Here is a 115,343-nt window from a genome sequence, read left to right as displayed (position 1 = left end):
CAAATACTTTAAATGTATCTTCCTCTTATGAATCCGAGTTTAATATAGTAAAAAAAGCTCATTTAAATTTTGCAAATTATCTTAATTCATTAGAGCAAAGTCTTACTAGAATAGAAAAAGCTACTGATAAATATAATGAAGATCATAAAATTGCTTCTTGGTTAACTGAAAAATCAGATTTAGTTAGCAACCATTCAGGTAAAATAGCAGCTACTTATGCTGCTCTTATAGCCGGTGTAATTGCTTTACGTTCGTATGTAATTGATGAAGAGGATCCTTGGTATGAATTATGTGCTTTACCGACCACTAGCCTTGCGATGCTACAAATTTTATTATCTTTTCCAGGTACGGTCTTATCAAATAGACAAACTAAAGAGATTAATAATAATATGTTTCAAGCATTAGAAAATAACAATGAAAATGCTGAAGATATTAAATTTTTATTTGATTACACTCCAAGCTTTGCTAATGATGCCGTAAATACAACTGCGATTTGTTTTAGATATGCTGCTAATTTAGGGTTACAGCCTATCGATTTATTAAATAATGATATTATTAATCGTATAATTGTATATACGGCTTTGCGATGGTCTGCAGCTGCAGGAGTAGTAGAAGAACAAAGTAAAGTTACAAATTTTATGCAAAATAAATTAATTAAATTTTTGCATGATAAAATTGTACCGGCTTTAATTGAGAATAAGAAATTTACAGCTGAAGAAATTAAACCATATTTTCAGTTACTATATAAACATTCTGAAAAAGATAAGAATACGCAAATAAAACTTCAGGCAATATATAATAAACTTACCAATCAAGATATAGATTTTAACAATATTGAACCAGACATTAGTACCTATCATGGATGGAAGAGTACTGCTATGTGTTCGGCAATAGCCACACTGATTTTAGATTATATCTGTTTTTATTTTCGTAATCCAGAATTAGAATTTTATGAAGATCCAATGTTTTATGCCTCCACTTCTGTTAAATTAATGCGTCTTGCTTCTTTATTGGTATCAACATATTGTGGCAATAAAGTTATAGAAAATATCACCGGCGAAAAATTAACTAATGATGTGTTTTTTCAAAAGTTTTACTATAATGATGCGGCAAGATTGACTGTAGCGATAGTACCTTTAATAATGTTTGAGTCTATTAAAGATTTAAAATTCTTAAGTCTTGCAACTTTAATAGATGTTTTAACAACTGCTATATCGGATTTAAATGTTGGTAAGGCAATTAGTAGTGCAGGCAAGAATATTGCCGAGAAAACTGCTACTACCCTTACTTGGCTTAATAAAATTGCCTCAGGCACAAACGATTATACAGTTATTGATATTGATGCTACAGAAGAAGTACCATGTCTAGGTTCTGTGGACATTTGATTAATTATGATTATTCTATTAAATGTCCGAACCTAGGTTAAGATTGTAAAGTTTACGTTATTTAATGTGTTCTTCCCATTTCAAATATAATTGAATCTTCAGAATTAAGTGTTGCATGTATTAAAAAAGGCGAGGTGACATAGGATTGCACTTCGCTATGTATAAAAGCTTGGTACATTACATTATCAATCTCTAAAGTAAAATTTTTGCTATATTCAAGAAGTTTTTGAGCAGCTTTTAAGTGTATTAAATAACCTGTAGTTGTATTAAAGTAACCACCATGACCTATCTTCTTTAAATACGGATTATTGTAAATATTATAAAATATTTTGTTTTTAGAATGTGACAAGGACAAATAAATTAAATCCCAGTCGGTAGGTAAATGCTTAAGCATTGTTAAAAATTTATTACGGAAATCGTCATTTAGTATAGCATCATCTTCTATTATTAGGGCATAAGGTATATTTTCTCTAACCATTTTAAGCCAAATTTCTCTATGGCTACAATAACAACCGAGTTCACCTGCCGTTAAAGTATGATTTAATATTTTGCTATCGGAAAAATAATTTATATTTTCTGAAGGACAAAATACAGTATAACCATTATCAAGGGATAAAAGAGCAGGGTTATTTTTTACATCTAAGCCGGTAGTAAATCTTTTTCCTGCTGTATCTGTTATAGATAAATTATAACCGTCTACTGCACTAAACCTTTCATAGGATAAATTATTATTGTCGAATTGTTTACTAATATTGTTATATCTATCAGTACTGCGATCTAGGTTTACTATAAAAATTTTAATATCTTTTTCTTCAAGTGGAGCAGAGCCTATTTGATAAGTTTTTAAAAATATGAAAATCAATAATAAACAAATAATTATAATTGATATTATAAAAAAATATTTTTTAATTTGTCGCATTATAGATTATTTAATAAAGGTAATAATTTTTCTTTTACTGCGATGTAATTATTTTCTGAAGTTGGTACAATCTGATTGTTATATATCTTACAATATTTTTTATCATCTTTATCAACGGAAATAATATAATTATATAAATCTTCTTCTGAATAATCTTTAGCAAATATTACTGAATTAGGGTTTATATCTTTAATATAACTTTTATCTGCATAATATATTAGGTACTGCTCCTGCTAAATAAGCTTGAAAAGGCTTTTCGGTAACATACCCTTCATATGTTTTATTTTCAAAAGCAATAACAAATTTACATTTAGATAACCATTCACGAGTTTTTTCTTTTGGTATAATTGTAGATTCAGTATTTAAATATTTACCGCCGCTTACTACTTTTTTATACAGCGACAATTTATGAAAAAATCGATTTCTTGCTATGCAACCGTCGTTTTCAGGATTTTCTATACCGTTAGAGACTAAGAAACAAGCAAAATACGGTTTGTTTGGATTGCATTGTGAGCGTTTATATTCAGTACTGACTTCATTAGTAAAATACATATAATATAAAGGTATTCTTATATAATTTGGATGATCTATATAATCAAAACCTATAGATATATCATAATTTTCTAGCTTTGGTCTAACGGATTCACCGGTAAAAAATATCTTTATACTATCTTTATTACTAATATTTCTTTGACCAAAAACACTATCAATAATAAGGTCATAATTGTTATGATCTATAACAATTGTTCGTCCGTTTTCTTCAATGATTTCTTTTATCATCGGTAGCTCGTCTATTGTAAAGCCCGGCCACATGTTAATAAAGCTCACTCTTATAACAAGTTTGTTTTCTTTTTCAGGAGCTTTAATCTTATATAGGCTTACACATAGTAACAATATGGTTATACAAACTATGGAAAGTTTTTTTAACATTTAAATTACCTATTATGAGAAAAATTTATTTATAATTTTTCTTCTATTTGTGGTGGATTTTCTGCTTCTACTTCGATAATCTCAGATTTAGAGGAAACGATTTGATAACGCTCTAATGCGGCTGGCATGGCTTTATTTCCTGAATCAATGCCGAGTTTGTGAATGTTCTTAACTCTCGACATAAAATTACGATTAAACGAGGCAGCAAATTTATCGTAATTAGTAACCATATTATGCAGGTTATTACCGATCTTTTGAGAATAATCTGCCATAGTACTGATGGAGCTTAATAGCTTTCTAACTTCTTCAATGATTACCTTATAATTTTCCGAGCGGCGATGGTCGGTAATTTGAAATTTTGCAAATGATAGCATATTCATAAGCCCGGCAGGTCCTACGGGAAAGATATTACAGCTCCAAGCTTTTTGTAAAAATTCAGGGTCGGCCGCAATCACTTTCTCAACTGCTTGTTCAGTCGGCAAAAACATTAAAGTAATAACATTGTTAAAGTTTTGCTCCTTTTTATTTAGATTAGTTAAAATATTTTCGGCATAGTCTTTATTAGCTAGAGATTTTAAATGGTAATTCATAGTTTTACTAAGGTTCACGCTATTATCCTGCTCGTCTACAAGAAACTTTGAAGCTTTGGAATCAATAACCATTAAATTACCGGAAGGAAGAAAAATAAGAGCATCAGGTCTTAGCTTTCCGCTATCTGTTGTAGTTAGACCGTATTGCATAATAAAATCTAAATTAGGACGTAAGCCTGACGATTTCAGTATATTCTCAAGGGTAATTTCAGCAAGTAGTCCCGCACCGATCGGAGAAAGCAGCGACTGTTTTATCAAATCAACCGTACCTTTTGATTGCTCTATATCTTTATTTAATGCTCCCACCATTGTAATTAATCGCTCAAACTCACTATTAAATTTTCCTGAAGCAGTAGCGATATTTTTCTCGGCTAGCTCTCTTGCTGCATTGTTTTCCATTTTATGTATCTCTATTAATTGCTTGGACAAATCTTTACCTAAATCAAATAACGCAGCTTTAGCCGAGGAAAATGACTCCTCTCTTATTTTTTCCGAATCCTTAATAGTCTGTTCTTGATATTCTACTTTGCACTTTAATTGCTCAATTTTCTGTAAACACCCTATTTTCTCTTGATTCAATAATTGATTATTATTGATAATTTCTAAATTCTGCTCCGATAAGAATTGTAGCTGCGTTTTTAAGGTTTTAGTTTTTACATAAAACCAAAGGATTAAAGCTAATAAGATAAGTAGCGTAGCTACGATAACCGGTAATAAATAAGGCATATGTTTTGTAATTTATGTGACCATTTCGACATTTAATTATAAGCCATATCCTCGCACATACCAATAAATGTAGCTGAATTGACTATATTCACTTTATCTTCTAGAGGTCCGAGTGGCTGAGCCGGTTTTAACAATTCCGGCATTAATATAAATTTGGTTTTTTTCTCGATATTCGATAAAAAAGGTAAATGTAAGCTATGAAGACTGTATATTATTGCATATTTATCCCATTCTAGATATTGTCTATTCAAATGCTCTTTATATTCAGATGGGCCATATACTTCTATACTACCAAATTTATATTTTTTTAAAGGATATAGTTCATAATCATAAAAAAAATCATTTGGATATTTATTACGCATGCTTTGATTAAAATGAACAAATTTATCATTTTCTTTATGAAATACGAAAATATCTAAGCATCTTTCCCCGCAAATTACATAAATTTTATTATGTTTAACGCGATATCCTAATTGTTCAAATTGCGGTAATATTTGTTGCAAATGTATTTCGTCTTCATGCATAATACCGATATCTAAATCATCGTCAAAAGGAATTATGCCTTGATGTCTAACAGCTCCAAGCAGAGTGCCGCCTTCTATCCAATAATTAATATTATTCTTCTCAAGTAGCTCATGAGTATTTTTCATTAGCTGATAAAGGCTAAGTGCTTTTTTCTCACTAATTCTATATGTCTTTACCTTGTTCATCGTTTAAGAATACATATCGCCAATTATGTTCTAGTAGATAAGCATAGCACAATACACCGACGAAAATAGTAAGAATTAAGCGTAAAATATTTTTAAAGGATAATATCGACTTTAATTTTATCACCTTGAACCTTAAATTACATTTTCCTTGCTGATATAACATTTTAAAACAACCGGCTATTACCTCTTTATCTCAATTTGTTTAAAAGCTTATTCTATCCTCTAAAGGACTAAAAGGCTGAGCCGGTTTTAACAATTCCTGCGTTAGTATAAATTTAGTTTTTTTCTCGATATTAGATAAAAAAGGTAAATGTAAGCTATGGGAATGCTCTATCACTGCATACTTATCCCATTCTGGATATTGCCTATTTAGATTTCCTATAGGATCAGCGGGACCATAAACCTCTATACTACCGAATCTATATTTTTTTAAAGGATATAATTCATTATCATAAAATGAACTCTTCGGATACTTATCTCGAGCTGCTAAATTAGTATATATAAATTTGTTTTGTTCTTTATGAAAAATAAAAATATCTAAACAAGCTTTTTTGCATATATTATAAGCTCTCTCGTAGGAAACAGTATAACCGAGTTGCTCAAATTGCGGTAATATTTGCTGCAAGTGTATTTCTTCTTCGTGCATTATCCCTATATCTAAATCATCGTCAAAAGGAATTATACCTTGATGTCTAACAGCTCCAAGCAGAGTGCCGCCTTCTATCCAATAATTAATATTATTCTTACCAAGTAGCTCATGAGTGTCTTTCATTAGCTGATAAAGGGCAATAGCTTTTTCCTCGCTAATTCTATATTTTTTTTACTTGTTCATCACTTAAGGTTACATATCGCCAGTCATGTTCTAATATATAAGCATAAAAAAATATACCGGCAAATATAATTAATATTAAGCCTATAATATTTTTAAAGGATAACATTGACTTTAATTTCATCATCTTTCATCTCAAATTGTATTTCTTCTGCCGATGTGACGTTTTTTAAATCTTCTGTTAATTCTGCAGATAATTCTATGCCGCTAACTTCAAGCAATTTTATCGGAGCTTTTATAGATAGATTTTTCTCAGCTTTGAATTTTCTGACGATATCTAAGATTTCAAGCAGCCCTTCTGCTCCTTTTGCATCCATATTATAGTTTAAGTTACCGTAATTAACCCAGTTGCCTTTAACGTGAATAGAATTTTCACTATATAATATCTGATATAACTCTTCAGTAATATGCAGTATAAACGGTGCAAATAATTTTAACAGCGTTTGCATAGTATGATATAAAGTTAATATGCTACTATATTGCCCGCTAGGGTTGTTGTTTTCCTCATCATAAGCTCGGTTTTTGCTTATTTCTAAATAATTATCACAAAATACTGCCCAAAAGAATTTTTCCGTCAGATGCATAGCATTTGCATATTCGTAGTTTTGCAACTCACTTGTAGCTAGCTTAACTAGCTCTACTAGCTTATTAATCATCCACTGATCAAACTCGTTAGTGATTTTTTCTTTAATATCTAAAAGATTTGCTTGTTTATCTTCATCTTTTAATTTCTCAAAATGTATAGAAACAAATTTAGCGGCATTCCACAGCTTATTAACAAGCCGTTTGCCGTTTTTCATAACGTCTTCAGAGTAGGCGGTGTCAGCTCCAAGCTTTGAATTTGCCGACCAATAACGTATTACATCGGAACCATATTGTTCTAGCAGCTTTTCAGGAACTAAAACATTGCCTTTAGATTTAGACATTTTGCTTCGATCTTCAGCTAAACACCAACCGCTTACCATGATGTTTTTCCACGGCAAAGTATTTTGGTGTAAATGAGCTTTTAAGATAGTATAAAATGCCCAAGTTCTGATAATTTCATGTGCTTGAGGTCTTAAATCCATTGGGAATAATTTATCGTGTCTATCTTTATTAACGGAGAAATCATCAGAAATCCCATGAGTAGAAAGTTGAGGCGAAACGGAACTTGTTGCCCAAGTATCCATAACATCAAAATCAGGTTCTACTTCCTCCTTACTATAACCAATAGGTAAATCTTTTAATGGATCGACAGGTAGCTGCGAAATATCGGCGTATAAAATCTTGCCTTCTTCACCTACTCTTTTAGAGTACCAAACAGGGAAAGGCACACCGAAATAACGTTGTCTACTAATACACCAATCCCAGCTAATGGCATTAATCCAATTCTCTAAACGAATCTTCATATTTTTAGGATGCCAGTTTAATTCACTTGCTCTTTTAAGTAGGGCTTCTTTATGTGATATAGTTTTAACGAACCATTGCGGTACGGTTAGTATCTCAAGAGGAGCCCCTGATCTCTCAGCACATTTAACGGTATGAGTTATCTCTTCTTGTTTAGTAAGTAAATTCTGCTCTTTTAAAATATCTATTATTTTTGTCCTAGCTTCTTTAATTTTTAATCCGTCTATAGCAATATCATGAGGGAAGTCTATCGTACCTTTTTTAGTGACAATAGTTTTTAAAGGTAAATTATGCGTCTTCCACCAAGTAATATCCGTTTGATCACCAAATGTACAGCACATAACTAAACCTGTACCTTTATCTGGTTGTACTAAAGGATCGGCAAGCAGCGGAACTTTCCCATTAAAAAGCGGGGTTATAGCTGATTTACCTGCTAGATGCTTATAACGCTTGTCATCAGGGTGATAAAATACGGCGACGCAAGCCGGTAATAATTCAGGTCTTGTAGTTGCTATAGTAAGTGGCTCTCCTTGCTCGGTTTTAAAAATAATATAATTCATGAATGAGGTTTTTTCCTTATCTTCAATATCAGCTTGGGCAAGAGCTGTACCATCTACCGAATCCCATAAAATTGGTTGATCATTGCGATAAATTTCACCTTTTTTAACTAAATCAAGAAAAGACATTTGCGATATTTTACGAGATAACGGACTAATAGTTTGGTACTCTAAACTCCAATCTACCGATAAAGCTATTTGATTAAATAGGCTTCTAAACTTCTCTTCTTCACTTGCTACTACCTCTTCGCAAATTTTTATAAACTCAGATCGAGACATATTATAAGCTTTGATCTGCTTCTGTTTTTCAACAAGTCTCTCGGTTGGTAGACCATTATCGTCAAAACCCATAGGATAAAAGATATTTTTACCCATCATACGCTGAAAACGCACGATAAAATCCGTTTGCGTATAGCTGTAAACATGCCCGATATGTAACTGCCCTGAAACTGTCGGAGGCGGTGTATCAACTACATAGGTTTCTTCTTTTGAAATATTTGGATCATAAGCATAAATTTGCTGCTCTTGCCAAATTTGCTGCCATTTTTTTTCATTTTCTGTAAAATTATAATTTTTCGGAAATTCTTTCATAGATTTTATAGTTGATTCAAGAATCTTATTATAAAGGTTATATATGATTATGACAATAGAACTATTGCTAATAATTTTTAGTAAATAATAAACCTATAATTGAAAATATAGAAATTCATGTATATAATGCCAATTATTATTAAACTAAAAATTTTATGGATAAAAATATCATTAATTTAGAGTATTTAGAATTTGTAGAGCAATTAAAAATTCGAGTATCTGAAAGTCGTTATCAAGCTGCAAGGTCAATAAAATAGTGAGTTAATAAAGCTATATCATCATATAGGTAATGAAATTCTTAAACGACAGGAAAAATACGGTTGGGGTGCTAAAGTAATAGATAATTTAAGCCGTGATCTACATTCTGCATTTCCTGAAATGAAAGTATTTAGCAGCGGAAACCTTAAATATATGAGGCGTTTTGCTGAGGAATATCAAGATATTAAATTTGTGCAAGAGGTGCTTGCACAATTGACGTGGTATCATAATATTACCTTACTAGATAAGGTATCTAAGAAGCAGGATAGGTTATTTTACGTAAAGCAAGCTATTGAATATGGTTGGTCACGTAATATGATGGTTACACAAATCGAACTTGAGTTACATAAAAGACAAGGACAAGCAATAACAAACTTTCAAAGTAAACTAGCCTCTCCTCAATCTGATCTAGCACATTATACGCTCAAAGACCCGTATATTTTTGATTTTTTAAGTATAGGGAATGAAGCACAGGAAAGAGAAGTAGAAAAAGAATTAACTAAACATGTAGAAAAATTTTTAATTGAGCTTGGGGCTGGTTTTGCTTTTGTTGGCAGACAATATCATTTAGAAATAGGAGAACAAGATTTCTATATTGATGTATTATTCTATCATTTAAAACTTCGTTGTTTTGTAGTAATTGAGCTTAAAGATAAGGATTTTAAACCAGAATATGCTGGTAAAATGAATTTTTATTTATCGGTTGTAGATGATATTTTAAAGCATCCAAACGATAACCCTTCTACTACACCAGTTTAGGATAAGATTTTGCAAATCTTATCCTAATACTGAAAAAGTAAGTAAAAATGATAGTTTAAGGCGGCTTTGCACTATCATTTTAAATCCTTGTCCAGCTAAGTATATTTAAAACTAAATATACTTAGCTGTAATTTATTTTTATAATCTTTTTACCGAATTTAGGATAAATTCTTATCCTAAATTCGCATTTCTATTGGGTTAATTTTATGCAAATCAAAAAATAATATACTTGCAGAATATGCATGGCGTGATATGAGTAAACCTATCGGACTTGCAGAGTATAAAATAACTGAAAATCTACCTGAAGAGATAAAAAGTGAACTCCCAACTATTGAGGAATTAGAGCTAGAACTTGCTAAAGAATTAATAAGAAAATAGAAATGCCAAACAAACTTTTGCTTACCTTAAAATTAATGCGAGCAGATAAGCCGGTACCGTATGTATTAGTTTTTTTCCCTGCTTTATTTGGATTGCTGCTTGCAAACCCTTCTAACACGGAATTAGCTTATTTATTACCGTTATTTATTTTAGGTAGTATAACGACAAGGAGTAGTGGGTGTATTATTAACGATATATTTGATCGGAAATTTGATAAACATGTTACAAGGACTAAAGACCGACCTTTAGCAAGCGGTGCTTTATCTGTTTCTTATGCTATTTTTATACTCTTTATTCTTAGTATTATCTCACTTTATATCTTGCTACTTTTAAACAAAACAGCCATATATACAGGTTTTTTTGCGGTAATAATGATTAGCCTATATCCGCTAACGAAACGTATTACCTACTTCCCGCAAATATTTATGGGATTTACCTTTAAGCTAGGGGCATTAATAGCGTATGCGGCAGTTCAGGATAAACTTGATTTAGCAGCAATTATTATGTATTTAGCATGCTGTTTTTGGGCAACCGGCTATGATACGATTTACGGATATATGGATATAAAAGATGATAAGAAAATAGGAGTGAAATCTTTAAGCATATATTTAGAGAACAAGCATCCTAAATTTTGGCTTTATATATGTTATATAGGTTTTATATTATTATTTACCCTAGTAACAAAGATAGCTAACCGTAATATCGACTATTTACCTATTTTAGCTGCTTTAATTTTACTGATATTGCAAGTAGCGACTCTTGATACCCGAAGTCCTGATGATTGTAGGACAAGGTTCAGAGCTAATAATTACGTTGGACTGCTTTTAAGTTTAGTATTTTTTTAAAAAATAGTTTACTTTTTAACTTTTTATTAGTATGATTACTCTAAATAATAAAAAGGATATGAACTATGTTAAGAAACAATACTTATAAAAAATCTTTTGCAGCATTAATAAAAGACCCAACTGCAGAATTTTATTATTCAGCATATTTTTTGTGTTTTATAGAAAAATTTACTGACCCTTTGGTTTCAAGAGGGGAGAAATATCGCTTGTATACTGATTCTAAAAAATTTTGGAGTAGCAGTGAGAATAGTCAGAAAGTTTATAATCGTGAAGATGTGAATAGCATGATATTTGATAAAGTAGCAGAAAAATACGGCACTAAAGATAAATCTGCATTTAAAGAATATATACATATTATCCGTAATAATTATATGGATATCGAGTACGCCGGACACATTAGAGCAGGTTGTGAATCTTATAAAGTACCTAAGTTTTGTAGACTTGTAAATGATGATTGCTATAAAGAACTAACAGACATTATAGGAGTAACTCCTGATGCTTACTTAGAAGCGGTATCTCATTAACGTCCCGCTCTAACAGCCCATAAAGTTACCATCGAGATTACAGTTATATAAACCGCAATTGATAAAGAGCTGCCGGTTACATGCCAAAGCATTAGGCAGATTGACGGGGTAAGGCGTCCGATTAATGAAGCACCTATACTACTGCCGATACCTACTAACATATATTTATCGGCAGTTTTAAATAAATCATTTAGCCAGCAATTCAAAGGTGCTAAGAAGCCAACACCAAGTATTATAATCCAAACACGTACGAAATTAACATACCATATAGAGGAACTATTTAAGAACAGCCATAAAGGAATTATGCTTAAACTCATTAAAATAAGAGTACCGTTTAATATTTTAAGGTAATGGAATTTTTTGGTTAGATGCCCTATTATCGGAATCATAATCATATCAAAAATCAGAAACTCCGTATTAAATTTCATCATTGTTTCAAGCGATATATCGGTAATAAGCGGAATAAAGCTATTCATAAAGACGAAAGGCACTATATAGGTCATATATGAGAAACCTACAGCAAAGCTAATACGTAAGATACTTAGCTTGTTGTTCCAAACTGTGGTTAGATCGTGTAATAATGATGATACTACGTCATTGCGAGGAGAGGACTGTGTCATACCGTGGCCCCTCCACGGTATCCAAAAATTACGTAAAGTAATTTTATATTTTTTATTGGATCCCGCGGTCAAGTTGCGGGATGACAATGAGGGCTTTACTACAATATCCTCACTCTTCCTTAAAAAATAACCTATAAGAGCCGTAAACCCGCTAAATATGAAATATAAACGCCAATATGTATTATACTCTACATTTAAAACTATAGTGCTGATAAATGAAGCAAGAATAATACCAACCATTGTAGAAGTTTGATAAAGATAAGAAGCTTTAAACGCTTTTTTTTCTTCTTTATTCTCTAAAATAAATAATTTTGCAATAGCACATTCACCCTCGGAATATACTCCTTGCAACGTTCTAAGCACAACTAATAATAGCGGTGCAAGCCAGCCTATTTGGGTATGAGAAGGGATTAGACCGATTAAGCTAGTTGTTAAAGCAACTCCGATTAGAGAATGAGATAAAGCAAAAACCCCGCCGTATTTTTTAGCAATTACGCCAAAAAAATAAGAGCCTATGGGGCGTGTAAATAAAGAGGTAGCAAGAACACTATAGGTAAGTATTAAGGCAACAATTTTATCATGATTCGGGAAGAAAATACCGGCAAGTAACGGTGCAAGAAACCCATAAAGTGCAGTATCAAAATGGTCCATCGTATTACCGATTAGGATAGAAAAATCCCTTTTGCTTAATGAATTGCTCATATATTAATAATTTAAAATTTATAATGTATACTCGCTGAATTTGAAAAATTGGCTACGTTGCTTTTTGCTTTTAATTCTCACGTTACTTGTATGTACGCTGTGGTTAAGAGCTTCAAAACCGATTCCTCTTTTCCAAATTGAGCTTCGTATAACTGCTCTTCATTTTGTAGGAGTATATAAGTATGTAATCTTCCTTGTAAATATTTTTTTAAGAGATATGATTATAAAAAGTAATTGTAATTAATGAATAATTTGAAACAAGGAAAGTTTATTACGTTTGAGGGCGGGGAGGGGATTGGCAAATCTACTCAATCTCAAATGCTCTATGAATATTTAAAATCTCAAAATACTCCCGTTATTTTAACTCGTGAAGTTGGCGGTACTGCCGTCGCCGAAAAAATGCGTAAAATCCTAGTACATGAAGAATTATTACCCATGTCCGAGCTATTACAAGCTATGGCAGCACGTTATGATCATATGGCACGGAAAATTATACCGGCTCTGCAAGATGGACATATCGTAATATGTGATAGGTTTATTGACTCAACTGCATGTTATCAAGGATTAGAGCTAGAAAACGGCATAGATTTAGTTTATAATCTGCACAAAACTTTAATGCCTTCTCTTATGCCGGATATTACGTTTTTTATTGATGTAGAGCCGGATACTGCTATTAAGAGAGTCAATTCACGAAATATGAGCAATAAATTTGATGTAAGAGGTATAGATTTTTATAAAAAAATCTATGATTGCTTTAAAGAATTAAGTAATAGATTTCCTGAGAGAATAAAAACAATTAAAGCGTCGGATTTAAGTCCGCTTGAAGTACATGAGTTAATAAAAAAGCATTTATATACTCGGTGAATTTCAAAAATTGGCATTGTCGCTCTACAAGGACGAGGGTGCTCACGTATTATTAACGGCTTCCGCTCCTCGTCTTGAGAACTCCTAGCTCTTTTTGAAATTGACCTTCGTCTACCAACTCTTTATTTATTAGAATTATACTATGAAGAATACTTACTACATTACTACCCCTATATATTATGTTAATGATGTTCCGCATATCGGTCATGCTTATACTAGCGTTGCAAGTGACGTAATCGCTCGTTTTATGCGACTTCGCGGTTTTGACGTAATGTTTTTAACAGGCACCGACGAACACGGGCAGAAAGTAGAAAAAGCAGCTATCAATAAAAATATCGATCCACAAAAATTTACCGATCAGACATCGGAAAGCTTTCGCCATCTGATGACTGCTATGCATATTTCCAATGATGATTTTATTAGAACAACGGAAAGCAGGCATAAAGAAGCCGTAGCCGTTTTTTGGCAAAAATTACTAGATAATGGTACAATCTATGAGGGATTTTATGAGGGTTGGTATGCAGTGCGAGATGAAGCTTTTTTTGATGAGTCGGAACTTACAAGTGACGGTTTAGCACCAACCGGTGCACCTATTGAATGGGTTAAAGAGCCAAGCTATTTCTTTAATCTTTCAAAATGGCAAGATAAATTGCTTGAGTTTTATGAAGCAAACCCTGATTTTATCAGACCTATATCAAGACGTAACGAAGTAATTAGTTTTGTTAAATCAGGTTTAAAAGATTTATCAGTATCGCGTACTACTTTTAACTGGGGAATAAAAGTTCCAAATAACGAAAAACATGTAATTTATGTTTGGCTTGATGCACTTGCTAATTATATTTCGGCACTCGGTTATCCCGACGCACAAAGTAATTACGGTAAATTTTGGCCGGCTGATTTGCATGTAGTTGGTAAAGATATCTTACGTTTTCATGCGGTTTATTGGCCGGCTTTCTTAATGGCTGTCGAAATTCCGCTGCCGAAAACTGTTATGGCTCATGGTTGGTGGACGAATGAGGGGCAGAAAATTTCTAAATCTCTTGGTAATACCATTGATCCGATTAAGTTAATTGATGAATTCGGTGTTGATCAGGTTAGGTATTTCCTGATGCGTGAAGTAACTTTTGGGGCGGACGGTAATTTTGCCCGTAGTAATTTAATTACTAGGATTAATAGCGAGCTATCAAATAAGATAGGTAATTTATTACAGCGTACTACAGCTTTTGTTTATAAGAATAATGACGGCAAAGTGTCACTACTTACGCAAGATGTTATAGATAAAATATATGAGCTACCGATTCTAAAAACCGCAAGTAAATTTGCCGAGCAGAATGTTTTATTAATGGAAAAAACAGAGATTAATAAAATTCTTGAAAATATTATTAATTTAGCCGAAGAGGCAAATATCTATATTGATAGTGAAGCACCTTGGAATTTGAAAAAAACCGATCCGGATAAAATGCTAGAAGTGTTATACACTTTACTAGAGGTATTACGTTATATTGCGATAATGCTTCTGCCTTTTATACCGAGTTCAGCAAATAAAATGCTAGATCAGTTAGGGGTAAATAAAGAAGAACGTTTATTTAAGCATTTAATACGTGATTATGCTTTAAGGGCGGGTAGCGATATTTTAGAACCTACTATAATATTTCCGAGATTTGAATAGTATGTCATACCATGGGTAAGCTGGCATTGCCCGCATGGATCTAAAAACGCGTTCGGTGTCATACCGTGGCTTGACCACGGTATCCAGCGTAAAGCGAGATAAATCGAGCTTTTAATTTTAAAAATAGTATTTTTTATTTACTGGATACCGTGGACAAGCCACGGTATGACACATTTACTAAGAGTATAATATGTTAATAGATTCACATTGTCATCTTAATTTACTTACTGACTTGTCATCCCGCGAGCTCGTAGCGGGATCTAGTAAAAATATTAAAACAACTAATACTAGTTGTTTTCTGGATACCGTGGACAAGCCACGGTATGACACAGGGCTTTTAGATTCCGTCATTCAAAGAGCATTAGAAAATAATGTACAGTATATGCAAACTATCTGCACTAAAATTGAAGATTTACCAATTGTTTTAGAAATAGCTGAAAAATATGAAAATGTTTTTGCTTCTGTTGGGGTACATCCGTGCGAGATAAATCAAAGTGGTCGGCTAATTACGAACTCAGAAATAATAGAACTTACCAAGCATCCGAAAATTATCGGAATCGGTGAGACAGGTCTTGATTATTATCATCAGCCTTACGATAAAAAACTCCAAAAAGATTCGTTTGTAGCACATATACATGCGGCAGCCGCCACTAATTTACCTATTATAATTCATACAAGAGAAGCAGACGAAGATACTATTGATATTTTAACCTCGGAAATGCGTAATAGTAAATTTCCCGGGCTAATCCATTGTTTTACCTCATCAAAAAATCTAGCAACAAAAATGCTAGATATCGGTTTATATATTTCGATGTCAGGGATTATAACTTTCAAGAATGCAACTGATTTGCAGGAAATAGTTAAATATGTGCCGCTTGATAGATTATTGATTGAAACCGACTCACCTTATTTAGCACCTACGCCTATGCGAGGCAAACAAAACGAACCGGCTTTCGTTAGATATGTTGCCGAAAAAGTCGCCGAACTCAAAAATATCACCTCAAAAGAAGTAGCAAATATTACTACTCGTAACTTTAAAACATTATTTTCTAAATTTGAAAAGCATACTCGTTTAATTTGAAAAATTGGTGACAAAGGCTTTTGCTGATAATCTTCACGTACTAGTTGTAAGCTGCGGTCATCAGCTTCAAGACGCCTTGCTCTTTTCCAAATTAAACTTCGTCTACCTACTTTTCATTTACTCATAGTATAAATAAATAATACTTTATAAAATCATAAAGATTGATAATTTAAAGTTGAAATTTATAAAATAACATGTATATTTTTATAGTATTTCAATTATTAGTATATTTAATATGGAATTTGATCGTAAAAATGCTATTATTAGTTTTTTAAAAGAAAATGAAGGGCAGAAATTTACTCCTTATAGCATAGCAAAATGGCTTGTCGAAAATTATCCTAAAGAAGCTAGACGCAAAGCAAATACAAGTAGAAATAAGAGAATAATAGCAGCAAAAACTCAAGAAGAAAAAATTAAGGAAGTTATAAAGGCTTATGCAAATGAAATTAGTAGAGGTAGGTTTAATGAGTGGAAATCAAAGCCTAATATTAGAATAGAGTCAGAACCTCAAGTAAGATTGTACTATAGTCAAAATCCTGATTATCAAATTAATAATGAACAAGTAACAAACCTTAAAAATAAAGTAAGCCAAGAAAATGATATAACTGAAGAAGAAGTATATGACGTACTTAAATTATATCTTGATGAATTAGGTATCTATAATATGCAAATTAGACATAGTTTTTCTTCAAATAAACAAGGAACCGGAAGTAATATATGGTTACATCCTGATTGGGTAGGCATGGAAGTTCTTAATAAAAAATGGAGTCCACTAATCAAAAATTGTGCTAAATATTATGGTGGAAAACAAGCAAGACTTTGGTATTTCGAAGTAAAAAAGAAAATAAAACGTAGTAACGTAAGAGAGTCTTTTTTTCAGGCTTTATCAAATTCATCATGGGCACATTATGGTTATTTAGTTGCACCTATTCTAGACGAAATTAGGTCTGACACTAGGCATGAACTCGAAATGTTATGTACTAGGCATGGGATAGGTTTTATTTTAATAAATATGGAGTTTCCTGAAGATAGTGAAATATTAATCCCTGCTAAAGAAAAACCTGAAATAGATTGGAATATGGCTAATAGGTTAGCAGAAGAAAATAAGGACTTTAAAAATTATCTAAGTAAGGTTGATATATTTTGTGAAAAACCAACAGAAGCAGTGATAGAGAGTATATGGTATAATATTGATAAACATGCGATTCCTAAGCAAAACAAGAAGAAAAAATAAACATATTTATATATGAGGCTGTTAACAAAATAATTTTAAAGCTAATTAAAATCTTTTTAGCTGCAAATTATAAGATTTTTTTGAAATATGAATAACTATTCCGGCAAAAACCTTATTAATTTTTGCTAAAAAACCTATTTAATTATCAATTAAAGCTATTTTGTTAACAGTCCCATAGACCATTATTATCACGCATTTATAAAAATTTAAGACGTGAATCCTAAAATTAATGTTACTAAAGAAATTTTTGATGTTAAACTAAATGATTATATTAATTATTTTTAGATTTGGGGATAAATTATGATGAAGTGTGATTTAAGTACTAATTATACATATTATATGTTAGAGGGGCTTAGAGCACAAATTGCTCCAATACATTTAAGTATAAAAATCCTGAAAGAGGTGTATGAACATGAGTCTCTAGAGGATAATGGGTTTGCAAGAATTATGCATTCTTATTTAACGCTTTGTGAACGCATGACTAGAAAATATGAAAAACCCGAATTTAATATTCTTGAAACAATTATTGATGATAAAACCTATAACATTAATGAAAAAGTTATACTAAAAAAGTCTTTTTGTGAACTAAGGCATTTTCAGAAAATAGGTTTTAAAAAAGAATTACCTAAATTATTAATAGTAGCACCCATGTCGGGGCATCACGCTACTTTACTTAGATCAACCGTACAAGAATTATTACCGTATACCGATATTTATATTACGGATTGGACGGAAGCAAGTTTCGTGCCGCTTGAAGCAGGGCATTTTGATATGGATGATTATATTGATTACGTAATGGAGTTTATCAATTTTATAGGACCGAATGTTCACACTATGGCAGTTTGCCAACCTACTGTTCCACTGCTTGCTGCCATTAGCTTAATGTCGGAGAGTAATAGTCCAAATGTGCCGAGTTCGATGATTTTGATGGGCGGACCTATTGATGCTAGAAAAAAACCTACAGCAGTTAATGAATTTGCTCAAAGTAAAAGTTTAGAATGGTTCTGCAAAATGGTTACAATGCAGGTGCCGCCAAACTATCCCGGTCATGGAAGAAAAGTATATCCCGGCTTCCTCCAACTTGCCGGCTTTATGAGTTTAAACTTATTCCGTCATATAGATTCACATTTAGAATTATGGCAAAGTTTATTAAATTCTGATTATAAAAAAGCTGATCATACTATTAAATTTTATGATGAGTATTTAGCAGGTATGGATATGCCGGCAGAGTTTTACTTACAAACTATAGATGAAGTATTTCAACAATTTTCGTTAGCAAGAGGTAAATTAGTTTCTGAGAAGCGTCCGATTGATTTAAAACATATTACTAAATGTGCTTTACTTGGTATTGAAGGGGAGTTAGATGATATTGCAGCGGTAGGGCAAACAAAAGCTGCTTTAAAACTTTGTTCAAATATACCTGAATCAATGAAAAGATACCATTTACAAAAAGGGGCAGGGCATTATGGTGTATTTGCGGAAGTAAATTTAAACAGTTTATAGTACCTATTATCAAAGATTTTATCTATGATTTTGATAAAACTAATTTCAAGCAATCTAAACTTAAGGCAGTATAAAAATAGTTATTGCGAGGAAATTACGTAAGTAATTGACAAAGCAAGAAAGAAAAAAAATTCTGATTTACAGAATTTTTTTGTTATTTTTTTTGGATTGCCACGCTCCTTGCAGTTGCAGCCTTGTTGCATGGCTCGCTTATGTCATTCCCGAGTAGGCGGGAATCCAGAAAAAAAGTATAAATACAGCAAGTTTTTGAAATTAAAAGCTCGATATATCTCGCTTTATGCTGGATTCCCGCCTACTCGGGAATGACACCGAGGGCATTTTTTGAGCTGTGCAACAACGCCGGCTTGACCACAATATCCATAAAAGTAACTTAAAATACTAAAATTTTAACTGGATCCCGCGATCAAGTTAGCTAGGATGACACTGGAAAAACTGCTCCACGCAACAAAGCCCGAAAGTGGAGCCTTGTTGCATGGATCGAAAAAATACGCTCGGTGTCATACCGTGGCTTGACCACGGTATCCAGAAAAACAACTTGTAGCGTATATTATTTGTCTGTTTTTCCTGGATCCCGTGGTCAAGTCGTGGGATGGTAGAAGAAAAGCCTATCCATGCAACAACGCCCGAAAGCGGGGACCCAGGCTAAAAAATCTTAATTTTAAAGATTTTTTATTATATCGTTTTTTTAAAGATAAAGCTTTCAAAAAAGCTTTAAAGTACTGGATTCCCGCTTTTGCGGGAATGGCATAGAATAGAAATTGTCCGGTACTATGGGCTTGACCACGGGGTTTAGTTAAAAATACTAATGTTGTTGGTATTTTTAGTTATTTTTCTGGATACCGTGGTCAAGCCACGGTATGACAGAGGTGAAATTGATTCATGCAACAAGGTCTGTAGTCGCTCGTAATGACGTGGTAGTATCCACGCAACAATGCCTTGCTGGAACGATATAGCAGCCATGTAACAAGACCATAATTAAAGGAGAAGTGTGGTAATCTAATAGGCTCTGGATATATAAGTGTGTAAATTCTAAAATAGGCATTAAATTCGCCCATCAAATTTTATCAAAAAGTGAGCCATGTCCTCTCCCCAATTTTGGATAGGCATATTTCATTTTCGCGTAATATAGTCAATTGTCAAGTACAAAGTCTTAAATACAGAGTCGTCGTTAGGAAAACCCCTTTTGTTATTAGTAACCTTGCGTAATTGACTATTTAAACCTTCGATTGCATTGGTTGTATAAATGATACGCCTAATCACTTCTGGGTATTGTAAAAAAATTATCAAATTTTGCCATGATTTTGCAATATGTGGGTACTGTTTGCCCCATTTCATATCAAAATCAGATAAGGCAGTAAGTGCTTCATCCTCAGTGATAGAGCTGTATACTAGCTTCAAATCTGCTGCAAGTTCTTTACGATCTTTATAGCTTACATATGACAAACTATTTCTGATTTGATGTACAATGACAGCTGATGCTCAGTTTGTGGATATACTGCAGATACCGCCTCACTCATGCCCGTTAGATTATCGCTACAAGCAATTAAGATATCTTTTAATCCCCTGTCTTTCATTTCAGTAAAATTATTTAACCAAAATTTAGCTCCCTCATTCTCGCTAATACACAAGCCTAAAATATCTTTCCTTCCGGTTAAATCTACACCTAAAGCTACATATACTGCCTTATTGATAATTCTCTTATCTTGACGTACTTTAACTATAAGTGCATCAAAATATACTATAGCATATATGGCTTCCAGAGGCCTATTCTGCCAACTCCTGACCTCATCCATAACATTATCGGTAACCCGACTAATAAGGCTTTCACTGTTCTCTGCACCATATAGCTCATGAATCTGAATCTTAATGTCAGAGAGGCTCATCCCTTTAGCATATAAGGATAATATCTTCTGATCTAATCCATCAATCCTAGTCTGACGCTTTGGCACTAGTACAGGAGAAAATTCAGCATTTCTATCACGTGGTACTTCAAGTTCCAATACTCCACCTTCAGTAATTAGGCTTTTTTTGCATACACCATTTCTACTATTGTTAGTCTCTATCCTGCCATATTTGTTATAGACAAGATGCTCATCCATCTCAGCTTTTAAGGCTCTTTCAAATATATTTTTAGTTAACTGCTTTAATATCCCGTCTTTGGCAAAAAAACTCGTTAAATCAGTATCTTTATCTATTAGCAAATCTACTGCTTGTTTTATCTTCTCTTGGTTACTGTTACTCATGTTATTCCTGATAAATTATATTATTGTTAATATAACCTATCCTAGAAATTTACACACTTAGTGAGACAGCACCCGGTAGGTAATACGGTAATTTTTACACTGTCAATCTTATTGGCAATTTTCTTTAAAATTATTATTTTAAAGTTAAATATTTCGATTACCTCTCCTTGATTTGGAATTCTAGCAATTTTATGGATTATTAACCCCGCTATAGTATTTGCATCCTCATCCGATAAATTCCAATCAAGTTCTCGGTTAATATCTCTAATAGTCGTAGTGCCTTTTATAATGAACTCGGTATTAGACTTCTTGATAATTTCATTATTAAGTCTATCATGTTCATCGGTAATAGGTCCTACGATTTCTTCTATAACATCTTCAAGAGTAATAATTCCCTGTAAATCACCATATTCATCTACAACACAAGCAAAATGATTATTACGTTCTCTAAATGCATGTAGCTGATCTACTACAAGTGCATTCTCAGGGATAAACCAAGGTGGAGTTAGAAGTTTATTAATATCAACTTTTTTTGCATCATTATTATTTTCGTATAATGCTTTAAGCAAATCTTTTAGATTGAGAATCCCTATTATATTATCTCTATTATCTTGCCATAAAGGTATACGTGTATGAGCACCCGATAATAAAGTTTTAATTATCACTTCATGAGGTAGGTCGATATTAAGGGCTATAATACTACTTCTGTGAGTCATAATTTCCGATACCGTCATATTACGTATATCTAATATTCCGCCGAGCATATTACGATCGGATTTATAAACTCCGCCTTCTTGGTGGTAATGCTCAATCACGCCTCTTACTTCTTCCGTTCCTGATATTTGAGGATTTAAATTAATACGAAATATGAAGCAAAATATTTTTGTAATGTAATCAAGAGCAATATTAATAGGTTTGAAAAGCTTTAAAAATATTACGATAGTTGAAGCCATTTTTAATGCTAATTGTTCAGGTTTAGCAACGGCTATTACTTTCGGTACTACTTCGGCAAAAACAATAATTATAAAAGCCATAACGCCGGAAGCAACAATGGGTCCGTTATCTCCAAGAAAGCTAATAAAGAGAGTAGTAGCAATAGTAGTACAAACAGTATTGATTAGGCTATTACCGATTAGTAGGGTTCCTATGACCTTTTCTTTTTTCTTTAGAACCTCTAAAACTGTTTTAGCACACTTATTACCGGCAATTTTAAGCTTATGAATCTTCCCTGGCGAGGAGGCGGTAATAGCAGTTTCGGTAGCAGCAAATAAAGCAGATAAGGCAATCATTATTATAATAACGATCACAAGTATGGTAGTCATTTTTGTTAAATATAAATTAACTATAAATAATTATATTAGGAATTAGAAATTTTGCCTAATGTTTTTTTGTATACTCAGGTAGAATTTCAAAAATTGGCTACGTCGTTCTACAAGAGCTGTGGTACTCACTTATTTAAGTATACGCTCCGCTCCGAGGACTTTGAACTCCTTGCTCTTTTTAAAGTTGTATCAAGTATACTACTTATTCTTATAAGAGTATATTAGAGTCGTCTAGAGTGATCATTTGTTTTTTGATTCTTCACTAATTCTTGAAATTTATTACTTGATTGCTGTACAGAATTTGTTTTTGGTCTCACGATTTCTTGTGCTTGCTGTTGCATTAATAGAGTATTAGCTTGAGCCTTTCTTAAATTTATACCTTGTCCTTTAGATTCTTCAGTAGTTAGAATTTTTTGACCTTTAGAAAATTTTATTGCACTATCGCATACGAAAACCCCGCAATCATAAGCGTTTTCTTGTTGTTTGGTGTTTAGATCTATTATTTTTGCACCGGGGTAAACTTCGTTAATATATTCTGTTACTTTTGGACGAGTTTCTAATGGCTCACCATAGGGGTCATTATAAATAAAGTTTATATTACCTTTATCATCTTTACTAGCTGCCAAGAGTAACCAATGTTTATGTCCTGTATTTAGTGGTATAATTGCAGATTTGTTATCTAATAGTAACCCCTCTCCTGTAGCATGAAGAGTATCTTTTAGTATTTCCGGCTCTTCTAAAGAGGCGTGATGAAATATAGAGAATTTATTCTTATCTATATTTGCTTCCAGTATATTTTTTATATCATCTTCAGTGTATAAATACTCAGGTTGTTTTATATTTTCTGTATTGTAAATACCGGCTTGAGCCTCAGGATCTTCAGTATTTATAACCGGTGATGATTTTTTTTCAGGTATTTTTGGCTCTATTAGCGATTTAATTAATTGTTTTTCTGCTTGCAGAGATGCTTCATACATTTTTTGTGTAATTCCTAGTTCTTCCCATGGTTTTGTATTACTCACAGAAGCTTGTTGCTCAGGTTGAGTTATAGAAGGGACAGCAACTACTTGCTGTTCTTGCGTCATTGCTTCCGTAGTTGGAGTTGTTGATTCTTGAGTTTTAGGTTCTTCTTTGTTGCCGAATATTGTTTCTTTAAAACTAGTTACTATATCTTTAAAATAGTTAAAAACTCTTCTAAAAAAACCTTGTGGTTGTGGTTGATTTTCTTGTATAGGTTCATATGATGTTGTTTGTTCTTTTTGTATATCCTCAGCTCTATCCTTCATAACTTTCTTTGTATTAAAATTAAAGTCAATAGGATTTACCTCAGCTTTACCTAAATCTTTTTGAAATTGCCTAGATATTTGTGATACATATTTTTTAAAGTTTTCAGCAGCATTATTTGGATCTTTTAAGATTTCATTAATTTCAAGTTTCAATCCGTAAATTTGATCTTCAGAGGTAATACCAAATTTAGCAGTTATAAGATTTGTTGCTTCATCCGTAGAGATAGGCCAAGTTTCTATAATTACTCTACCACCTTGATTTTTAGCTGTTTTTATTAGTTTATCTAATTTTGCTTTGTCAGGTATCGTACCGGAGAGCAACTGGTCAATTTCACGAACATATACAAGATTGTTAAAAACAGATGTTACTAAACTTATATCCGTAATTGTAGTGGTTTTATCTTTTGGTACTATACCATCGGCTATAGCTAAATTTTGATCTGCTTCATTTGTGAAAAAAACATGATCAACTTTTTCCATAATTTGCTTCCAATAAGCTTCCAGCTCAGGATTTTGGGTTAATGAATTATATTGATCAAAAGTAATAGTAGTTTTTATATTTAAATTTTGCGAATTAATTAAATCTTGTACCCGAAAAATTGGTTTTACATTATTATTGTTAAGTTGAATGTTAAAAATCGGTGTTTTGCCCTCTTTGCGGGATTTTTCTAAGATTTCCGAAAAAATACGTTCTTTATCGGATATATGTGATTCTTTATTAACTTGAAGCGGGATAATAGGTAGTTTATTTTGAGCTTCCTGATTGTTTATTCTTTCTAATATCTGATCTTTATTGCCAAGTAAAAGAGTAAATATAATAGGCTCAGCCATTACTAACCTTTATTAAAAGAATATTAGGTTCTGTGAAAATTTCTAATTGATTTAATATTTTGGGATATTTTTTAGCGAAAATTAATAAGATTTTTGATAGGATGTTATTCATATTTCAAAAAAATCTTATAATTTGCAGCAAAAAAGAGCCAAAATTAAATCTTTTTAGAAATTTTCACAGAATCTATATATAATTATTAGAATTTTTGAGCTTTAAATCAAGCTATATTTAATAATCCGTGCTTTAGCTTATATAATTTATCCATTTTATGTGCTAACTCATGGTTATGTGTTACCATAATAACTGCGGTGTTTTGTTCTCTTGCTACTTTTAAAAATAAATTAAATACTTCATTTGTAGTTTTGGGATCTAAATTACCTGTCGGTTCATCTGCTAAAATAATTTTTGGCTTATTAATTAAGCTCCGAGCTATAGCGACCCGTTGTTGTTCTCCTCCCGATAATTCTCCGGGCATATTATAGAGTTTTTTCCCAAGTCCTAAATCATCTAATATCTTTGTTGCATCTTCTATTGCTTCTTTTTGATCAAGACCGCTAATAAGCCTTGGCATAATAACATTTTCAAGAGCGGTAAAATCTTTAAGTAAGTGATGTTGTTGATAGATAAAACCTAAATAATGAAGACGAATGAGATGATATTTTTGATACTTGCTATTTGGTATGATGACTTGACCGTTTGTAGGTTTATCAAGCAAGCCGGCAATATGCAGTAAAGTTGATTTGCCGCTACCTGAAGAACCTATTATAGCGATTAATTCACCCTCATTAACCGTTAAATTAAGATCATCGAGTACTCTAACAATAGTTTTGCCTTGGCTGTAATGTTTCGAGATATTTTTTAGAATGAGGACTGTATTATTCATATCTTAGGGTATCCACGGGATTTAATTTTGAGGCTCTATAAGAAGGATAAATTGTCGCAAGAAAACACAATATTATAGATAAAGAGGTAATTAAAATAATATCCTCAGCTCTTACTTTTGAAGGTAAACTATAAAGAAAATAAATAGCTGCCTCGAAAATTTTAGTACCGGTTATACGCTCCAAATAATTCTTGATAGTTTGAATATTATAAGAGAAAGTAACACCAAGGATTACCCCTAGTGTTGTGCCAAGTAATCCTATAAACATTCCGTTATAGATAAAAATAAGCATTATTTGCTTAGTGCTTGCTCCCATAGTTCTAAGAATTGCAATATCTGAAGTTTTATCTTTAACAAGCATAAATAAGCTTGAAATAATATTAAATGCGGCAACCGTAATAATTAAAGATAGAATGGTAAACATAGCCGTACGTTCGACAGCAAGGGCACTTAAAAACTGTGAATTTAAGGTTTGCCAATTAAATACGTATAGGTTTGGACCTAATAATGATTGTATTTTATATGAATATGCAAGAGCTTTATCGGGATCTAGACTATTAATTTCGATTAAATTAATATCGTCTCCGAGAGATAAGAAATTTTGTGCTGCGGTAAGCGGCATTAATATCGTTGTCAAATCATAATCATACATACCGCTATTGAAAATTGCTATAATTTTAAATTCTTTTGATCTTGGCATACTGCCAAAGGCGGTAGAAACTGAATTTGGTGAAATTAATCTAATCTTATCCCCAATTGTTACGCCTAAATTACTTGCTAATTGTTCTCCGAGTGCTATTACGTTTTTGCCGTGAAAATCATCAAAACTACCGAAATTTACATTTTTAAAAATTTCATTTCTTAAACTTAGATCCTTTAATTTCATACCTTTAACAAGCACGCCGCTATTATTACTTTTACCGAGAGCCAAAGCTTGACCGTGAGCGATGAATGTTACATGCTTTACATAATCTTGTTTTAGGAGTTTAGCTTTAATTTCTTCATAGTTATCAATACTACCGCCTTGCCGATTTATTACTATATCCCCATTTAAGCCGATAATATTTTTAGTAAGCTCTATATGAAAACCGTTCATAACGGACATGACTACTATTAATGCTGCAACCCCGATCATTACGCCTACTAAAGAAAAGGCAGAAATAATAGAAACAAATTTTTCGTTTTTCTTAGCTCTAAAATATCTGAAAGCTATCTTGAAAATAAAATTGTTATTGATCATTTTTTTATTTTTTCTTACATCCGTTTCTAGGTTATTCCTAGTTAAAGGGGGGCTCCCGCATGGTTCGTTTATGTCATTCCCGCGAAAGCGGGAATCCAGAAAAAAGCGAGATAAATCGAGCTTTTAATTTTAAAAACTTACCTTGTATGCATCTTTTTATTACTGGATTCCCGCTTTTGCGGGAATGACATCGATTCTTAAGTTGACACCTATGTGGGATGACACTGCTGCCTCTACACTCTATCAGAAATCTCAAAGACTTTATCGTACTTAAATAATTTAGGTAATGTTATTAACCCAAATAGCGTAACAATGGATATAGTAATGCCAAGAGGGGTAAAAGTACCGTTATATAAAAATCCTACTAATTGCAGCCCAAATGCTGTTAAAATCAATCTAGCCGCAGTAAACATAGCCGTCATTCGAGCTTTGCCGTCCGGAATAGCTTCTAAAAGCAGCGGCCATAATATGTTAATCGGATATATCACGCCAAGAGATAATAATAAAGTAACTATTGTTATAGTTAAAGGATTATTAATATTATATATAACTAATATACTATTTCCTAGTAGGAATAGTATTATAAATATAACTCCAAAATAGAAGCAATTTCTAATACCAAATTTTTTAAAACAATAACCGCTTGAAAAGCTCATAATTGAGAATAGAGCCGCCATTGCTCCTTGATAAAGTCCGAAATATTCTAAAGTTACACCTAAATCTTGCATATATAAAATAGGAGCAATCCCAATAAATATCCAATATCCTTGTGCAAGAAATATCATTGTAAGTATATAATATATAGCTTTTGGCGATTTGAATATAGGTATATATTCTTTTAAGGAAATACGTATTTTTTTATTAACTTTTCTTTTCGGAATAAATAATATACCAAGAATTAGACTAATCAAACCTACTATAAGCAATAAAACAAAATTACCACGCCAGCCCCAAAATAAATTGACGTAGCTACCTATAACCGGTGCTATTGCCATAGAAAGGGCAATAGTGCCGTTTAAAATGCCCATTAATCTTTGCTGCTCTTGTACTGAATAAATATCGGCAAGAACAACATATACTAGCACTGCAACCGATGATATCCCGCATCCTTGCAAAAATCTTCCAAATAATATAGCTTCATAATTATTTGCAAATACACAAAATAAACTACCAAGATTAAAAATCAGTAAACCGAGTATAATAATCGGTCTGTGTCCGTACCTATCTCCTAAATTACCGACTATAAGCGAAGTAATACAATAAGCGGTTAGATTTACACCGAGTAGTAGTTCCGTCATAAAAGTTGAAAGGTTGAATGTATCTTGTATTTCAGGGAAGCTTGGAACGAATAAATCTATTTCCGCTCCAGCGAGTATTTCCATGATTATTACGGTAATAAGTAATTTCATAAGTAATCGTTAGTTTTAGGTTGTTTTAGCAAAGTATTGTTGAATACAAAAGCCTGCTCGATGTCATCCCAGTAATAGGCTTGTGTTATTGCATGGCTTGTTTTATGTCATTCCCGAGTAGCATTGTTGCGTGGATATCGATGTCATTCCTGCTTTCGCAGGAATCAAAAAAAATAGTCTCATTATTGACAAAATAAACCTAAAAAAACAAGTTTTTTGTCGGTTTTACTGGATTCCCGCTTTCACGGGAATGACATAAAGAGTATTTACCGATCCACGCAACAATATTTTTGCAGGCATGACACAAATAAGGATGCAGGAATTACAGCAAAGCCACACAACAAATTAGCTTTCTATATTCTTATAGCTTACAATAATTAGTGTATTATTTTACTAAAGAAAGAATAAATGAATATTTATACTCGTCTAGCAATTTTTATTTATCAATGAGTATATACATGACGCGATAACAGGAAGACTGAAAGGAAGTGAAAGTAGAAACTTTTAGTGATATATGTTAAGAATAATTATTCCTAACATATGGGACTATTAACAAAATTCTTTTTAATTATCAATTAGAATTATTTTGTTAACGGTCCCCTATCAATTTTAAAAATCAATTAAAATATTACTGATTAATTCCTAAAGCTTGTTTTTGAGCATCGGTAGTATTCTCCATTACCCACTTTTGGACATCAGGACTTAACATATTATACTGATCTGCTGTTAAACTAGCAACCCAAGCTTGTTGATCGTCAGTACTCATAGCTTGTATTTGGGTTGTTGTAACTGAAGCTGGGTCAGGCATTTGCATTGATGAAGCAAATACTGGGCTTGCGAAAGCTAGAATTAATAAAATCTTTAATAAATTTTTCATTTTGTAAACCTTTTTTGTTTTGTAATTACGATTATAACAAAGCCACAGCAGCTTTCAAGCTAAATTATATTAAACATTTAAATTTTTTTATACTATAGAACTTTTATTGTAACAAATATATCAATTATCTACTCGATGAATTTCAAAAATTGGCTACATCGTCCTACAAGGACGAAGGTACTCACGTATTAAGTAACGGCTTTCGTTCCTCGTCTTGGGGACCTATTACTCTTTTTGAAATTGATCTTCGTATACCTATATATTTTATATTGTTAGTTGTTCTCTGCAAATATTACGATAGATTTCTGAATTTTTAGATAAATCATTATGTGATCCTTCAGCGACTACTCCTCCTTTATCTATCACTAGAATATAATCAGCTGATTCTATACTACTAATCCGGTGGGCAATTGATATAATAATTTTCCCTTTCATTATTTCTTTTATAGATTCTAGTAATTTCTGCTCGCTCATCGTATCTAAAGCACTCATTGCTTCGTCAAGAAGTAAGATTTGTGGTTTACGTAGTAATGCTCTAGCAATAGCTATCCTTTGTTTTTGTCCTCCTGATAACCTAACTCCTCTCTCACCGGTTTTAGCATTGATACCGTCATGAAGTTTAGCAGCAAATTCTTCTATTCCCGTAATTTTTATTATCTCATTTATTTCGTCGTCGCTTGCTTGCGTATTACCGAATATAATATTGGACCTTACAGTGCCGGAAAAAATGTTAGCTTCTTGGGGAACATAGGCAATTAATTTACGAATTTCAGCAGGATTTGAAAGAGTTATATCTTGATTGTTAATAAGGATAGTGCCGCTTTCTTTCCGGTAAAAACGCAGCAGTAACTGCATCAAGGTACTTTTGCCTCCGCCTGATCTGCCTACAATACCGATAAATTTGTCGGCATTTATCTTCAAAGACATATTATTAATAATCCTTAAATTAGGTCTTGAATGATAGGTAAAATCGACATTTTTAAATTCTATCGAGATTGGATCGGAATTATTTAATTCTAAATAACTATTATGTGTTATAGGAGTCTTATCTATAATTGTAATTATTCGCTCTAGTGCGGCGAGTGGTAGATGTATTTCACTTAATAGTTCAAAAATACCGCCGCTACTAAAGCCGGCAATAATAGCATAATAAATAAACGAGATAATTTGCCCGGCAGATAAATTTCCTTTAACTATATCCGAAGCTCCAATCCAAACAACTAAAGTAATTGCAAGAAATATAATTGCTATTGAAATCGCAAAGAATAAAGCACGAATTTTTAAACGGGTTTTGCAGTATATTAAATAGCTTTGTAGTTTAGTATCAAAATCGGTAATTTTATTTGTTTGATTGTTAAAAGCATAGATAGCTCTAATATTATTAAAAGTTTCATCAATATCCGACGCTAAAAGTGATTTAGATTCTAGAGCTTTTTTAGATAAAGCCTTAACATGTTTGCCAAATTTAATTAAAGGAATTAATAAGATAGGAATGGTAATAATTACTATAGAAGCGAGCTTAAAACTCTCAAAAAACATTAAGGTAATGCCGCCGATTAGCATCACTGAATTGCGAATAAAAAAAGATAAGAAATTAACTATGAGAGTAGATATTTGATCTATATCATTTGTTAGGCGTGAAATTATATCGCCGATTTTTAGTTCTTCAAACTCTTCAATTTCATAATTAATTAAATTACTATAAGCTTCTTTTCTTATTTGATTAACTGCCTTTTCAGCAACATTATTGATAAAATATGAACGGAAAAAACTAGCAATACTTAAGATGATAATTAATAAACAAATATATAATATAGATTTATCAACCGATAAAATATGGTCTTGGCTTAAGCCGTTATCAACTAAATTTCTAAAAACACTACCGATTAGTAATAATGAAGCTGATACGCTAAGTAAAGAAATCATAACGATGATCAAGTCTTTTTTATAGAACTTTAGATACTTAATCAGTCTATATGAAAGTTTGATATCCATAAGAAAAAATGTCATGAGCTATGCGACTATAGGCGCTGTTGTATGGCTCGAGAAAAGTGTTCGATGTCATTCCTGCGAAAGCAGGAATCCATCATAAAGCGAGCTTTTAATTTCAAAAATTTGCTGTATGTATGTTTTTTTTGGATTCCTGCTTTCGCAGGAATGACAAAAACCGAGCCATGCACCAACGCCACGACTGCAAGGAGCGTGGCAATCTCAGGGTGTTTATACTAGATTGTCGCGTCGCTTCGCTCCTCGCAATGACGGCAACAATCCCAAAATATGGGGCGAGTGACGGGTTTCGAACCCGTGACCCTCAGAACCACAACCTGATGCTCTAACCAACTGAGCTACACCCGCCATAAATTAACAACGTAAATTTAGATTATCAGAAGGATTTAGTCAAGAATATTTAGGAGTAATAAGATTTATTTTTGGAAAATACGTTTTATATCGACTTATATCTCGTGTTAATAAGTCTATCTTTAATATACTTGCATGAGCACCAATAAAAAAATCCGGTAATATTGAATTTTTAATGCCACCGTTCAATTTATATTTTTGAAAGGCTTTGCCTGCTAAAAACAATGCTTCTGTAGACATGGGGGTAAGTTTAAAAAAATTTTCAGTTATTGTAGCTTCTAACTCTTCTATTCTTTTGAACCCAATTGATATTTCAGTATAAATAATATCATTAATTATAAGTTCATGAAATTGCGAAAGTAATTTTATTTGATCTGAAGACCACTCATACCAATTATTATCAAAAGTTATAATATCTAGTATTATATTGCTATCGACTAAAATCATGATCTAGTTAATTTCATTATTTCATCGGTAGACATATTTGATGTACTCTTACCTGATAATTGTTGTATTAATTTTATACCTCTTTGATTGGAATTTTTTTCTTTTTTAATAAAAACTCCATCTTTATGTAAAACGAAAGAAATTTCAGTATTAGGCAGCATTCCTAATTTACTTCTGATATTAATAGGTATGGTAATTTGTCCCTTAGTAGATATTTTCATAATTATAAAATAATTTTATCATTAGAATTATAGTATACTAAAAGTAAGAAATTTACAAGTAAGATTCTTACCCTACGTTTTTTAATTCTTGAATAATTTTTTAGTTCATAATTTTATTTAATTACAATATAATTTATATATAGACAAACTGAATATACAAGATGAAAACAAATGACGCATTTGACGGGTTTACTATAGAGCTTTTTAAAGATACGGATGGAGATTGGCTAGCAAGATTTGAAGAGCTACCGAACGTATCGGCTTTTGGCAATTCGCCTGAAAAAGCACTACAAGAATTACAACAAGCTTGGACTTTAATGAAAGAAAGTTACATAAGTCATAATCAATCTATTCCTTTAGCACCCTTTAGGAAAGAGTATAGCGGGCAGTTTAATGTTAGAGTAGATAAACGTGTGCATCGAGCTTTAGTACTTGAAGCACTTAGAGCAAAAATTAGTTTAAATGCTCTAGTATCTCAAAAATTAACTTTATCGGTAAACAATGAAAAAAGTAGTTATTCTAGTTAGCGGTGGGGCAGACTCTGCTACGGTTCTTGCAATAGCAAGAGAAATGGGGTATGAAATTCATGCTATGAGTTTTAATTACGGACAACGTAATAATGCAGAGCTTCGGAAAGTTAAGGAGCTTATAAAAGAATATAACGTCAAGCAGCATAAGATTGTTGGTATAGATTTACGAGCTTTTGGTGGTTCTGCTTTAACTGATGATAATATAGATGTTCCGCATTATCACGATGTAAACGAACTACCTGAAGATGTGCCGGTTACTTACGTGCCTGCTCGTAATACGATATTTTTAAGTTATGCACTAGGGTATGCAGAAGTAATAGGAGCAAAAGACATTTTTATAGGTGTGCATACAAGCGATTCGGCAAATTATCCTGATTGTCGTCCTGAATATATTAAATCTTTTGAAAAAATGGCAAATTTAGCAACCAATATGGGAATACAAGGTAAAAAAATTACTATTCATACGCCTTTAATTGATATGACTAAAGAGCAAATAATTAGAACCGGTCTCGAACTTGGTGTAGATTACAAAAATACTATATCATGTTATGAACCTACTGAAGATGATTCATCTTGCGGTAATTGCCTTGCTTGTATGATAAGGCTTTATGCTTTTAAAAAGAATAATATACAAGACCCAATTAAATATGTATGATAAATACTGCTTGTATTTCAAGAATTGCTCTTTCATTTTATCAAGGACTCGTGATGCTCACGTACTATGTGTACGCTCCGCTCACTCGCCTATCAAAATAAAGAGCAATTCTTGAAATACAAGCAGTATAACGACTTGAAGTATTATGATAGATAGAGGATATTTATATGCTCCTTTTCCTGTACTTGATTTAGAAAATATAGTACTAAGGGAATTAGCGAAAAGTGATGTACAAGATTATTTTAATTATATGAGTAAGTCGGAAATGGCTATTTATATAACTGATAGTAATAGACCTAAAGACTTAGAAGAAGCTAGAGAAGAAATACGTTATTGGTCTAGTTTATATAAAAATCATAGAAGCTTTTATTGGGGAATTGCCCTTAAAGACGATAATAAATTGATAGGTACAGCAGGGTTTAATATAATAAATCTAGAGCATCATAGAGCAGAAATAAGCTATGATCTAGATCCTAGTTTTTGGGGTCAAGGTATGATGTTAAAATCTATAAAAAATATATTAAAATTTGCTGATTATATTGGTATTATAAGAGTACAGGCAACAGTAATTACTGATAATTTTCGTTCAATTAATCTTCTTGAGAGATGTGGTTTTGCTAGGGAGGGAATCCTTAAAAAATACGAAATAGTTGCAAATGAGCATAAAGATTATTATATGTATGGTAGGGTTATATGAATTGTACTGTCATCCCGTGGACCCGCCACGGGATCTCAGGACGTAATCTGTATAACAAGATCCCGTGGTCAAGCTCATAGTACCGGACAGTTTTTTCTATGTCATTCCCGCGTAGGCGGGAATGACATAGAAAAAACTGTCCGGTACTATAGGTCAAGCCGCGGGATGACAATGAGTATAAACATAAAAAAGAAAGTTAATGGTAATAGAAGCTGATAAAAAAGAATTGATTTGTTCGTTTTGTAGTAAAAAACAACATGAAGTAAAAAAACTAATAGCAGGTCCTGCGGTATTTATTTGTGATGAATGTATAGATTTATGTACGGATATTATGAAAGAAGAAAGTAAAGTTGCGTTAAAGCAAATTACTTCTTCAATTCCAACGCCGCAAAAAATATGTGCAATTCTAAACGATTATGTAGTTGGGCAAGACCAAGCTAAAAAGATTTTAGCAGTAGCGGTTTATAACCATTATAAGAGACTTGAATATGTACAATCCGGCAATAATGACGTTGAGCTTAATAAGTCGAATATTTTATTGATCGGTCCTACCGGTTCAGGAAAAACTTTACTTGCTCAAACGCTTGCTAAAATTCTAGATGTACCTTTTACTATGGCAGATGCTACTTCTTTAACGGAAGCCGGTTATGTCGGTGAAGATGTTGAGAATATATTACTACGTTTATTGATAGCAGCTGAGTTTAATATAGCAAAAGCACAAAAAGGTATAATTTATATTGACGAGGTTGATAAAATTGCCCGTAAATCGGAAAACCCTTCCATTACTAGAGATGTATCGGGAGAAGGCGTACAACAGGCACTACTTAAAATTATGGAAGGAACTGTTGCTTCCGTGCCTCCTCAAGGTGGTAGGAAACACCCTCAACAAGATTTCGTACAGTTAGATACTTCAAATATCTTATTTATTTGCGGTGGTGCTTTTATGGGGATTGATAGCATTATAACCGCAAGAACTAATCATAGTTCTATAGGTTTTGCAGCTAACGTAAATATAGATAAAGAGAAAAATAATAGTGAGATTCTTAAATCTCTAGAAATTGAAGATTTAACTAAATTCGGCTTAATTCCGGAGTTTATCGGTAGGTTACCTATCGTTACGACTTTAGACGAGTTAGACAAAGATGCTTTAATTACAATTCTAACTAAGCCTAAGAATGCTATAGTAAAGCAATATCAGAAACAATTTGAGCTTGATGATGCTGAGCTTGTAATTGAGAATTCTGCACTAGAAGCTATTGCTGAAAAAGCTTTAGCTAAAAAGACTGGAGCAAGAGGGCTTCGTTCAATACTTGAGCATCTTTTGCTTGATAGTATGTATAAAGTTGCTGAGCTAAAAAAACAGCGTGTTACTATTACAAAAGAGGTAGTTAACGGCTTAGTAGAACCGATAATGACCTCTCTCATTTCTACAAAATCAAACAAAAAACAACCGATTATTGAAGATATACCGGCGTAGATATTGTTTTCTCTCTATGTAATTCTTACGGGCTTGCCTGCGTGTATCGAAAAACGTATTCGGTGTCATACCGTGGCTTGACCACGGTATCCAAAAAACAGCTTAAAGTACCAATAATTTTAGTATTTTTAACTGGATCCCGTGGTCAAGCCTATAGTACCGGACAATTTTTACTTTATGTCATTCCCGCGAAAGCGGGAATATTTAAATAATTTATAATATTTTTCCGGTAGGGGAGTTCGCTGTTTTAATGCTTCAAGTGCTATATTTCGTAGTTGGATTTGAATCCATACCACCGGAAGCCAACAACAACCACCGGCGATTATGTATCCGATATAAGTTAAGGTAAGCCATAAATCAGAATAATTATAGCCAAGCATATTTACTAATATTATGCCGCTAACTGGTTGAATTATCACAGTTGGAGTAGTAAAAAGAAGATCAGCTATAACTGTAGTGCGAGCTGCGTATGCCTTTGCATTTAAGTCGCCGGTTTTATTTGCCCCATTTCATATCAAAATCAGATAAGGCAGTAAGTGCTTCATCCTCAGTGATAGAGCTGTATACTAGCTTCAAATCTGCTGCAAGTTCTTTACGATCTTTATAGCTTACATATGACAAACTATTTCTGATTTGATGTACAATGCACAGCTGATGCTCAGTTTGTGGATATACTGCAGATACCGCCTCACTCATGCCCGTTAGATTATCGCTACAAGCAATTAAGATATCTTTTAATCCCCTGTCTTTCATTTCAGTAAAATTATTTAACCAAAATTTAGCTCCCTCATTCTCGCTAATACACAAGCCTAAAATATCTTTCCTTCCGGTTAAATCTACACCTAAAGCTACATATACTGCCTTATTGATAATTCTCTTATCTTGACGTACTTTAACTATAAGTGCATCAAAATATACTATAGCATATATGGCTTCCAGAGGCCTATTCTGCCAACTCCTGACCTCATCCATAACATTATCGGTAACCCGACTAATAAGGCTTTCACTGTTCTCTGCACCATATAGCTCATGAATCTGAATCTTAATGTCAGAGAGGCTCATCCCTTTAGCATATAAGGATAATATCTTCTGATCTAATCCATCAATCCTAGTCTGACGCTTTGGCACTAGTACAGGAGAAAATTCAGCATTTCTATCACGTGGTACTTCAAGTTCCAATACTCCACCTTCAGTAATTAGGCTTTTTTTGCATACACCATTTCTACTATTGTCAGTCTCTATCCTGCCATATTTGTTATAGACAAGATGCTCATCCATCTCAGCTTTTAAGGCTCTTTCAAATATATTTTTAGTTAACTGCTTTAATATCCCGTCTTTGGCAAAAAAACTCGTTAAATCAGTATCTTTATCTATTAGCAAATCTACTGCTTGTTTTATCTTCTCTTGGTTACTGTTACTCATGTTATTCCTGATAAATTATATTATTGTTAATATAACCTATCCTAGAAATTTACACACTTAGTGAGACAGCACCAGCTGCAAGGCTTAGTGAAACGTCGGTAACATTATAGATTATAATTATTACTAATTATTAAAACTCCCTACTATTTCCTTTAATCCTCTATATATCAAAAAATTCCCTAAATCAATTTAAATTCATTTATTTATATTTTTAGTTAAATTTCTATTGCTTTCTTAAAGCCCTTTATTATGATTCCGTCTATAAGCTCATTTTTAACAAAATGTTAAGATTTATAGAATTTAATAAGGATATATCTATGTTTATAAGATTATTTGGAACTCCGTATGAAAAGCTAATAGAAGCAATAAAAGCAGAAAACACGGCAGAAGCACAAAAATTAATTACCCAAATGAATACAGCCGAATTAAGCAAAGTTGATAATGGTGATACAGCTTTAATGTTGGCTGCTAGTTATGGTTTAGACAAAGTTTGTGAGATGCTTATGCTTAAAATGTCCAAGCGGGCTATTAATCATGTTAATAAGGGCTATACAGCTTTAATTTGGGCTACAGGTAATGGATTAGACAAAGTATGTGAGATGCTTATACCTAAAATGTCTGAGCGGGCTATTAATCACGTTAATGAATACCACGATACGGCTTTAAGCTTAGCTACAAAAAAGGGTTTAAAAAATACATGTGATTTACTGACAAATAAAAAAGATAATTTAGCTAATAAAGCAGATGCAGGGAAAAAGCAAGAAGAACAACAGCAAGAAGTAGCAGCAACAAAAACGCCGCATGAGAGATTAATAGAATTTCTAGAAAAAAGAGGATTAAATGAGGAAGCCGATAGTTTAAGAAATGGTAGTACAACTCTTTATCTCAAAGCTAACGAAATAGGGGATGAAGGTGCTAAATTAATTGCTGACTCTCTTAAAACTAACTCTACTCTTACAACTCTTTATCTTTATGATAACAAAATAGGGCCTAAAGGCTTAAAAACAATAAATGAATATTTACAAAGAAATAAAAATATAGCCGAGAAAAAAGCAGAAAACTTAAATGCAGAGGGTAATAATTTATGCAGTCAAGAAAAGTATAATGAAGCTATAGAAAAATATAAAGCAGCAATAAAGGTTAAGAAAGGAATCGATGGATATAATTATAGCGAAAAAAATTTATATGAAGAAAATAAAGCAAAAGCAGAAAAGAAATATGAAGAACAACAAAAACAAGTAGTTTCTGCAAAAAATATTAATATTGTAGATGATAATTTAACTAAATGGAAAAAATTAGTAATAGATATACAAGAAAAAAATCAAGTAGATACACGAAACCTGATAAAAAATATAAATCAAGATGAATTAAATAATATTGATGATAAAGGTAATACCATATTAATTGCTGCTTTAGAAAAGGGCTTAGAAGTAGTTTATGAGTTACTTATTAATAAGTTTGACACACCTATTAATAATAGAGAGATATTTGAAACCGCCCGTGATGGCTTAGAAAAAGTTTGTGAAATACTTATATCTAAAATGTCTAAGGAGGCTATTAATCAGGTTACTAATAATGGTGAAACAACTTTAAGTATAGCTAAGAATAAAGGTTTAAAAAATGTATGTGACTTATGGTGCTGTCTCACTAAGTGTGTAAATTTCTAGGATAGGTTATATTAACAATAATATAATTTATCAGGAATAACATGAGTAACAGTAACCAAGAGAAGATAAAACAAGCAGTAGATTTGCTAATAGATAAAGATACTGACTTAACGAGTTTTTTTGCCAAAGACGGGATATTAAAGCAGTTAACTAAAAATATATTTGAAAGAGCCTTAAAAGCTGAGATGGATGAGCATCTTGTCTATAACAAATATGGCAAGATAGAGACTGACAATAGTAGAAATGGTGTATGCAAAAAAAGCCTAATTACTGAAGGTGGAGTATTGGAACTTGAAGTACCACGTGATAGAAATGCTGAATTTTCTCCTGTACTAGTGCCAAAGCGTCAGACTAGGATTGATGGATTAGATCAGAAGATATTATCCTTATATGCTAAAGGGATGAGCCTCTCTGACATTAAGATTCAGATTCATGAGCTATATGGTGCAGAGAACAGTGAAAGCCTTATTAGTCGGGTTACCGATAATGTTATGGATGAGGTCAGGAGTTGGCAGAATAGGCCTCTGGAAGCCATATATGCTATAGTATATTTTGATGCACTTATAGTTAAAGTACGTCAAGATAAGAGAATTATCAATAAGGCAGTATATGTAGCTTTAGGTGTAGATTTAACCGGAAGGAAAGATATTTTAGGCTTGTGTATTAGCGAGAATGAGGGAGCTAAATTTTGGTTAAATAATTTTACTGAAATGAAAGACAGGGGATTAAAAGATATCTTAATTGCTTGTAGCGATAATCTAACGGGCATGAGTGAGGCGATATCTGCAGTATATCCACAAACTGAGCATCAGCTGTGCATTGTACATCAAATCAGAAATAGTTTGTCATATGTAAGCTATAAAGACCGTAAAGAACTTGCAGCAGATTTGAAGCTAGTATACAGCTCTATCACTGAGGATGAAGCACTTACTGCCTTATCTGATTTTGATATGAAATGGGGCAAACAGTACCCACATATTGCAAAATCATGGCAAAATAATTGGCAGAATTTGATAATTTTTTTACAATACCCAGAAGTGATTAGGCGTATCATTTATACAACCAATGCAATCGAAGGTTTAAATAGTCAATTACGCAAGGTTACTAATAACAAAAGGGGTTTTCCTAACGACGACTCTGTATTTAAGACTTTGTACTTGACAATTGACTATATTACGCGAAAATGGAATATGCCTATCCAAAATTGGGGAGAGGACATGGCTCACTTTTTGATAAAATTTGAGGGGCGAATTTAATGCCTATTTTAGAATTTACACACTTATATATCCAGAGCCTTTTTCAATTCTCACCGTTAAATTTTGGTAGTGTTTCTATTTATATCTTACAAGTTAAGATAAAAACCTATTCTAATTTTTTTTAAATTTTTATGGCGTTATTGCTTGGTTACCACCCCGTCATTGCGAGCATTCGTAGTACTTGCGTGGCATTGTTGCGTAGACCGGTAAAACCTACTGTGTCACCTAGTTCGCTTGCTAACTAGGTCCATAAAAACAATAAAAAATACTAATATTTTAGTATTTTTAACTGGATCCCGTGGTCAAGCCACGGGATGACACCGAGGGCGTTTTTAGATCCACGCAGCCTATGGCTGCTCGCAATGACGACTTAAGTATTCATGCAAGCAAACCTACTAAATCCCTAAAGTATCTCTATAAAGTTCAAGCATAGCATCCTGCTCGGCAAGTTTGTCTTTATCCAATTTTTTCAGCTTTAATATAGATTTCATAGCTTTAACATCAAATCCATGTGAAGAAGCATCTTGGAAAATATCTTTTACTTCTTGAGATAAATCAGCTTTTTCTTGTTCTAATCTTTCTATTTTGCTTATATATTGTTCTAATTGTTCTTTTACTACTACTTCTGACATAAAAAATCATTTAACCTTTTTAAAATTACTATATAATACAAATAATGTAATTCTTATTCAATATATAATAATGCAAATTTATCCTTTAAGGCTTTTACCTAATAAAATCGATTTTGATTTTATGAACTTTAAAAAAGTCAGTTACACTTTCTCAATTATTTTATCACTCGTTAGCTTTATTTGGATCGGGATATATAAATTTAATTTAGGTATTGATTTTGCCGGCGGTATAGTTATTGAAGTAAGGCTTGATCAAGCTCCTGATTTGCCAAAAATGCGGGGGGTTCTAGGTGAGCTTGGAATAGGTGAGGTGGTCTTACAGAATTTCGGTAGTGAGCGTGATTTATCGATTAGATTCGGTAGTAGTAGCGAAGAAAATCTCATGAAAAATATTGAGTTAATTAAAGCATCTTTGCAAAGTAATTTTCCGTATAAGTTTGAATATCGTAAGGTAGATTTTGTCGGTCCGCAAGTCGGTAGGCAGCTAATAGAAGCGGGGGCTATGGCGATGCTGTTCTCTTTCTTAGCTATTATGGTTTATATTTGGGTGCGTTTTGAGTGGTATTTTGGTCTTGGTATACTTATCGCCTTAGTGCATGACGTAATACTCGCTCTTGGGTTTATGAGTATGACAAAGCTTGATTTTAACTTAAGCACTATTGCCGCAGTGTTAACTATTATAGGTTATTCCGTTAATGATTCGGTAGTAATATATGATAGGATTAGAGAAAATTTACGTAAATATCATAAAAAAAATATCACGGAAATTATAAATTTAAGTATCAATGAGACTTTATCAAGAACTATTTTAACGGTAATTACTACACTACTTGCCAATTTAGCCCTTATTCTTTTTGGCGGTGAGGCAATCCGTAGTTTTAGCGTCCTTGTATTTTTTGGGATAATAGCCGGTACTTATTCATCAATTTTTATCTCCGCTCCGATACTTACAATGTTCGCTAATAGAAAGTTTGATAAAAAAGTAATAGAAAGGTAAAAAATCGTCATTGCAAGCGGGCATCGCCTGTGTGGATCTAAAAACGCTCTCGGTGTCATACCGTGGCTTGACCACGGTATCCATAAAAAAACTAAAAATACTAATATTATTAGTATTTTTAACTGGATCCCGCTACAAGCTCGCGGGATGACAACTGAAAAACTAATCCATGCAACAACGCTCGTCTTTCCTCGCAATGACGTTTTTAAGCCATAACGAGAATAGTTTATGCTAAAAGAAGAAGACAAAATTTTTACTAACCTACATGGGCAGCAAAGCCATGATTTGAAATCTAGCAAGAAGCGAGGCGATTGGGATAATACTAAAGCTTTGCTCGATAAAGGTAGAGAGTTTATTATTGAAGAGGTCAAGAAATCAGGGCTTAGAGGGCGAGGCGGTGCCGGGTTTTCTACAGGCATGAAATGGTCATTTATGCCTAAAAATTCAGAGAAGCCTTGCTATTTAGTAGTAAATGCTGATGAGTCTGAGCCAGGTACTTGCAAAGACCGTGATATATTAAGGTTTGAGCCGCACAAATTAATAGAAGGCTGTTTGCTTGCAAGCTTTGCTATAGGAGCGAATGATTGCTATATCTATATTAGAGGTGAGTTTTATAATGAAGCTTCTAATATTCAGCGTGCTTTAGATGAAGCTTATAAAGACGGGTTAATAGGAAAGAATGCTTGTGACTCGGGTTTCGATTGTAATATTTATTTACACCGCGGGGCGGGGGCTTATATTTGCGGTGAGGAAACTGCATTACTTGAAAGCTTAGAGGGTAAAAAAGGCATGCCTCGTTTAAAGCCGCCTTTTCCTGCCGGATTTGGGCTATATGGCTGCCCGACTACTATAAATAATGTTGAGTCTATTGCAGTAGTGCAGACCATTTTAAGACGAGGAGCTAGTTGGTTTGCTTCTATCGGTAAGCCTAACAATACCGGTACTAAGATTTTCTGCATATCGGGGCATGTTAATAAGCCTTGCAATGTTGAAGAGGCAATGGGGATTTCGTTAAAAGAATTGATTGAGAAATATGCCGGTGGTGTTCGAGGCGGTTGGGATAATCTTAAAGCCATAATTCCGGGCGGTTCTTCGGTGCCTTTACTTCCTAAGTCATTATGTGAAGTGGATATGGATTTTGATAGTTTAAGAACCGCAGGTTCTGGACTTGGTACAGGTGGTATTATAGTTATGGATAAATCTACCGACATTATTTATGCAATAGCAAGGCTTAGTAAATTTTACATGCATGAATCATGCGGGCAATGTACTCCCTGCCGTGAGGGTACGGGCTGGATGTGGCGTGTTATGATGCGGCTAGTTAAAGGTAATGCCCAAAAATCCGAGATAGACGAACTTCTTAATGTTACGAAAGAAATAGAGGGGCATACTATTTGTGCCTTAGGTGATGCGGCAGCTTGGCCGATCCAAGGGCTGATACGCCATTTTAGAAGCGAGATTGAGGAGAGGATAAAGGGGTGGTCCAGTGCTATATGAACGTTCAGGATGTCATTCCCGCGTAGGCGGGAATCCAGTACCTTTCTATGTCATACCGTGGCTTGACCACGGTATCCAGGAAACAATAAAAATACTAATATTATTAGTATTTTTAACTGGATCCCGCGATTAAGTCGCGGGATGACAGGAGTGGAATTGAGCTATGCACCACCACTAATATTAAGCTTGATTAATTAAAAAAAATATTATGCAAACAGATAATACAAAATCAAACACTAATAAAACAGCTAAGCAAGAGTGGGGGTCTTTTGCTTTTGTAATATGTATCGCTTTACTTATTAGAATACTTATTATGGAGCCGTTTACCGTTCCGACCGGTTCTATGAAAGCAACCATACTTGAGAATGACTATATATTTTCTACGAAATATAGTTATGGTTATAGTAATTATTCTTTATCTTTTTTCGATTTTATTCCTCTTTTTAAAGGACGAATATTTGCTTGTGAACCGGAGCGTGGCGATATTATAGTTTTTCGTCCGCCTAACGATATGAATGTTAGATATATAAAGCGTTTAATAGGGCTACCCGGCGATAAAATTCAATTGATTGATGACGTAATATATATTAACGATAAAAAAATAGAACGCACGGAAGTTGGAACTTATATAAGCGAAGAGGGAATAAAATATTTGAAGTTTAAAGAAACCTTGCCAAACGGTAGAACATATTTTTCTTATAAGCTTGCTCCTATTTTTGGCGTTATATATAATGATAGATACGGTAACACGGATGTTTTTTATGTACCTGAAGGAAAATATTTCTTTTTAGGGGATAATAGAGATCAGTCAAATGATAGTAGAGTAAATCTTGGATTTGTACCGTTTGAAAATTTTATTGCTAAAGCACAATTTATTTGGTTCTCAACAAAAATAACTTGGTGGGATAATGATATAGGAGTTATTAATCTAGTACTAAGATTAAAACCATGGGTTGAATCTGTTAGGTTAAATCGAATTTTCAGAAATCTTTATAAAACGGATTAGTATACTCGTTTAATTTGAAAAATTGGCGGCGTTACTTTTCGCTTATAATCCTCACGTATTATATATACGCTGCGGTTATAAGCTTCAAAGTGCCTTGCTCTTTTCCAAATTAAATCTCGTCTACATCGGCGTCACATTTATCAGAGGTTTAATGGTAGCATTTGAGAAGTTAGAAAAGCTGCTTGGCTATAGTTTCAAAAATAAAGAGCTTTTAATAGAGGCGTTGAGTCACCCGTCTTTAAGACAACATCATGAGTATAAGGATGATAAAGATTATGAACGATTAGAGTTCCTAGGTGATGCTGTATTAAATTTAGTAGTCACGGAAATTTTATTTAGAAATTTTGCAAATTATAATGAGGGGAATTTAGCTAAAACTAGATCATATTTAGTTTGCAAAGAAACAATATGTATGGTTGGGGCTAAACTTGCTTTAAAAGATTATATAATTATAACTCATGGCGAAGAAGTAGCAGGAGGGCGAGATAATCCTAATAATATAGAAAATGCCACGGAAGCTTTGATTGCAGCTATATATCTTGATAGCAATATTGAAACAACCCATAATATTATCGGGAAATTATGGGCAGAATTTATAAAAGTTCAGAATTTAACGGATTATGATCCAAAAACTGCTTTACAAGAATGGGCTCAAGCGAGTAGCCATCACCTACCTATATACCGTCTGATAAAAAGAGAAGGAGCAGCCCATTCATCAACTTTTACAGTGCTTGTGAAAGTAAAAGATTATGAACAAACAGGTACGGGGCATTCTATAAAAGAAGCCGAAAAAAACGCAGCAAGGAAATTATTACATAAGCTCAAATAAATAATTATCAAAATGTAATATAACAGCGAGAGCATAATATGATAAAATATTTACGGTGGTCACTTTCTATATCTAAAGGTAATAAGTTATTAAGATTCGGTTGATGCCATTTAGCAATCGAAGCTTATAATAAAGCTATTTTATAATAGCTCCGAACCGTTCAGATGCTTATTATAATAAAGGGAGGGCTTTATATGCATCAAATTTACATGATATAGCTATTGATAGTATAAATAAAGCCATTGAATTAAATCCTACTCGCTCAGAATTTTATCATCTTAAAGCATTCGTTCTAAATAAATTACAAGAGTATAGTTTAGCGGTTAAGAATTATGATATAGCTATTACTTTAGATCCCACAAACGCATTTTTTTACCACAATAAAGGAACAACATTATATAACTTAGGTTTACATGAATTAGCTATTTTAGCCGTTGACAAAGCTATTGAGTTGAATCCTAATAACCCCATTTTTTATGAGAGTAAAGGCAAATTTTTATTTATGCTAGGTAAATTTGATTTAGTAGTAAAGAGTCTTGATGAAGCTATTAAATTAGCGGATAATAATTTAAATGTTCATGCTGCTAAGGCTTTGGCGTTGGTAGCATTAAAAAAATATGACTTAGCAGTAGAAAGTTACAACAAAGCTATAGAGTTAAACCCTAATGATGCGGATTTGTATCATGATAAAGGTATAACATTAATTAAATTAGGTGATTATGAATCAGCATTTAAAGTAATAAATAAATCTATAGATTTAGACCTCACAAATCAAGGTAGATATGATGCAGTTATTGAGGCTTATGATGAAGCGATTGAGCTAGATCCAAATAATGCAGATTTATACCATGATAAAAATGTTATTCTACAAAAGTTAGATAAAAATAAATTGTCTCAAGACTGTATTAAGGCATTTAATTTGAAACGTGATGACGCAGTTTTTTGTGTTGATAAAGCTTTAAGTGTAGCCCAATTATGTGAAGAAGATTTAGTAGGAGATTTAGTACAAGAAGCTACTTCTCAAAACCTTTATTCTATTAAAGCTTGTATGTTTAGTGTAGAAGGAAAATATGATTTAGCACTTGAAGCTATTAATAAATGTATTGAATCAGAACCTGAAAATTTTTATTCATATTATAATAAAGCTAGAGTTTTATATAGTTCAAAACAATATGCTTTGGCACTTATAAATTTTAACAAAGCTATAGAATTAAATCCTAATAATGCAGGATTATATTATAATAAAGCTATGGTTTTAGCTCAGTTAGGTAACTATAATTTAGCTCTTGAGGTTATAAATAAAGCTATAGAATTAAAACCATACAATTTTCAACTTAAAGAGTTTAGAGAAGCGTTAATACAAGCGTTAGGAAGCTAGATGTATTAAAATATGACAAAACAAGTTCAAAAAACAATTTCGGTTTGTATCATTGGGCGACCAAATAGTGGGAAGTCGACTTTGTTAAATAGAATGATCGGTGAGAAGCTTTCAATCGTTACCCCAAAAGTTCAAACTACTAGGTCAATTATTACCGGTATTATTACCTTAAAAGATACGCAGGTAATTTTATACGATACGCCGGGAATATTTGAGCCGAAAGGAACGCTTGAGAAGGCGATGGTCAGATGTGCGTGGTCTAGTTTGCATAGTGCGGATTTAGTAATGTTAATTATCGATAGTTTAAAACCGTTTGATGATGTAACGCACGATATTTTAAATAAGCTTCGTTCACTTAATATTGTTCCGATATTTTTATTGAATAAAATAGACATCGAATCAAAATATATAGATGACATTAAGGCTTTTTTAACGGAAAATCATCCTGATAGTTTGCTTTTTCCTATATCTGCTTTATCGGGCAAAAATATTGATGGATTACTTGAATATATAACAGGTAAGGCAAAAATTTCTCCTTGGCTTTATGCAGAAGACGACATAACGGATTTACCGATGCGTTTTATTGCCGCAGAAATCACAAGAGAGCAATTATTTTTTAATTTGCAGCAAGAGCTACCTTATAAATTAACCGTACAAACCGAAAAATGGGAAGAACTCAAAGATAAATCCGTAAAGATTAATCAGGTTATAGTAGTTTCAAGAGAGAGCTATAAAACTATAATACTTGGTAAAAACGGTTCTAAAATCAAAGAAATAGGAGCAAAATCTCGAATGCAAATGGAGCGGTTTTTTGGCTTCCCTGTTCATTTATTTTTATTTGTTAAGGTGCGTGAACTGTGGGAAAATAACTCTGATTTTTATGAGTATATGAAAGTAAAGTGAAGTGAGAAAATATTTTAAATTTTTCCTTGTCGCCTTATTATTTACTTTTCCGGTAATTGGTAAAAGTGACTCAGAAAATAAAACTGTTGATTATATAGAATATTATAACCGGAGTGTTAAATCTTACAAAGCAGGTGGGTATAGTGAATCACTTGAAGCTTGTAATAAAGCTATAGAATTAAATCCTAAAGATGTCGGTTTATATATACTAAAAGCTCTCATTATAGATGGATTAGGAGAAATAGTATTTGAAAGTTGGCTTGATATTGATAATCTTAAAGCTTTTTATGAGTTAAAAGGTTCAATTCTGAATGAACTGGGACATAAAACCTTAGCACTTAAAGCTTATGATAAAGCTATAAACGTTAATGATGGTCATTTATATAGAAAAAAAGGGTTTATTTTATATGAGTTGGGGCAACAAAATTTAGCACTTGAAGCCTGTAATAAAGCCATTGAATTAGACCCTAAAGATAGTATTTCATATGGATTAAAAAGTTTAATTTTATATAAATTGGGACAACAAAATTTAGCACTTGAGGCTTGTAATGAAACTATTGCGTCATTCTCTAAACCGGCAGGTATTTTATATGGACTAAAAAGTTTAATTTTGCGTAAATCGGGGCAGCCAAATTTAGCACTTGAAGCTTGTGATAAAGCTATTGAATTAAGCCCCAATAATAAAGTTCTATATAGCTTAAAAAGTTCAATTTTGAATGAATTAGGACAGAATCAAATTCTTGAATTAAATCCTAAAGTTTTATATGAGTTAAAAAGTTTAATTTTGGATAAATTAGCAACATATAACCGATTACTTGAAATTTATAATAAAGAAGAAGATGATGATAACACGGAGCTAAGAAGTTTAACTTTGGATAAATTGGAGCAATATAACCAAGTGTTTGAGGCTTGTAATAAAGCTATAGAATCAATTCCTATGGTTTTAAAAGATGAGGCTTTATATAAAATACGAGATTCAATCTTATATAAATTGGGACAAAATGATTTCTTATTGGAGGAAATTAACAAAGCATTTTTTCTACATAATCATGCTCATACACACGATATGGATCAATTATTATTAAAAGAGATAGCTAAATAACAATGATAGTACTTGGGATTGATCCGGCACTTGGGAGTCTTGGATGGGCGGTGGTTGCAAAGGATACCGCAAAGCTGAAATATTTAGCTAGCGGTATTATTAAAACAAATAGTAAGGATGAAATTCATAATAGACTTGCCTTTATTAACAGTACATTAGAAAAAGTAATATTAGAATATCAACCAAATATGGCAGCGATTGAAGAAACATTTGTTAATACTAATAGCGTGACTTCGTTAAAGCTCGGCTATGCTAGAGGTGCAATAATGTCGCTAATCGGTAGATATAATTTGGACATGCGGGAGTTTAAGCCGAATACGGTAAAAAAAACCGTGACCGGTTATGGGCATGCAGAGAAAGACCAAATTTTGCATATGATAAAGTTACTTTTGCCTGGAACTTCTGCTATTACCAACTCTGATGAAGCTGATGCAGTTGCAATCGCTTATACTTGTCATGTTATGAGGGTTTAAATGAATCCGGTTATAATATTAGTTGCCCTGCAAATGGGTGAGAATATCGGTGCTACTGCAAGAGCAATGAAGAATTTTGGCTTAAGTGAGCTTAGAATCGTAACTCCAAGAGACGGCTGGCCAAATGAGCAAGCACGTAGTAATGCAGTCGGAGCGGTTAATATTATAGATAATGCAAAAGTTTATGATAGTCTTGAAGATTGTATTAAAGACCTCGAATATTTATATGCTACTACTTGCATTAAAAGGGCTATGAATAAAGATTATGTATTTTCACAAAATTTACCTTTAGATTATCCAAATTCTGCAAAAGTCGGGATAATGTTCGGGAGGGAAAATAACGGGCTTAGTAATGAAGAAATCTCACTTGCCAATAAGATTATCACTATTAACACCACTGAATTTAGCTCATTAAATATTGCTCAAGCGGTTATTATTATATGCTATGAATTATTTCGTAATTCTACGCCTAGAGAAGATATATACAATATTCAAAAATTAGCTACTAAAGAAGAAATAGAACATTTTTTAGCAAATTTATTCGGCAGACTCGATAAAGCCGGCTTCTTCAAAGCTCCTGACAAAAAGCCCGCTATGCAGCAAAATATCACTAATATATTTACACGTATCAATAGCCTCTCTTCCCCTGAAGTTCAAACACTGCAAGGCATTATAAAGTCTTTGAATCAATAGCATCTAGTAACTTCTTAAGTTCAGGAACATAATTTCTTATCCGGCTATAAATTTCATCGGCAAGTTTTTTATCGTAAGTATGAGATGTCATATTACGATCAGTAAGCATATAAATCCATAAACTCTCATCATTTATAATACCGTTAACAAAAGCTTCCCTTATCACTTCTTTAGGATAGTGAAGAACTGTGCCTTTTTGAGAAAAATATTCTTTTAAAAACTTCCAAGCGAGTTCAAAAGTAAATTCAAATCTTTGTATAGTGGCATCAATATAAGCCCTATCTGCTGTGACCGGTTTTAAATAGATATCTTCAAGTGTCATAAAAGCTTTACGAAATTTTTCAAGCTTAAGGTTTATTTTTGACATATATAATTTTTTTCTCTTTTAATATATTTTCATAAAGTTCAGAGCTTGTTTTAGTATTTTCAAACCTTACACAATCTATCTTTAAAAGGGTGTCGGCATTCTCTATAATATCCATAACTTTTAGCCATTCTTGATCTGTAATATTAGGGCAGATAATTGCAATATCAATATCGGAACGCTCATCGTTATCCCCTCTAGCACGAGAACCGAAAAGCCATATTTCTTCAACGAATGATAAAGACTTTAACTTCTCAATAAATATATATGATTTTATATCTTTATCCATATAATTATAATTACCAGCTTTTGGTTAAAGATTTAATAATTTTAGCTACTCTTTCTGCTTCATTTAAAGGTTGGTAGCTATATTCTTCTAGCATTGTTACGGACTCATCAAAAGTTTTTGCTATTTTCTGCTCTACTAACTGCTTTATAAAAATCTTATGCTTTGAGGAATTAAAGTTTGGTGGGCAGAATATATAAAGAGGCTTGCCGCTTGAAGCTGCTTCACTGCACATTGAAATCGAGTCGGCTGTAGAGATTATATATTTTGCATTAGCAAGCATAAATATATAAGGATTATAGCCTGCGTCTTCGTTCGGGTCATAAATAATTGTAGAAGACGGCATATTATTTTTAATAATTGATTTTACAGCTTGTGGTGTACGTCTGCTGAAACTAATGAAAAACGGTATTTGTTGATTAGTATATATTTTATTTAATAATGAAGAAAATAAAACTGCTTCATCTTCGTTGAAGTTAAATTTTTTATTATTCCCACCTATTATCACGGCAATAAAATGTTTAAGATCAGGATAATGTTTTTGGAGTTCAAAGTTCGCGGCGGCGAACTTTTCGGTTACGTTGTTGATAGCTCCGTTGATGGGGATTGTCATTCCGCGACTTGATCGCGGGATCCAGTCTTCTTTAATTTTTTTTTGGATCCCGTGGTCAAGCCACAGGATGACATTTTGGCTATTACTTGAATCATGATAAGGCAGAATAACGGCATCAAATACATTATAGGGAAGATTAGGTTGCATTATTTGGATTAGCTTAATATCTTTAAATTTCTTTTTTAAATAAAATGCTAAAACTGCCGTTCTTCTGCCGGCGGTAATTATCATGTCAGGTAAAGGTTTTGCCATAATATCTTGTAATAGCTCACTTTTTATATGAATAGGATAATATTTTAGTAAAAAATTCGGTAGCTTAGCTAAGCAATTATATTGCAATTTAATTAAAGTGTAATCTGTAGCTAATTTTGATGTTGTTGTATGGATCGATTTTTTAGTTGTCATCTCGCGACTTGATCGCGGGATCCAGTCTTCTTTAATTTTTTTTTGGATACTGTGGTCAAGCCACGGTATGACACCGGGTGCGTTTTTCGATCCATGCAATAATACCGTTAATTTTTCTGCAAGTGCAATAGCCTGATGCGTGTTGCCTGTTCTATCATCTGCAATAACCCATATTTTCATGATAAATATTCTTTTAAAGGTAATGTTAATAAATCTGTTAGAGGTAGTGATTTATCGCAAGCATCGGCTATTTGCGGCATAATCGGGATTTGAGCGATTAAGGGAATATTATATTTTTGCGATAAATGCTCGCCGCTATTATTTTCAAACATATAACTCATATTCTCAATTATTCCCAAAATAGGTAAATTAAGTTTTTGATATAAATCTATAGAACGTATTACATCTATTTCTGATATTTTTTGCGGTGTTGTTACGATTATTACGCCGTCTAAATGATAATTCTCTAAAAGGCTTAAATGAATATCACCAGTTCCCGGCGGCATATCGATAATTAGATAATCTAAATTATCCCATTTTGTTACTGATAATAATTGATAAATGGTCTTACTAGCCATAGGACCACGCCAAATAATTGCCGAATGGTCTTTAACAAAAAAGCCTATAGAAATAACTTGGATGCTTTTTACCGTTATCGGTATTATTCGTCCATCTGTTGTTTTCGGTACTTCGTTAATGCCGAATATATGCGGAATTGACGGACCGTAAATATCCGCATCCACTATCCCGACGCGGTAATTTTCTAGACTTAACTGCTGAGCAATAAGAGCCGATATTGTAGATTTTCCGACTCCGCCTTTACCTGACGCTACTAAGATAATTTTTTTTACGTTTTCTACAAAATGTTTTGGTTTTTGAGCTTTTTTCTCCATCGGTTTACTTTCGGTAAAAACAATTGTTATTTTATTTATTTCCGAAATCTCATTAAGCTTATCAATTGCTTTAGTTTTTATTTCTTCGGCTTCTAACTTGTTTTTACCTGATATATCTATGGAAAAACCTATATTATTACCCTTAATTATAATATCCGATATAACTTTATTTAAAAAAGTACCGTCTTTAAAGATAATATGCTGAAGTTTATCGATAATTTGCTTTTGGTGTAAATCCGCCATAATTAAATTTCCTTTTTAAGGCTGTTTAAGTTCGTAACTTGACGTTATATGCTATAATATATATAATCACTTAATCCTTAAAATAATATAAAAAAGCAAATGCTTAGTAAAAAATATAGCTCGATTTTAAAAAAATCCCCATGGAAAGATTTTGATTCTAATAAAGATGATAACATATTCACAAGACCGCGTAAAAATCAATTTAATTTTGATAAATTTCAATTCCAGTTTAATTTCAATGCTAAAACAATAATTTTAGCTGTTGTCGCAGTGATTGCTTTATGGCTTGCTTCGGGTATTTATGAAATAAAAGAAGGTGAAGAAGCAGCGGTAATAAGATTTGGGCGTTTTGTGCGTAAGGGCTACCCCGGGCTTAATTATCATTTGCCTGCCCCTTTTGAAAAGATAATAGTTGAGAAAGTTAAACAATCACGCCGAATTGAGATTGGTTATCGTACAAATAGCTCGGCACGTAGCGGTGGCGATAATACTAAAAATATTGCCGGTGAAAGTATAATGCTTACCGGTGATGAAAATATCGTTGCTTTAAATTGTGACGTAATGTGGCATATTAATAACCTAGAAGATTTTATTTTTAACGTACAAAGACCTGAAGAAACAGTAAAAGCAACAGTAGAAAGTGCTGTTAGAGAAGTAATAGGCAATACTCCTATTTCTTGGGTATTATCTGATCAAAAGCAAGAAATTACTTACAAAATAGAAAAATTAGCACAAAAGATACTGGATAGTTATAATGCCGGTGTTATGATTGAGAAAGTACAATTATTAAAAGCCGAGCCGCCTGCCGAAGTAATAGACGCTTATAGAGACGTGCAAACTTCAAAGGCAGATAAAGAGAAAGAAATAAATCAAGCTCAAGCCTATAATAATAAGATTTTGCCGGAAGCTAGAGGAGCGGCCGCAAAGATTATACAAGAAGCAGAAGGTTATAAAGAAGAAGTTATATCAAAAGCAGAAGGTGATAGCCAAAGATTTAATGCTATTTATAAACAATATACTATAGGTAGGCAAGTAACTAGAGATAGGTTATATTTAGAAGTAGTCGAAGAGATATTAGGCGGTTCAAATAAAACGATTATTAATAATGCACTACTACCGCATATGGCTATTAAACCGTAGTGTACTATGTCATTCTGCGTGGATACCGATGTCATTCGTGCGTATGCGGGAATCCAATTTGTCATACCGTGGCTTGACCACGGTATCCAAAAAAATAAAAAAGACTGGATCCCGCGATCAAGTTAGCTAGGATGACACTATGACAGCATAGAATATAAAAACACAACAAGGAATATTAAATGCAACATAAGATCTATTATATAATTTTTACAATTGTTTTTGGGCTGATACTGATTTTTAGCTCCTTATTTTCAGTTGACCAACTCCAATCTGCTGTAGTATTCCAGTTTGGTGAAGCAGTTAGAACTATAGAAAATCCAGGACTAAATATTAAAATCCCGTTTATTCAAAATGTTGAATTTTTTGATAAACGTCTTTTAGATGTTGAGGTTGAGGCAAAAGAATTAACGGCTGCCGACGGTAAACGAGTTATTGTTGATGCTTATGCCAAATTCCAAATTAATAATCCCGTAATGTTTTATAAAACGGTACATGATTATCAAGGTGTGAAAATTAGGTTGACTCGTAATCTTGAATCGTCAATGCGTAAAGTGATAGGTAAAATTTCGCTAAGTAGTCTTTTAAGTCAAGAGCGTAGTAATGTAATGCTAAATATCTTAAATCAAGTAGACGGAGAAGCTAAAAGCTTTGGAATTGATGTTGTAGATGTTAGAATTTTAAGAGCAGATTTACCGAAAGAAAATAGTGCGGCTATTTATCGCCGTATGCAAACGGCACGTGAAAAAGAAGCGACCCAAATTAGAGCAGAAGGACAGGAAGAAAGCGTGCGTATCCGTTCAAAAGCAGATAAAGAAAGTAAAATAATACTTGCTAAAGCTTATCGAGATGCACAAATTATCAAAGGTGACGGCGATGAGAAAGCGGCAAAAATATATAATTCCGCTTATTCCGTCGATCCGGAATTTTATAAATTTTATAGATCACTTTTAGTATATAAAAATTCTTTAAAGAAAGAAGATACTAATTTTGTGATTTCACCTGAGGCTGAAGTTTTAAAATACCTTAATTTAACTAAGTAGTATGATGAATCTGAAAATAGTTCTTGTTATAATAGTTTTAATATCAAGTAACATTGTTCTAGCAAAAGAAAATAGTAAATCTTTAAAAGTAGCGGAGCAAGAAGAGAATGAATTTACGGCAATAAATTCTGCTCCTTTAAAAGTAAGTGAAGCTGCCCGTTATAGCTTTGCTGATATAGTTGAGCCGTTAATTCCTGCAGTCGTTAATATTTCAACAATAGAATATGTTAATAGTAAGTCGGAAAATGCTGAGAAAGATCCGCTGCAAGAAAAAAAGCCTTTAGACTTCATTAATGATTTTTTAGAAAAGCTTAATATACCGCTGAATTTGGAAGAGGTCGATCAAACTCTTAAAAGCGTTCCGCTTGGTTCAGGGTTTATTATTGAGCCTAACGGTTTAATAGTGACAAACTATCATGTAATTGCAAATGTTGATAAAATTAATATAAAACTTGCAGATAATACCGAATTATCGGCTAAATTAATAGGTAGCGATACTAAAACCGATTTAGCTCTCTTAAAAATAGATAGTGAGGAACCGTTACCGTTTGTTGAGTTTGGAGATTCAAATGATGCAAGAGTAGGAGACTGGGTTATTGCAATCGGTAATCCATTCGGTAATCTAGGCGGTACGGTGACAAGCGGTATTATTTCCTCTAAAGGGAGGGATATCGATATAGATACGGATAATATAGTCGATAATTTTATTCAAACGGATGCTGCAATTAATAACGGTAATTCCGGCGGTCCTATGTTTAATTTGGATCAGAAAGTAATAGGCGTAAATACGGCAATTTTTTCACCGCTCGGTACTAATATAGGTATTGGTTTTGCAATACCGTCAAATACTGCAAAGCCCATAATCGAACGTCTTAAGAAAGATGGAAAAGTAAGTAGAGGACGCCTTGGAGTAACAATACAAGATTTAACCGAGGAAATTTCTGAAGGGTTAGGGCTTAAAGATACTAGGGGGGTGTTAGTAGCTAAAGTACAAGAAGACGGTCCAGGTGATAAAGCAGGAATTAAAACAGGTGATATAATAATAGAGTTTGCAGATATACCGGTTAAAAATACTAAAAAATTACGTGTAATTATTGCAGATGCTCCTATTGATCAGGAAGTAAAAGTAAAAATACTTCGCGAGAAAAAAGAGCTTGAATTACCTATTAAAATTACTTCAGATAATGAAGAAGTTACCAAAGATTCTACAGAAGAGACCAATAAAGAAGAAATAACAAACAAAGAAGAAAGTAATTTATCTATTACTAAAAATAATATTACTTTTAGTAATTTGACTGAAGAATTAAGACAACAATATAATACTCCGAGCGATAAAGCGGGAATAGTTATAACCAATATTGATGAAGAAGAAAGTAGCTTCAAAATTGGCGATCTGATAACCAATATTAATCAGGAAAGCATAGACAATATAAGTAAGCTAGAAGAATTATATGAAAATGCAAAAAAATCGAATAAGCAAAATATTTTGCTCTTGATTGAAAGGGGCGATACAAGTGTATTCGTGCCGTTATCGGTGGTGTGATTAAATGTCATACCGTGGCTTGACCACGGTATCCAATATTTTTTAATTTTTAACTAGATACCGTGGTCAAGCCACGGTATGACACCTAAATAATTATGAATGAAAAAATAGCAATTTTAAGTGCATATAGTTTTGTTAATATAGAAGAACCAGCGAATTTGATACCGAAACTTTTGCTTATTGGTAAAAGAAAATATGTTAGAGGTACTATTTTATTAGCTAACGAAGGTTTTAACGGTTCTTTTTCAGGTTCATACGAAAATGTAAATCTTGTACTTGAAGAATTGATAAAGATAACCTCTCCCAAAGATGTTAACGTTAAAATAAATTATAGCGATGTTCATCCTTTTCAAAAGCTGAAGATAAGGCTTAAGAAAGAGATTGTAGCCATGAATGTTGAAGATTTGAATGTTGATTTATTTAAAGGTGAATATATAGAGCCGAAAGATTGGGACGAATTTATCACCAAACAAAATGTTATAGTAATAGATACTAGAAATGATTATGAAGTAGAGGTCGGTACATTTAAATCGGCAATTAATCCTAATACTAAAACATTTAAGCAGTTTCCTGCTTGGGTTCAGCAGAATCAAGAATTGCTCAAAGGTAAAAAAATTGCTATGGTTTGTACAGGCGGTATTAGGTGTGAAAAATCCACCAGCTTACTTAAAAGTATAGGTTATGAAGAGGTATATCATTTAAAGGGTGGTATACTGCAATATTTAGAAGATACGCAAAATGAGAATAATTTATGGCAAGGTGAATGTTTCGTCTTTGATGATAGGAGAGCAGTTGCGGATGATTTGTCACCCGCTGAAGGGCATTGGTTACAGAGATAGATGTCATTGACCTAGTGGTGTAGCATGTCATTCCCGCGTAGGCGGGAATCCAGAAAAAAAGTATAAATACAGCAAATTTTTGAAATTAAAAGCTCGATTCATCTTGCTTTACGCTGGATTCCCGCTTTTGCGGGAATGACATAACCTTTTTTTATTTATTAGAAATATATGACTAAAACCAAACAAGAAATTTATAATAAGCGTCCGACTTCGCCGCATTTAAGCATATATAAGCTGCAAATTAGTTCTACTTTATCGATTTTGCATCGTATGACCGGCGTAGCTCTATTTTTTGCAGTATCGATTTTGGTATGGTGGCTGATCCTTAGTAAATATGATAATAATTATTTACAACTTGCTGATTGCTGCATTATAAAAATATGCTTAGTAGCAATGAGCTACGCTTGGTTTTATCATTTATGCAACGGTATTCGGCATTTGTTTTGGGATATCGGTTACGGCTTTTCTATAAAAGCAGTTAATATCACCGGTTGGTGTGTAGTTGTCTTTTCTATATTATTAACTATGTTACTATGGGTATAAAAGTATAAATAGTGTGTCATCCCGCGACTTGATCGCGGGATCCAGTTAAAAATACTAATATTATTAGTATTTTTAGTTATTTCTTTGGATTCCGCGGTCAAGCCACGGGATGACAATGAGTGTTTTATATGAAGAACTTTTAAAGTAAATTATTTTTATTAATAATGTGTTTTTTGGATACCGCGATCAAGTCGCGGTATGACAGCTTAATATGTTTAGAGAAAATTAATGGTATATGATTTTAAAGCAGAAATTGTAAAAGCAAAAAATAGCGGTTCTGCTAAAAGCGGTTCTCATCATTGGTTATTGCAAAGAGTAACGGGAATTATATTAGCTTTATGTTCTATATGGTTAATATATTTTACGCTAACTAACAAAAATAATGATATAAATATTATTATGTGGGAGCTTAAAAAGCCTTTTAACGTAGTAGCATTGTTAATTACGGTGGCTATTTCGTTGTATCATGCAATGCTTGGTATGCGTGTAGTGATTGAGGATTATGTAAGTTGTCACAAATTACGTAATATATTGATTATAATAGTGCAATTATTTTGCATTGTGACTATTGTAGCTTTTGTAGTAGCGATGTTTTATAGGGGGTAAAAATTGTCATACCGCGGCTTGACCGCGGTATCCAGAAAACAGTTTATAGCATTATTGTGTATTGAATTACTGGACCCCGTGGTCAAGCCACGGGGTGACAGGAATAGGCAATTCACGTATCAAAATAATAAAAAATTAATTTAATGACTAAAGCGTATAATATCATACATCATAAATTTGACGTAGTAGTTGTAGGTGCAGGCGGAGCTGGTCTTCGTTCTGCATTCGGTATGGCTAAAGAAGGGCTAAATACCGCCTGTATAACTAAGTTGTTTCCAACCCGTAGTCATACTGTGGCTGCTCAGGGCGGAATCAGTGCAGCTCTTGGGAATATGGGCGAAGATGATTGGCGTTGGCATATGTATGATACGGTGAAAGGTTCAGACTGGTTAGGTGATCAGGATGCCATCGAGTATATGTGCAAGAATGCTCCCGATGCAATTTTAGAGCTTGAGCATTACGGGGTACCTTTTTCAAGAACCGAAGAGGGAAAAATTTACCAACGCCCTTTTGGCGGTATGACAACAGAGTACGGTAAAGGAAAAGCGGCTCAGCGTACATGTGCTGCGGCAGATCGTACAGGGCATGCCATACTTCATACGTTATATCAGCAGTCACTAAAGCATAAAGTGCAGTTTTTTGTTGAGTATTTTGCTATTGATTTATTGATGGAAGACGGTGAATGTAGAGGCGTAGTTGCGTGGAATTTAGATGATGGGAGTCTGCATTGTTTTAGAGCTCATAATGTAGTGCTTGCAACAGGCGGATACGGGCGTGCTTATTTTTCAGCAACGTCTGCTCACACTTGTACGGGTGATGGGGGCGGTATGGCGATTAGAGCAGGTTTGCCGCTGCAAGATATGGAGTTTGTACAGTTCCATCCGACAGGCATATATTCGGCGGGCTGTCTTATTACCGAGGGAGCTAGAGGTGAAGGGGGGTATCTCGTTAATGCAAATGGAGAGCGTTTTATGGAGCGTTACGCTCCTGCTGCAAAGGATTTAGCTTCAAGAGACGTAGTTTCAAGAGCGATGACTATCGAGATTCGTGAAGGGCGAGGAGTCGGCGAGCATAAAGATCATGTATTCCTGCATTTAAATCATTTATCGCCTGAGATTTTACATAGCCGTTTGCCAGGTATTTCTGAGACGGCTAAAATTTTTGCCGGTGTTGATGTCACTAAAGAGCCGATACCGGTACTTCCTACAGTTCATTATAATATGGGCGGGATACCGACTAATTACCACGGTCAAGTCATTATTAAAGACGGCACTAATCATAATAGCGTAGTAAAAGGCCTTATGGCAATTGGTGAAGCGGCTTGCGTATCGGTACACGGTGCTAATCGATTAGGTTCAAACTCTTTACTTGATTTAGTAGTATTCGGTAGAAGTAGTGCTTTAAAAGCAGCTGAGCTTATTAGTCCAGCGAGTCCCCATAAGCCTATAAAAGAGGCAAGTCTTGAAAAAATTATAAATAGATTTGATAAAGTCCGTCACGCTAACGGTAATATTGTAGTTGCAGATTTAAGGCTTAAAATGCAAAGAACTATGCAAAGCCACGCTTCGGTATTTAGAACTCAAGAAGTACTAGATGAAGGAGCAGGAATGATTAGAGAAATAAGAAGCGGCTATAAAGATATAAAAATTAACGATAAATCTTTAATTTGGAATAGTGATTTAGTGGAGGCTTTAGAGCTAGATAATCTACTTGATCAAGCTTTGGTAACGGTATATTCGGCAGCTGCAAGAAAAGAAAGTAGAGGAGCTCATGCTAGGGAAGATTATCCTGATCGTAATGATGGAGATTGGATGAAACATACTCTTAGCTCTATCGATGAAGCAGGTAAAGTAGTTCTTGATTATAAACCTGTAACGCTAACCACTTTAACCGATGAGATAAGTGTAATTCCACCGGCAAAAAGAGTGTATTAATGTATATACTCGGTGAATTTCAAAAATTGGCGTCGTTGTTTCGTAGATACTACTAGCGAGAAGCGAAGCGATGTGGCAATCCAGAAACCTTTAATGTCATCCCCGCGTAGGCGGGGGATCCAGAAAAAAAAGTATAAATACAGCAAATTTTTGAAATTAAAAGTTCGATTTAGCTCGCTTTATGCTGGATCCCCGCCTACGCGGGAATGACATCGACAGTCATTTAACAAGGCAAACAACACTATATAACTAAACAAAATGTTTGAGTATTTAATAAAATTTTATCCAAAAATCCTTTTTATTGTAGAGGGGACTTTAGTAACTTTAAAATATAGCGTTATTGCCGTTATATTCGGTTTAGTAATAGGGATGTTGCTCGCTATTTGTAAGGTAAATAAGAATCGTGCTTTAAGGCTTTTTGCAAATTTCTATACTTCTATTTTCAGAGGTACTCCTTTATTAATTCAATTAAGTATTATTTATTTTGCTTCACCTTATATAATAGGCGTTAAATTTAGTGTGTTTATGGCGGGAGCTATTTCTTTTTCCCTTAATTCGGGAGCATATGTTTCCGAAGTAATCAGGGCGGGGATTAATGCAGTTGATAAAGGGCAGTTTGAAGCGGCTGAAGCTCTTGCTATTCCAAAGTTTTTAATAATGAAAGATATAATTCTGCCGCAAGCAGTTAAAAATATTTTTCCGTCATTAGTAAATGAGCTTGTAAATTTGATTAAAGAATCAGCCATTATTTCTATGCTTGGAGAAATGGATTTAATACGTAGAGCACAAATTGTATCAATTGAAACATATAATTATTTTTTTCCAATGCTTATTGCTGCGTGCTGTTATTATATTTTAGTGATGTTAATCAGCTTTATAGCAAAAATAATTGAGAAAAAAATGATTGTTAATTAAAACATACTTGCTTTTATGGAAAAAGTAATTATAATTTAAATTTAGTGTAATTTACAAATTCTTATAATTTGTATTTAGAAATGATTTAAAACAAAGGGTGGAAGTATTTTTTTTCACCCTTTAATTATCGTATATATAAGTTTTTTTTGGAGTATTTTTTTTAATGCCGACATATAATCAATTAGTACGTTTTGGGAGAAAGTCAAAAACTCGTAAGACCAAATCTCCTGCCTTAGAATCTAATCCTTTTAAAAGTGGTGTTTGCCTAGTTGTAAAAACCGTTACCCCTAAAAAGCCTAACTCTGCACTTCGTAAGATTGCAACGGTGCGTTTAAGTAATAAAAGAACAGTAAATGCATATATTCCCGGTGAAAAGCATAGTGTAAAGGAGCATGATAGGGTATTAGTAAGAGGCGGTCAGGTTCCTGATCTTCCGGGTGTGAAATATCATATCGTACTCGGTGCATATGATATTGCTGGGGTTAAAGGACGTAAGCAAGGTCGTTCACGTTATGGTGCTCCTCGTAAACAAGTTGCAGTTACAAAAAAATAAATTATTAGTTAGAGAGAAAAAATAAAATGTCACGTCGTCACGCCGCCGAAAAGCGAGTAATTTTACCTGATATGAAATATAACAGTATTTTACTGTCAAGATTTATCAATAATATTATGAAAGAAGGGAAGAAAGCCCTTGCAGAAAAAATTGTTTATTCAGCCTTTAATAAAATTGAAAAGAAGCATAGAGTCGATCCGTATCAAACCTTTAATAATGCTATGCATAACGTGAAGCCGCATTTAGAAGTAACTTCGGTTAGGGTTGGAGGAGCTAATTATCAAGTTCCTACGCATGTTGATGAAAGAAGAGGATATGCTCTTGCTAGCCGTTGGATTATTAATGCTGCGTCAAAACGTTCTGAAAAAATGATGATTGATAAACTTGCTGAAGAGCTGTTTGAAGCTTCTAATAATAGAGGCGTCGCCATTAAGAAGAAAGAAGATACTCATAAAATGGCTGAAGCTAATAAAGCTTTCTCTCATTTTAGCCCTAAAAAAATGAAATAAGGTAGGGGATATAATGAGTAAAATAAATAAACTTGAGCATATTCGTAATATCGGGATATGTGCTCACATTGATGCCGGTAAAACCACAACTACCGAACGTATTTTATATTATACCGGTAAATCGCATAAAATAGGTGAAGTTCATGAGGGCGGTGCTACCATGGACTGGATGGAGCAGGAGCAAGAACGCGGTATAACCATTACCTCAGCTGCTACTACTTGTAGATGGCAAGATAAGATAATTAATATTATCGATACTCCCGGACACGTTGATTTTACTATCGAAGTAGAGCGTTCGCTTCGTGTTCTTGACGGTGCGGTTGCAGTATTTGACGGTGTAGCAGGTGTTGAACCTCAGTCTGAAACGGTTTGGAGGCAAGCAGATAAATATAATGTTCCTAGAATGTGTTTTGTCAATAAAATGGACAGAATGGGAGCAGATTTTTATAGATGCGTTGAAATGATCAAAGATCGTTTAGGAGCAAAACCGCTTGTTATTCAATTGCCTGTAGGTATTGAAGAAAATTTTAAAGGCATAATTGATCTTGTTAAAATGAAAGCAGTGATTTGGAAAGATGAATCACTTGGTGCTGAGTATTTTGAAGAAGATATACCTGCCGATATGAAAGACAAGGCTGAAGAATATCGTGCTAAATTACTTGATATGGTTGTTGAGTTAGATGATCGCGTCATGGAAAAATATTTATTAGGTGAAGAAGTAACAGAAGAAGAGATTAAAAGATTAATCAGAAAAGGTACTATTTCAGCAGCATTTTATCCAGTTTTATGCGGTAGTGCTTTTAAAAATAAAGGAGTACAGCCTTTACTTGATGCTGTAGTAGGTTTCCTACCTTCGCCTATTGATATAGGTATAGTAAAAGGTATGGAAGTAAGTACCGGTGAAGAAAAAGATTTTCCTATTTCGGTAACTGAGCCTTTTGCAGCTTTAGCATTTAAAATTATGAATGACCCGTTTGTCGGTTCATTAACTTTTATTAGAATATATTCAGGTAAAATTGCTTCAGGAACAACTGTTATTAATACCGTAAAGAATAAAAGAGAAAAAATCGGTAGAATGCTATTAATGCATGCTAATAATCGTGAAGACGTAAAAGAAGCGTCAGCAGGTGATATAGTAGCTTTAGCAGGTCTTAAAGATACTACTACCGGTGATACGTTGTCTGATATGGATAAGCAAGTAATCTTAGAAAGAATGGAATTTCCGGAGCCGGTAATTGAGCTTGCGGTAGAACCTAAATCAACAGCCGATCAAGAAAAAATGGGTCTCGCACTTTCTCGTTTAGCAGCTGAAGATCCATCATTTAGAGTTTCAACGGATCATGAAACAGGACAAACAGTGATAAAAGGAATGGGAGAACTCCATTTAGAAATTATCATTGATCGTATGAGAAGAGAGTTTAAGGTTGAAGCAAATATTGGAGCTCCTCAAGTAGCATATCGTGAAACTATAACAAAAGCTTGCGAAATCGATTATACCCATAAGAAACAATCCGGCGGTGCAGGACAATTTGCTCGTGTAAAAATTATTTTTGAGCCTCTAAAAGAGGTAAAAGATCTAAAAGATGAAGATAAAAATAAAACTTTTGTCTTTGAAAGTAAAATCGTCGGCGGTGCCGTGCCTAAAGAATATATACCGGGTGTTGAAAAAGGTTTAAATAATATTAGAGAAACTGGTGTTATTGCCGGTTATCCTATGATTGATTTTAAAGCAACTTTAGTTGACGGTGCGTTTCATGATGTAGATTCTAGTGTACTTGCGTTTGAAATTGCTGCAAAGGCAGCCTTTAGAGAAGGTATGCCGAAAGGTAATCCTAAATTACTTGAGCCTATTATGAAAGTTGAAGTTATCACTCCTGATGAATATATGGGTGATATTATAGGCGATTTAAATAGTCGTAGAGGGCAAATTCAAAGCATGGATCCAAGAGGGAATGCTCAAGTAGTTACTGCGAATGTTCCGTTAGCGGAAATGTTTGGTTATGTTAATACGCTTAGGTCTTTATCTCAAGGTAGAGCTCAGTTTAGTATGATATTCTCTCATTATGATCAAGTGCCGAGTCAGGTAGCTGATATTATTAAAGCTAAAAAATAATTGATGGATCTAATTAGATATAATTAATGTCATGTTTTTCAAAGATAAATGTTGTTTTACTGTGACAGCTTATAAATTAGAAGTACCGATTATTATAGTAATTTTTTAATAATAACAAATATTTTTAATAAATTTATTGATTTTTTATTAAAAATATGATAGGAGTGTAGCTCAATTGGTAGAGCACCGGTCTCCAAAACCGGAGGTTGCGGGTTCGATGCCTGTCGCTCCTGCCATTATAGGTTTAGAGCTTTTTTGCTATAAAATATAGAATTTTTACAAAATTTGCTTATAGAGAAAAATTTAAAAGAGATACTTCACCTCGAATCACAACGTACATGCTAGTATGTGAGAATTTCAGTGCTGGATCATTGTCTCAATTACCTCTAGAAGTAGAATTTTGTAAGAAGTCTAATAAATTACCTAACAAAAATATGTTTAAAGAATATAAAATTTATAAGTTTTTTGAACAAGTGAAACAAGAAACTTATAAGGTAGTTTGGCCAACTAGAAAAGAGCTTGTTGCTTCAACATTAGTAGTGGTAGTAGCAGTTTTTATTTTTAGCCTAATTTGTTTGGTACTTGATTATAGTATACATAACATAATGCAGCTTTTGCTTAATATCGGCAAATAGTATAAGGAATAAATTGTGACAGAACAGAGTATAGATAATATATTGCCTTCTTCTGAAAAAAATGTAAAGCAGTGGTATGTAGTACATACGGCATCAGGAGCAGAGAAACGCATTAAAGAAGATATGCTTAGAAGAATCGCTAAACAGAAAATGATGGATTTTTTTGAAGATATATTAATACCTGTTTTTGGAGTTTCTGAAGTTAAACGCGGTAAAAATGTCAAGGTAGAAAAAAAACTAATGCCGAGTTATATCTTGATAAAGATGAATATGACTGATAAATCTTGGCATTTAGTAAAAAATATACCAGGAGTAACCGGCTTTTTAGGAAGCAAGACCACACCAAAAGCTCTTACGGAAAGCGAAATACAGAATATTTTTAATAATTTGGAAGCAGAAGCTAAAGAAGCAAAGAATTCTAAATTGTATGAAGTTGGTGAAATAGTGACTGTTACAGACGGTCCTTTTGAAACTTTCACCGGTACGGTAGAAGAAATAGATCAGGAAAAAAATAGGTTAAAAGTTTCAGTATCAATATTTGGTAAAGCAACTCCAATAGAACTAAATTTTAACCAAGTAAAGAAAAATGATTAAAAGCCGATAGTATTTTTAGAATACTAAATAAAATGAAGAGTAAGAAAAATAAATAAATTTTTAATAAAAGTGAAAACCGCTTTTCATTTTCATTACTCATTATTTAAAACTTCTTCAAAAAAAGAAGTATATGTCTAATTAGGACTAAAGTGCAATATATAAACTACCTCTACGTAAGAGTGTTATAAAGTAATATTAATTTAAGAGAAAAATAAGGATATTTATAAATGTCTCAGAAAGCAATAAAAGGTTATATTAACTTGATAATTCCGGCCGGCGGAGCCACTCCTGCTCCTCCTATAGGACCGGCCCTTGGGCAAAGAAAAGTTAATATTAAAACATTTTGTGATGAATTTAATAATAGTACAAAAGATACGGAAAAAGGAGTACCTTTACCGACTTTAATTACTGTTTATGAAGATAGTAGTTTTTCTTTTAAAATAAAAACTCCTCCTGCCTCTTATTTTTTAAAGAAATATGCTAAAATTACTAAAGGTTCTAGTGCTACTAAGAAAGAAGCCGTAGTAGGTAAAGTTACTATGGATGATTGTCGTGAAATTGCAAAGTTAAAAATGCCTGATTTAAATACAAAAGATATTGAAGCAGCAACAAAAATTATTTGTGGTAGTGCTGCATCTATGGGACTTGAAGTGGTAGGGAATTAATTATTATGTCAAATAAGAAAGATGTTGCCGTAAAAATTAGCGGCGGTAAAAAAATAAGAGAAGCTAGAGAAAAAGTAAAATCAGATACTTTATATAATTTAACAAATGCAGTTGAACGATTAAAATCAGCATCATATGTTAAATTTGATCCAACCTTAGAAATAGTTATGAAGCTTGGAATTGATCCTAGGCATTCCGATCAAATGGTACGTGGTGTAGTTAATTTATCTGCCGGTACAGGCAAAACCGTAAGAGTTGCCGTTATTTGTAAAGAAGAAAGAGAAGAAGAAGCTAAAAGTGCCGGGGCAGATTTAGTAGGTTCAACAAATATTATTGATGAAATTAAAGCAGGGAAAATTAATTTCGATGTATGTATAGCTACTCCCGATATGATGGCAGTTATAGGTTCAGTTGCAAGAATTTTAGGACCAAAAGGTTTAATGCCTAACCCTAAACTTGGTACCGTAACTTTAGATATTAAAAATGCTATTAAAAATGCTAAAAGCGGTCAAGTAGAATATAGAGCAGAGAAAGCAGGTATAATTCATGCAGGGCTTGGAAAATTATCTTTTTCAGACCAAGATTTATTAAAAAATTTAAATGCGTTTATTGAGGCAGTAATTAAAGCGAAACCTGCCGGATTAAAAGGAAGTTATTTAAAAGCAATGTATTTATCTTCTACTATGGGAGCATCGGTACAAATAGATTTAACTAGTATAGCATAATTTTTATAGCCGTTTAACGGTAGTATAGTAATAATAAAAAAAAGTTTTGTTATTTTAAGCATTTGTATCAGTTTAAATATATTAAACTGTGTTATAAAAGGAGAATTAAAAGGTGTTAAGATCAGAAAAACCGGTAGCAGTAGAGGATATTGTAAATATTTATAAAGAATCGCCCTCCGTAATTATTACCCATTATCATGGGTTAACCGTTAGTCAAGTGAGTTCACTTAGAGAATCACTTAAATCTAAAGAAGCAGGTTTTAAAGTAGTTAAAAATACTTTAGCAAAAATAGCTGCAAATCAAACAGGGCTTGATAGTATTGCTAATTTATTTGCAGGTCCTACTGCTATTGTTTATTCTAAAGAACCGGTTGAGATGGCAAAATTAGTAGTTAGTTTTGCTAAGGCTAATGATAATCTTAAGATTATTGGTGGAATAGTCGATAATCACGTATTAGATGAACATTCAATAAAAGAACTTTCTAAGCTACCTTCACTTAATGAGCTTAGAGGTAAAATTGTTGGGTTATTACAAGCACCGGCTACTAAGGTTGTAGGTGTTTTACAAGCCCCGTCTTCGAGTATGGCGAGAGTAATACAAGCACATGCTAGTAAAAATTAACTTAAAGGTTACTGCACTAGGGATTTTAATTGATAATTAAAGAGCTTTTATAGTGGAAATTAATAAGGTTTTTTATAGGAGATTGTTCTTATTTTAAAAAAATCTTATAATTTGTAGCAAAAAAGAATTTAATTAACTTTGAAATACCTGATGCAGTAATCTCTCAATATAAAAAAAGTAAAAAGGAAAAAATTATGGCAGATTTAGCTAAAATTGAAGAACAATTATCATCATTAACATTAATGCAAGCAGCTGAGCTTGTGAAAATGCTAGAAGAAAAATGGGGTGTATCTGCAGCAGCTCCTGTAGCTGTAGCAGCTGCCGGTGCTGCAGCTCCTGCGGCTGAAGCAGCAGCTGAAAAAACTGAGTTTGAAATAGTTTTAACAGCTGCCGGTGACAAGAAAGTTGAAGTAATTAAAGTTGTGAAAGATATCACAGGTCTTGGTTTAATTGAAGCTAAGAAATTAGTTGATGAAGCTCCAAAGCCGATTAAAAGCAATGTGAAAAAAGCAGAAGCTGAAGAAATCAAAGGTAAGTTAGAAGCTGCCGGAGCAAAAGTTGAATTAAAATAATTATTTCTGCATTAAGGTTCTGTAAAGAAGAATTAAATTATTTGTATTATTAGATATTTTTAAGTAAAAATTAATAAGATTCTTGTTGGAACAGTTATCTTTATTCCAAAAAAAAATCTTGTGGTTTTCAATCAAAAACAACTAAATATAGATTAATTTTTTTACAGGACCTAATATTTTTTGCATTACATGATAAAATATTTTATAGCTTTAAATTAACTTCTTAAAATCTAAAAAGCCTTATTTTAGTAATTAAATTTGAATAAGGCTTTTTTGTTTAAAAATTATTTTAAAGCTAATGTAAGTTATTTTTTTGAAATAGGTTAAAGCTATTACATTGAAAATCTTATTGATTAAAATAATTTTGTTAACGTACCATACGTCTAGAAATTTAAATTATTAAAATTTTCTAGGTTCTGTGAACATTTATAATTGATTTTTAATGAAAATTAATGAGATTTTTGAAGGAATAATACCTAATTTTAAAAAAACCTTATAATTTTTTGTAACAAACAAATAACCAAAATCAAATCTTTTTGGAAATGTTCGCAGAGCCTACACAAGATCTAAATAGGAAACTTACTAGGTTTCTTTAATTTAAGTTCTATGTAAAAAAATTTAAAACAGTATATTTTTATTTTACTGCAAATTATAAGCATTTTATTGAAATAGGTAGCTATTCCAATAAAAATTTTACTGTTTGAAATATAAATAATTTAAATTTTATATACAGAACCTAGGTTTTGAACACTTTTGATTAATGATTATAATTAGGAGATATTTTTAAGCAAAAATTAATAAGATTTTTGAGAGGAAAGTTTATTACTATTTCAAAAAAACTTATGATTTACAGCTAAAAAGAGCCATAATTATGATTATTCTATTAAAATGTATAGGACCTAATCACTTCAATACGGGCAGTAATTTTATCAGTCAGGAGATTATATGGTTTCATTAAGGGATAATATAGAAGCACAACCCTTGTCACATAATAGAAGAATAAGAAAAAATTTCGGTCACATAAATTTAGTGGCAGATATACCGAATTTGATTGAAATTCAAAAAAATTCATATGAAAAAAACTTTCTACAGTTAAATATTAAAGATTCTGAAAGAAAAAATAAAGGTTTACAATCTATATTAAACTCAATTTTTCCTATTTCAGATTCCTCCAATATTGCTAATTTAGAATTTGTAAAATATGAATTCGATACTCCAAAATATGATGTAGAAGAGTGCAGTCAAAGAAGTTTAAGTTATGCTGCTCCTCTTAAAGTTACTTTAAGATTAAGTATTTGGGATATAGATGAGGATACCGGTACTAGAGAAATTAAAGGGATTAAAGAGCAAGAAGTATATATGGGTGATATCCCATTAATGACTAAAAACGGTACTTTTATCATTAACGGTACAGAAAGAGTAGTTGTATCGCAAATGCATCGCTCACCTGGCGTATTCTTTTATCATGATGAAGGAAAAGTCCACTCTTCCGGCAAGCTTTTATATTCTGCTCGTGTTATTCCATATAGAGGGTCTTGGCTTGATTTAGAATTCGACGCTAAGGATGTTATTTATTTTAGGATTGATAGAAAAAGAAAGCTTTATGCTACTACTTTGCTTAGAGCTATAGGTATGAGTACTGAAGAAATTATAAAATTTTATTATAATTCAGTAACTTATAAGCTTGTTAAAAATAAAGGTTGGGCGGTTAAATTTATACCTCAGCATATTACTGCTCATCGTTTAACAAGTGATTTAGTAGATGCAGATACCGGAAATGTTTTACTGAAAGCAGGGCAAAAAATTACTCCGCGTTTAGCTAAAAAATATTTTGGGGAAGGGCTTAATAATATTTTAGTAGCTCATGAAACTTTAATCGGCAAATATCTATCCGAAGATTTAAGGGATCCTGCAAGCGATGAAGTATTAGCAAAAATCGGTGAAATGATAACTAGCGATATGCTAAATGTTATTAATGATCTTAAAATTAAAAATGTTAATGTATTAGTAATCAATCCTCAATCCGGTCCATATATAAGAAATACCTTATTTGCTGATAAGAATCAGGACCGTGAGGCAGCATTATGTGATATTTTCAGAGTTTTAAGACCCGGCGAACCTGCTAATATCGAAGCGGCTGAAAGCCTGTTTTATAATTTATTCTTTGATGCGGAAAGATATGATCTTTCAGAAGTCGGACGAATAAAAATGAATTCTAGGTTAGAGCTGAATATTTCAGAAGAAATTACGGTTTTAACAATTGATGATATTAAAAATATCGTAAGAGTTTTAGTAGAGCTTAAAGACGGTAAAGGTATTATAGACGATATTGATCATTTAGGTAATAGAAGGGTTAGATCAGTAGGTGAATTGATAGAAAATCAATTTAGAATAGGTTTAGTCCGAATGGAAAAATCTGTAATTGAAAGGATGTCGGCAGGTGATGTTGATACCGTAATGCCTCATGATTTAGTAAATTCCAAGATTTTAGTTTCAGTCGTAAAAGAATTTTTTAGTACCTCCCAATTATCCCAATTTATGGATCAAACAAATCCATTATCGGAAATAACTCATAAAAGAAGGCTGTCGGCACTCGGTCCCGGAGGGCTTAGTCGAGATCGAGCGGGTTTTGAGGTGCGTGACGTACATCCGACTCATTACGGTCGTATTTGTCCTATTGAAACACCTGAAGGTCAGAATATCGGGTTAATTAACTCTATGGCTACTTATGCTAGGATAAATAAACACGGTTTTATAGAGAGTCCGTATAGAAGAGTTAAAGATGGGCAGGTAACTGATGAAGTGGTATATCTTTCTGCTATTGAAGAAGGTAAATACAAAATTGGACAAGCAAATTCTAAAGTTGATAAAGACGGAAAGTTGCAAGGAGAGTTTATTAATTGCCGTGTTGAAGGCGGTAATTTTGTAATGGTAGAACCGCATGAGGTAGATTTTATTGATGTGACTCCTATGCAGGTAGTATCGGTTGCGGCTTCTCTTATACCTTTCTTAGAAAACGATGATGCTAACCGTGCTTTGATGGGTTCAAACATGCAAAGACAAGCCGTTCCTTTAATTAAAACGGATGCACCTTTTGTAGGTACCGGAGTTGAAGGGGTAGTAGCTAAAGATTCCGGAGCATCAGTACTTGCATTACATGACGGTATTGTTGAGCAGTTAGATTCAAATAGAATAGTGATTAGAACTCTAGAACAAAAAATTGACGGTTCTCCGTCTGTTGATATTTATAATTTATTAAAATTCCAAAAATCCAATCATAATACTTGTATAAATCAAAAGCCTTTAGTTAAGGTCGGTCATTATGTTAAGAAAAACGATATTATAGCTGACGGTCCTAGTACGGATAACGGTGAAATTGCTTTAGGTAGAAACGTGCTTGTGGCTTTCTTACCTTGGAACGGTTATAATTTTGAAGATTCAATTTTAATATCTGAACGTATAGTAAAAGAGGATGTATTTACATCTATTCATATTGAAGAGTTTGAAGTAATAGCTAGAGATACACGCCTTGGTCCTGAAGAAATTACCCGTGATATACCGAATGTAAGCGAAGAAGCGTTGCGTCATCTTGATGAAGTCGGAATAATTTATGTAGGTGCAGAAGTAAAAGCCGGTGATATTTTAGTCGGAAAAGTAACACCGAAAAGTGAATCGCCTATTACTCCTGAAGAGAAGCTACTACGTGCTATTTTCGGGGAAAAAGCTTTTGACGTAAAAGATTCATCTCTGCATGTACCTTCCGGAGTTAGCGGAACTGTAGTAGAAGTAAGGGTATTTTCTCGTAGGGGTGTAGAAAAAGACCAGCGAGCTATTGCTATTGAAAAACAACAAATTGAAAAATTAGCAAAAGACAGAGACGACGAATTAGAAATTATTGAGCATTTTGTGTTTAGTTGGCTTGAAAAGCTTTTAATAGGGCAGGTGATTGTTAACGGTCCTAAGCAAGTAAAAGCAGGACAAACAATTACTAGTGAAATGCTAAAAGGTTTATCTAAAGGGCAATTTTGGCAGCTTACCGTGGAAGATGCAAATGTAATGAATGAAATAGAGCAAATTAAAGTTCATTATGATGAGAAAAAAAATGCCCTCGATAAAAGATTTGCTACTAAGGTAGAGAAATTGCAAAGCGGTGATGATTTACCTCAGGGAGCTTTAAAAGTAGTAAAAGTATTTATCGCAACTAAGCATAAATTACAGCCCGGGGATAAGATGGCAGGAAGGCACGGAAATAAAGGTGTTATTTCACGTATCGTACCTGAAGAAGATATGCCATTTTTAGAAGATGGAACTGTGGTAGATATCCTTCTTAACCCTCTAGGTCTTCCGTCTCGTATGAATATAGGACAGATTTTAGAGACGCATCTTGGGTGGGCATCAATAAATTTAGCAAAAAAAATATCTACCTTAGTAAAGGAATATAAAAATAAACATATAGGTATTGAGCAGATTAAGAAATTCTTACTTGAGCTATACGGAGAGAATATTAATTATATACTTGAAAGATCGGAAGAAGAGATTATATCTTTCTGTAATAAAGTAAGTAAAGGCGTACATTTTGCAACTCCTGTATTTGACGGAGCAAAAGTTCAGGACGTTAAAGATATGTTAAAACTTGCCGGTCAAGATCCTTCAGGACAAGTAAAATTAATTGACGGTAGAACCGGTGAATATTTTGACCGTCTAGTGACCGTTGGACAGAAATATTTGCTGAAGCTTCATCACTTAGTCGATAATAAAATTCACTCTCGTTCTATAGGACCTTATAGCTTAGTAACGCAGCAACCGCTTGGAGGTAAGTCTCATTTCGGTGGACAGCGTTTCGGAGAAATGGAATGCTGGGCATTACAAGCTTACGGTGCGGCTTATACGTTACAGGAAATGTTAACGGTTAAGTCGGATGACGTAAACGGTAGGATCAAAACTTATGATTCTATAGTACGTGGTGAAAATAATTTTGAATCAGGCATTCCTGAATCATTTAATGTTATGATAAAAGAATTTAGATCTTTATGTCTTAACGTAAAGCTTGAAGTAACTTCGAGTTAGTTATTCTGTGGTTTATGGATACTAAAGCGTCATGAGCTAAGCGACTAAAAGGAGCGTGGCAATCTCAGGATTTTGGCACGAGATTGCGGGTGTACAATTGCTCTGCAATTTCCTCGCAATGACGAAAACCATACAATGAGAACTTTAAATAAAGAAGTATACGAGTAATTTTTAAGGAAAAGTATTTATGAGCGTAGTAAATTTTTACGGACAATTAAGTAATACTCAACAATTTGATCAAATAAGGATTAATATAGCAAGTCCTGATCAAGTACGTTCGTGGTCTTTCGGTGAAGTAACAAAACCTGAAACAATTAACTATCGAACCTTTAAACCAGAGAAAGATGGTTTATTTTGTGCAAGAATTTTTGGTCCGGTAAAAGATTACGAATGTCTCTGCGGTAAATATAAGCGGATGAAAAATCGTGGTATTACATGTGAGAAATGCGGCGTTGAAGTTACGGTTTCTAGAGTAAGGCGTGAAAGAATGGGGCATATTGAACTTGCTGCTCCCGTTGCTCATATTTGGTTTTTAAAGTCACTACCTTCAAGAATTAGTATGCTTCTTGATATGACAATGCGAGATGTAGAAAAGATTCTTTATTTTGAAAATTATGTAGTAGTTGACCCAGGGTTATCGATTTTACAAAAAGGCGAACTCTTAACAGAGGAAGAATTACAGAAAGCAAAAGATAAGTACGGTGAAGATGCATTTACTGCCTCTATAGGTGCAGAAGTAATACAACAAATGCTTAAAGAGCTTGATTTTTTAAAGTTAAAGCAAGAATTGTACGAGGAATTACAAACCACTTCCTCAGAAGTCAAAAAGAAAAAATTAGTAAAGCGTTTAAAATTAGTAGAGGATTTTTTAGAGTCGGAAAATAAGCCGGAATGGATGATTATGGATGTTTTGCCGGTTATTCCTCCTGAAATTAGACCGCTTGTTATGCTTGACGGCGGGAGATTTGCTACTTCGGACTTAAATGAACTTTATAGAAGAGTAATTAATAGAAATAATCGTTTAAAGAAACTAATAGAGTCAAAAGCTCCTGATATAATAGTCAGGAACGAAAAAAGAATGTTACAAGAAGCAGTGGATGCGTTATTTGATAACGGTCGTCGAGGTAGAGCAGCGAAAAATGCTAATAAGCGTCCATTTAAGTCATTAAGTGATATGCTTAAAGGTAAGCAAGGTCGTTTCCGTCAGAACCTACTTGGTAAAAGGGTTGACTATTCAGGACGTTCGGTTATCGTGGTCGGACCTGAGCTTAAGCTCCATCAGTGCGGTTTACCTAAAAAAATGGCATTGGAGCTATTTAAGCCGTTTATTTATTCTAAGCTTGAGTTGTACAGTATTGCTACGACTATTAAAGCCGCAAAAAGAATGGTGGAAGCTGAAAAGCCTGAAGTTTGGGATGTGCTTGAAGAAGTCATAAGAGAGCATCCGGTTTTACTTAATAGAGCTCCGACATTGCATCGATTAGGTATTCAAGCATTTGAACCGCTATTAATCGAAGGTAAAGCGATTCAGCTTCATCCGCTTGTTTGTGCTGCGTTTAATGCGGACTTTGACGGTGATCAGATGGCGGTACATATTCCGTTATCGATTGAAGCACAGCTTGAAGCTAGGGTATTTATGATGTCTACAAATAATATCTTAAGTCCTGCAAACGGACGTCCTATTATTGTACCGGATAAAGATATAGTACTTGGTTTATATTATCTAACCCTTGCATTTGATAATGAAGTAGGCGAAGGGATGATGTTCTCAGATTTAGCTGAGATGGAACATGCTTTATATAATAAATTTATAACTATTCATACAAAGATAAAATATCGTAGAAATCAGCTAAATGCCGAAGGTAAAATGGTCCCTGTTATCATTGATACTACTTACGGTAGGTTAATGGTAGGTGAATTATTGCCTTCTAACCCTAATATAGAATTCAAGTTTATTAATAAACAACTAACTAAAAAAGACATATCATTAGTTATAGATTTAGTTTATCGTCACTGCGGTCAAAAAGCTACAGTAATTTTTGCCGATCAGCTAATGAAACTAGGTTTTAAATATGCTTGTTCTTCAGGTATTTCTTTTGGAATGGACGATATGGTAGTACCGGAATCTAAGAGTACTCATATCAATGAAACTCAGCTTGAAATAAAAGAATTTGAACAACAATATTCAAACGGTTTAATTACTTATGGAGAGAAATACAATAAAGTAGTTGATGCTTGGTCAAGATGTACCGATAGAGTAGCAAACGACATGATGAAAGAGATTGCTACGCCGCCAGTTAGTGATGATCCGAATCATCAAAAAATAAATGCTATATATATGATGGCTATCTCCGGAGCAAGAGGTTCTTTCCAGCAAATTAAGCAGTTAGGCGGTATGCGAGGTTTAATGACCAAATCAAACGGTCAAATTATACAAACTCCTATTATCTCTAACTTTAAGGAAGGATTAACTGAATTTGAGTGTTTTAATTCTGCTAACGGAATGCGTAAAGGGCAAATAGATACGGCTTTAAAAACGGCAAGCTCAGGTTACTTAACAAGAAAATTAGTAGACGTTGCACAAGATTGTATTATTACCGAAAAAGATTGTGGAACTGATAAAGGGATTGAAGTTAAGAGTGTTATTGAAGGGGGAGAAGTTATAGTACCTTTAGCTGAAAAGATTTTAGGTCGTACTACCGCTATCGATATATTTCATCCTGTAACTAATGATCTAATTCTCAATAAAGGCGAGTTTATTAATGAAGCAAAGTTAGAGCAGATTGAGTCGGCTGGACTCGACAGAATTATGATAAAATCCGTATTAACCTGTGAAAGTACTACCGGTGTATGTAGCATATGTTACGGTAGGGATCTTGCTACCGGTACGTTGGTGTCGGAGGGTGAGGCAATCGGGGTTATTGCTGCTCAATCTATCGGTGAACCAGGTACGCAGCTTACAATGAGAACTTTCCATATCGGAGGAGCGGCAACAAAAGGTGCTGAAGTTTCTTCTGTAGAAGCTTCCTATGACGCAAAAGTGAAAATTATAAGTCGTAACGTTGTTATTAATTCCGAAGAACGTAAAATTGTTATGAGCCGAAATTGTGAATTATTATTACTTGATAATAACGGTAATGAAAAGGCTCGTCATAAAATTCCATACGGTGCTAGATTACTTGTTGATGACGGTGATATGGTTATTAAAACTCAAAAACTAGCGGAGTGGGATCCTTATACTATACCGATTATCACGGAGAAATCAGGTAAAGTTTTATTCAAAGATATGGTTGAGGGTATTTCTATTCGTGACGTAACTGACGAAGCTACTGGAATACCGAGTAAAGTTATTATTGAATCAAAGCAATATTCACGCGGTGCAGAATTACGTCCGCGTATACAGCTTTTAGATACTAAAGGTGAAGTTATAACCTTATCAAACGGTTTAGAAGCTAGATATTACTTGCCGGTTGGAGCAGTTTTAAGCGTAGAAGACGGAGTACAAATATCTGTAGGTGATATTATTGCACGTATACCGAAAGAATCAACCACTACTAAAGATATTACCGGTGGTTTACCGAGAGTTGCCGAGCTTGTAGAAGCAAGACGTCCTAAAGATCACGCAGTTATTGCCGAGGTTGACGGTAGAGTAGAATTCGGTAAAGACTATAAATCTAAGAGACGTATTATTATACATCCGATTGATGAAACAATGTCTATTGAGTATATGGTACCTAAAGGCAAGCATGTTGTAGTTAACGAAGGTGACTTTGTTAAAAAAGGCGATTTATTGATTGACGGTAATCCAGTACTTCAAGATATTTTAAAAGTAATGGGTGTAGAGGTTCTTGCAAATTATATTGTTAAAGAGGTTCAAGCCGTTTATCGTCTACAAGGTGTAAAGATTGATGATAAGCACATAGAAGTTATTATTCGTCAGATGTTACAAAAAGTAGAAATCACGGATTCAGGTGGAACTACCTTATTAGCAGGTGAAAAAATAGATAGACATGAATTCGAGGAGATAAATGAAAAAGCTATTAAAAATGGTTTAAAACCTGCTGAAGCACAATTAATATTACAAGGTATTACTAAAGCTTCTCTGCAAACTAGATCGTTTATCTCTGCGGCATCATTCCAAGAGACTACTAGAGTTTTAACAGAAGCAGCTATTGCCGGTAAAATAGATAAGCTACGAGGATTAAAAGAAAACGTGATAGTTGGACGATTAGTACCTGCCGGAACCGGTTACTTTATGGATAAAATGCGTAAAGCAGCCGTGAAGCTTGATGAAGAAAATGTATAAATATACTTGATTATTGTAAGGCGTTATTGCGTGGATACTGAAAGTCGTCATTGTGAACGACCTAAGCGTTGTTGTATGGCTCAATTTCACCACTGTCATCCCGTGGCTTGACCACGGGATCCAGTTAAAAATTCTGATTTACAGAATTTTTTTAATTATTTTCTAGATTGCCACGTCGCTTCGCTCTTCGCAATGACGACCTTTAGTATCCACGCGGGGATAACTATAGTACCGGACAATTTTTATTCTATGTCATTCCCGCGTAGGCGGGAATCCAGTAAAGTAAAGCTTTTAAAAAAAGCTTTACTTTACAAAAGCTATGTAATAAAAAATCTTTAAAATTAAAGATTTTTTAGTCTGGATCCCTGCTTTCGCGGGAATGACATTGGGATTTTTTAAAAAAATGTCTGGTACTATAGGCTTTTTCTTATTTTGTAGGAATGATTCTTTAATAACAAGCAATCGGTGCTGTTAAATGCTCGTAGGTTTGACCTAAATAAGATACTGGTTGTTCAAAGATATACGTATTATTGTTATCATAATTATAATTACCGTATAATTGTAATCTTGCTAAAGAATCTTCATATCGGAAGTTTTCAAGTATTTCTTGATTTTTAGATATCTGAATTTCTGCTAAACAATGTTCAACATAAGTTTTCAGCACCTCTTGACAAATTCCATCATGTAAAGCTTTTAACATGAGTAAGTTTACTAATGGGTTAATACCATTATTTGCATTAGTAGTAATCGTAGCTTCCTCGTGTTTTTGATCAATAGACATCTTCCTAAACTTCGCTTCTAGAGGTAATTTAGACGTCGAGCCTAGACTTGCATCCTCACATATGTCTATATACGCTGCGGTGCTGCGTTCCGTATCTCCTTTAAATTCCTCTCTATAAACTGGTTTAGAAAGATGTCTAACAGGTAATTCAGAAATTAAAGGCTCTTCATTGATTACTTCTACTTTCTCTATTTCAAGATTTTCTGATTTAGCATTGATTTTTTCTTCAAAATTTATCTCTGGGAAAAGTGCTTTCACATCCGTTATTTCAAGCTTTTCTCCTTTTTTACCTACTTCATAAGCTTTAGAAACAATTTGTTTATAAATAACGTCAATTAATTCTCGTTTTGTTTGTATTTCATCAGAATAATTAATTCCTCCTTCATTCCAAAACTTTACTATTTTAGAAAAAGCAGGAATATATTTACCGGTCTTTGCTAAAAATTTTTGTATAAATGTAGGTTCAACAAGAGGTGCTAATGTAGGGTTTTCTTCATATTTTTTTAATACATACTCGACAATTTTAGGTATATGTTGATCTGCTTCTATTTCATCAGGTAAGCCGTGTAATATTTTTTTGGCTATTGCTTGATCCATCTTCTTATACAAATTAACCCCTATCCATGTCCATACAGGATTAGCCGTAAAACAAAGCTTTGTTACATAAAATGCTAGCGATATAGGTAGAGATAATAACTTTAAATAGTTAAAGCAAGTATATCGTATTGGATGAGGCGTGAGGCTATAAATCTCATCCATATCTTGGTTTAGCTCACATGATGTTTTAATCATTGTATACTTCTGCTTAATTAAATGAGAAGTGATGTCATGTACTGGCATATTATTACTTAAATTTAACTAACTCGTCAGCAAAATATAAAAAACATTAACATTTGTCAAATGCTATTTAATGAGATTTTGTTTTAAATCAATTATAATACTTGCAAAGTTTTATCAAGATAAATAGAATTATCCAAAGTCAAAAGTAATATAAGGAATGAGTATGCTTAACATAAATTTTGTGAATGAAGAATCATCTACTAATCAGGGTCTAGTAGTTTTTATTGATGAACAGTTAAAGCTTGATAGTAATTTAATAGGACTTGATCAACAACATCACGGATTAATTTCTAAAACTATTCAGAATAAACTGCAATTTACCGGTAAATATGGACAGATTAAAGTTATTCCGTCTGTCATTAAATCAGGCGAGGTTAGATATTTGATAATGGCAGGTCTTGGGAATGAAGAAAAATTAACTGAAGCAAAAATTGAAGAGTTAGGCGGTAAAATCTTACAAAATGCAATTTGTGCTAAAATTTCTACTATCGGCTTAAAACTTACAAATAGAATTAGCAAGTTTACACCTCAAACATTTGTATCTTTAGTTGCTAGCGGTGCATTCCTTGCTTCTTACAGATTTAATAAATATAGAACTACCTTAAAAGAAGCAGAGAAGTTTGCAGTAGAGTCAATTGAGATTTTTACCGATAATAGTACTGAAGCAGCAAAATTATTTGAAGTCAAAAAATTAATTGCTGAGGCAGTATTTTTTACACGAGATATATGTAATGAACCGTCAAATATTAAAACTCCGCAAGTTTATGCTGAAAGAATAGTTGATATACTTGAACCGTTCGGAGTAGATGTTGACGTTATCGGTGAACGTGAGATGAAAAATCTTGGTATGGGAGCATTACTTGGGGTCGGTCAAGGTTCACAAAACGAGTCAAAATTAGTAGTGATGGAATATAAAGGCGGCAGTAAAGATGTTCCGACTATTGCTTTGGTTGGTAAAGGAGTGATTTTTGATACAGGCGGTATTTCCTTAAAGCCGTCAAGTAATATGCATTTAATGAGATACGATATGGGAGGTTCTGCAGCAGTCGTGGGTGCTATGATTGCGGTTGCCGGTCAAAAATTACCTGTAAATATAGTCGGTGTTGTAGGGCTTGTAGAAAATATGCCGTCCGGTAACGCACAGCGTCCAGGAGATGTAGTAACTACTATGTCAGGGCAAACTGCAGAAGTTTTAAATACCGATGCAGAAGGGCGTTTAGTACTTGCCGATGCCGTTTGGTATGCACAAGAAAAATTTAAGCCTAAATGCGTGATTGACGTTGCAACTCTAACAGGAGCGATAACCGTAGCACTCGGTAGTACATATGCCGGTTGTTTTTCCAATAATGATGAGTTAGCTGATAAGTTAATAAAAGTAGGGGAAGAAGTTAATGAAAAACTTTGGAGAATGCCGCTTCATGATGAGTATGATGCAATGATCAATTCCGACATAGCCGATATGGCAAATATCGGTAACGTACCGGGAGCTGCCGGAAGCAGCACGGCTGCACATTTTATCAAACGCTTCATTAAAGACGGGGTAGATTGGGCTCATTTAGATATAGCAGGCGTTGCAAATAGTAACAAAGCTTCAGCACTCGGTCCTAAGGGAGCAGTTGGATATGGTGTTAGATTACTTGAAAAATTTATCAAAGAATATACTTGATGCCGTTTTTGTGTGGCATTGCTTGCATGAATACAGAGTCGTCATTGCGAGAAGGCGAAGGGCGTTGTTGCATGGATCGTTTTATGTCATTCCCGCGTAGGCGGGAATCCAAGGCTTTGGGATGTCATCCCGTGGCTTGACCACGGGATCTAAAAATAATAAATTAGATACCGTGATCAAGTCGCGGTATGACAAAGAACTGGATTCCCGCCTACGCGGGAATGACATCGGGTTCATCTGACAATGCTTAGCTAAAAATGACATTAAACTTCGTCTATCTACTATTCGTTTATTCTGAATATAATTATGAACACAATAAATAAACCTTATATATTTGTTATCGGTAATGAAAAAGGTGGAGCAGGTAAAACTACCTGCTGTATGCATCTAATAATAGCTTTGCTTTATCAAAATTGCTCGGTAGTAAGTATTGATACCGATTCAAGGCAAGGTTCTTTAACAAGCTATTTAAAAAATCGAGATTTATATAATAAACAAAATCCTGATAAACCTGTATTAGTACCAAAACATTTTCATATATCTGAAGGAGAGATAGAAGAGCAAGTCAAGAGTTTTGAGGAAGTACTAGAAAATAATCAAGATGCTGATTATATAGTGATTGATACCCCAGGCAGTCATACTCCTTTATCAAGAGTTGCTCATTCTTACGCCGATACAATTATTACACCGATTAATGACAGCTTTCTAGATTTAGACGTAATAGCAAAAGTCGATAGCAAGGATGAAATTATTAGCCCATCAATATATAGTCAAATGATTTGGGAGCAGAAAATGGAGCGTGCTAGTCGTGATAGAATTAGTATAGATTGGGTAATACTTCGCAATCGTTTAAGCAATCTTGATGCATTAAATAAAAGACGCGTAGGGAATGTATTAGCTAAACTTGCTAAAAGAATTAACTTTAAACTCGCAGAAGGATTTAGTGAACGTGTAATATATAGGGAGTTATTTTTACAAGGTCTAACATTATTTGATCTAAAAACTGCAAAATATGATAGAGCATTTAATAGCTCACACGTGCTTGCACGTCAAGAATTACGAAATTTTTTAGACTTTCTAGGTATTAAGGCTGCGTTCAAAGGTTAATTTCTATTAAAATTTTTCTTGTATAAAGTTAAAAAATATATATAATACGCAAAATTAATATGTTTTAACTTTATGAGAGAAACAAATGCCAAATATTGCTGAAAATATTTCAAAACTACCGGAAGAACAAGAAAAAGTTAATAAACTTGTTGATCAATACAAGAATTTAACTCCGGAAGAACAAAAAATTGTTGATAGAAAACTTAAGTCACATTTTACAAAAGAAGAGCTAGAACAAGATGAGCTTAAATCAAGAATGAATAACATACGTAGTAATTTGTCCAATAAAGACCAAGAAAAACTACAAGCAGGTAATAATTCTATAGGTGAAATAGCAAAAGATGTATTATCGTTAGTTAAAGGAATAATAAATCTAGTAGAAAATGTTGCAGAGATAATTAAAAACCCTAAGAAAGCAATATATGAATGGATTAAAGGTGAGTTAAATCAAGTAAAACCTCAATAACAAAATTATCAGCAACTCCCATCAAAGCCAAAAGCTGCTGCAATATCAAGATAAAATTTTGGCAAGGTAAAACTTTAGTTTTTATTTGCGAAACTCTGTAATTTTATGTATATGTATAAAGGAAAGAAATATACGTAGAAAATGCATAAATATAGAACTCATAATTGTAACGAATTACAAATATCCGATGTTGGGAAAGAAGTTAAATTATCCGGTTGGGTACATAGAAGAAGAGATCACGGTAATCTAGTTTTCATAGATTTACGTGATCATTATGGTATAACTCAAATCGTGTTTACCGATCAAAACCAGCAGCTTATGGAAGATGCAAGCCGTTTGCGTTATGAGTCGGTAATTACGGTAAGCGGTACAGTTGTAGCAAGATCAAATGATACTATTAATGATACGCTTCCGACAGGTCATATTGAGGTCTTAGCAGGTGAATTTATTGTTGAATCGGTTGCAGATACTCTACCTTTTGTTATTAATACCGAAAAAGATGCTCCGGAAGATTCAAGGCTTAAGCATCGTTTTTTAGATCTTAGACGTGAGAAGTTACATAATAATATAATACTACGTTCACAAATTATTGCTCATATTCGTCATTTGATGACGGGAAGAGGTTTTACCGAATTTCAAACACCGATTTTAACGGCAAGTTCACCTGAAGGTGCTAGGGATTTCTTAGTACCGAGTAGGATGCATCCTGGTAAGTTCTATGCGTTACCGCAAGCACCTCAGCAATTCAAGCAGTTATTGATGGTATCAGGCTTTGATCGTTATTTCCAAATTGCTCCTTGTTTTCGGGATGAAGATGCAAGAGCCGATAGATCACCTGGCGAGTTTTATCAGCTAGATGTAGAAATGTCGTTTGTTACACAGGAAGACGTATTTAGTACTATTGAGCCTGTGATGTATGATTTATTCACTAAATTCACGGATAAAAAAGTATCAAAGACTCCTTTTGTTCGTATTCCATATAATGAATCTATGCTAAAATACGGCTCTGATAAGCCTGATTTACGAAATCCTATTATAATTGCTGATGTAACTGAGATATTTAGAGATTCCGATTTTACGATTTTCAGAGAGAATATCAAAGAAGGTAGTATTGTTCGTGCAATTCCTGCCCCTAAGGCAGCTGCACTGCCTCGTAGTTTCTTCGATAAAATGATAGAGTTTGCGGTATCAGAAGGAGCAGGTGGACTTGGCTATATTCAGTTTAGTGAAACCGGTGAAGCAAAAGGACCGGTAGCAAAATTCTTAAGCCCGCAGCAATTAGAAAGTCTAAAAGCTACAGCTAGTATTAGTAACGGTGATGCCGTATTTTTTGCTAGCGATAAAAAAGAAAAAGCTGCAAAGCTTGCAGGTAAGGTTAGAATAAGACTTGGTGAAGAGCTTGATTTACTTGAAAAAGATTGCTTTAAATTCTGTTGGATTACTGATTTTCCATTTTATGAATTAAATGAAGAAACAGGAAAAATTGATTTTAGCCATAATCCATTTTCTATGCCACAAGGTGGTTTGGAAGCCTTAGAAAATGCTAAAACAACTGAAGAACTACTTGAGCTTAATGCATACCAGTATGATATTGTTTGTAACGGTATAGAGCTTTCTAGCGGTGCTATTAGAAACCATAAGCCTGAGATTATGTATAAAGCATTTTCCATAGCAGGTTATAGTGAGGAGGAAGTTGATAAGAGATTTGGCGGTATGATTAGAGCGTTTAAGTTTGGTGCTCCACCACATGGCGGAATAGCTCCCGGTATTGACAGAATCGTTATGCTACTCTCAGAAGCTACTAATATAAGAGAAATAATTGCATTTCCTTTAAATCAGCAAGCTGAAGATTTACTAATGAACGCTCCAAGCTATGTAGAAGATAAAGCTCTAAAAGAGCTAAGCATTATGCTATCACCGTCAGCTAGAAAAAATGCAGAGAAAGAATAAGAAGTTATAATTGCTGCTAGGGCGATGACATTGTTGCATGGCTATCTCAATCGTCATTGCGAGCAGGTATTGTTGCGTGGACCGGTAAATGCTCTTTATGTCATTCTTAGCTAAAAGCGGGAATCCAGAAAAAAGTATAAATACAACAAATTTTTGAAATTAAAAGCTGGCTCTGGATATATAAGTGTGTAAATTCTAAAATAGGCATTAAATTCGCCCCTCAAATTTTATCAAAAAGTGAGCCATGGCCTCTCCCCAATTTTGGATAGGCATATTCCATTTTCGCGTAATATAGTCAATTGTCAAGTACAAAGTCTTAAATACAGAGTCGTCGTTAGGAAAACCCCTTTTGTTATTAGTAACCTTGCGTAATTGACTATTTAAACCTTCGATTGCATTGGTTGTATAAATGATACGCCTAATCACTTCTGGGTATTGTAAAAAAATTATCAAATTCTGCCAATTATTTTGCCATGATTTTGCAATATGTGGGTACTGTTTGCCCCATTTCATATCAAAATCAGATAAGGCAGTAAGTGCTTCATCCTCAGTGATAGAGCTGTATACTAGCTTCAAATCTGCTGCAAGTTCTTTACGATCTTTATAGCTTACATATGACAAACTATTTCTGATTTGATGTACAATGCACAGCTGATGCTCAGTTTGTGGATATACTGCAGATATCGCCTCACTCATGCCCGTTAGATTATCGCTACAAGCAATTAAGATATCTTTTAATCCCCTGTCTTTCATTTCAGTAAAATTATTTAACCAAAATTTAGCTCCCTCATTCTCGCTAATACACAAGCCTAAAATATCTTTCCTTCCGGTTAAATCTACACCTAAAGCTACATATACTGCCTTATTGATAATTCTCTTATCTTGACGTACTTTAACTATAAGTGCATCAAAATATACTATAGCATATATGGCTTCCAGAGGCCTATTCTGCCAACTCCTGACCTCATCCATAACATTATCGGTAACCCGACTAATAAGGCTTTCACTGTTCTCTGCACCATATAGCTCATGAATCTGAATCTTAATGTCAGAGAGGCTCATCCCTTTAGCATATAAGGATAATATCTTCTGATCTAATCCATCAATCCTAGTCTGACGCTTTGGCACTAGTACAGGAGAAAATTCAGCATTTCTATCACGTGGTACTTCAAGTTCCAATACTCCACCTTCAGTAATTAGGCTTTTTTTGCATACACCATTTCTACTATTGTCAGTCTCTATCCTGCCATATTTGTTATAGACAAGATGCTCATCCATCTCAGCTTTTAAGGCTCTTTCAAATATATTTTTAGTTAACTGCTTTAATATCCCGTCTTTGGCAAAAAAACTCGTTAAATCAGTATCTTTATCTATTAGCAAATCTACTGCTTGTTTTATCTTCTCTTGGTTACTGTTACTCATGTTATTCCTGATAAATTATATTATTGTTAATATAACCTATCCTAGAAATTTACACACTTAGTGAGACAGCACCTTGAAACTTTTTTATTTAAATAAGCATCTTCTACTATATTTGTTGAATAAGAACTCGGACTATTCTGTAGTAATGCAGCCCCAACATCGCTATATGACATAGGTTGTCCACTCAATCCTATAAGCGGTGGTGGCGGTATAGGCAATGCCATTGCTAACCGTTGTTAATTACCTGATCAATCTAGGTACTATGTAGCTATGGAGCATTAAACCTTTATCGGTAAGATAGATATTTTCATTTATTTTAATTAAATCTAATGCTTGATAATGCTGCAAGTTATTCATGTCTAAAATATCTGCTAATTTTGCATTTATTTTCTGCTCTAGTGCCGCAATATTTATACCGCTTTTAAGGCGTAAACCCATCATTAACGTTTCTTCAATGATTTCTTGATGCGTTAACTTAGTATTAGTTTGAATACCGACATTTTTTACGTTAACCGAGTCTGACCATTTTTCAGGTTTATGCCACATCATAATTGCCGATACCGAACTTGAAGTATCAATTATTCTACTATGAGCTCCAGGACCTATACCTAAATAATTATTATAATTCCAATAAGTCAAATTATGCAAACATTCCTGATTTGCTAGAGCATAATTAGATATCTCATATCTAAAATATTTTTTAGATTCTAGATAATGATTCGTCCATTCGTACATTTCAGCTGCCTCATCTGAATGCGGCAAAATCAGATTACCCTCCTTAAATAATTTATAAAAAGGTGTACCTTTTTCTATAGTCAATTGATAAAGAGAGATATGGCCATTTGCGAGTTGCATAGCTTGCTTTAATTCTTCTTGCCAGTCTTTTAATTTCTGACCGCTACGTGCATATATTAAATCAAATGATACTCTTGGAAAAATCGAATTTGCTGCCTCAATTGTTTTGATGGCTTGCAAAGCATCATGAGTTCTACCTAATTTTTTTAAATCGTCTTCTTTTAAGGATTGTACTCCAATTGAAACACGATTAATTCCGACGGATTTGAATGCTTTAAACTTCTCAGTTTCAAAGGATGTGGGATTAGTTTCTAGAGTTATCTCGGTTTTATTATCAATAATTGCTAGATTACTGATTTTATTTATTATTCCTGCAACGACTACAGGATTCATTAAAGAGGGAGTACCGCCACCGAAAAAAATAGATTTAATGTATTTATTTTGAATAATATCCTTAAAATACTCTATTTCCGTTTCATAGGATTTAAGCCACTGATGATGATCTATAGTGCTTGCCACATGAGAATTAAAATCACAATATGGACATTTTGACAAACAAAACGGCCAGTGAATATAAATGCTTAAATCATTAGCCATAACTCTCATATTTTTAAGAATTCAGGCAGTTTGTCGTAACTTCTCAATTTCTTCTTTTTTTAAGCCTGTTGAGGCAATTATTAAGTCAGTTTTTAAACCGGCTTTGATTAAATTTTTTGCTATAATAATTTTTTCTTTTCTTCTACCTTCTTGCAACCAATGTTCTACTATACTTCCCATAATTTTTTCTCTTTTTTTAGAATTTAATTTTGATTTAAGTATGTTTTCTACTTCCATTATATCACTTTGCTTAATCTTGGTCAAAGTATAGAATAAAATTAGCTCTATATAATCAATGCCAATATTAACTTTAGCAAATTTAGTTAAGAGATCAGCTATCTCTTCCCATCTTTTCAATAAATCACGTTCATGAATATGCTTCATGAAAAATTGTAAAATTCCGGACCAAGAATTTTTTTTCAATTCTTTATCAGATATATCATGCACGTTTATAAGTTGATAATCATTATAAAGCTAGCTTAAAAATATTATTTACCCCAACAGAGAAGGAAGTATTTTATTTTGTAGGAATGACTAAAGATACAGTATTTTTAACTAGCTACGAGAATGTTATTTCAAAAGTAGTAACATTTACATTAGAAAATAATGAATGGACAAAACTGGTAACTTTAAAACTGCCTTATGGAAATGCAATTTTTGGTATGTTGTCTGATGATGAGGAAGAAGATGCATTAATTACTATAGAAAATTCTATAGTTCCTCCAACTATATATTTATGGGATAAAACTCATGAATTAAAAGTTATTAGAAAGCCTTTATATCCGTTTGATAGCAAAAATTACGTTGTAGAGCAGAAAGAAGCAACAAGCTCGGATGGAGTTAAAATACCATATTTTATTGTCTATAAAAAAGGTATAAAATTTGACGGTAAGAATCCAACGTTACTTGAAGCATATGGTGGTTTTCAAGTAATCAACTCTCCATATTTCTCTCGCATGGAAAATGAAGTATGGGTTAAACATGGCGGAGTGAGTGTTCTTGCTAATATCAGAGGCGGCGGAGTATTTGGTCCTGAGTGGCATAAGGCGGCTCAAGGAATAAAACGTCAAACCGGCTTTAATGATTTTATTGCAGTAACAGAGGATTTAATAAAGCAAAACATTACTAACCCTGAGTATTTAGGAATTAAAGGAGGAAGTAACGGCGGATTGCTATTAAGTGTTGCAATGACACAGCGTCCCGATTTAATCGGAGCTATAGCGTGTGAAGTACCTATACTTGATATGGTACGCTATAAAGAATTTGGAGCAGGACATTCATGGATAACTGAATATGGAGATCCGGAAAATCCAAATGATTTAGTACATATTAAAAAATATGCACCTTTAGAAAATTTATCTTTAACTCAAAAATATCCTACTATTTTAATTACCGGTTCAGTGCTTGATCAACGTGTACATCCATGGCATGCACGAATTTTTGAATATGTACTTGAGCAAAATCCAAACATTACAACTTATTTCTTAGAGAGTAGTGATAGCGGACATGGCACCGTCATTGCGAGCGGTCGAAGACCGTGCGGCAATCCAGTAAAAATGCTAATTTTTAGCATTTTTTATTACTTTTTCTAGATTGCAGCAAAGCTTCACTCCTCGCAAGGCATTGTTGCGTGGATACCGATGTCATTCCCGCGAAGGCGGGAATCCAGCATAAAGCGAGATAAATCGAGCTTTTAATTTCAAAAATTTGCTGTATTTATACTTTTTTTCTGGATTCCCGCCTTCGCGGGAATGACATAAAGAGCATTTACCGGTCCACGCAACAACGCCTCCTCACAATGACGGTTTTGGTATCCACACAACAATGCCTAGCTGGAATGACATAAACTAGCCACACAACAACACCAAAAGTCGCTCTCAATGACTCTAAAACCCTCTACGCAATAATGCCGTTTTACGAAAATAATTTTCCAATTCCGCTACGTAATAGATTTTTAGGGTTCATTTTACTGGCTTTTTTCATCATCTCGCTTATTTGCTTATATTGCTTTAGCAAAATATTTACCTTTTGTACCGTAGTCCCTGCTCCAGCAGCTATACGTTTTCTACGAGAAGCATTAATGATGTCAGGATTTTTACGTTCTTTCAGCGTCATAGATAAAATAATTGCTTCTTGATGTTCAATTATTTTACTATTTAATTTTGATTGATCTATTTGATCCATAATTTTACCGCTACCCGGTAACATGCTAAGTATACTTCCAAAACCTCCCATTTTTTTTATACTTCTCATTTGCTGAAGATAATCATTTAAATCAAACTTACCTTTTTTCAATTTAGCGGCCGTTTTTTCGGCTTCTTCTCTATCAACGATACTAGCTGCTTTTTCAACAAAAGAGATAATATCACCCATATCAAGTATTCGAGAAGCTAAACGTTCAGCATCGAATTCTTCTAAATCAGTTAGTTTTTCACCGCTACTTAAAAATTTAATCGGCTTTTTAGTAATATATTTTACACTGAGTGCTGCACCGCCCTTGGAATCGCCATCAATTCTAGATAAAATTAATCCTGAAATCTCTAACTTTTCATTAAAGCTACTTGCCGTAACTACTGCATCCTGCCCTGTCATACTATCAATTACTAACAAAGTTTCCGTAGGTTCCACTATCTTTTTTATTGCAAGGGCTTCCTCCATCATCTCTTTATCAATTTGTGTACGACCTGCCGTATCATAAATTACGACGTCATAAGCAGAAATTTTAGCCTCGGCAATAGCTCTTTTGACAATATCAAGAGGTTTCTCACCTTGCACAATAGGTAATGAATTAATCTGTACTGAGTTTGCAAGTATAGCCAGTTGCTCTTGTGCGGCCGGTCTGTAAGTATCCAAAGAAACAAGTAAAACTTTTTTATTTTGATTTTTAAGTCGTAAAGCAAGCTTACTACTCGCCGTAGTTTTACCGCTTCCTTGCAGCCCTACCATTAGGAAATTTACCGGCGGCTTTGAATTTAAATTTAGCTTTGTCTCACTTTCACTTGAAGCTAAGAGATTTATCATCTCTTCATGAATAATTTTAATTATCATCTGCCCCGGTGAAACTGATTTAATAACCTCCTGTCCGAGTGCCTTTTGTTTTACTTCTGCTATAAAATCTTTTATCACCGGTAATGCAACATCCGACTCTAAAAGAGCTACTCTTATATCCCGCATAGCAGCATCTATTTGGGCTTCCGTTAAAATCCCTGAGCTAACTAGCTTATCAAAAATCTTCGTTAAATTTTGTGTTAAAGTTTTAAACATGCAAATAATTTAATTTATAAAATTCTAATATATTTTGCTCAATATATTTTAGCAACAATATATTTTATGGTTTTATGTAGGCGTTGTTGCATAGATCGATTTTCCGTTGTCATCCCGCGAGCTTGTAGCGGGATCCAGTTAAAAATACTAAAATTATTAGTATTTCAAGTTGTTTTTATGGCCCCGTGGTCAAGCCACGGGGTGACCACAACGGGTTTTACCTATCCATGCAATAACGCCTTTTATGGATAACGTGGAAAGGAACGTAGTGATATCGTGTTAATTACTAAAAAACTCATTCACTACTAATATATAACTTGTTTTTAAGTCTAAATCATAATCAACGGTATTATATATTAACTTTTTTATATCGGTAAATTTTTGTAGTAAATAGGAAGGATGCTTATTTGGCAGTTTATCAAAAATCTTATTTTCTAAATCTAGAAGCTCAATATTAACGTTAGCCGATTTTTTAAGAATTCTATTCAATAATAATAATAAATTATCAATAAAATCTAGCCATAATTCTCGGTCTTTAGTAGTAAAACGATTAATAACATCTAACGTTTCATTATTTGCTATCGGCTGAATAAATTGAAGATATAATTCATTTATAGAATGAGGTTGAGATGAGCTAACATTAATTTTAAAGCATCTTGATCTAATTGTAGATATAATACTTGCAGCTCTTGAAGTAATTAAAAAAATGTAACTATTCTTTGGTGCATCTTCAAGAATTTTTAAGCATGAATTCGCCGCATTTAAATTCATAAGATCAGCCGCATAAATTACGGCAACTTTATAACCTGAAATTGCAGAAGTTTTACTTAAGAAATCTTGTAATTTTCTTATTTGTTCAATAGAAATATTTTTAGCATTAGATGTAGTTGAAGTTTCCCTAGCGATGAAATGATAATCAGGATTGTTTTCAAGAGGAATGCTATTCTTAAAAAGCTTACTATATATAAAATCTTCTAAATCTTTTAAAGCTTGCTCTATATTTTCGGATTCGATAAGCCAACTATTATATAGCTTATTATGTTTTAAGTTAAACTCTAGGCGTTCAATTATCAATGGTTGCAATATCGTTATGAATTATACTTAAGAATTGTTCTATATCATTCCGGCTTTTGCAGAGCATTATTGCATGAGCCGGTTTTTCTAGTGTCACCCCGCAAGCTTGTAACGGGGTTTGGAAATTATCAGTACTGTAATAAGTTACTTCTTTTAATTACAAGCTTCTTTCATTTTTCTTCCAGCTCTAAAAGTAGGTTGATTGTAAGCATCTATTTTCATTTTTGCTCCGGTTTTTGGGTTACGGCCCTCACGTGCTTTTCTATGATGTATTTCAAATGAACCGAAACCTGTTATATTAATATTATGGTGGCTCTTTATAGCACTAATCACACTATCAAGAACTAAATTAAGTGCTTTCTCAGCATCAGCTTTTGTTAATGTTTTATGTGAAGCATGTTTATGATTATGACCATGATCGGTCATAAATGCTATAAATTCGGTTTTATTCATTTTTTTTGGTTCTTTTTTGTTATGTGTACTCATAATAAAATCAACTCTCCTTTAATGGGTTAATATGTATTGATATTTTTTTATAAAACAATATATACAACTGGCAATAATATACATCAATATATTTTTTTATGTGAGTTAATTATAACAAACTACCCACATACTGCAAATGCCAGTTATTTACAAAGTTTAAAATATATATGTTATTATATTAATTTATAGAAAAATGTAGCCATTTTACATCAGTTATACTGTTAAAACTATCTTAATCAAGTAATTAAAGTGAAAATTTATCATTAAAACCCTAATTTATTGTCAATAGTAAATTACAAAAGCTAATTTTCTACTTTGTAAAAAATTATAAGTTTTTTAATAAAAAACAATATATACTTAATTTATTATATAATAAGTTGGAAACCATCTTTCACTTTGTTATATAGAATATTTCTAACCGAATAGCAGATTTATGTAATAATTCGCTATTCACATTAATTTAGAATAAAATTTTTAAAGAAAAATATATTAAATCCAATGTTATTGTCTAAAATTTGTATTAAACGCCCTGTCTTTGCTACAGTTTTGAGTTTGGTTATCGTAGCTCTTGGAGCAATTTTTTTTACCAAACTACAAATTAGAGGAACTCCGGATATTTCAGTTCCCATTATAAATGTCGAAGCTCATTATGCAGGTGCCGATGCTTTATATATGGAAAAAGAAATAACGACGCGTATAGAAAAAGCTTTAAAGACGGTTAAAAATTTAGATTATATAACTTCTCAAAGTTCTACAGGCGAAAGTAGTATTACTTTATCATTTTTACTATCTACCGATATTGAAGTAGCATTAAACGATGTTCGTTCTAAAATATCGGATATCACTTATATGTTTCCGCAAGATATGAAAGCCCCATCAGTTGCAAAACTTGATGCCGATAGTTTCCCAAGCCTCTTCATAAGTGTTGAAAGTGATCAATATAGCGATTTAGAATTAACAAAGATCGTCGAAGATAATCTACAAACACCTTTAGATAAACTTGAAAGTGTAGGACAGTCACAAATTTACGGCGGTCGGGAATATATAATGAGAATAGAACCTGACTCCAAAAAATTATATCAACATAAAATTTCTTTATTGGAGATTGAATCCGCAATAAAAGAGCAAAATAAAGATTATCCCGCAGGTACGATTAAAACAAAAAGTAATAATTTTATAGTCACTCTTGAAGGTTCTTTATCTACACCAGAAGAATTCGGTAATATTATTCTAAAAGTACAAAACGGAGGTATCATAAAATTACGAGATATAGCGAAAATATCTTTAACCTCTCCCGATGAGGACATAATTTTCAGATATAACGGCAAAAGCTCCATTGCTCTTGGTCTTATAAAAGAATCAAAAGCTAATGTCATTAGATTTATCAAATGAAGTAACTAAAGAGCTAGAAAGAATTAAAGAATCAATGCTGAGTGGAATAAGCATGGGTATCGCATATGATGGAGCAACACCTGTAAAAGCATCAATTTATGCGGTATTTCAAACAATTTTTGAAGCTTTAATATTAGTAGTTTTAGTCACGTATTTATTTCTTGCTTCTGCTAAAATTACTTTGATTCCGTTTGTGACGATTCCGGTATCGTTGATCGGTACTTTTAGCGTAATGTATGCTTTTGGATTTTCTATTAATATATTTACGCTCCTTGCTATGATACTTGCTATAGGTTTAGTCGTCGATGATGCGATAGTTATGCTTGAAAATATTTTTAGATATAATGAAATGGGGCATAAACCCATGGAAGCAGCTTTACTTGCTTCTAAAGAAATCGGCTTTGCAATCATTGCTATGACTATTACGCTTGCTGCCGTATTTTTACCCGTCGGTTTTATAGAGGGTTTTATCGGAAAATTATTTATTGAATTTACTTGGACTTTAGCATTTTGCGTTTTGTTCTCAGGATTTGTTGCTTTAACTTTAACTCCTATGATGTCAAGTCGTATGGTTACAAAACATAATACGGACTTACCGAAATTCTTAGTAAAGTTTAACGACATTCTACAATTTATTCAAAATAAATATATTTACTATCTAAAGCTAACTTTTGACAATAAAAAGAAATTTGTCATCATTATTGCATCATCTTTTATAGTGCTGATTATTAGTTTTAAATTTACTCAAAAAATTTTCGTACCCCAAGAAGATGACGGATTTTTACAAGTTTCTCTTAAAGGACCTGAAGGTTCTAGTTTAGAATCCTCTACTAAAGTAGTGAAAGAAGCCGAAAAAGTCCTTGCTAATTATAAAGATATATTAGGTTATCTGATGGTAATAGGTGCAGGCGGTAGTGATAATGTTTTTGGATTCATTCCGTTAAAAGATTGGGGTGAGCGTTCTCGTTCCCAAGAAACTATTAAAAATATGTTAAATAAGCAGTTTTCCGAAATACCGGGCATGTCGATTTTCGCTATGGATCCACGTTCAATGGTTAGCGGGAATGCAAGTAGCCCTATCGAGTTTACTATTCAAACGAACCTTGAATATGATGATTTAGATAAAATATCACAACAATTTATTGATATAATGAAAACAAATCCTATTTTCTTAAACGTCAATAGAAATTTACAATCGGCAATGCCGACTATAAGTATAGAAGTCAACCGTGATAAGGCTTATTTATACGGAATGGATTTGGCAAATATAGGCAAAACGGTACAATATTTACTTGCAGGTCAACAAATCGGGGATTTTAGAATGGGTAATGATTTATATGACGTTATATTGCAATTTAATCAAAAAGATCGAAAAGATATTAGCGATTTTAGTAAAATTTTAATCAGGGCAAAAAATAATAATATGTTACCGCTGGAATCGATAGCCAATATTACAGAAAAAATATCAGTAAAATCATATAGTCATTATAATAATTCAAAATCCGTTACTATTTCTTCCGATCTTGCTCCTGACGGAAAAATTAATAATGCAATTAATGAAATCAATAAAATAGCCGCTAAGTTACTTGACCCTAGTAATACTATAATTGAATATATCGGCGAAATTAAACAAATGAGAGAGGCAGACAGTAATATGCTTATAACATTTGTATTTGCTCTTGTATTTATCTATTTAGTGCTTGTAGCTCAATTTGAAAGCTTTACTGACCATTTATTAATATTACTCGCCGTACCTTTCTCAATAACTGGCGGTGTACTTGCTCTCTGGCTTGCCGGTAATAGCCTTAATATGTATAGTAATATCGGACTTATTACTTTAATTGGATTAATTACTAAGAATTCTATTATGATAGTAGAATTTGCTAATCAGCTAAGAGAAAAAGGAGTAAAGGTTCAAGAAGCTATAATAGAATCCTCAAAACTTCGCTTGCGTCCAATTCTTATGACTACCCTTGCTGCTGTAGTCGGAGCTTTACCTCTAGTCTTTGCAGATGGAGCCGGTGCTGCTGCTCGTAATTCTATAGGCTTTGTAATAGTTGTAGGATTAAGCATCGGTACTATATTTACAATTTTTGTTATACCTGTAATATATCAAACTTTTAAGAAGGATTAATAAATTATAGAATTATAAAATTTAGTAGACATATAGTTCAAAATGAGAAATGATTATTTTACGTTTAACTAAAAGGAGCTTAAATATGTTAATAAATACTTCTAATAATCCGCTTATTACTACTATACATTTATTATCTTCTATAGGTGCTATAAATTGGGGCTTAGTCGGATTATTTAATTTTAATTTAGTCACACTTTTATTTGGCTCATTTCCAATTATTGTTACAATACTTTATATAATTATAGGCTTTTGTGGTGTATATTCTTTCCTTTGTTTAGGTAAGCTATTTTGTAAACCCGGAATAGAAAAGGCGAAGTAAAGCTATATACCTCCGTAGTCGGTGTCATACCGCGGCTTGACCGCGGTATCTAAAAAATAACTAAAAATACTAAAATATTTAGTATTTTTAACTAGACCCCGTGATCAAGCCACGGGGTGACAATAAGGCTAATCCACCTAACAGCTTCACTTGTGCTATAGCAGCTATTGCTGCTGTTTCAGCACGTAATATATTACTTCCTAAACTTACAGATTTTGTATTCTTATATGAGGCAAGAAGTTCCAGTTCATCATTAGTAAAGCCTCCCTCCGGTCCTATAATAATAGTTATATCACTATTACTAAGTGATGATAAAATTCGTAATATAGAATTTTCTTCTTTTTCATGTTCATTAGCATATAACATCAAATTATTATTCTCTTTAAGGTAATCTTGTATTGTGATAGCTCTTTCAATTATCGGGGGAGTAAGACGTTCTGATTGCTCTGTTGCTTCAATAACACATTTCGTTAAACGTTCGATATTTATCGTTCTAAATTGACACCGCCTAGTAATTAACGGAATAATTTTAGTTATACCGAATTGCGTAGCCATATTTATTGCAAGCATTAATTTATCTTGCTTTATTATAGCAGCAGCAAGAGTTAACGCAGATTCTGTATACGGCTTTTTTAACTGTTCTTTAAGTATAACCGATAGGTTATGCTTACCTATATCGGTAATTTGTGCTAAAAATTCTCCATCCGTACCGTTAAAGATACGCAAGCTATCATTTACTTTAAGACGTAGCACCGTTTTAACATAATGAACATGATCACCTGCTAATTCTATCTTGCTATTTTCAGCTAAATGACTATTAATATAGATACGGTTATACTTCATGCTTTAATATTATGGATGATAAAAAAAATAATAGACATCTTTCCAAACCAGCTTATAGAGAGGAATTTAAAGGAGACACTTCAGCTCGCACCGCAGCGTACACACTAGTACGTGAGGATGCGAGTACCGGTTCGACGTCTAAATTACCTCTAGAAGCGAAGTTTGCAAAGATGTCTAATAATATATCAAAAGAAGAAAATATACAGCTAAATTCACAAAGCTTCAGACAGGATGAATTTAAGAGTAAGTCTACGGGGCGTACTTACGTCCGTGAGTACAGACTTAACTCAAAAAATTCGCCTGTATCAAGCTTTGTGAATGACGCTGCACCAAAAGAAAAAGAAATCGGCGGCGTTAAAGGCTTAGAACCGACAAGATACGGTGATTGGCAGCATAAAGGTAAAGTAACTGACTTCTGATGGCTTTTTTCCAGCAAACAAAAATTTTACCCTATAAACCGCAAGAATTGTTTGATTTGGTCTGGGACGTAAAATCTTATCCTAAATTCTTGCCTTGGTGTTCTGCTTCTAGAGTTATTTCAGAAGATAAATATGAGATCATTGCTGAGTTAGTAATTCAGTTAAAAGGCTTTTCAGAAAAATATAACTCACGAGTTACAAGCGAAATAACAGATGATGGAATATATTTGATTAATACGGTAGCTATTTCAGGACCTTTTGAATATTTAAAAAGTACTTGGCAATTTGTTCCATGCACGGCAGGAACTGAATTAAAATTCTTTATTGATTTTAAAATGAAGTCCTTAATACTGGATAAATTAATTGGTACTTATTTTACCAAAGCAACCGAAAAAATGATTATAGCTTTTGAAAAGAGAGCTAAAGAGGTTATTAAATAAAAAAGAGTAAGATTATAGATCTATAATCTTACTCTTTAGAAAATTTTGTATTTAGTTACTAGGCAATATCAGATATATATCCTTCATCTCCCTCATCTCCTAAGATTTGAGTTTGATCATCATTAAGATTATATTATAATCAAAGCTATAAAACTGCTCTTCTTGCTCTTCGCTAGTACTAGAAGTGTGGTGGTTAAATAATGCTTCATAAGCTTCATTTATTTCAGCATATTTTTGTATTTCTTTTGAAAGTTCTACTTCTTTATTTTGCATAGCTTTCTCTGTACCATGCCATAGCTTACTTGTCAAATTTGGCTTGTATTCTGCTAATTGCTTATTTTTGTAACTTTCTCTCTTTTCAACAGTTCCTAAACTTAAAGCTTTTTCAATATCGTCACTTGAATAGCCATTTTGTATTAGCTGCTGAATAATACAACCATGTAAAGAAAGAATACTAGTATCTAGAACTAATTTATTTGTATATTGTCCTTTCACGCTAGGTATTTCCTGATATAACGCACGATCTGTTGATTCTACTATTTCATAACCACCATTATGTTTGTAACCAACGCCGTCTTCCGTTAAACTTAAGGTTGGCACACGAGTTATTGCATTAGATATTATCTTACCGTTTGTTCCTTCAATATATTTACCGGTAAATTTATCTACACCGTTTTTATCTATAGCAGTACCGTATACAAAACTTCCTAACCCCGAAGTAGCTAAATACTCTTCAACTTTAGTTGCTTCATGAGCTTTATAAAAAGTTTTATTTGTTCATTACTATCCATAATGCCTTTTGCCCCATAACTAGTACCAAAAACAGCCCCTGTTATTAAAGGTATTTTGCTTAGCCAACTACTAGATGAAAAAAACTACTTATTCCTGCAAGAAAACTTCCTGATGCTAGTTTTGTATAAAAACTATAATCTGCTTTTGCTTTTTCTATTAAAGATAAGTAAGTAATAGGTTTATTACTTCCGAATAAATTACGTACTAATAATAGTTTATCTCCTTGTTTAAGTTACCATGTTTCATGGTTTTTTTTAAATATAACGCAAGTGCACTATATAACAAAGGTAATCAAATGTCAACCTTTATTTAATAATAAGTTAATTAATGTTAATGCTTGACATTTTTTAGAAAAAACCATATTTTATGGTAATAGCGATAAAAAAGAGGTAGATATGTCTACATACAAAAATTCTAAACATATTAGCACTAAAAAACTTGCTTATATAGGATTAGACCTCGCATATAAAACTGATGATTTAAATGTTTATAATCTAGAAGCATCAAAGATCAATGAACAATTAACAGATAGTGGCTGGGAAATACTAACTGCTTCATGTGATTATGTCAGCACTGCTAAATATGGTTATAAAGCCGTCGCATTTATAAATAAAGAAACTAAAGAAGTTCATATTGCTAGTGCCGGCACAAAATTCAATATATATGATTTATTAGACGACTTGCTTATCGCTCTTCACTATTTACCTACTAAACTAACTCCGCTTCAGGATTTTGTTAATGAAGTAATTAACAAATTAGGCGGCTTAAGTAAAGCCACGGAATATAGTTTTAATACTAGTGGTCATTCACTTGGAGCGATAACTGCAGATTTAACTTCAGTAGAAATACATTCTCGCAACTTACATTTTAATAAATCTACAACTTTTGACAGCCCTGGCTCAAAACCGATAATTGAAAGAGGCATAGAAAAAAATTTATTTACCGGAAAAGTAACAACTCCAATAGAAGAATTAGCTACCCATTCCAAGATATATAATGCAAAACATAATCTTATTAATATTACTAATAAGCATTTGGGAAAAACAACAATGGTACTTCCTGGTAAAAAAACAGGACTATCACAATCAGAAGAATGGGCATCATATTTATATAATTTTGCCAAACAAAAAGTTACAAAATACTTAGGAATTAATGGAATAGTCGAAGGCTTTGAGGAAATAATAGCCGGAATCAGTAAACATGGACTTGTTAATTTTTCTGATTTAAAACAGAATATTACTTTAACCGTAGATGATTGGGAAGCAGGAACACAAGAATATGCTAAAAATACTCTAAATTTAAAAAATAATTTATATAATCAAATAGTTGAAACTGAAACCGGAGCTAATTTAGTTGGGATGTATAATAATTTTCAAAGCTGCAGTCAAGAATACGCTCAGGAAGTTAAAACAACAGGAGATATAAGTGGTTATCATCTATGTCCTCTAGTATGTTAAAGGCGGAAACCACCTTTCGCCTTTCATATTGATTAGACTTCTTGCATAACGTGGCTAATAAGGAGGAATTTGTAGGAGACACGGAAGTGCTTGCCGCCGCAGCGTACACTTTAGTACGTGAGGATGCGAGTAGGCATTGTTGCGTGGATACTGAAAGTCGTCATTGCGAGGAGACGTTGTTGCGTGGATACCGATGTCATTCCTGCGAAAGCAGGAATCCAGCATAAAGCGAGATAAATCGAGCTTTTAATTTCAAAAATTTTCTGTATTTATACTTTTTTCTGGATTCCCGCTTTTAGCTAAGAATGACATAAAGAGCATTTACCGGTCCACGCAACAATGCCATGCGAGTACCGGATCGACGCACAAATTACCCTTAGAAGCAAGTTATGAAAGAAGTCTATTATTTCTTATTTAGAGCAACTAAATAGATTTCCGTAGATTCGCTGCGGCTGGATGAAGGTTTAAAATGTTTCACCGTTCTAAATTCACGCTTCACTTTATTTAATAATTCATTTTCTGCACCGCCACGAAAAATTTTAGCAATAAAATGACCAGAGGGTTTTAATACTTTTAAAGCAAATTCAAAAGCCTGCTCACATAAAAGTAAGGTTCTTATATGGTCTGTAGCTTTATGACCTATGGTATTTGATGCCATATCACTCATTACTATATCAGCTTTACCGTCTAAAGCCTGAATAATTAATTTTTCCGTATTTTCTTCAAAAAAGTCTTTTTGAAAAAACTCAACTCCGGCAATAGATTCGATTTCTAACAAATCGATAGAGATTATTTTATTATTTAGGCTATTATCCGAAGCTTTAATAAGCTTGGAAGCTACTTGACTCCACCCCCCAGGAGCTGCTCCTAGATCAACAATTTTCATGTTAGGATTAAAAAGTTTAAATTTTTCATGGATTTCAAGTAGTTTATATGCAGCTCTCGACCTAAAGCCTTCTATACGTGCTTTTGCAACATACGGATCGTTTAATTGGCGTCTAAGCCAATTACTAGAAGAGACGGTACGTTTTTTAGAAGTCTTAACTCTAACGAATTTATTTCTATAACCGCTTAAATTATTTGTCATGAAATTTTATTATTTTCTTGAGCTATTTTGTCTAATATTGAATTCACAAAACCAATCTCGTGTTCATTTAACATATCATTTGCTATGTCCGTATATTCGTTGATTACTACTTTAGCAGGAGTAGTAGGGCAAAATAATAGCTCACATATACTAACCCGCAATAAAGCTCGGAGTAAGATCGGCATATGTGCAGGATCTTTATCATTTGTTAAATGATTGTCGATAATTTCGTCTAGTTTATTAATATTTTCAAATACTGACTTTACCAGCATTTTAAAATGACTTATACTTAATGATATTTTTAAATTCTCAGGTAAATCTGTTGTAGAATTATTATTTTGATAAAAAGAAAGTACATTTTGTATGATATCATCCATATCATCGTTATTTTGCAATATGTTTTGATAAATAGCTTGCACTGCTGCAATACGTGCAATCGACTTTTTATTAATTTTATTTGAACTCATAGAGAAAAGAAATTTAAAATTTAATTTTCGTCATTGCGAGTGAGTATTACGTTCAGTGTCATACCGTGGCTTGACCACGGTATCCAGAAAAAAATAAAAAAAGACTGGATTCCCGCTTTCGCGGGAATGACATCGGAAACAAAACAACAACGCCCGCTCACAACAACGAAATAATACCTACAACCCTGCAATTTATACCTTAAAATAATTTATTAGTAAACTTATAAAATTTTTATGTTGTCTATAATCGGATTTATTATAACAATAAGTATCCTGGTATTTATCCATGAATTTGGGCATTATTGTATTGCTAGATATTTTAATGTAAAAGTTGAAGAATTCTCGATAGGTTTCGGTAAAGAACTAATAGGCATTACCGATACAAGAGGAGTTAGATGGAAGATTTGTCTTATACCGCTTGGCGGTTATGTCAAGATTTACGGTTATGATCGCAGCCTTATGGATAAGACTAAAGAAGTTAACGAAAAAGTAGCTTTTTATGCTAAATCTTGTTTAGAACGTTTTTTAATAGTTGCGGCAGGTCCGTTAATTAATTATTTACTTGCCGTAATAATATTTGCAGGTTTTTATTGTTACTTTGGAAAAACAGAGATTCCTCCTATAATAGGTGATGTAGTAGCTTCATCACCGGCAGAGAGAGCAGACTTAAGAGAAGGAGATAAAATTGTTAAGGTTAACGATAAATCTGTTAAAGATTTTGGGGACGTACAGAGAGAGATATTAATCAACGGCTTTAGCTCTTCTACTTTAACTATAGAAAGAAAAAATGAGGAATTTATCGTTAATATAATGCCTCAAGAAATCATTATATCGCCTCCCGAAGAAAAGAAAATTAAGAAAACTCTTCGCATCGGTATTATAGCTAAAAATGAACCTATTCATACTAAAATAGGAATTTTAGGAGGATTTTGGGAAGCTATTAATACTACTATAGATATGTCTGCTTTAACTCTAAAAGCAATATCGCAAATGATTGTAGGAAAACGTTCATTCGATGAGATAGGAGGACCGGTAGCTATTGCTAAAGAGTCAGGAAAATCTATAGCTGGTGGAACCCAAATGTATCTATTATTTATAGCAATGCTTTCCGTTAATTTAGGATTACTTAATTTACTACCTATACCGGTACTTGACGGCGGACATTTGATATTTATACTCTATGAAGCAATTACCGGTAGATTACCGAATCCTAAAACTAAAAATATTTTATTACAATTAGGAGCGGCAATAATAATTTTTCTTATTATAATCTCTGTTTCTAACGATATACAAAATTTATTTTCCTAAATTATAGATTTGCTTGCTCTCGTTTATATTATCTACTATAGTGGAGTACATTAATTACGTTTAAATGCACCTGTCATCCGGTGGTTTGACCACGGGATCCAGTTAGAAATACCAAGATTATTAGTATTGTTTTTTTGGATACAGTGGTCAAACCACCGGATGACATCGTATTTAAACATTAGAAATTTAAATTAAATCTTAAAGAAGGTTTTAGGTGAAAATCAGATCAATTAGTAAGTTAACAATTTTATTATTAACGATTTTTTATTATCATATTTCATTAGCTGACTCTGTAATTCGTAAAATAACTATCGAAGGTAACCATAGGGTTGAGCGTTCTACTATTGAGAGCTATTTAAAGCTTAAGGTAGGAGAAACCTATAATAATTCTAAAGAAGATGAAGCAATAAAAAATTTATATGCCACCTCACTTTTTAGAAATATAAATATGCATATAACAAATGAGGGTAATTTAATAGTTAACGTTACTGAAACGCCTTTTATAAGTAGCGTAGTATTTAGCGGTAATTCTAAAATCAAAACTAATATGCTCGCTAAAGAAATTTATACAATGTCTGGCGAATCTCTTAGCCAAGCTAAAATTGAATTAGATGTAAAGAAAATATTAGAAATTTATAAACGTAGAGGACGTTTTGCTACCACGGTAACGCCTAAAATCGAAAATTTAGAAAATAACAGAGTTAAGGTTATTTTTGATATAGCAGAAGGACCAAAAACCGGTATTAAATATATTTATTTTAGCGGTAATGAAAATTATAGTGATTCAGAACTTAAATCTATTGTTTTAACTAAAGAATCTCGTTGGTTTCGTTTTTTAGAAAGTAACGATACTTACGATCCTGATAGAGTGGAATATGATAAAGAATTACTGAGAGAGTTTTATCAATCTGTAGGTTTTGCAGATTTTAGAGTAATTTCGGCATCGGCAGAACTCAATAATACTAAAGAATATTTCACCCTTACCTATTCCATTGAAGAGGGAGAAAAATATAGCTTCGGTAATATTACAATAGACAATAAATTAACTAATATAGATATAACACCGCTTAATAAAATTGTTAATATTAAGCAAGGCAAGGTTTTCAATATGAAAAAGGTTGATGATATAGCTGAAAAAATCGGAGAATATTTTACAGCAAACGGTTACCCTGCAGTAAATGTTTATCCGGATATAATGAAAAGTGCTAATCATACTGCAGATATTAAATTTATTATTGAGAAAGCTGATAAGGTTTATATTAATAAACTTAATATTATTAATAACCTTAAAACTGAAGACCATGTTATAAGAAGAGAATTTAAAACAGAAGAAGGGGACATAATTAACCGTTCATATATTGAAAAAGGTGAGCGTAACCTTAGAAATTTAGATTATTTTGAGAAAGTAGCAATTAGCTTAGCTCCGACTAAAGCTAAATATAAATATGATGTTAACGTTGAAGTTGATGAAAAATCTACTTCCTCTATAGGTTTTGATTTAGGATATAATACTGCTGGCGGTTTATTCGGGCGTTTCTCTTTCTTAGAGCGTAATTTAGTCGGTACCGGTAAACTACTTAATGCCGGTGTACAAGTAAGTAAAAACAGTACAAGCTATTACGGCGGTATTACCGAACCACACTTTTTAGATCGTGATTTATCGCTTGGCGTAAATGCTTTTAGAAACTATACAGGACGCGGTGCTAGTGTATTAAATACAACCGATCAAAGCTATAAGTTACACTCTATAGGGGTTAAAACTTCTCTTGGCTATGAAATTAAAGAGGGTTTAGGTCACGAAATAGATTATTTAATTAAACGTGATATTTTAAGTGCATCGAGTCCATCAAGCTCAATATTCTTAAATGAGCAGATGGGAAGATTTATTACTTCTGCTATAGGACATACTATTACTTATGATCAAACCGATAATAAAATTGTTCCAAAGAATGGTTATTTAGTAAGCGGCACCCAAGAATTTGCCGGCGTTGGAGGTGATAACAAATATATAAAACATGAAGTTGACGGTAAATATTATAAATCTTTCATACATAACAAGCTTACTTTAAAATTATCTGCTTCCGGTGGTGATATTGCAGGGCTTGGAGGAAAAATTATTAGAATTTCCGATCGCTTTAATTTAGGTGATTATAGTTTAAGAGGCTTTGCAAGCGGTGGTGTAGGACCTCGCGAAAAGGTCACTAATGAAGGACTTGGCGGTGAGCGATATTACACATTCTCAACAGAGCTTAATTTCCCAACACCTGTACCTGAGGAATTTAATTTAACCGGTGCAGTCTTTATGGATTTAGGAAGCGTATGGGGAGTAGGTCTAAATAAGAAACAATATCAAACTCCAAACGGTTTTTATAACGATAAATCGCTTAGAGCTTCAGTTGGTTTCGGCTTTATTTGGGTAACACGTTTTGCACCGATCAGAATGGATTGGGGTTTCCCGGTTAAGAAGAAGAAATATGACGATACGCAGCATTTCCATTTAAGATTTTCAACGCATTTATAAAGATGCTGATTGTAAACATTGTCGCATAGTTCTATGTCATTCCTGCGAAAGCAGAAATCCAGTAAAACAACCTTAATAATTGGATAAAAATTACATAGTTTCTTATATGCTTACTTAGATTCCTGCTTTCGCAGGAATGACATATCTCAGCCTTGCCGATGTAGCTCAGCTGGTAGAGCGGCGCATTCGTAATGCGTAGGTCTGGGGTTCAAATCCCCACATTGGCACCATTTTCTAAATAAAATTATAGTCCTATTTTGTGATAACAGGTAGAACCTGATACACTAATAATGTGTAGAAAAACGCATTCGTGTCATATCGTTATCCCTTCACGGTATCCAGAAAAATAACTTAAAATACTAATAATGATAAAAGTAAAAGAAACGGAAGTACCTACTAACTTAGAAACAATAAAAAGTTTTGAAAAATTGATTCAAGCTAGATTACCTGAAAAACATAAAGAATGGTTATTAAAATATAATGGTAAAATATAAAATAAGGACATTAGTTATGATAGTTAACGAAGAAGAGTTTTAAAAACAACCTGATGTGATTAATCTTCCAGAATGGGAAAAATCTTTCTATTATATAATAAATATAGGGCATTATGAAAATTATGATGAAGCAATGGATTGTATTATTAAAAATTTAAATAATCCTGAAGAATTAATACAAGCTGCAGCACTTCAAGCTTTAGGAATCTTAGCTTATAGGTTTAGCAATATTAAAGAAAAATTAATATTACCTATTTTATTTAACAACTTAAATAGTAAAAATGAGAGAATATTATATGAAACTAAAGATACCTTAGAGCAGATTACTTACCATGTAATAAGATTAAGAAGAAAGATTTATTTGGAATTTTTTAAAAATGGAATTGATTTTTTTTACTGGAAAAACTTTAAAGAGATATACAGATAAAACATTACTGCTTTACTTAAATAATGAAGAAGAAAAAAAAGAGTTTATTTTAAGCTTTTGTCAAAATTCTTTAGATTATGATGAAGCGTTAGAGGTTTGCCGGTATTTTCTTGAAAAAAAAGAAAGTGAACAAATACATAAAACTGTTTTTCAAGGACTTAGTTATATAGTAATCAGATTCCAAAAAATAAATTTTGATATAACATTTCCGTTTATCAAAAAATTTATAAAGGCTCTGGATATATAAGTGTGTAAATTCTAAAATAGGCATTAAATTCGCCCATCAAATTTTATCAAAAAGTGAGCCATGTCCTCTCCCCAATTTTGGATAGGCATATTCCATTTTCGCGTAATATAGTCAATTGTCAAGTACAAAGTCTTAAATACAGAGTCGTCGTTAGGAAAACCCCTTTTGTTATTAGTAACCTTGCGTAATTGACTATTTAAACCTTCGATTGCATTGGTTGTATAAATGATACGCCTAATCACTTCTGGGTATTGTAAAAAAATTATCAAATTCTGCCAATTATTTTGCCATGATTTTGCAATATGTGGGTACTGTTTGCCCCATTTCATATCAAAATCAGATAAGGCAGTAAGTGCTTCATCCTCAGTGATAGAGCTGTATACTAGCTTCAAATCTGCTGCAAGTTCTTTACGGTCTTTATAGCTTACATATGACAAACTATTTCTGATTTGATGTACAATGCACAGCTGATGCTCAGTTTGTGGATATACTGCAGATATCGCCTCACTCATGCCCGTTAGATTATCGCTACAAGCAATTAAGATATCTTTTAATCCCCTGTCTTTCATTTCAGTAAAATTATTTAACCAAAATTTAGCTCCCTCATTCTCGCTAATACACAAGCCTAAAATATCTTTCCTTCCGGTTAAATCTACACCTAAAGCTACATATACTGCCTTATTGATAATTCTCTTATCTTGACGTACTTTAACTATAAGTGCATCAAAATATACTATAGCATATATGGCTTCCAGAGGCCTATTCTGCCAACTCCTGACCTCATCCATAACATTATCGGTAACCCGACTAATAAGGCTTTCACTGTTCTCTGCACCATATAGCTCATGAATCTGAATCTTAATGTCAGAGAGGCTCATCCCTTTAGCATATAAGGATAATATCTTCTGATCTAATCCATCAATCCTAGTCTGACGCTTTGGCACTAGTACAGGAGAAAATTCAGCATTTCTATCACGTGGTACTTCAAGTTCCAATACTCCACCTTCAGTAATTAGGCTTTTTTTGCATACACCATTTCTACTATTGTCAGTCTCTATCTTGCCATATTTGTTATAGACAAGATGCTCATCCATCTCAGCTTTTAAGGCTCTTTCAAATATATTTTTAGTTAACTGCTTTAATATCCCGTCTTTGGCAAAAAAACTCGTTAAATCAGTATCTTTATCTATTAGCAAATCTACTGCTTGTTTTATCTTCTCTTGGTTACTGTTACTCATGTTATTCCTGATAAATTATATTATTGTTAATATAACCTATCCTAGAAATTTACACACTTAGTGAGACAGCACCAGTTCGTTTGACCAGCGTTGTTGCATGGCTCAAGAAAAGTACTCGGTGTCATTCCTGCGGAGCAGGAATCCAGCATAAAGCGAGATAAATCGAGCTTTTAATTTCAAAAATTTTCTGTATTTATACTTTTTTTGGATTCCTGCTTTTAGCTAAGAATGACATAAGAACCATGCAACAAGGCCCGCTTGACCACAGGATGACAAAGAGGAATAATAAGCCGCTTAACACTAGTGAACGGTCACGGATCAATAATATCGCCGATTATATCTTTAAAATACTCCTTTCTTTGTTGTTGCTCTGAAATATCCAGTTGTTGAATTGCATTATTATTGGGGTTTCCTAAGAAAGTATTGTATGCCGTAAGTACTGAATTTTGTTGTTTTTGAGGAACATGTACAACGCCGGCTGCTTTAAAATATGATTCTGCAGCATCTGCTTCCTGTTGTTTTTGAAAGCGAAGTTCGTTTCCTTGGTCCATATATAAATCATATTTTTTTATAGGCTTTTCAGCCTTATCTATAAGACTGGTATAACATTCTAATATAGAGTCTAATTTATTATTCTTTCTATAAAATATGATAGCTGAATCTTCACGTCCTAAGTTAAATAGCATATCACATATTTTAATTAAGGAATTATAGCAATCATTGGACCTAGACCATGTTGCAGGTAACATTTCTTCAAATAATGATAATTCTTTAATTTGTAGGTTTAATACATATCGGTAGGCTTGAATAACCTGCTTATTATCCGTGAACTTCTCAATAGACTCTAAAATTTGAAATATTGCCTCTATAAGGTTATTATCTTGTTTGTTTGATATAATAGTTTGAAGTTCCGATAATTGTGTTAATCCTTCAAAATAAGAAAGAGTTTTTTTTATAGCTGGATATTGTATTGAAGAACTTGGTAAATATGGTTTAACATACTCATCATAGTTATTATTATCTGAAAATTTTACACAGTTAAGAGATGTAGATATATTAAAATCTCTGAAAATTGATTGGATAGTATTAATTATATATTCTACATTTATCTGTATTTGTATATATAAATTTTCTATAAGACTGTCTTGTTCCTTTAGAAATGAACTTAGATTCTTTATCTCTAAATTTTGTACTCCTGCTATCTTTTCTAGATCTTTTAGTTCTAGGGTGAGATTTATTTCTTCATCTTGAGAAGTAGGTTTATAGAAAAATTTTATATCAGAGGATTCTAATATATCTTTGTTACTAGCAATGCTATTTTGTAACATTGATATAATGTTTTCATGATTATTTTCATTATGTTGGGTTATTACGCATGTAAAATTCCCTTTTAATTTTTTGTGTTCTTCTATAGGAAAAATATTTTTAAAGTCTTCTATAATCCTATTAAAGATACTAGGGGATTTTACGGTCTCTTCTTTTGCTACTATGATAAATTTTAATTTACCGGTTATTTGAACTAGCTTTTTAATGAAAAATACATTGATTAACTCTTGAACTGGATTGGGTACTCCGTTAGAGCATTCCCAAAATATTTTTTCTGCAATTTCAAATTTTTTGGGCTAATATATAGCTGGTTCATATTTATGCTTAATTTCCGGCGTTGTTTCAAAATCAAATAATTTATCAAATGTAAATTCTTCACCGTTTTCGATAATCTTGAGGTTGTTTTCAAGAGCATTTAAAAATGTGCTTTTTCCGCTATAAGGTAATCCTATTACTACTGTAGCTTCTGATGTTTTTCCTGCTTGTATTAGTGAATAATTAACTTCAGTCAATCCATTTAGAATATTTTCTTTTAAAGAATCAAGAGCAGTTTCTTCTTCTGTTAAAGATTTAATATCAAGTTCTGTGGGAATTTTAGATTTCATATATAACCACTAATTTATTCTTTAATATAAATTTTTATACTGTCGTTTTCGCCGCTATCACTGATAGCTCTAATAATAAATTCACCGGTTTTTGCTTTCCATATTACAGGTTCGTTTGATTTTGCGGTTGCTATTAATTCATTATCTACAAACCAAAAAACGTTATTGGTTTTATTATCGCTAATCGCACTAAAAGTAATATTATCACTATCTTTAATTGAATGTATGGAATTTCTTAACGGGTATATAATTTTAGGTTTCTGATGATGCCAATTTATCAACCTATTGCAATGGTTTGTGGGTATCGGTTTCGGTAATATATGTATTCCTGCTTTTTGGTAAACCGAAAGCATATCCGTCGGCCATAAATTTACTGTTTTATATTCTGTTTGTCCTTTAATAAAGTTGCAAGCAGGCATACCGGTTTTTAAATCTATCAACATTTTTCTATAAATACCGGATTGTTTTATCGGTGATTTGCCTTTAATGAATAAGGCTTCTGCTTTAACCGGACACATATCGTTATCGATATCTCCCGTATCTGCACAAACTTTTACTTTAGTAATATTTAGTTCATTAATTTTTGAAAGGATTAAATACTCATCTTTATTTGGCTGGGCTATTGATTCTATAACATTAAAGAATAAAGGGGCCGCAGAAATATTACCTGTAAATGTTCCGTGAGTTTGCCCTTTGAAATCTCCAACCCAAACGGCAAGTACGTATTTTCCGAATATGCCTACGCTAAGTGCGTCTCTAAATGAGCTAGAAGTACCTGTTTTCCAATAAATCGGTAAGTTATACTTTGTATTGTTATAGGTAATAGGACGAGTCGTATCTTTTATAATATCAAGTGTTAAGTAACTTGCCTCGGGGGATAATAGTATGGTGTCCGTGTCATCCTTGTCCTTTCCTGCGTCATACCTGTCCTCTCCTATGTCATTCCCGCGAAAGCGGGAATCCAGTAAATCATATGAAATTTTTGTTCTAACATTTAGGTTATTTTTTATGGATTCCTGCTTTCGCAGGAATGACATAGAGGAAAGTGGGAGTGACATAGTAGAATCCAATACTTTCCTAAGCGGTTTATAAGTACCGAAATTAGCAAGCATAGCATAAAGAGTAGTTAACTCTTCAAGAGTAATTTCTGCTGTGCCGAGTACTATAGATAAGCCGTAATTTTCAGGTTTTCGTAAGCCGCTAATTTTTGCTTGTTGTAAGAACTCATAAAAATTCGGGTTTTTTAACTTAGACGCCAGAAATATTACAGGTACGTTACGGCTCTTTATTAACGATTCTCTAGCACTTAATCCTCCTGTAAATCTGCTATCAAAATTTTCAGGTTTATAATGATCGTAGTAAGTAGGCGTATCCTTTAGTAAAGTTAACGGATGTATTAGCGATTGATCAAAACTAAGTGCATAGACAAACGGTTTTAAAGCTGAGCCTGGAGATCGATGGTTTTTAGTGCCGTTAATCTGTCCGCAAATATCGTTATTAAAAAAATCACCTGAACCAACGCTTGCAAGCACTTCCATAGTAGTAAAATCAATAAGAATTACGGAAGCATTATTAATGCCGTATTTTTTCAGGTTATTAATATATAGCCGGACTTGCTTTTCTATAGTAGTTTGCAGATTCTTATCTATAGTAGTACGTATAATAGGACTATCATTATTTGCCAGGATATCTAAAGTGAAATGCGGTGCAATAAAAGGAAGATTTTTATTTTGATTAAATTTAATCGGCAAACTAATTAACTTATTATAAATAATATCTTGTGGGTGAGTCGTTAGCCACTCGGTAAATAGATATTTACGTGTTTTAAAAATATTAATATCATTCCCGCCTCTTTTAAGAGGATTTTGTGGGATTACTGCAAGGCTTAGAATATCGAGCAAATTTAAATCTTTTAGGTCACGATTGAAGTAAATATAACTGCCTGCTGTTATCCCTTCAATATTACTACCGTAAGGCACTAGGTTTAGATAAGCTTCTAGGATTTCATTTTTTGAATAATGTAGCTCTACATGAATAGCTTTAATGATTTGATGGATTTTACCAAGAATAGTAGAAGAGCTTATTCCGTATCTTAAACGTGCTACTTGCATTGTTATAGTAGAGCCGCCTATTTTACGATTATTCTGTAAATAAGTAGAATAAAAAGCTTTGGCTAAAGAAACGGGGTTAATGCCGAAATGTTTGTAAAAATGTCTATCTTCATATAACAATACTGCTTCTATAAAACTTGCCGGTATTTCACTTATAGGTGTGAATATCCTATATTTATCGTCTTTAGAAAGCGAAATACGCATTAACTCGCCGCTTCGGTCAAATACTCTTTGTGAGAAGCTTATGTCTTTAAGCAATGGAGCAGGAGAAATAGCAAAATATAATATTATAATGCCGCTAATTGTAATAAAAAGTAATTTGGTTTTGAGAGACAATTTATGTACCTAGTAATTTGTTGTGTAGTTTTTGTGTTATTCTAGCTAGGAATGGCATTGTGTAACAATCATTATAAAGCATTTTAAAAATAATGAAAATTTTAATAATATAGCTTGCATGTATAGAAGTAATATCATATAATGCACCACAAGGCATTAATAAATTAACTAATCGTTAACAAAAATTAAACATTACGATTGCTATAAATATTAAATTATCATATAAAATCTACGCTACTATCCTACCTTATAACCCATCAATATAAATTTCTTGACATAATATTTTTTTCATGTATTATTATCTTTAATAACAAATTAAACATTAATATTTTAAGTAATTGTTAATATTTATTAAAGGGGAATTAGATATTATGACAAAAAATATAAATTCTAAACTTACAAAATTATTCTTACTTAGCTGTGCTAACGCGGCAATCATGACTGCTATGGTCCGAGAAGCAAGAGCAGATATAGAGATCTATGATATATTGAATCATACTCCTGAGTATGAAGCATTAGTCCCTGCACAAAAGCTTAATATTATAAGAGGGATTCAAGCTCGTGAAGATTTCGGCGATCTTTTTGATGATCTTATGCCAGGGGAAAGAAGATTATTCAATAACGAAATAATAGAAGTCAATAAACTTCAAGCAGCTGCTCCTGTACTTAACGGTGCTAGAGAAAGAAGAGAAGCACGTGCAGCCGGTGTTGAAGTTGTTGATTTAACAGGTAATACAGCAGTAGAAACAGGGCGTAACGAGCAAGAGATGGCTCTAGAAAATAGGCTTCAAGTATTAGAAATTCTTGCTAAAGCTGAAGGGGCAAATGCCGTAAGCGTTAACGATAAAATTAAAAAGGCTATACATTTTAATAACATAGAAAATTTAAATACACCTTTGGAACAGTTAAAATATATAGCTATGGCGGGCGGTGTAGATGCTAATGATAATTTAAAAGTTGTAAATAATTATGTTGAAGCCCCTTTAACAAAAGAAGCTTTTGAATATGTATTTTTTGGAGGTAATATTACTGACCCTACTGTAAGAGGTAAGGATACTTATGTTGATTATTATAAACCGGGGCAAAGTGATTTATTAAAAAAGTTTAAAAGTGTAGCGACTCCGGAAACAAAGCGTAAATTATTAAATCAATTTGAAAATTATGTTACTCAAAACTTAGTTGAACTTGAAGCTAACAAGTCTAATATTGCTACAAGACAGTCTATAATAAAACTAGCCGATCCTGCAAGATTAGTTACTTATTTAGAGAAAATGGCTGAATTAAAAACGTCATATATCGATAACGGTAAAATTAAGATAGTTAATGAAGAGGGTAAGTTACTTGATGAAGCCGGTTTAAAGAATTATAACAAGATTTTAAAAGATGCCGGTTTAATAACTAAGGATTTAGACGGTAAGAAAATGCAAGCATTGATAGATAATTTCGATGCTTTAACAATGAGTGATTTAGCACTTGTCCTAACAAAAACCGTAGGTGAAATAAAAACAGATAATGAGCGTTTAGTAGGGCTTAATAATACAATGCCACCGTTTCGGGGAGCAGGTGGTAGACCGGTTAGAAATTTAAATAATTTGGATGCGATAGCTGATCTTAGTCCTGAATTAAAATTAGCAGGTCATGATCTAAAAGCGAAAGAAGATGCAGTTGTAGTAGTAAGAGGACCTGCACCGGTTATAGGCGGAGCAGTTGAAGAAGTTCTTGTAGCTCCAAATACTGATGAAGGCACATTTCATAATGAGATGTATTTAGTTAAAAATACAAAAAATCCTGAAAAGCTAGAAGTAAGAACATTAGGAGCAGAAAATGATTTAGGAATTACAATAAGAACTCTATTAACTTTAGAAGAAAGAAAAGCTCCACATGAGTCTTTAGCATTATTTTCAGAAGCAAATCCTGACAAAGCACAATTAATTATAAAAGCTAAGGATATTTGGGATAGACTAAAAGATGATGATTTAATAAAGCAAACTTCAAGGCAAGCTTTAACTTTAAATAATAAAATAGCAAACGGTACATTTTTTGAAGAGTTGTTCAACGAAGAAGAGCATAATGCAATAAACCGTTTAAATTATACTTTTGGTAAATTACCGCTGGACTTACAAAATCATATTACGGCAAGAAGTAATGAAATAAAAATAAAAGATGAGTTGTAAGGTCAGAAAACAATTATATCAAGAATAGATTATATTGCTAAAAATGAGGCTGTTTTAGGAGCAAATTCTTTAAATAATGAAATAGAGAGAATTGTTGATAATTTTAATAGTTTAAAATTATCCAATGTACTAGATATTGCTCTTAATAAAGGAGATGTACGCGATAATATAGCCCTTACTCCTAAAGCAAACGAAGTAAATATTCAAGTAAATAATTGGATTAATAACAATATTGTTAATTTAACGTTGGATGATAGTTTAGGTAATGGAAAAGGTAAATTAGATAAAGCGGATTTAACATCTTTACAAAATAAAGCTGCCTCGGCAACATTATCAAAAATTTATGAAATAGGAGTTGATACTAAAGCTAAATTACTAAAAAAAGTTTTAGCCGATAATGCAGCTGATTTATCTAAAGCTTCTAAAAACATTACAGAGAAAAATATAACAGATGCCGTACAGAATAATTTCAATGCAAAAATGAAAGCTTTAACACCCGGTACTAAAGATTTCTCAAAAGAGCAAATTGTAAAATTTCTTAACGTAATAAGTGATGCGAAAATAGAAGCAGTATTAAAAGGAGTAAAAACAGCGAAAGCTGCTAGTATCCCTGTTGCTGCACCGATAATAGTGGTAGCAGGTGGACCACCACCGCCGCCACCGCCACCGCCTGTGAGAGTGGTAGGATATAATGGGCTTGGTATGGATGGTCTAGTTAGAAAGATGAATATTTTAAGCCTATCGAAAATCTTTTTCCTAAAAAACCCGATGCAGATGCAGGTGAAGTGGTTTATATTGCTCCTACTTCTGAAATAGGGATAAAATATGAAACTGCCGTTCAAGTTATAGCAGCTGCAGCTGATACTGAGTTTAAAAAAGAATTAGCAATAAAAACTAAAGGAAAAGAAAAACTAAAAGCATTAATTGTAGAGGAAGTTTTTGAGAAATATACAACTAAAAATGCAGATGCACTTGATGGTGATATAAATCAATTAGCTCAAGCTATAAAAGAAGGAACCAATATTGAGTTCATAGGTCCTAAAAGAGAAGTAGAAAGCGGTATAGATCAAGAAACAAGAAATCTATGTGTTAGAATGAATCAAGATGCAGGATTAATGCAGCAACTTAAAACGAATAATCCTAGGTTAGCAGCAATTATAGAAGCGGCAGCTGTAAATGAAGAAGAAGTTGCTACAAGACTTCCTGAGTCAGCAGCAGCACAAGCAGTAGCAAACGGAGACGTAAATTATGGCGGAGTAGTTGTAGTAGCTCCTGCTGCTGCTCCCGTAGCTCCCGTTGCCCCGTTAGTTTTACCGGCAGATCGTGAAGAGGAGGAAGAAGAGCTAATAGCTGCTCCGGTAGCACCGGCACCGGTAGTACCTGCTCCTGTGGTTGTGGATGCTGAAGCAGTAGCTGTTGAAGGAGACGATGTAGAAATGGAAGCTCCGGTAGTAGAAGAGCCAAGAGAAGAAGGCGGCGAAGTTGTTGAACGTCCTGTTATTTTTGCTGTTGCTGATTTAACACCTACTACCGGTGAATCGAGGTTTGAAGATACGACTGAATCAGAAGAAGAGCAAGAAAAAGTAGAACTAGCTGCACAAGAAGAAGTAAAGGAGG

General features: G+C 33.1%; 104 protein-coding genes, 3 tRNA genes and 15 pseudogenes (2 of these 122 cut by a window edge). 76 read left to right on the top strand and 46 right to left on the bottom strand.

The features are described from left to right. Positions 1-1,385 (top strand): annotated as a pseudogene (locus tag AC5587_RS07010) (hypothetical protein); it begins 547 nt to the left of the window's first position. A gap of 61 nt (positions 1,386-1,446) precedes the next feature. Here the strand turns inward: AC5587_RS07010 and AC5587_RS07005 are convergent. From AC5587_RS07005 to AC5587_RS06980, 6 genes and pseudogenes are all read right to left on the bottom strand, one after another. Next, a complete protein-coding gene (locus AC5587_RS07005) occupies positions 1,447-2,304 on the bottom strand; it encodes a glycosyltransferase family 25 protein (RefSeq protein WP_499162271.1) in 858 nt (285 codons plus the stop codon). A gap of 201 nt (positions 2,305-2,505) precedes the next feature. Then, the gene (locus tag AC5587_RS07000) at positions 2,506-3,234 is read right to left on the bottom strand and encodes a glycosyltransferase family 10 domain-containing protein (RefSeq protein ID WP_499162270.1); all 729 of its coding nucleotides are present in this window, start codon (positions 3,232-3,234) and stop codon (positions 2,506-2,508) included. A gap of 29 nt (positions 3,235-3,263) precedes the next feature. After that, the gene (locus tag AC5587_RS06995; RefSeq protein ID WP_499162269.1) at positions 3,264-4,550 is read right to left on the bottom strand and encodes a DNA recombination protein RmuC; all 1,287 of its coding nucleotides are present in this window, start codon (positions 4,548-4,550) and stop codon (positions 3,264-3,266) included. 32 nt (positions 4,551-4,582) lie between these two features. Further along, positions 4,583-5,384: pseudogene (locus AC5587_RS06990) on the bottom strand (LicD family protein). Positions 5,385-5,462: 78 nt separating this feature from the next. Further along, positions 5,463-6,216: pseudogene (locus AC5587_RS06985) on the bottom strand (LicD family protein). Next, the gene (locus tag AC5587_RS06980; RefSeq protein ID WP_499162268.1) at positions 6,185-8,623 is read right to left on the bottom strand and encodes a valine--tRNA ligase; all 2,439 of its coding nucleotides are present in this window, start codon (positions 8,621-8,623) and stop codon (positions 6,185-6,187) included. The pseudogene AC5587_RS06985 and the gene AC5587_RS06980 overlap by 32 nt, the downstream one beginning before the upstream one ends. A gap of 155 nt (positions 8,624-8,778) precedes the next feature. On the opposite strand from AC5587_RS06980, the pseudogene AC5587_RS06975 reads away from it, so the two are divergent. From AC5587_RS06975 to AC5587_RS06960, 4 genes and pseudogenes are all read left to right on the top strand, one after another. Then, positions 8,779-9,625: pseudogene (locus AC5587_RS06975) on the top strand (PDDEXK nuclease domain-containing protein); the annotation flags it as partial. Between the two features lie 195 nt (positions 9,626-9,820). After that, entirely contained in the window at positions 9,821-10,018 is a 198-nt protein-coding gene (locus AC5587_RS06970) for a PDDEXK nuclease domain-containing protein (RefSeq protein WP_499163015.1), read from the top strand. 2 nt (positions 10,019-10,020) lie between these two features. Beyond that, entirely contained in the window at positions 10,021-10,863 is an 843-nt protein-coding gene (gene ubiA, locus AC5587_RS06965; RefSeq protein WP_499162267.1) for a 4-hydroxybenzoate octaprenyltransferase, read from the top strand. A 65-nt stretch (positions 10,864-10,928) separates the two neighbouring features. Continuing rightward, positions 10,929-11,387 (top strand): hypothetical protein, encoded by a 459-nt coding sequence (locus AC5587_RS06960; RefSeq protein WP_499162266.1) that lies wholly within the window; start codon positions 10,929-10,931, stop codon positions 11,385-11,387. Here AC5587_RS06960 and AC5587_RS06955 read toward each other — a convergent pair. Next, positions 11,384-12,709 (bottom strand): MFS transporter, encoded by a 1,326-nt coding sequence (locus tag AC5587_RS06955; protein WP_499162265.1) that lies wholly within the window; start codon positions 12,707-12,709, stop codon positions 11,384-11,386. The genes AC5587_RS06960 and AC5587_RS06955 overlap by 4 nt on opposite strands. 243 nt (positions 12,710-12,952) lie before the next feature. Between AC5587_RS06955 and tmk the strand changes: the two genes are divergently transcribed. From tmk to AC5587_RS06925, 6 genes and pseudogenes are all read left to right on the top strand, one after another. Beyond that, positions 12,953-13,573 carry a dTMP kinase gene (gene tmk / locus AC5587_RS06950; protein WP_499162264.1) on the top strand — a complete coding sequence of 207 codons (621 nt, stop codon included), beginning with the start codon at positions 12,953-12,955 and terminating at the stop codon, positions 13,571-13,573. Between the two features lie 142 nt (positions 13,574-13,715). Further along, entirely contained in the window at positions 13,716-15,242 is a 1,527-nt protein-coding gene (gene metG, locus AC5587_RS06945) for a methionine--tRNA ligase (RefSeq protein WP_499162263.1), read from the top strand. 190 nt (positions 15,243-15,432) lie between these two features. After that, positions 15,433-16,323, top strand: coding sequence for a TatD family hydrolase (locus tag AC5587_RS06940; RefSeq protein WP_499162262.1), 891 nt, complete (start codon positions 15,433-15,435; stop codon positions 16,321-16,323). Between the two features lie 235 nt (positions 16,324-16,558). Further along, entirely contained in the window at positions 16,559-17,557 is a 999-nt protein-coding gene (locus AC5587_RS06935; protein WP_499162261.1) for a hypothetical protein, read from the top strand. A gap of 300 nt (positions 17,558-17,857) precedes the next feature. Next, positions 17,858-19,134 (top strand): annotated as a pseudogene (locus AC5587_RS06930) (polyhydroxyalkanoate depolymerase). Positions 19,135-19,261: 127 nt separating this feature from the next. Next, positions 19,262-19,387 (top strand): hypothetical protein, encoded by a 126-nt coding sequence (locus AC5587_RS06925; protein ID WP_499162260.1) that lies wholly within the window; start codon positions 19,262-19,264, stop codon positions 19,385-19,387. Positions 19,388-19,870: 483 nt separating this feature from the next. Here AC5587_RS06925 and AC5587_RS06920 read toward each other — a convergent pair whose 3' ends face one another. The 6 genes and pseudogenes from AC5587_RS06920 to AC5587_RS06895 form a co-directional block, all read right to left on the bottom strand. Beyond that, the gene (locus AC5587_RS06920) at positions 19,871-20,041 is read right to left on the bottom strand and encodes a hypothetical protein (RefSeq protein WP_499163040.1); all 171 of its coding nucleotides are present in this window, start codon (positions 20,039-20,041) and stop codon (positions 19,871-19,873) included. Between the two features lie 81 nt (positions 20,042-20,122). Further along, a pseudogene (locus AC5587_RS06915) lies at positions 20,123-21,324 on the bottom strand (IS256 family transposase). A 41-nt stretch (positions 21,325-21,365) separates the two neighbouring features. Next, positions 21,366-22,646, bottom strand: a complete 1,281-nt coding sequence (locus AC5587_RS06910; protein WP_499162259.1) for an HlyC/CorC family transporter — start codon at positions 22,644-22,646, stop codon at positions 21,366-21,368. A 221-nt stretch (positions 22,647-22,867) separates the two neighbouring features. Beyond that, on the bottom strand, positions 22,868-24,763 hold the full coding sequence (locus AC5587_RS06905; protein WP_499162258.1) for a YopJ family acetyltransferase: 1,896 nt from the start codon (positions 24,761-24,763) through the stop codon (positions 22,868-22,870). A 218-nt stretch (positions 24,764-24,981) separates the two neighbouring features. Beyond that, positions 24,982-25,647, bottom strand: coding sequence for an ABC transporter ATP-binding protein (locus AC5587_RS06900; RefSeq protein ID WP_011270562.1), 666 nt, complete (start codon positions 25,645-25,647; stop codon positions 24,982-24,984). Continuing rightward, positions 25,640-26,887 (bottom strand): lipoprotein-releasing ABC transporter permease subunit, encoded by a 1,248-nt coding sequence (locus AC5587_RS06895; protein ID WP_499162257.1) that lies wholly within the window; start codon positions 26,885-26,887, stop codon positions 25,640-25,642. Before AC5587_RS06895 ends, AC5587_RS06900 begins: the two co-directional genes overlap by 8 nt. A 59-nt stretch (positions 26,888-26,946) precedes the next feature. On the opposite strand from AC5587_RS06895, the gene AC5587_RS06890 reads away from it, so the two are divergent. Then, positions 26,947-27,075 (top strand): hypothetical protein, encoded by a 129-nt coding sequence (locus AC5587_RS06890; RefSeq protein WP_499162256.1) that lies wholly within the window; start codon positions 26,947-26,949, stop codon positions 27,073-27,075. Between the two features lie 45 nt (positions 27,076-27,120). Here the strand turns inward: AC5587_RS06890 and AC5587_RS06885 are convergent, their stop codons facing one another. From AC5587_RS06885 to AC5587_RS06860, 6 genes are all read right to left on the bottom strand, one after another. Beyond that, positions 27,121-28,296: a multidrug effflux MFS transporter gene (locus AC5587_RS06885; RefSeq protein ID WP_499162255.1), complete on the bottom strand. Its 1,176-nt coding sequence runs from the start codon at positions 28,294-28,296 to the stop codon at positions 27,121-27,123. 628 nt (positions 28,297-28,924) lie between these two features. After that, positions 28,925-29,173, bottom strand: a complete 249-nt coding sequence (locus AC5587_RS06880; protein WP_011270565.1) for a DUF2673 domain-containing protein — start codon at positions 29,171-29,173, stop codon at positions 28,925-28,927. A gap of 264 nt (positions 29,174-29,437) precedes the next feature. Continuing rightward, positions 29,438-31,168, bottom strand: coding sequence for an ABC transporter ATP-binding protein (locus tag AC5587_RS06875; RefSeq protein WP_499163014.1), 1,731 nt, complete (start codon positions 31,166-31,168; stop codon positions 29,438-29,440). A gap of 283 nt (positions 31,169-31,451) precedes the next feature. Then, a tRNA-His gene (locus AC5587_RS06870) sits at positions 31,452-31,528 on the bottom strand. A gap of 42 nt (positions 31,529-31,570) precedes the next feature. Then, the gene (locus AC5587_RS06865; protein ID WP_410526962.1) at positions 31,571-31,978 is read right to left on the bottom strand and encodes a type II toxin-antitoxin system VapC family toxin; all 408 of its coding nucleotides are present in this window, start codon (positions 31,976-31,978) and stop codon (positions 31,571-31,573) included. Next, positions 31,975-32,199, bottom strand: coding sequence for an AbrB/MazE/SpoVT family DNA-binding domain-containing protein (locus tag AC5587_RS06860; protein ID WP_045812969.1), 225 nt, complete (start codon positions 32,197-32,199; stop codon positions 31,975-31,977). Before AC5587_RS06860 ends, AC5587_RS06865 begins: the two co-directional genes overlap by 4 nt. Positions 32,200-32,360: 161 nt before the next feature. On the opposite strand from AC5587_RS06860, the gene AC5587_RS06855 reads away from it, so the two are divergent. The 3 genes from AC5587_RS06855 to AC5587_RS06845 all read left to right on the top strand — a co-directional run bounded on the left by AC5587_RS06855 (position 32,361) and on the right by AC5587_RS06845 (position 34,081). Then, complete coding sequence (locus AC5587_RS06855) at positions 32,361-32,726, top strand: toxin-antitoxin system HicB family antitoxin (RefSeq protein ID WP_499162254.1); 366 nt, start codon at positions 32,361-32,363, stop codon at positions 32,724-32,726. Then, the gene (queC, locus tag AC5587_RS06850; RefSeq protein ID WP_499162253.1) at positions 32,701-33,384 is read left to right on the top strand and encodes a 7-cyano-7-deazaguanine synthase QueC; all 684 of its coding nucleotides are present in this window, start codon (positions 32,701-32,703) and stop codon (positions 33,382-33,384) included. Before AC5587_RS06855 ends, queC begins: the two co-directional genes overlap by 26 nt. Before the next feature lie 145 nt (positions 33,385-33,529). Beyond that, entirely contained in the window at positions 33,530-34,081 is a 552-nt protein-coding gene (locus AC5587_RS06845) for a GNAT family N-acetyltransferase (RefSeq protein WP_499162252.1), read from the top strand. Here AC5587_RS06845 and AC5587_RS06840 read toward each other — a convergent pair. After that, the gene (locus AC5587_RS06840) at positions 34,074-34,253 is read right to left on the bottom strand and encodes a hypothetical protein (RefSeq protein WP_499162251.1); all 180 of its coding nucleotides are present in this window, start codon (positions 34,251-34,253) and stop codon (positions 34,074-34,076) included. The genes AC5587_RS06845 and AC5587_RS06840 overlap by 8 nt on opposite strands. A gap of 27 nt (positions 34,254-34,280) precedes the next feature. Here AC5587_RS06840 and clpX point away from each other — a divergent pair, with 27 nt between their 5' ends. Both clpX and AC5587_RS06830 read left to right on the top strand, forming a co-directional pair. After that, on the top strand, positions 34,281-35,558 hold the full coding sequence (gene clpX, locus AC5587_RS06835; RefSeq protein ID WP_499162250.1) for an ATP-dependent Clp protease ATP-binding subunit ClpX: 1,278 nt from the start codon (positions 34,281-34,283) through the stop codon (positions 35,556-35,558). 41 nt (positions 35,559-35,599) lie between these two features. Then, entirely contained in the window at positions 35,600-35,770 is a 171-nt protein-coding gene (locus tag AC5587_RS06830; protein WP_499162249.1) for a hypothetical protein, read from the top strand. Here the strand turns inward: AC5587_RS06830 and AC5587_RS06825 are convergent. Both AC5587_RS06825 and AC5587_RS06820 read right to left on the bottom strand, forming a co-directional pair. Continuing rightward, on the bottom strand, positions 35,729-36,007 hold the full coding sequence (locus AC5587_RS06825) for a DUF2269 family protein (RefSeq protein WP_499163013.1): 279 nt from the start codon (positions 36,005-36,007) through the stop codon (positions 35,729-35,731). The genes AC5587_RS06830 and AC5587_RS06825 overlap by 42 nt on opposite strands. A gap of 49 nt (positions 36,008-36,056) precedes the next feature. Next, a pseudogene (locus tag AC5587_RS06820) lies at positions 36,057-36,980 on the bottom strand (IS256 family transposase); the annotation flags it as partial. 317 nt (positions 36,981-37,297) lie between these two features. On the opposite strand from AC5587_RS06820, the gene AC5587_RS06815 reads away from it, so the two are divergent. Next, positions 37,298-38,647 carry an ankyrin repeat domain-containing protein gene (locus AC5587_RS06815; protein WP_499162248.1) on the top strand — a complete coding sequence of 450 codons (1,350 nt, stop codon included), beginning with the start codon at positions 37,298-37,300 and terminating at the stop codon, positions 38,645-38,647. A 41-nt stretch (positions 38,648-38,688) separates the two neighbouring features. Continuing rightward, complete coding sequence (locus AC5587_RS06810; protein ID WP_499162247.1) at positions 38,689-39,903, top strand: IS256 family transposase; 1,215 nt, start codon at positions 38,689-38,691, stop codon at positions 39,901-39,903. Between the two features lie 395 nt (positions 39,904-40,298). On the opposite strand, the gene AC5587_RS06805 is transcribed toward AC5587_RS06810, so the two are convergent. Further along, on the bottom strand, positions 40,299-40,535 hold the full coding sequence (locus AC5587_RS06805) for a DUF2312 domain-containing protein (RefSeq protein WP_004996682.1): 237 nt from the start codon (positions 40,533-40,535) through the stop codon (positions 40,299-40,301). A 70-nt stretch (positions 40,536-40,605) separates the two neighbouring features. Here AC5587_RS06805 and secF point away from each other — a divergent pair, with 70 nt between their 5' ends. From secF to AC5587_RS06750, 11 genes and pseudogenes are all read left to right on the top strand, one after another. Further along, positions 40,606-41,532, top strand: coding sequence for a protein translocase subunit SecF (secF, locus tag AC5587_RS06800; protein ID WP_499162246.1), 927 nt, complete (start codon positions 40,606-40,608; stop codon positions 41,530-41,532). A 228-nt stretch (positions 41,533-41,760) separates the two neighbouring features. Then, positions 41,761-43,029 (top strand): NADH-quinone oxidoreductase subunit NuoF, encoded by a 1,269-nt coding sequence (nuoF, locus tag AC5587_RS06795; protein WP_499162245.1) that lies wholly within the window; start codon positions 41,761-41,763, stop codon positions 43,027-43,029. Continuing rightward, the gene (locus AC5587_RS06790) at positions 43,019-43,162 is read left to right on the top strand and encodes a hypothetical protein (protein ID WP_499162244.1); all 144 of its coding nucleotides are present in this window, start codon (positions 43,019-43,021) and stop codon (positions 43,160-43,162) included. Before nuoF ends, AC5587_RS06790 begins: the two co-directional genes overlap by 11 nt. 75 nt (positions 43,163-43,237) lie before the next feature. Continuing rightward, on the top strand, positions 43,238-44,035 hold the full coding sequence (gene lepB / locus AC5587_RS06785) for a signal peptidase I (protein ID WP_499162243.1): 798 nt from the start codon (positions 43,238-43,240) through the stop codon (positions 44,033-44,035). Between the two features lie 151 nt (positions 44,036-44,186). Continuing rightward, entirely contained in the window at positions 44,187-44,864 is a 678-nt protein-coding gene (gene rnc, locus AC5587_RS06780; protein WP_410527693.1) for a ribonuclease III, read from the top strand. Between the two features lie 142 nt (positions 44,865-45,006). Continuing rightward, positions 45,007-45,288: pseudogene (locus AC5587_RS06775) on the top strand (tetratricopeptide repeat protein); the annotation flags it as partial. A gap of 27 nt (positions 45,289-45,315) precedes the next feature. Then, on the top strand, positions 45,316-46,242 hold the full coding sequence (locus tag AC5587_RS06770) for a tetratricopeptide repeat protein (RefSeq protein WP_499162242.1): 927 nt from the start codon (positions 45,316-45,318) through the stop codon (positions 46,240-46,242). 12 nt (positions 46,243-46,254) lie between these two features. Continuing rightward, complete coding sequence (gene era / locus AC5587_RS06765) at positions 46,255-47,145, top strand: GTPase Era (protein WP_410527765.1); 891 nt, start codon at positions 46,255-46,257, stop codon at positions 47,143-47,145. A gap of 1 nt (position 47,146) precedes the next feature. Continuing rightward, positions 47,147-48,247 carry a tetratricopeptide repeat protein gene (locus tag AC5587_RS06760; RefSeq protein ID WP_499162241.1) on the top strand — a complete coding sequence of 367 codons (1,101 nt, stop codon included), beginning with the start codon at positions 47,147-47,149 and terminating at the stop codon, positions 48,245-48,247. A 2-nt stretch (positions 48,248-48,249) separates the two neighbouring features. After that, entirely contained in the window at positions 48,250-48,720 is a 471-nt protein-coding gene (gene ruvC / locus AC5587_RS06755; RefSeq protein ID WP_410527763.1) for a crossover junction endodeoxyribonuclease RuvC, read from the top strand. Then, a complete protein-coding gene (locus AC5587_RS06750; RefSeq protein WP_499162240.1) occupies positions 48,721-49,413 on the top strand; it encodes an RNA methyltransferase in 693 nt (230 codons plus the stop codon). It abuts the gene before it with no gap. On the opposite strand, the gene AC5587_RS06745 is transcribed toward AC5587_RS06750, so the two are convergent. From AC5587_RS06745 to AC5587_RS06730, 4 genes are read right to left on the bottom strand one after another with little or no spacing between them, the layout of a single operon-like run. Beyond that, positions 49,391-49,780, bottom strand: coding sequence for a nucleotidyltransferase substrate binding protein (locus tag AC5587_RS06745; protein WP_499162239.1), 390 nt, complete (start codon positions 49,778-49,780; stop codon positions 49,391-49,393). The genes AC5587_RS06750 and AC5587_RS06745 overlap by 23 nt on opposite strands. Further along, positions 49,761-50,066 (bottom strand): nucleotidyltransferase domain-containing protein, encoded by a 306-nt coding sequence (locus tag AC5587_RS06740; protein ID WP_040256930.1) that lies wholly within the window; start codon positions 50,064-50,066, stop codon positions 49,761-49,763. The genes AC5587_RS06745 and AC5587_RS06740 overlap by 20 nt, the downstream gene beginning before the upstream one ends. Positions 50,067-50,076: 10 nt before the next feature. Continuing rightward, positions 50,077-51,261: a mitochondrial fission ELM1 family protein gene (locus tag AC5587_RS06735; RefSeq protein ID WP_499162238.1), complete on the bottom strand. Its 1,185-nt coding sequence runs from the start codon at positions 51,259-51,261 to the stop codon at positions 50,077-50,079. Then, a complete protein-coding gene (locus AC5587_RS06730) occupies positions 51,258-52,217 on the bottom strand; it encodes an Mrp/NBP35 family ATP-binding protein (protein WP_410527758.1) in 960 nt (319 codons plus the stop codon). The genes AC5587_RS06735 and AC5587_RS06730 overlap by 4 nt, the downstream gene beginning before the upstream one ends. A 99-nt stretch (positions 52,218-52,316) precedes the next feature. Here AC5587_RS06730 and hflK point away from each other — a divergent pair, with 99 nt between their 5' ends. The 22 genes from hflK to rpoC all read left to right on the top strand — a co-directional run bounded on the left by hflK (position 52,317) and on the right by rpoC (position 77,138). Next, a complete protein-coding gene (gene hflK / locus AC5587_RS06725) occupies positions 52,317-53,357 on the top strand; it encodes an FtsH protease activity modulator HflK (RefSeq protein WP_410527757.1) in 1,041 nt (346 codons plus the stop codon). 179 nt (positions 53,358-53,536) lie between these two features. Next, positions 53,537-54,397 (top strand): protease modulator HflC, encoded by an 861-nt coding sequence (gene hflC, locus AC5587_RS06720; RefSeq protein ID WP_499162237.1) that lies wholly within the window; start codon positions 53,537-53,539, stop codon positions 54,395-54,397. Between the two features lies 1 nt (position 54,398). Next, the gene (locus AC5587_RS06715; RefSeq protein ID WP_499162236.1) at positions 54,399-55,940 is read left to right on the top strand and encodes a Do family serine endopeptidase; all 1,542 of its coding nucleotides are present in this window, start codon (positions 54,399-54,401) and stop codon (positions 55,938-55,940) included. Between the two features lie 95 nt (positions 55,941-56,035). Continuing rightward, entirely contained in the window at positions 56,036-56,779 is a 744-nt protein-coding gene (gene trhO / locus AC5587_RS06710; protein ID WP_499162235.1) for an oxygen-dependent tRNA uridine(34) hydroxylase TrhO, read from the top strand. A gap of 168 nt (positions 56,780-56,947) precedes the next feature. Next, positions 56,948-57,322, top strand: coding sequence for a succinate dehydrogenase, cytochrome b556 subunit (sdhC, locus tag AC5587_RS06705; protein ID WP_499162234.1), 375 nt, complete (start codon positions 56,948-56,950; stop codon positions 57,320-57,322). A gap of 228 nt (positions 57,323-57,550) precedes the next feature. Further along, positions 57,551-57,928, top strand: a complete 378-nt coding sequence (gene sdhD / locus AC5587_RS06700) for a succinate dehydrogenase, hydrophobic membrane anchor protein (protein ID WP_410526559.1) — start codon at positions 57,551-57,553, stop codon at positions 57,926-57,928. 3 nt (positions 57,929-57,931) lie between these two features. Beyond that, positions 57,932-58,072, top strand: coding sequence for a palindromic element RPE4 domain-containing protein (locus AC5587_RS06695; RefSeq protein WP_410526560.1), 141 nt, complete (start codon positions 57,932-57,934; stop codon positions 58,070-58,072). Continuing rightward, positions 58,072-59,862, top strand: coding sequence for a succinate dehydrogenase flavoprotein subunit (sdhA, locus tag AC5587_RS06690; RefSeq protein ID WP_499162233.1), 1,791 nt, complete (start codon positions 58,072-58,074; stop codon positions 59,860-59,862). Before AC5587_RS06695 ends, sdhA begins: the two co-directional genes overlap by 1 nt. A 12-nt stretch (positions 59,863-59,874) precedes the next feature. Continuing rightward, entirely contained in the window at positions 59,875-60,072 is a 198-nt protein-coding gene (locus AC5587_RS06685) for a hypothetical protein (RefSeq protein WP_499162232.1), read from the top strand. Between the two features lie 48 nt (positions 60,073-60,120). Beyond that, complete coding sequence (locus tag AC5587_RS06680) at positions 60,121-60,777, top strand: amino acid ABC transporter permease (protein ID WP_499162231.1); 657 nt, start codon at positions 60,121-60,123, stop codon at positions 60,775-60,777. A 163-nt stretch (positions 60,778-60,940) separates the two neighbouring features. Beyond that, complete coding sequence (rpsL, locus tag AC5587_RS06675) at positions 60,941-61,330, top strand: 30S ribosomal protein S12 (protein WP_004996647.1); 390 nt, start codon at positions 60,941-60,943, stop codon at positions 61,328-61,330. A gap of 26 nt (positions 61,331-61,356) precedes the next feature. Beyond that, complete coding sequence (gene rpsG / locus AC5587_RS06670) at positions 61,357-61,839, top strand: 30S ribosomal protein S7 (protein WP_004996646.1); 483 nt, start codon at positions 61,357-61,359, stop codon at positions 61,837-61,839. 13 nt (positions 61,840-61,852) lie between these two features. Continuing rightward, positions 61,853-63,952 (top strand): elongation factor G, encoded by a 2,100-nt coding sequence (gene fusA / locus AC5587_RS06665; RefSeq protein ID WP_499162230.1) that lies wholly within the window; start codon positions 61,853-61,855, stop codon positions 63,950-63,952. A gap of 160 nt (positions 63,953-64,112) precedes the next feature. After that, a tRNA-Trp gene (locus AC5587_RS06660) sits at positions 64,113-64,188 on the top strand. A 198-nt stretch (positions 64,189-64,386) separates the two neighbouring features. Continuing rightward, a complete protein-coding gene (gene secE / locus AC5587_RS06655) occupies positions 64,387-64,587 on the top strand; it encodes a preprotein translocase subunit SecE (RefSeq protein ID WP_004996644.1) in 201 nt (66 codons plus the stop codon). Between the two features lie 15 nt (positions 64,588-64,602). Next, positions 64,603-65,181 (top strand): transcription termination/antitermination protein NusG, encoded by a 579-nt coding sequence (gene nusG / locus AC5587_RS06650; protein WP_499162229.1) that lies wholly within the window; start codon positions 64,603-64,605, stop codon positions 65,179-65,181. Between the two features lie 227 nt (positions 65,182-65,408). Continuing rightward, positions 65,409-65,846, top strand: coding sequence for a 50S ribosomal protein L11 (gene rplK, locus AC5587_RS06645; RefSeq protein ID WP_266264939.1), 438 nt, complete (start codon positions 65,409-65,411; stop codon positions 65,844-65,846). 5 nt (positions 65,847-65,851) lie between these two features. Next, positions 65,852-66,571 carry a 50S ribosomal protein L1 gene (gene rplA, locus AC5587_RS06640; protein ID WP_499162228.1) on the top strand — a complete coding sequence of 240 codons (720 nt, stop codon included), beginning with the start codon at positions 65,852-65,854 and terminating at the stop codon, positions 66,569-66,571. A gap of 112 nt (positions 66,572-66,683) precedes the next feature. Then, on the top strand, positions 66,684-67,193 hold the full coding sequence (rplJ, locus tag AC5587_RS06635; RefSeq protein WP_499162227.1) for a 50S ribosomal protein L10: 510 nt from the start codon (positions 66,684-66,686) through the stop codon (positions 67,191-67,193). A 194-nt stretch (positions 67,194-67,387) separates the two neighbouring features. Next, complete coding sequence (gene rplL, locus AC5587_RS06630) at positions 67,388-67,765, top strand: 50S ribosomal protein L7/L12 (protein WP_218459909.1); 378 nt, start codon at positions 67,388-67,390, stop codon at positions 67,763-67,765. 945 nt (positions 67,766-68,710) lie between these two features. Then, a complete protein-coding gene (rpoB, locus tag AC5587_RS06625) occupies positions 68,711-72,832 on the top strand; it encodes a DNA-directed RNA polymerase subunit beta (RefSeq protein WP_499162225.1) in 4,122 nt (1,373 codons plus the stop codon). A gap of 187 nt (positions 72,833-73,019) precedes the next feature. After that, positions 73,020-77,138, top strand: a complete 4,119-nt coding sequence (rpoC, locus tag AC5587_RS06620; RefSeq protein ID WP_499162224.1) for a DNA-directed RNA polymerase subunit beta' — start codon at positions 73,020-73,022, stop codon at positions 77,136-77,138. Between the two features lie 448 nt (positions 77,139-77,586). On the opposite strand, the gene AC5587_RS06615 is transcribed toward rpoC, so the two are convergent. Next, positions 77,587-78,759 (bottom strand): palindromic element RPE1 domain-containing protein, encoded by a 1,173-nt coding sequence (locus tag AC5587_RS06615; RefSeq protein ID WP_499162223.1) that lies wholly within the window; start codon positions 78,757-78,759, stop codon positions 77,587-77,589. 163 nt (positions 78,760-78,922) lie between these two features. Here AC5587_RS06615 and AC5587_RS06610 point away from each other — a divergent pair, with 163 nt between their 5' ends. From AC5587_RS06610 to aspS, 5 genes are all read left to right on the top strand, one after another. Further along, the gene (locus AC5587_RS06610) at positions 78,923-80,425 is read left to right on the top strand and encodes a leucyl aminopeptidase (RefSeq protein WP_499162222.1); all 1,503 of its coding nucleotides are present in this window, start codon (positions 78,923-78,925) and stop codon (positions 80,423-80,425) included. Between the two features lie 121 nt (positions 80,426-80,546). Then, positions 80,547-80,666 (top strand): palindromic element RPE4 domain-containing protein, encoded by a 120-nt coding sequence (locus AC5587_RS06605; protein WP_499162221.1) that lies wholly within the window; start codon positions 80,547-80,549, stop codon positions 80,664-80,666. Positions 80,667-80,731: 65 nt separating this feature from the next. Beyond that, a complete protein-coding gene (locus AC5587_RS06600) occupies positions 80,732-81,532 on the top strand; it encodes a division plane positioning ATPase MipZ (RefSeq protein ID WP_499162220.1) in 801 nt (266 codons plus the stop codon). An 85-nt stretch (positions 81,533-81,617) separates the two neighbouring features. Then, positions 81,618-81,998: a DUF3106 domain-containing protein gene (locus AC5587_RS06595; protein ID WP_499162219.1), complete on the top strand. Its 381-nt coding sequence runs from the start codon at positions 81,618-81,620 to the stop codon at positions 81,996-81,998. A 141-nt stretch (positions 81,999-82,139) separates the two neighbouring features. Beyond that, complete coding sequence (aspS, locus tag AC5587_RS06590; protein ID WP_499162218.1) at positions 82,140-83,948, top strand: aspartate--tRNA ligase; 1,809 nt, start codon at positions 82,140-82,142, stop codon at positions 83,946-83,948. 207 nt (positions 83,949-84,155) lie between these two features. On the opposite strand, the gene AC5587_RS06585 is transcribed toward aspS, so the two are convergent. Genes AC5587_RS06585 through AC5587_RS06570 form a run of 4 tightly spaced genes read right to left on the bottom strand, consistent with a single transcriptional unit; the run spans position 84,156 to position 87,209 of the window. Then, entirely contained in the window at positions 84,156-85,370 is a 1,215-nt protein-coding gene (locus tag AC5587_RS06585) for an IS256 family transposase (RefSeq protein WP_499161854.1), read from the bottom strand. A gap of 41 nt (positions 85,371-85,411) precedes the next feature. Further along, complete coding sequence (locus tag AC5587_RS06580; RefSeq protein ID WP_499162217.1) at positions 85,412-85,594, bottom strand: hypothetical protein; 183 nt, start codon at positions 85,592-85,594, stop codon at positions 85,412-85,414. A gap of 16 nt (positions 85,595-85,610) precedes the next feature. Next, positions 85,611-86,771 carry a radical SAM family heme chaperone HemW gene (hemW, locus tag AC5587_RS06575; RefSeq protein ID WP_499162216.1) on the bottom strand — a complete coding sequence of 387 codons (1,161 nt, stop codon included), beginning with the start codon at positions 86,769-86,771 and terminating at the stop codon, positions 85,611-85,613. A gap of 12 nt (positions 86,772-86,783) precedes the next feature. Continuing rightward, the gene (locus tag AC5587_RS06570; RefSeq protein ID WP_499162215.1) at positions 86,784-87,209 is read right to left on the bottom strand and encodes an RpnC/YadD family protein; all 426 of its coding nucleotides are present in this window, start codon (positions 87,207-87,209) and stop codon (positions 86,784-86,786) included. Between the two features lie 23 nt (positions 87,210-87,232). Between AC5587_RS06570 and AC5587_RS06565 the strand changes: the two are divergent. Continuing rightward, positions 87,233-88,276: pseudogene (locus AC5587_RS06565) on the top strand (prolyl oligopeptidase family serine peptidase); the annotation flags it as partial. Positions 88,277-88,461: 185 nt separating this feature from the next. Here AC5587_RS06565 and AC5587_RS06560 read toward each other — a convergent pair. Both AC5587_RS06560 and ffh read right to left on the bottom strand, forming a co-directional pair. Then, a complete protein-coding gene (locus AC5587_RS06560; RefSeq protein WP_410526582.1) occupies positions 88,462-88,587 on the bottom strand; it encodes a hypothetical protein in 126 nt (41 codons plus the stop codon). Between the two features lie 89 nt (positions 88,588-88,676). Further along, positions 88,677-90,026, bottom strand: coding sequence for a signal recognition particle protein (ffh, locus tag AC5587_RS06555; RefSeq protein WP_218460780.1), 1,350 nt, complete (start codon positions 90,024-90,026; stop codon positions 88,677-88,679). A 66-nt stretch (positions 90,027-90,092) separates the two neighbouring features. On the opposite strand from ffh, the gene AC5587_RS06550 reads away from it, so the two are divergent. Next, positions 90,093-90,278, top strand: coding sequence for a hypothetical protein (locus AC5587_RS06550; RefSeq protein WP_499162214.1), 186 nt, complete (start codon positions 90,093-90,095; stop codon positions 90,276-90,278). 27 nt (positions 90,279-90,305) lie between these two features. Here the strand turns inward: AC5587_RS06550 and AC5587_RS06545 are convergent, their stop codons facing one another. Further along, a complete protein-coding gene (locus tag AC5587_RS06545) occupies positions 90,306-91,100 on the bottom strand; it encodes a DNA polymerase III delta subunit-related protein (protein WP_499163012.1) in 795 nt (264 codons plus the stop codon). A gap of 153 nt (positions 91,101-91,253) precedes the next feature. Then, complete coding sequence (locus AC5587_RS06540; RefSeq protein WP_008579420.1) at positions 91,254-91,586, bottom strand: HU family DNA-binding protein; 333 nt, start codon at positions 91,584-91,586, stop codon at positions 91,254-91,256. A 498-nt stretch (positions 91,587-92,084) separates the two neighbouring features. Here AC5587_RS06540 and AC5587_RS06535 point away from each other — a divergent pair. Continuing rightward, positions 92,085-95,112: pseudogene (locus AC5587_RS06535) on the top strand (efflux RND transporter permease subunit). Between the two features lie 85 nt (positions 95,113-95,197). Beyond that, complete coding sequence (locus AC5587_RS06530) at positions 95,198-95,434, top strand: DUF378 domain-containing protein (RefSeq protein WP_040257031.1); 237 nt, start codon at positions 95,198-95,200, stop codon at positions 95,432-95,434. Positions 95,435-95,521: 87 nt separating this feature from the next. On the opposite strand, the gene AC5587_RS06525 is transcribed toward AC5587_RS06530, so the two are convergent. Continuing rightward, positions 95,522-96,277, bottom strand: coding sequence for a 16S rRNA (uracil(1498)-N(3))-methyltransferase (locus tag AC5587_RS06525; RefSeq protein ID WP_499162213.1), 756 nt, complete (start codon positions 96,275-96,277; stop codon positions 95,522-95,524). Positions 96,278-96,288: 11 nt separating this feature from the next. Between AC5587_RS06525 and AC5587_RS06520 the strand changes: the two are divergent. The 3 genes and pseudogenes from AC5587_RS06520 to AC5587_RS06510 all read left to right on the top strand — a co-directional run. Next, positions 96,289-96,480 (top strand): annotated as a pseudogene (locus AC5587_RS06520) (palindromic element RPE1 domain-containing protein); the annotation flags it as partial. Next, on the top strand, positions 96,460-96,696 hold the full coding sequence (locus tag AC5587_RS06515) for a DUF1674 domain-containing protein (RefSeq protein ID WP_410526597.1): 237 nt from the start codon (positions 96,460-96,462) through the stop codon (positions 96,694-96,696). The pseudogene AC5587_RS06520 and the gene AC5587_RS06515, both read left to right, overlap by 21 nt. Next, the gene (locus tag AC5587_RS06510; RefSeq protein ID WP_499162212.1) at positions 96,696-97,136 is read left to right on the top strand and encodes a type II toxin-antitoxin system RatA family toxin; all 441 of its coding nucleotides are present in this window, start codon (positions 96,696-96,698) and stop codon (positions 97,134-97,136) included. Before AC5587_RS06515 ends, AC5587_RS06510 begins: the two co-directional genes overlap by 1 nt. Before the next feature lie 58 nt (positions 97,137-97,194). Here AC5587_RS06510 and AC5587_RS06505 read toward each other — a convergent pair. Beyond that, positions 97,195-98,103: pseudogene (locus AC5587_RS06505) on the bottom strand (hypothetical protein). Between the two features lie 220 nt (positions 98,104-98,323). Here AC5587_RS06505 and rlip point away from each other — a divergent pair. Next, entirely contained in the window at positions 98,324-99,385 is a 1,062-nt protein-coding gene (rlip, locus tag AC5587_RS06500; RefSeq protein WP_499162211.1) for a secreted effector lipase Rlip, read from the top strand. A 41-nt stretch (positions 99,386-99,426) separates the two neighbouring features. Continuing rightward, a pseudogene (locus tag AC5587_RS06495) lies at positions 99,427-99,516 on the top strand (palindromic element RPE1 domain-containing protein); the annotation flags it as partial. 272 nt (positions 99,517-99,788) lie between these two features. On the opposite strand, the gene AC5587_RS06490 reads toward AC5587_RS06495, so the two are convergent. Further along, positions 99,789-100,472, bottom strand: coding sequence for an RlmE family RNA methyltransferase (locus AC5587_RS06490; RefSeq protein WP_499162210.1), 684 nt, complete (start codon positions 100,470-100,472; stop codon positions 99,789-99,791). After that, positions 100,469-100,939, bottom strand: a complete 471-nt coding sequence (gene nusB, locus AC5587_RS06485; RefSeq protein WP_410527563.1) for a transcription antitermination factor NusB — start codon at positions 100,937-100,939, stop codon at positions 100,469-100,471. The genes AC5587_RS06490 and nusB overlap by 4 nt, the downstream gene beginning before the upstream one ends. Before the next feature lie 39 nt (positions 100,940-100,978). Between nusB and AC5587_RS06480 the strand changes: the two genes are divergently transcribed. Beyond that, positions 100,979-101,113, top strand: a complete 135-nt coding sequence (locus tag AC5587_RS06480; protein ID WP_499162209.1) for a hypothetical protein — start codon at positions 100,979-100,981, stop codon at positions 101,111-101,113. Between the two features lie 60 nt (positions 101,114-101,173). Beyond that, the gene (rseP, locus tag AC5587_RS06475) at positions 101,174-102,247 is read left to right on the top strand and encodes an RIP metalloprotease RseP (RefSeq protein WP_499162208.1); all 1,074 of its coding nucleotides are present in this window, start codon (positions 101,174-101,176) and stop codon (positions 102,245-102,247) included. A 50-nt stretch (positions 102,248-102,297) separates the two neighbouring features. On the opposite strand, the gene AC5587_RS06470 is transcribed toward rseP, so the two are convergent. Next, entirely contained in the window at positions 102,298-102,426 is a 129-nt protein-coding gene (locus tag AC5587_RS06470; RefSeq protein ID WP_499162207.1) for a hypothetical protein, read from the bottom strand. Positions 102,427-102,461: 35 nt separating this feature from the next. Here AC5587_RS06470 and bamA point away from each other — a divergent pair, with 35 nt between their 5' ends. The 5 genes from bamA (at position 102,462) to AC5587_RS06445 (ending at position 105,936) form a co-directional block, all read left to right on the top strand. Further along, positions 102,462-104,768, top strand: coding sequence for an outer membrane protein assembly factor BamA (gene bamA / locus AC5587_RS06465; protein WP_499162206.1), 2,307 nt, complete (start codon positions 102,462-102,464; stop codon positions 104,766-104,768). A gap of 154 nt (positions 104,769-104,922) precedes the next feature. Next, positions 104,923-104,998 (top strand) — tRNA-Thr (locus AC5587_RS06460). A gap of 135 nt (positions 104,999-105,133) precedes the next feature. Next, positions 105,134-105,262: a hypothetical protein gene (locus AC5587_RS06455; protein ID WP_499162205.1), complete on the top strand. Its 129-nt coding sequence runs from the start codon at positions 105,134-105,136 to the stop codon at positions 105,260-105,262. A 55-nt stretch (positions 105,263-105,317) separates the two neighbouring features. Further along, a complete protein-coding gene (locus AC5587_RS06450; RefSeq protein ID WP_499162204.1) occupies positions 105,318-105,689 on the top strand; it encodes a hypothetical protein in 372 nt (123 codons plus the stop codon). Next, positions 105,640-105,936 carry a hypothetical protein gene (locus tag AC5587_RS06445; protein WP_499162203.1) on the top strand — a complete coding sequence of 99 codons (297 nt, stop codon included), beginning with the start codon at positions 105,640-105,642 and terminating at the stop codon, positions 105,934-105,936. Before AC5587_RS06450 ends, AC5587_RS06445 begins: the two co-directional genes overlap by 50 nt. A gap of 23 nt (positions 105,937-105,959) precedes the next feature. Here AC5587_RS06445 and AC5587_RS06440 read toward each other — a convergent pair whose 3' ends face one another. The 5 genes and pseudogenes from AC5587_RS06440 to pbpC all read right to left on the bottom strand — a co-directional run bounded on the left by AC5587_RS06440 (position 105,960) and on the right by pbpC (position 111,552). Beyond that, positions 105,960-107,174 carry an IS256 family transposase gene (locus AC5587_RS06440; protein WP_499162202.1) on the bottom strand — a complete coding sequence of 405 codons (1,215 nt, stop codon included), beginning with the start codon at positions 107,172-107,174 and terminating at the stop codon, positions 105,960-105,962. 311 nt (positions 107,175-107,485) lie between these two features. Next, a complete protein-coding gene (locus AC5587_RS06435; protein ID WP_499162201.1) occupies positions 107,486-107,923 on the bottom strand; it encodes a hypothetical protein in 438 nt (145 codons plus the stop codon). A gap of 539 nt (positions 107,924-108,462) precedes the next feature. Continuing rightward, positions 108,463-108,769, bottom strand: a pseudogene (locus AC5587_RS06430) (hypothetical protein). A gap of 27 nt (positions 108,770-108,796) precedes the next feature. Beyond that, entirely contained in the window at positions 108,797-109,105 is a 309-nt protein-coding gene (locus tag AC5587_RS06425) for a hypothetical protein (protein WP_410527752.1), read from the bottom strand. A gap of 14 nt (positions 109,106-109,119) precedes the next feature. Beyond that, positions 109,120-111,552, bottom strand: coding sequence for a penicillin-binding protein 1C (gene pbpC / locus AC5587_RS06420; RefSeq protein WP_499162200.1), 2,433 nt, complete (start codon positions 111,550-111,552; stop codon positions 109,120-109,122). A gap of 446 nt (positions 111,553-111,998) precedes the next feature. Here pbpC and AC5587_RS06415 point away from each other — a divergent pair. The 3 genes and pseudogenes from AC5587_RS06415 to AC5587_RS06405 form a co-directional block, all read left to right on the top strand. Beyond that, positions 111,999-112,421: pseudogene (locus AC5587_RS06415) on the top strand (cell surface protein); the annotation flags it as partial. Positions 112,422-113,972: 1,551 nt separating this feature from the next. Continuing rightward, complete coding sequence (locus AC5587_RS06410) at positions 113,973-114,542, top strand: hypothetical protein (RefSeq protein ID WP_499162199.1); 570 nt, start codon at positions 113,973-113,975, stop codon at positions 114,540-114,542. Next, positions 114,512-115,343, top strand: partial view of a hypothetical protein gene (locus AC5587_RS06405; RefSeq protein ID WP_499162198.1) — the 5' portion only. The gene runs 287 nt beyond the window's last position; only the first 832 of its 1,119 coding nucleotides appear in the window; its start codon is at positions 114,512-114,514; its stop codon lies beyond the right edge, outside the window. Before AC5587_RS06410 ends, AC5587_RS06405 begins: the two co-directional genes overlap by 31 nt.

The organism is Rickettsia endosymbiont of Hedychridium roseum (assembly GCF_964028255.1).
Classification (GTDB): Bacteria; Pseudomonadota; Alphaproteobacteria; order Rickettsiales; family Rickettsiaceae; genus Rickettsia; species Rickettsia asembonensis.
This window is presented reverse-complemented; position numbering and strand designations above follow the sequence as displayed.

Coding starts and splice junctions, on each gene's coding strand:
- AC5587_RS06885 (WP_499162255.1), bottom strand. CDS start 28,296: ATGAAATTACTTATTACCGTAATAATCATGGAAATACTCGCTGGAGCG.
- AC5587_RS06935 (WP_499162261.1), top strand. CDS start 16,559: ATGGAATTTGATCGTAAAAATGCTATTATTAGTTTTTTAAAAGAAAAT.
- clpX (WP_499162250.1), top strand. CDS start 34,281: ATGGTAATAGAAGCTGATAAAAAAGAATTGATTTGTTCGTTTTGTAGT.
- ruvC (WP_410527763.1), top strand. CDS start 48,250: ATGATAGTACTTGGGATTGATCCGGCACTTGGGAGTCTTGGATGGGCG.
- AC5587_RS06585 (WP_499161854.1), bottom strand. CDS start 85,370: ATGAGTAACAGTAACCAAGAGAAGATAAAACAAGCAGTAGATTTGCTA.
- tmk (WP_499162264.1), top strand. CDS start 12,953: ATGAATAATTTGAAACAAGGAAAGTTTATTACGTTTGAGGGCGGGGAG.
- nuoF (WP_499162245.1), top strand. CDS start 41,761: ATGCTAAAAGAAGAAGACAAAATTTTTACTAACCTACATGGGCAGCAA.
- AC5587_RS06605 (WP_499162221.1), top strand. CDS start 80,547: ATGTCATCCCGTGGCTTGACCACGGGATCTAAAAATAATAAATTAGAT.
- AC5587_RS06920 (WP_499163040.1), bottom strand. CDS start 20,041: ATGGCTGCTATATCGTTCCAGCAAGGCATTGTTGCGTGGATACTACCA.
- ubiA (WP_499162267.1), top strand. CDS start 10,021: ATGCCAAACAAACTTTTGCTTACCTTAAAATTAATGCGAGCAGATAAG.
- rpoB (WP_499162225.1), top strand. CDS start 68,711: ATGGTTTCATTAAGGGATAATATAGAAGCACAACCCTTGTCACATAAT.
- AC5587_RS06865 (WP_410526962.1), bottom strand. CDS start 31,978: ATGATTTTAGTCGATAGCAATATAATACTAGATATTATAACTTTTGAT.
- AC5587_RS06595 (WP_499162219.1), top strand. CDS start 81,618: ATGCCAAATATTGCTGAAAATATTTCAAAACTACCGGAAGAACAAGAA.
- AC5587_RS06490 (WP_499162210.1), bottom strand. CDS start 100,472: ATGACAAATAATTTAAGCGGTTATAGAAATAAATTCGTTAGAGTTAAG.
- AC5587_RS06860 (WP_045812969.1), bottom strand. CDS start 32,199: ATGAAAATATCTACTAAGGGACAAATTACCATACCTATTAATATCAGA.
- AC5587_RS06880 (WP_011270565.1), bottom strand. CDS start 29,173: ATGAAAAATTTATTAAAGATTTTATTAATTCTAGCTTTCGCAAGCCCA.
- AC5587_RS06815 (WP_499162248.1), top strand. CDS start 37,298: ATGTTTATAAGATTATTTGGAACTCCGTATGAAAAGCTAATAGAAGCA.
- rplL (WP_218459909.1), top strand. CDS start 67,388: ATGGCAGATTTAGCTAAAATTGAAGAACAATTATCATCATTAACATTA.
- rpsL (WP_004996647.1), top strand. CDS start 60,941: ATGCCGACATATAATCAATTAGTACGTTTTGGGAGAAAGTCAAAAACT.
- rpsG (WP_004996646.1), top strand. CDS start 61,357: ATGTCACGTCGTCACGCCGCCGAAAAGCGAGTAATTTTACCTGATATG.
- rplA (WP_499162228.1), top strand. CDS start 65,852: ATGTCAAATAAGAAAGATGTTGCCGTAAAAATTAGCGGCGGTAAAAAA.
- sdhC (WP_499162234.1), top strand. CDS start 56,948: ATGACTAAAACCAAACAAGAAATTTATAATAAGCGTCCGACTTCGCCG.
- lepB (WP_499162243.1), top strand. CDS start 43,238: ATGCAAACAGATAATACAAAATCAAACACTAATAAAACAGCTAAGCAA.
- rnc (WP_410527693.1), top strand. CDS start 44,187: ATGGTAGCATTTGAGAAGTTAGAAAAGCTGCTTGGCTATAGTTTCAAA.
- fusA (WP_499162230.1), top strand. CDS start 61,853: ATGAGTAAAATAAATAAACTTGAGCATATTCGTAATATCGGGATATGT.
- hflK (WP_410527757.1), top strand. CDS start 52,317: ATGCTTAGTAAAAAATATAGCTCGATTTTAAAAAAATCCCCATGGAAA.
- AC5587_RS06530 (WP_040257031.1), top strand. CDS start 95,198: ATGTTAATAAATACTTCTAATAATCCGCTTATTACTACTATACATTTA.
- AC5587_RS06740 (WP_040256930.1), bottom strand. CDS start 50,066: ATGGATAAAGATATAAAATCATATATATTTATTGAGAAGTTAAAGTCT.
- AC5587_RS06445 (WP_499162203.1), top strand. CDS start 105,640: ATGGAATTGATTTTTTTTACTGGAAAAACTTTAAAGAGATATACAGAT.
- AC5587_RS06980 (WP_499162268.1), bottom strand. CDS start 8,623: ATGAAAGAATTTCCGAAAAATTATAATTTTACAGAAAATGAAAAAAAA.
- AC5587_RS06600 (WP_499162220.1), top strand. CDS start 80,732: ATGAACACAATAAATAAACCTTATATATTTGTTATCGGTAATGAAAAA.
- AC5587_RS06940 (WP_499162262.1), top strand. CDS start 15,433: ATGTTAATAGATTCACATTGTCATCTTAATTTACTTACTGACTTGTCA.
- AC5587_RS06875 (WP_499163014.1), bottom strand. CDS start 31,168: ATGGATATCAAACTTTCATATAGACTGATTAAGTATCTAAAGTTCTAT.
- AC5587_RS06745 (WP_499162239.1), bottom strand. CDS start 49,780: ATGTCAAAAATAAACCTTAAGCTTGAAAAATTTCGTAAAGCTTTTATG.
- AC5587_RS07000 (WP_499162270.1), bottom strand. CDS start 3,234: ATGTTAAAAAAACTTTCCATAGTTTGTATAACCATATTGTTACTATGT.
- AC5587_RS06425 (WP_410527752.1), bottom strand. CDS start 109,105: ATGAAATCTAAAATTCCCACAGAACTTGATATTAAATCTTTAACAGAA.
- queC (WP_499162253.1), top strand. CDS start 32,701: ATGAAAAAAGTAGTTATTCTAGTTAGCGGTGGGGCAGACTCTGCTACG.
- trhO (WP_499162235.1), top strand. CDS start 56,036: ATGAATGAAAAAATAGCAATTTTAAGTGCATATAGTTTTGTTAATATA.
- AC5587_RS06845 (WP_499162252.1), top strand. CDS start 33,530: ATGATAGATAGAGGATATTTATATGCTCCTTTTCCTGTACTTGATTTA.
- secF (WP_499162246.1), top strand. CDS start 40,606: ATGCAAATTTATCCTTTAAGGCTTTTACCTAATAAAATCGATTTTGAT.
- AC5587_RS06925 (WP_499162260.1), top strand. CDS start 19,262: ATGGCTCGCTTATGTCATTCCCGAGTAGGCGGGAATCCAGAAAAAAAG.
- AC5587_RS06440 (WP_499162202.1), bottom strand. CDS start 107,174: ATGAGTAACAGTAACCAAGAGAAGATAAAACAAGCAGTAGATTTGCTA.
- AC5587_RS06550 (WP_499162214.1), top strand. CDS start 90,093: ATGGTTTTATGTAGGCGTTGTTGCATAGATCGATTTTCCGTTGTCATC.
- secE (WP_004996644.1), top strand. CDS start 64,387: ATGTTTAAAGAATATAAAATTTATAAGTTTTTTGAACAAGTGAAACAA.
- AC5587_RS06540 (WP_008579420.1), bottom strand. CDS start 91,586: ATGAGTACACATAACAAAAAAGAACCAAAAAAAATGAATAAAACCGAA.
- AC5587_RS06735 (WP_499162238.1), bottom strand. CDS start 51,261: ATGAAAATATGGGTTATTGCAGATGATAGAACAGGCAACACGCATCAG.
- AC5587_RS06435 (WP_499162201.1), bottom strand. CDS start 107,923: ATGTTACCTGCAACATGGTCTAGGTCCAATGATTGCTATAATTCCTTA.
- rlip (WP_499162211.1), top strand. CDS start 98,324: ATGTCTACATACAAAAATTCTAAACATATTAGCACTAAAAAACTTGCT.
- AC5587_RS06805 (WP_004996682.1), bottom strand. CDS start 40,535: ATGTCAGAAGTAGTAGTAAAAGAACAATTAGAACAATATATAAGCAAA.
- nusB (WP_410527563.1), bottom strand. CDS start 100,939: ATGAGTTCAAATAAAATTAATAAAAAGTCGATTGCACGTATTGCAGCA.
- AC5587_RS06910 (WP_499162259.1), bottom strand. CDS start 22,646: ATGACTACCATACTTGTGATCGTTATTATAATAATGATTGCCTTATCT.
- AC5587_RS06905 (WP_499162258.1), bottom strand. CDS start 24,763: ATGGCTGAGCCTATTATATTTACTCTTTTACTTGGCAATAAAGATCAG.
- AC5587_RS06960 (WP_499162266.1), top strand. CDS start 10,929: ATGTTAAGAAACAATACTTATAAAAAATCTTTTGCAGCATTAATAAAA.
- AC5587_RS06525 (WP_499162213.1), bottom strand. CDS start 96,277: ATGAAGTATAACCGTATCTATATTAATAGTCATTTAGCTGAAAATAGC.
- era (WP_410527765.1), top strand. CDS start 46,255: ATGACAAAACAAGTTCAAAAAACAATTTCGGTTTGTATCATTGGGCGA.
- sdhD (WP_410526559.1), top strand. CDS start 57,551: ATGGTATATGATTTTAAAGCAGAAATTGTAAAAGCAAAAAATAGCGGT.
- rpoC (WP_499162224.1), top strand. CDS start 73,020: ATGAGCGTAGTAAATTTTTACGGACAATTAAGTAATACTCAACAATTT.
- hflC (WP_499162237.1), top strand. CDS start 53,537: ATGCAACATAAGATCTATTATATAATTTTTACAATTGTTTTTGGGCTG.
- hemW (WP_499162216.1), bottom strand. CDS start 86,771: ATGAGAGTTATGGCTAATGATTTAAGCATTTATATTCACTGGCCGTTT.
- AC5587_RS06995 (WP_499162269.1), bottom strand. CDS start 4,550: ATGCCTTATTTATTACCGGTTATCGTAGCTACGCTACTTATCTTATTA.
- rseP (WP_499162208.1), top strand. CDS start 101,174: ATGTTGTCTATAATCGGATTTATTATAACAATAAGTATCCTGGTATTT.
- aspS (WP_499162218.1), top strand. CDS start 82,140: ATGCATAAATATAGAACTCATAATTGTAACGAATTACAAATATCCGAT.
- AC5587_RS06810 (WP_499162247.1), top strand. CDS start 38,689: ATGAGTAACAGTAACCAAGAGAAGATAAAACAAGCAGTAGATTTGCTA.
- AC5587_RS06895 (WP_499162257.1), bottom strand. CDS start 26,887: ATGATCAATAACAATTTTATTTTCAAGATAGCTTTCAGATATTTTAGA.
- ffh (WP_218460780.1), bottom strand. CDS start 90,026: ATGTTTAAAACTTTAACACAAAATTTAACGAAGATTTTTGATAAGCTA.
- AC5587_RS06750 (WP_499162240.1), top strand. CDS start 48,721: ATGAATCCGGTTATAATATTAGTTGCCCTGCAAATGGGTGAGAATATC.
- AC5587_RS06610 (WP_499162222.1), top strand. CDS start 78,923: ATGCTTAACATAAATTTTGTGAATGAAGAATCATCTACTAATCAGGGT.
- AC5587_RS06715 (WP_499162236.1), top strand. CDS start 54,399: ATGATGAATCTGAAAATAGTTCTTGTTATAATAGTTTTAATATCAAGT.
- AC5587_RS06455 (WP_499162205.1), top strand. CDS start 105,134: ATGATAAAAGTAAAAGAAACGGAAGTACCTACTAACTTAGAAACAATA.
- AC5587_RS06615 (WP_499162223.1), bottom strand. CDS start 78,759: ATGCCAGTACATGACATCACTTCTCATTTAATTAAGCAGAAGTATACA.
- AC5587_RS06890 (WP_499162256.1), top strand. CDS start 26,947: ATGGTTCGTTTATGTCATTCCCGCGAAAGCGGGAATCCAGAAAAAAGC.
- AC5587_RS06900 (WP_011270562.1), bottom strand. CDS start 25,647: ATGAATAATACAGTCCTCATTCTAAAAAATATCTCGAAACATTACAGC.
- AC5587_RS06470 (WP_499162207.1), bottom strand. CDS start 102,426: ATGTTTAAATACGATGTCATCCGGTGGTTTGACCACTGTATCCAAAAA.
- AC5587_RS06680 (WP_499162231.1), top strand. CDS start 60,121: ATGTTTGAGTATTTAATAAAATTTTATCCAAAAATCCTTTTTATTGTA.
- sdhA (WP_499162233.1), top strand. CDS start 58,072: ATGACTAAAGCGTATAATATCATACATCATAAATTTGACGTAGTAGTT.
- AC5587_RS06580 (WP_499162217.1), bottom strand. CDS start 85,594: ATGGCATTGCCTATACCGCCACCACCGCTTATAGGATTGAGTGGACAA.
- AC5587_RS06955 (WP_499162265.1), bottom strand. CDS start 12,709: ATGAGCAATTCATTAAGCAAAAGGGATTTTTCTATCCTAATCGGTAAT.
- AC5587_RS07005 (WP_499162271.1), bottom strand. CDS start 2,304: ATGCGACAAATTAAAAAATATTTTTTTATAATATCAATTATAATTATT.
- AC5587_RS06730 (WP_410527758.1), bottom strand. CDS start 52,217: ATGGCGGATTTACACCAAAAGCAAATTATCGATAAACTTCAGCATATT.
- metG (WP_499162263.1), top strand. CDS start 13,716: ATGAAGAATACTTACTACATTACTACCCCTATATATTATGTTAATGAT.
- rplK (WP_266264939.1), top strand. CDS start 65,409: ATGTCTCAGAAAGCAATAAAAGGTTATATTAACTTGATAATTCCGGCC.
- AC5587_RS06510 (WP_499162212.1), top strand. CDS start 96,696: ATGGCTTTTTTCCAGCAAACAAAAATTTTACCCTATAAACCGCAAGAA.
- AC5587_RS06855 (WP_499162254.1), top strand. CDS start 32,361: ATGAAAACAAATGACGCATTTGACGGGTTTACTATAGAGCTTTTTAAA.